88 protein-coding genes and 3 pseudogenes (1 of these 91 running past the window's edge) are annotated in these 115,343 nt (G+C 72.2%); 38 read left to right on the top strand and 53 right to left on the bottom strand.

The features are described 5' to 3' along the window. On the top strand, positions 1 to 282 hold the final stretch of the coding sequence (locus tag ABD841_RS03240; RefSeq protein WP_344967664.1) for a hypothetical protein. Its footprint begins 306 nt before the window's first position; the window shows 282 of its 588 coding nt (coding positions 307-588); the start codon falls outside the window, past its left edge; its stop codon occupies positions 280 to 282. 51 nt (positions 283 to 333) lie between these two features. Further along, positions 334 to 750: an antibiotic biosynthesis monooxygenase family protein gene (locus tag ABD841_RS03235; RefSeq protein ID WP_344967662.1), complete on the top strand. Its 417-nt coding sequence runs from the start codon at positions 334 to 336 to the stop codon at positions 748 to 750. Positions 751 to 829: 79 nt separating this feature from the next. Here ABD841_RS03235 and ABD841_RS03230 read toward each other — a convergent pair whose 3' ends face one another. Then, positions 830 to 1,426, bottom strand: coding sequence for an HD domain-containing protein (locus ABD841_RS03230; protein WP_344967660.1), 597 nt, complete (start codon positions 1,424 to 1,426; stop codon positions 830 to 832). A gap of 70 nt (positions 1,427 to 1,496) precedes the next feature. Here ABD841_RS03230 and ABD841_RS03225 point away from each other — a divergent pair, with 70 nt between their 5' ends. After that, positions 1,497 to 2,480, top strand: coding sequence for a helix-turn-helix domain-containing protein (locus ABD841_RS03225; RefSeq protein WP_344967658.1), 984 nt, complete (start codon positions 1,497 to 1,499; stop codon positions 2,478 to 2,480). 264 nt (positions 2,481 to 2,744) lie between these two features. After that, positions 2,745 to 4,439, top strand: coding sequence for a heparinase II/III family protein (locus ABD841_RS03220; protein ID WP_344967656.1), 1,695 nt, complete (start codon positions 2,745 to 2,747; stop codon positions 4,437 to 4,439). A 28-nt stretch (positions 4,440 to 4,467) separates the two neighbouring features. Here the strand turns inward: ABD841_RS03220 and cimA are convergent, their stop codons facing one another. Next, positions 4,468 to 6,045 carry a citramalate synthase gene (cimA, locus tag ABD841_RS03215; protein WP_344967654.1) on the bottom strand — a complete coding sequence of 526 codons (1,578 nt, stop codon included), beginning with the start codon at positions 6,043 to 6,045 and terminating at the stop codon, positions 4,468 to 4,470. Between the two features lie 275 nt (positions 6,046 to 6,320). Between cimA and ABD841_RS03210 the strand changes: the two genes are divergently transcribed. Further along, the gene (locus tag ABD841_RS03210) at positions 6,321 to 6,974 is read left to right on the top strand and encodes an O-methyltransferase (RefSeq protein ID WP_344967652.1); all 654 of its coding nucleotides are present in this window, start codon (positions 6,321 to 6,323) and stop codon (positions 6,972 to 6,974) included. A 103-nt stretch (positions 6,975 to 7,077) separates the two neighbouring features. Next, the gene (locus tag ABD841_RS03205; protein ID WP_344967650.1) at positions 7,078 to 7,665 is read left to right on the top strand and encodes a Uma2 family endonuclease; all 588 of its coding nucleotides are present in this window, start codon (positions 7,078 to 7,080) and stop codon (positions 7,663 to 7,665) included. Between the two features lie 295 nt (positions 7,666 to 7,960). Here the strand turns inward: ABD841_RS03205 and ABD841_RS03200 are convergent, their stop codons facing one another. Next, positions 7,961 to 9,055: a branched-chain amino acid aminotransferase gene (locus ABD841_RS03200; RefSeq protein WP_344967648.1), complete on the bottom strand. Its 1,095-nt coding sequence runs from the start codon at positions 9,053 to 9,055 to the stop codon at positions 7,961 to 7,963. 195 nt (positions 9,056 to 9,250) lie between these two features. Beyond that, positions 9,251 to 10,297: a 3-isopropylmalate dehydrogenase gene (locus ABD841_RS03195; RefSeq protein WP_344967646.1), complete on the bottom strand. Its 1,047-nt coding sequence runs from the start codon at positions 10,295 to 10,297 to the stop codon at positions 9,251 to 9,253. A gap of 396 nt (positions 10,298 to 10,693) precedes the next feature. Between ABD841_RS03195 and ABD841_RS03190 the strand changes: the two genes are divergently transcribed. Beyond that, entirely contained in the window at positions 10,694 to 11,302 is a 609-nt protein-coding gene (locus ABD841_RS03190; protein WP_344967644.1) for a C40 family peptidase, read from the top strand. Between the two features lie 601 nt (positions 11,303 to 11,903). Here ABD841_RS03190 and serA read toward each other — a convergent pair. Beyond that, positions 11,904 to 13,493: a phosphoglycerate dehydrogenase gene (serA, locus tag ABD841_RS03185; protein ID WP_344967642.1), complete on the bottom strand. Its 1,590-nt coding sequence runs from the start codon at positions 13,491 to 13,493 to the stop codon at positions 11,904 to 11,906. 205 nt (positions 13,494 to 13,698) lie between these two features. On the opposite strand from serA, the gene ABD841_RS03180 reads away from it, so the two are divergent. Continuing rightward, positions 13,699 to 14,571, top strand: a complete 873-nt coding sequence (locus ABD841_RS03180; protein ID WP_344967640.1) for a hypothetical protein — start codon at positions 13,699 to 13,701, stop codon at positions 14,569 to 14,571. Between the two features lie 245 nt (positions 14,572 to 14,816). On the opposite strand, the gene ABD841_RS03175 is transcribed toward ABD841_RS03180, so the two are convergent. The 3 genes from ABD841_RS03175 to ABD841_RS03165 are packed head-to-tail and all read right to left on the bottom strand — an operon-like array spanning position 14,817 to position 18,726. Further along, entirely contained in the window at positions 14,817 to 17,498 is a 2,682-nt protein-coding gene (locus ABD841_RS03175) for an FtsX-like permease family protein (RefSeq protein ID WP_344967638.1), read from the bottom strand. Next, positions 17,495 to 18,202, bottom strand: a complete 708-nt coding sequence (locus ABD841_RS03170) for an ABC transporter ATP-binding protein (protein ID WP_344967636.1) — start codon at positions 18,200 to 18,202, stop codon at positions 17,495 to 17,497. Before ABD841_RS03170 ends, ABD841_RS03175 begins: the two co-directional genes overlap by 4 nt. Then, positions 18,199 to 18,726: a PadR family transcriptional regulator gene (locus tag ABD841_RS03165; RefSeq protein WP_344967634.1), complete on the bottom strand. Its 528-nt coding sequence runs from the start codon at positions 18,724 to 18,726 to the stop codon at positions 18,199 to 18,201. The genes ABD841_RS03170 and ABD841_RS03165 overlap by 4 nt, the downstream gene beginning before the upstream one ends. Before the next feature lie 88 nt (positions 18,727 to 18,814). Between ABD841_RS03165 and ABD841_RS03160 the strand changes: the two genes are divergently transcribed. Then, the gene (locus ABD841_RS03160; RefSeq protein ID WP_344967632.1) at positions 18,815 to 19,360 is read left to right on the top strand and encodes an FHA domain-containing protein; all 546 of its coding nucleotides are present in this window, start codon (positions 18,815 to 18,817) and stop codon (positions 19,358 to 19,360) included. A 91-nt stretch (positions 19,361 to 19,451) separates the two neighbouring features. On the opposite strand, the gene ABD841_RS03155 is transcribed toward ABD841_RS03160, so the two are convergent. Beyond that, positions 19,452 to 20,843, bottom strand: coding sequence for an MFS transporter (locus tag ABD841_RS03155; RefSeq protein WP_344967630.1), 1,392 nt, complete (start codon positions 20,841 to 20,843; stop codon positions 19,452 to 19,454). Between the two features lie 468 nt (positions 20,844 to 21,311). On the opposite strand from ABD841_RS03155, the gene ABD841_RS03150 reads away from it, so the two are divergent. Beyond that, positions 21,312 to 22,199, top strand: a complete 888-nt coding sequence (locus ABD841_RS03150; RefSeq protein WP_344967628.1) for a CAP domain-containing protein — start codon at positions 21,312 to 21,314, stop codon at positions 22,197 to 22,199. Positions 22,200 to 22,507: 308 nt separating this feature from the next. On the opposite strand, the gene ilvC is transcribed toward ABD841_RS03150, so the two are convergent. The 8 genes and pseudogenes from ilvC to ABD841_RS03110 all read right to left on the bottom strand — a co-directional run bounded on the left by ilvC (position 22,508) and on the right by ABD841_RS03110 (position 34,540). Next, on the bottom strand, positions 22,508 to 23,488 hold the full coding sequence (gene ilvC, locus ABD841_RS03145; protein WP_344967851.1) for a ketol-acid reductoisomerase: 981 nt from the start codon (positions 23,486 to 23,488) through the stop codon (positions 22,508 to 22,510). A 39-nt stretch (positions 23,489 to 23,527) separates the two neighbouring features. Next, the gene (gene ilvN, locus ABD841_RS03140) at positions 23,528 to 24,052 is read right to left on the bottom strand and encodes an acetolactate synthase small subunit (protein ID WP_344967626.1); all 525 of its coding nucleotides are present in this window, start codon (positions 24,050 to 24,052) and stop codon (positions 23,528 to 23,530) included. Between the two features lie 3 nt (positions 24,053 to 24,055). Next, a pseudogene (locus tag ABD841_RS03135) lies at positions 24,056 to 25,795 on the bottom strand (acetolactate synthase large subunit); the annotation flags it as partial. A 241-nt stretch (positions 25,796 to 26,036) separates the two neighbouring features. Next, positions 26,037 to 28,697: a putative bifunctional diguanylate cyclase/phosphodiesterase gene (locus ABD841_RS03130; RefSeq protein WP_425581942.1), complete on the bottom strand. Its 2,661-nt coding sequence runs from the start codon at positions 28,695 to 28,697 to the stop codon at positions 26,037 to 26,039. Between the two features lie 268 nt (positions 28,698 to 28,965). After that, positions 28,966 to 29,874, bottom strand: a complete 909-nt coding sequence (locus tag ABD841_RS03125) for a 2-hydroxyacid dehydrogenase (RefSeq protein WP_344967622.1) — start codon at positions 29,872 to 29,874, stop codon at positions 28,966 to 28,968. A 78-nt stretch (positions 29,875 to 29,952) separates the two neighbouring features. Next, positions 29,953 to 31,770, bottom strand: a complete 1,818-nt coding sequence (locus ABD841_RS03120; RefSeq protein WP_344967620.1) for a VanW family protein — start codon at positions 31,768 to 31,770, stop codon at positions 29,953 to 29,955. A gap of 359 nt (positions 31,771 to 32,129) precedes the next feature. Beyond that, positions 32,130 to 32,834: a response regulator gene (locus tag ABD841_RS03115; protein WP_344967618.1), complete on the bottom strand. Its 705-nt coding sequence runs from the start codon at positions 32,832 to 32,834 to the stop codon at positions 32,130 to 32,132. Continuing rightward, positions 32,831 to 34,540, bottom strand: coding sequence for an ATP-binding protein (locus ABD841_RS03110; protein WP_344967616.1), 1,710 nt, complete (start codon positions 34,538 to 34,540; stop codon positions 32,831 to 32,833). Before ABD841_RS03110 ends, ABD841_RS03115 begins: the two co-directional genes overlap by 4 nt. A 194-nt stretch (positions 34,541 to 34,734) precedes the next feature. Here ABD841_RS03110 and ABD841_RS03105 point away from each other — a divergent pair, with 194 nt between their 5' ends. The 3 genes from ABD841_RS03105 to ABD841_RS03095 are packed head-to-tail and all read left to right on the top strand — an operon-like array spanning position 34,735 to position 37,747. Next, positions 34,735 to 35,709: a Bug family tripartite tricarboxylate transporter substrate binding protein gene (locus tag ABD841_RS03105; RefSeq protein ID WP_344967614.1), complete on the top strand. Its 975-nt coding sequence runs from the start codon at positions 34,735 to 34,737 to the stop codon at positions 35,707 to 35,709. Beyond that, positions 35,709 to 36,239 (top strand): tripartite tricarboxylate transporter TctB family protein, encoded by a 531-nt coding sequence (locus ABD841_RS03100; RefSeq protein ID WP_344967612.1) that lies wholly within the window; start codon positions 35,709 to 35,711, stop codon positions 36,237 to 36,239. The genes ABD841_RS03105 and ABD841_RS03100 overlap by 1 nt, the downstream gene beginning before the upstream one ends. Continuing rightward, positions 36,239 to 37,747, top strand: coding sequence for a tripartite tricarboxylate transporter permease (locus ABD841_RS03095; RefSeq protein WP_344967610.1), 1,509 nt, complete (start codon positions 36,239 to 36,241; stop codon positions 37,745 to 37,747). Before ABD841_RS03100 ends, ABD841_RS03095 begins: the two co-directional genes overlap by 1 nt. Positions 37,748 to 37,781: 34 nt before the next feature. Here the strand turns inward: ABD841_RS03095 and ABD841_RS03090 are convergent, their stop codons facing one another. The 9 genes from ABD841_RS03090 to ABD841_RS03050 form a co-directional block, all read right to left on the bottom strand. Then, positions 37,782 to 38,174 (bottom strand): SH3 domain-containing protein, encoded by a 393-nt coding sequence (locus tag ABD841_RS03090; protein ID WP_344967608.1) that lies wholly within the window; start codon positions 38,172 to 38,174, stop codon positions 37,782 to 37,784. A 502-nt stretch (positions 38,175 to 38,676) separates the two neighbouring features. Then, positions 38,677 to 40,185 (bottom strand): Asp-tRNA(Asn)/Glu-tRNA(Gln) amidotransferase subunit GatB, encoded by a 1,509-nt coding sequence (gatB, locus tag ABD841_RS03085; RefSeq protein ID WP_344967606.1) that lies wholly within the window; start codon positions 40,183 to 40,185, stop codon positions 38,677 to 38,679. 37 nt (positions 40,186 to 40,222) lie between these two features. Beyond that, positions 40,223 to 40,792, bottom strand: coding sequence for a hypothetical protein (locus ABD841_RS03080; protein ID WP_344967604.1), 570 nt, complete (start codon positions 40,790 to 40,792; stop codon positions 40,223 to 40,225). Beyond that, the gene (locus ABD841_RS03075; RefSeq protein WP_344967602.1) at positions 40,789 to 41,877 is read right to left on the bottom strand and encodes an AAA family ATPase; all 1,089 of its coding nucleotides are present in this window, start codon (positions 41,875 to 41,877) and stop codon (positions 40,789 to 40,791) included. The genes ABD841_RS03080 and ABD841_RS03075 overlap by 4 nt, the downstream gene beginning before the upstream one ends. Positions 41,878 to 41,933: 56 nt before the next feature. Continuing rightward, a complete protein-coding gene (gatA, locus tag ABD841_RS03070) occupies positions 41,934 to 43,424 on the bottom strand; it encodes an Asp-tRNA(Asn)/Glu-tRNA(Gln) amidotransferase subunit GatA (RefSeq protein ID WP_344967600.1) in 1,491 nt (496 codons plus the stop codon). After that, a complete protein-coding gene (gene gatC / locus ABD841_RS03065; protein ID WP_344967598.1) occupies positions 43,421 to 43,720 on the bottom strand; it encodes an Asp-tRNA(Asn)/Glu-tRNA(Gln) amidotransferase subunit GatC in 300 nt (99 codons plus the stop codon). Before gatC ends, gatA begins: the two co-directional genes overlap by 4 nt. Before the next feature lie 354 nt (positions 43,721 to 44,074). After that, positions 44,075 to 46,156 (bottom strand): putative bifunctional diguanylate cyclase/phosphodiesterase, encoded by a 2,082-nt coding sequence (locus tag ABD841_RS03060; protein ID WP_344967849.1) that lies wholly within the window; start codon positions 46,154 to 46,156, stop codon positions 44,075 to 44,077. A gap of 127 nt (positions 46,157 to 46,283) precedes the next feature. After that, positions 46,284 to 48,464 carry an NAD-dependent DNA ligase LigA gene (ligA, locus tag ABD841_RS03055; protein ID WP_344967596.1) on the bottom strand — a complete coding sequence of 727 codons (2,181 nt, stop codon included), beginning with the start codon at positions 48,462 to 48,464 and terminating at the stop codon, positions 46,284 to 46,286. A 101-nt stretch (positions 48,465 to 48,565) separates the two neighbouring features. Further along, complete coding sequence (locus tag ABD841_RS03050) at positions 48,566 to 49,570, bottom strand: methionine synthase (RefSeq protein WP_344967594.1); 1,005 nt, start codon at positions 49,568 to 49,570, stop codon at positions 48,566 to 48,568. 186 nt (positions 49,571 to 49,756) lie between these two features. On the opposite strand from ABD841_RS03050, the gene ABD841_RS03045 reads away from it, so the two are divergent. Continuing rightward, positions 49,757 to 50,398, top strand: a complete 642-nt coding sequence (locus tag ABD841_RS03045) for an MBL fold metallo-hydrolase (RefSeq protein WP_344967592.1) — start codon at positions 49,757 to 49,759, stop codon at positions 50,396 to 50,398. A 39-nt stretch (positions 50,399 to 50,437) separates the two neighbouring features. Here ABD841_RS03045 and mnmA read toward each other — a convergent pair whose 3' ends face one another. Continuing rightward, positions 50,438 to 51,508, bottom strand: a complete 1,071-nt coding sequence (gene mnmA, locus ABD841_RS03040; protein WP_344967590.1) for a tRNA 2-thiouridine(34) synthase MnmA — start codon at positions 51,506 to 51,508, stop codon at positions 50,438 to 50,440. A 59-nt stretch (positions 51,509 to 51,567) separates the two neighbouring features. Between mnmA and ABD841_RS03035 the strand changes: the two genes are divergently transcribed. Next, positions 51,568 to 52,614 (top strand): DUF695 domain-containing protein, encoded by a 1,047-nt coding sequence (locus ABD841_RS03035; RefSeq protein ID WP_344967847.1) that lies wholly within the window; start codon positions 51,568 to 51,570, stop codon positions 52,612 to 52,614. A 169-nt stretch (positions 52,615 to 52,783) separates the two neighbouring features. Here ABD841_RS03035 and ABD841_RS03030 read toward each other — a convergent pair whose 3' ends face one another. Further along, positions 52,784 to 53,947 carry a cysteine desulfurase family protein gene (locus ABD841_RS03030; protein WP_344967588.1) on the bottom strand — a complete coding sequence of 388 codons (1,164 nt, stop codon included), beginning with the start codon at positions 53,945 to 53,947 and terminating at the stop codon, positions 52,784 to 52,786. 111 nt (positions 53,948 to 54,058) lie between these two features. Here ABD841_RS03030 and ABD841_RS03025 point away from each other — a divergent pair, with 111 nt between their 5' ends. Together ABD841_RS03025 and ABD841_RS03020 are read left to right on the top strand one after the other, a co-directional pair. Next, a complete protein-coding gene (locus ABD841_RS03025) occupies positions 54,059 to 54,565 on the top strand; it encodes a TetR/AcrR family transcriptional regulator (protein WP_344967586.1) in 507 nt (168 codons plus the stop codon). A 173-nt stretch (positions 54,566 to 54,738) separates the two neighbouring features. Further along, a complete protein-coding gene (locus tag ABD841_RS03020; RefSeq protein ID WP_344967584.1) occupies positions 54,739 to 55,938 on the top strand; it encodes an MFS transporter in 1,200 nt (399 codons plus the stop codon). A 177-nt stretch (positions 55,939 to 56,115) separates the two neighbouring features. On the opposite strand, the gene ABD841_RS03015 is transcribed toward ABD841_RS03020, so the two are convergent. From ABD841_RS03015 to ABD841_RS03005, 3 genes are all read right to left on the bottom strand, one after another. Next, the gene (locus ABD841_RS03015; protein WP_344967582.1) at positions 56,116 to 57,069 is read right to left on the bottom strand and encodes an electron transfer flavoprotein subunit alpha/FixB family protein; all 954 of its coding nucleotides are present in this window, start codon (positions 57,067 to 57,069) and stop codon (positions 56,116 to 56,118) included. 18 nt (positions 57,070 to 57,087) lie between these two features. After that, on the bottom strand, positions 57,088 to 57,867 hold the full coding sequence (locus ABD841_RS03010) for an electron transfer flavoprotein subunit beta/FixA family protein (RefSeq protein ID WP_344967580.1): 780 nt from the start codon (positions 57,865 to 57,867) through the stop codon (positions 57,088 to 57,090). Between the two features lie 351 nt (positions 57,868 to 58,218). Then, positions 58,219 to 59,562, bottom strand: coding sequence for a serine/threonine-protein kinase (locus tag ABD841_RS03005; RefSeq protein WP_344967578.1), 1,344 nt, complete (start codon positions 59,560 to 59,562; stop codon positions 58,219 to 58,221). A 234-nt stretch (positions 59,563 to 59,796) separates the two neighbouring features. On the opposite strand from ABD841_RS03005, the gene ABD841_RS03000 reads away from it, so the two are divergent. Further along, positions 59,797 to 60,498 carry a hemerythrin domain-containing protein gene (locus ABD841_RS03000; RefSeq protein ID WP_344967576.1) on the top strand — a complete coding sequence of 234 codons (702 nt, stop codon included), beginning with the start codon at positions 59,797 to 59,799 and terminating at the stop codon, positions 60,496 to 60,498. An 89-nt stretch (positions 60,499 to 60,587) separates the two neighbouring features. Here ABD841_RS03000 and ABD841_RS02995 read toward each other — a convergent pair whose 3' ends face one another. The 16 genes from ABD841_RS02995 to ABD841_RS02920 form a co-directional block, all read right to left on the bottom strand. Further along, a complete protein-coding gene (locus ABD841_RS02995; RefSeq protein WP_344967574.1) occupies positions 60,588 to 64,073 on the bottom strand; it encodes an ATP-binding protein in 3,486 nt (1,161 codons plus the stop codon). Between the two features lie 24 nt (positions 64,074 to 64,097). Then, positions 64,098 to 66,053, bottom strand: a complete 1,956-nt coding sequence (locus tag ABD841_RS02990) for a serine/threonine-protein kinase (protein WP_344967572.1) — start codon at positions 66,051 to 66,053, stop codon at positions 64,098 to 64,100. Then, positions 66,050 to 68,287, bottom strand: coding sequence for a serine/threonine-protein kinase (locus ABD841_RS02985; protein WP_344967570.1), 2,238 nt, complete (start codon positions 68,285 to 68,287; stop codon positions 66,050 to 66,052). Before ABD841_RS02985 ends, ABD841_RS02990 begins: the two co-directional genes overlap by 4 nt. Positions 68,288 to 68,417: 130 nt before the next feature. Continuing rightward, positions 68,418 to 68,939 carry a YbaK/EbsC family protein gene (locus ABD841_RS02980; protein WP_344967568.1) on the bottom strand — a complete coding sequence of 174 codons (522 nt, stop codon included), beginning with the start codon at positions 68,937 to 68,939 and terminating at the stop codon, positions 68,418 to 68,420. 88 nt (positions 68,940 to 69,027) lie between these two features. After that, a complete protein-coding gene (locus tag ABD841_RS02975) occupies positions 69,028 to 70,674 on the bottom strand; it encodes a flavin monoamine oxidase family protein (protein WP_344967565.1) in 1,647 nt (548 codons plus the stop codon). Positions 70,675 to 70,827: 153 nt separating this feature from the next. After that, positions 70,828 to 70,977, bottom strand: a complete 150-nt coding sequence (locus tag ABD841_RS02970) for a hypothetical protein (RefSeq protein WP_344967563.1) — start codon at positions 70,975 to 70,977, stop codon at positions 70,828 to 70,830. Further along, positions 70,974 to 72,197 carry a DUF6395 domain-containing protein gene (locus ABD841_RS02965; RefSeq protein ID WP_344967560.1) on the bottom strand — a complete coding sequence of 408 codons (1,224 nt, stop codon included), beginning with the start codon at positions 72,195 to 72,197 and terminating at the stop codon, positions 70,974 to 70,976. The genes ABD841_RS02970 and ABD841_RS02965 overlap by 4 nt, the downstream gene beginning before the upstream one ends. Next, positions 72,194 to 72,724 carry a hypothetical protein gene (locus ABD841_RS02960; protein ID WP_344967558.1) on the bottom strand — a complete coding sequence of 177 codons (531 nt, stop codon included), beginning with the start codon at positions 72,722 to 72,724 and terminating at the stop codon, positions 72,194 to 72,196. Before ABD841_RS02960 ends, ABD841_RS02965 begins: the two co-directional genes overlap by 4 nt. 92 nt (positions 72,725 to 72,816) lie before the next feature. Continuing rightward, positions 72,817 to 73,587 carry an enoyl-CoA hydratase/isomerase family protein gene (locus ABD841_RS02955; protein ID WP_344967556.1) on the bottom strand — a complete coding sequence of 257 codons (771 nt, stop codon included), beginning with the start codon at positions 73,585 to 73,587 and terminating at the stop codon, positions 72,817 to 72,819. A gap of 85 nt (positions 73,588 to 73,672) precedes the next feature. After that, positions 73,673 to 74,779 (bottom strand): glycosyltransferase family 4 protein, encoded by a 1,107-nt coding sequence (locus ABD841_RS02950; RefSeq protein ID WP_344967554.1) that lies wholly within the window; start codon positions 74,777 to 74,779, stop codon positions 73,673 to 73,675. Between the two features lie 58 nt (positions 74,780 to 74,837). Further along, positions 74,838 to 76,958, bottom strand: a complete 2,121-nt coding sequence (locus ABD841_RS02945) for an amylo-alpha-1,6-glucosidase (protein WP_344967552.1) — start codon at positions 76,956 to 76,958, stop codon at positions 74,838 to 74,840. A 327-nt stretch (positions 76,959 to 77,285) separates the two neighbouring features. Beyond that, positions 77,286 to 78,287 carry an ABC transporter ATP-binding protein gene (locus ABD841_RS02940; protein WP_344967550.1) on the bottom strand — a complete coding sequence of 334 codons (1,002 nt, stop codon included), beginning with the start codon at positions 78,285 to 78,287 and terminating at the stop codon, positions 77,286 to 77,288. Next, the gene (locus tag ABD841_RS02935; protein ID WP_344967548.1) at positions 78,284 to 79,792 is read right to left on the bottom strand and encodes an ABC transporter permease; all 1,509 of its coding nucleotides are present in this window, start codon (positions 79,790 to 79,792) and stop codon (positions 78,284 to 78,286) included. Before ABD841_RS02935 ends, ABD841_RS02940 begins: the two co-directional genes overlap by 4 nt. Continuing rightward, on the bottom strand, positions 79,793 to 80,812 hold the full coding sequence (locus ABD841_RS02930; RefSeq protein WP_344967546.1) for an iron ABC transporter substrate-binding protein: 1,020 nt from the start codon (positions 80,810 to 80,812) through the stop codon (positions 79,793 to 79,795). It abuts the gene before it with no gap. 194 nt (positions 80,813 to 81,006) lie between these two features. Further along, complete coding sequence (locus ABD841_RS02925) at positions 81,007 to 82,614, bottom strand: hypothetical protein (protein WP_344967544.1); 1,608 nt, start codon at positions 82,612 to 82,614, stop codon at positions 81,007 to 81,009. Next, positions 82,611 to 83,651, bottom strand: a complete 1,041-nt coding sequence (locus ABD841_RS02920) for an NAD-dependent epimerase/dehydratase family protein (protein ID WP_344967542.1) — start codon at positions 83,649 to 83,651, stop codon at positions 82,611 to 82,613. Before ABD841_RS02920 ends, ABD841_RS02925 begins: the two co-directional genes overlap by 4 nt. Before the next feature lie 67 nt (positions 83,652 to 83,718). Here ABD841_RS02920 and ABD841_RS02915 point away from each other — a divergent pair, with 67 nt between their 5' ends. Beyond that, the gene (locus tag ABD841_RS02915; RefSeq protein WP_344967540.1) at positions 83,719 to 85,512 is read left to right on the top strand and encodes a lysylphosphatidylglycerol synthase domain-containing protein; all 1,794 of its coding nucleotides are present in this window, start codon (positions 83,719 to 83,721) and stop codon (positions 85,510 to 85,512) included. 66 nt (positions 85,513 to 85,578) lie between these two features. On the opposite strand, the gene ABD841_RS02910 is transcribed toward ABD841_RS02915, so the two are convergent. From ABD841_RS02910 to glgP, 3 genes are all read right to left on the bottom strand, one after another. Beyond that, complete coding sequence (locus ABD841_RS02910) at positions 85,579 to 88,731, bottom strand: DUF4082 domain-containing protein (protein WP_344967538.1); 3,153 nt, start codon at positions 88,729 to 88,731, stop codon at positions 85,579 to 85,581. Positions 88,732 to 89,140: 409 nt separating this feature from the next. Continuing rightward, positions 89,141 to 90,613 (bottom strand): FAD-dependent oxidoreductase, encoded by a 1,473-nt coding sequence (locus ABD841_RS02905; protein ID WP_344967536.1) that lies wholly within the window; start codon positions 90,611 to 90,613, stop codon positions 89,141 to 89,143. 218 nt (positions 90,614 to 90,831) lie between these two features. Continuing rightward, positions 90,832 to 93,411, bottom strand: coding sequence for an alpha-glucan family phosphorylase (gene glgP, locus ABD841_RS02900; protein WP_344967534.1), 2,580 nt, complete (start codon positions 93,409 to 93,411; stop codon positions 90,832 to 90,834). 349 nt (positions 93,412 to 93,760) lie between these two features. Between glgP and ABD841_RS02895 the strand changes: the two genes are divergently transcribed. From ABD841_RS02895 to ABD841_RS02870, 6 genes and pseudogenes are all read left to right on the top strand, one after another. Continuing rightward, a complete protein-coding gene (locus tag ABD841_RS02895) occupies positions 93,761 to 95,881 on the top strand; it encodes an alpha-1,4-glucan--maltose-1-phosphate maltosyltransferase (RefSeq protein WP_344967531.1) in 2,121 nt (706 codons plus the stop codon). Between the two features lie 45 nt (positions 95,882 to 95,926). Beyond that, on the top strand, positions 95,927 to 97,630 hold the full coding sequence (treS, locus tag ABD841_RS02890; protein WP_344967529.1) for a maltose alpha-D-glucosyltransferase: 1,704 nt from the start codon (positions 95,927 to 95,929) through the stop codon (positions 97,628 to 97,630). A 4-nt stretch (positions 97,631 to 97,634) separates the two neighbouring features. Continuing rightward, positions 97,635 to 98,948, top strand: a complete 1,314-nt coding sequence (locus ABD841_RS02885) for a maltokinase N-terminal cap-like domain-containing protein (RefSeq protein WP_344967527.1) — start codon at positions 97,635 to 97,637, stop codon at positions 98,946 to 98,948. A 327-nt stretch (positions 98,949 to 99,275) separates the two neighbouring features. Continuing rightward, positions 99,276 to 100,328: pseudogene (locus tag ABD841_RS02880) on the top strand (ATP-binding protein); the annotation flags it as partial. A gap of 252 nt (positions 100,329 to 100,580) precedes the next feature. Then, on the top strand, positions 100,581 to 100,853 hold the full coding sequence (locus ABD841_RS02875) for a hypothetical protein (RefSeq protein ID WP_344967523.1): 273 nt from the start codon (positions 100,581 to 100,583) through the stop codon (positions 100,851 to 100,853). A 350-nt stretch (positions 100,854 to 101,203) separates the two neighbouring features. Beyond that, positions 101,204 to 101,593 carry a DUF3592 domain-containing protein gene (locus tag ABD841_RS02870; protein ID WP_344967521.1) on the top strand — a complete coding sequence of 130 codons (390 nt, stop codon included), beginning with the start codon at positions 101,204 to 101,206 and terminating at the stop codon, positions 101,591 to 101,593. Here the strand turns inward: ABD841_RS02870 and ABD841_RS02865 are convergent. Next, entirely contained in the window at positions 101,565 to 102,632 is a 1,068-nt protein-coding gene (locus ABD841_RS02865; RefSeq protein ID WP_344967519.1) for a LacI family DNA-binding transcriptional regulator, read from the bottom strand. The genes ABD841_RS02870 and ABD841_RS02865 overlap by 29 nt on opposite strands. A gap of 81 nt (positions 102,633 to 102,713) precedes the next feature. Here ABD841_RS02865 and ABD841_RS02860 point away from each other — a divergent pair, with 81 nt between their 5' ends. The 11 genes and pseudogenes from ABD841_RS02860 to ABD841_RS02815 all read left to right on the top strand — a co-directional run bounded on the left by ABD841_RS02860 (position 102,714) and on the right by ABD841_RS02815 (position 112,382). Further along, positions 102,714 to 103,583, top strand: a complete 870-nt coding sequence (locus ABD841_RS02860) for a serine hydrolase (protein ID WP_344967517.1) — start codon at positions 102,714 to 102,716, stop codon at positions 103,581 to 103,583. Positions 103,584 to 103,593: 10 nt separating this feature from the next. Beyond that, a complete protein-coding gene (locus ABD841_RS02855) occupies positions 103,594 to 105,129 on the top strand; it encodes an ABC transporter substrate-binding protein (protein WP_344967515.1) in 1,536 nt (511 codons plus the stop codon). A 6-nt stretch (positions 105,130 to 105,135) separates the two neighbouring features. Further along, complete coding sequence (locus tag ABD841_RS02850; protein WP_344967513.1) at positions 105,136 to 106,077, top strand: ABC transporter permease; 942 nt, start codon at positions 105,136 to 105,138, stop codon at positions 106,075 to 106,077. Beyond that, the gene (locus ABD841_RS02845; RefSeq protein ID WP_344967511.1) at positions 106,074 to 106,919 is read left to right on the top strand and encodes an ABC transporter permease; all 846 of its coding nucleotides are present in this window, start codon (positions 106,074 to 106,076) and stop codon (positions 106,917 to 106,919) included. The genes ABD841_RS02850 and ABD841_RS02845 overlap by 4 nt, the downstream gene beginning before the upstream one ends. Continuing rightward, positions 106,826 to 107,515, top strand: a pseudogene (locus ABD841_RS41080) (ATP-binding cassette domain-containing protein); the annotation flags it as partial. The gene ABD841_RS02845 and the pseudogene ABD841_RS41080, both read left to right, overlap by 94 nt. Before the next feature lie 3 nt (positions 107,516 to 107,518). After that, positions 107,519 to 107,911 carry an oligopeptide/dipeptide ABC transporter ATP-binding protein gene (locus ABD841_RS41075; protein WP_486389199.1) on the top strand — a complete coding sequence of 131 codons (393 nt, stop codon included), beginning with the start codon at positions 107,519 to 107,521 and terminating at the stop codon, positions 107,909 to 107,911. Continuing rightward, positions 107,908 to 108,696, top strand: coding sequence for an ABC transporter ATP-binding protein (locus tag ABD841_RS02835; RefSeq protein ID WP_344967506.1), 789 nt, complete (start codon positions 107,908 to 107,910; stop codon positions 108,694 to 108,696). The genes ABD841_RS41075 and ABD841_RS02835 overlap by 4 nt, the downstream gene beginning before the upstream one ends. Then, positions 108,693 to 109,745 (top strand): C45 family autoproteolytic acyltransferase/hydrolase, encoded by a 1,053-nt coding sequence (locus tag ABD841_RS02830; RefSeq protein ID WP_344967504.1) that lies wholly within the window; start codon positions 108,693 to 108,695, stop codon positions 109,743 to 109,745. Before ABD841_RS02835 ends, ABD841_RS02830 begins: the two co-directional genes overlap by 4 nt. Further along, a complete protein-coding gene (locus ABD841_RS02825; RefSeq protein WP_344967502.1) occupies positions 109,742 to 111,163 on the top strand; it encodes an amidase in 1,422 nt (473 codons plus the stop codon). Before ABD841_RS02830 ends, ABD841_RS02825 begins: the two co-directional genes overlap by 4 nt. Then, on the top strand, positions 111,160 to 112,014 hold the full coding sequence (locus ABD841_RS02820) for an alpha/beta hydrolase family protein (protein WP_344967500.1): 855 nt from the start codon (positions 111,160 to 111,162) through the stop codon (positions 112,012 to 112,014). The genes ABD841_RS02825 and ABD841_RS02820 overlap by 4 nt, the downstream gene beginning before the upstream one ends. Next, positions 111,999 to 112,382 (top strand): hypothetical protein, encoded by a 384-nt coding sequence (locus ABD841_RS02815; RefSeq protein WP_344967498.1) that lies wholly within the window; start codon positions 111,999 to 112,001, stop codon positions 112,380 to 112,382. Before ABD841_RS02820 ends, ABD841_RS02815 begins: the two co-directional genes overlap by 16 nt. 106 nt (positions 112,383 to 112,488) lie before the next feature. On the opposite strand, the gene ABD841_RS02810 is transcribed toward ABD841_RS02815, so the two are convergent. Beyond that, positions 112,489 to 112,701, bottom strand: coding sequence for a DUF397 domain-containing protein (locus ABD841_RS02810; protein ID WP_344967496.1), 213 nt, complete (start codon positions 112,699 to 112,701; stop codon positions 112,489 to 112,491). Further along, positions 112,692 to 113,513, bottom strand: a complete 822-nt coding sequence (locus ABD841_RS02805; RefSeq protein WP_344967494.1) for a helix-turn-helix domain-containing protein — start codon at positions 113,511 to 113,513, stop codon at positions 112,692 to 112,694. The genes ABD841_RS02810 and ABD841_RS02805 overlap by 10 nt, the downstream gene beginning before the upstream one ends. Before the next feature lie 549 nt (positions 113,514 to 114,062). Here ABD841_RS02805 and ABD841_RS02800 point away from each other — a divergent pair. After that, entirely contained in the window at positions 114,063 to 114,446 is a 384-nt protein-coding gene (locus ABD841_RS02800; RefSeq protein WP_344967492.1) for a hypothetical protein, read from the top strand. 128 nt (positions 114,447 to 114,574) lie between these two features. Beyond that, on the top strand, positions 114,575 to 115,015 hold the full coding sequence (locus tag ABD841_RS02795; protein WP_344967490.1) for an ATP-binding protein: 441 nt from the start codon (positions 114,575 to 114,577) through the stop codon (positions 115,013 to 115,015). The last annotated feature ends 328 nt before the right edge of the window (positions 115,016 to 115,343 follow it).

Below are 115,343 nucleotides of genomic sequence, written 5' to 3'. Positions count from 1 at the left end.
ACCGAGGTCCGCACCGGCGGTGTGACCGACGCGATGGCCGCCGAGGTGGCCGCGCACCCCTCGATCCTCGACGCGCACGCCGCGATGGTCGGCACGAACGCGCGTCCGGCCGTGCGGCTGCGCATGGTGGTCGCGGAGAACACGCCGATGAGCGCGGTCCGCGAACAACTCGGCGGGGTGGCCATCCCGCGCATGCGCCAGGCGCTGGAGGCCGAGCGGCTCCCGGCCGTCGCCCGGGTGAACCTGGAGGACGCGCCGCACCCCCGTAGGACCCTCGCCTGAGGAGCGCCGATCATAGAGTGATCAGGGAAACCACGGCGTCGAGGAGAAGATGTGCCTTCGGTTGTGAAGATAAACGTCCTGACGGTGTCCCCGGAGATGCGTGAGGAGCTGGAACGCCGCTTCTCCGGCCGGGCCGGGGTCGTGGAGTCCGCCGACGGGTTCGAGTGGTTCGAGCTGCTCCGCCCGGTCGACGGCACCGACCGGTACCTGGTCTACACGCGCTGGCGCTCCGAGGAGGACTTCACCCGCTGGACCGAGAGCCAGGCGTTCCAGCGGGGCCACGCCCAGGCCGGCGCGCAGGGCCACGGTCACGCCCAGGCCACGGCGGGCCAGGGACCGGCCCAGGGCCACGGCCACGGCCACGGCCAGGGACAGGGACAGGGACAGGGACAGGGACCGGCGGCCAGCGGCGCCGAGCTGTGGTCGTTCGAGGTCGTCCAGAGCGCCGGTCCCAAACAGGAGTCCTGACCCCCGGCCCGAGACTCCGGCCGCCGGCCCGGGAGGTCCTCGGCGCGCCGGGAGGATCCGCCGCGACCCGCGAGGACCGTCAGCGGTCCAGCGGGTTGGCGGCGATGCGCTCGGCCACGCCGGCGCGGACGAAACGGCCGGCCAGGCTGCCGGGCTTGCGCTCGGCCTGGTCCCTGAAGCACGCGGTGAACTCCGGGCCGAGCCCCAGCCGGGGGTAGCGGTCCAGCACCTCGGCGCGGAGTCCGGCCGGCCAGTCCTCCGGCCGCCGACCGGAGATGTCCAGCCCGGTGGAGAGTTCGAGCAGGTGCCCCTCCGGGTCCTGCTCGACGTCCACCTCGTCCCACATGTGGCGGACAACCACCTCGGACGCGCGCACGCGGCGCTCGACCGGCCAGCCGGCCCCGGCGGCGAACACCCACGCGACGTGCCCGCCGGCCTCCTCGAACGGCACCGTGTGGCTGTCGAACTCCTTGACCAGGCCGATGTCGTGCATCATCGCCGCGACGTACAGCAGTTCGGCGTCGAAGGCGACGCCGTTCATCGCGCCGTAGGCCGCCGCCCACAGGTAGGCCCGTACGGAGTGGTTGAGCAGGGCGGGCGAGCAGTAGGCGGTGGCCACTTCCAGCGCGCCGCGGGCGGCCGGGGTGTCGGGGATCACGATGTCGGCGAGTCTCATGCGTCCAGCCTGTCCTGACACGGCGGCGTCCGCGAGTGGCCGGGAAGACATCGATCGATAGGATCCCGCCATGAGCTTCACGAAGGTAGCGGTTCTGCTGTTCGACGAGATCCCGCTGTTCGAGGCGTCGGTGCCGATCGCGGTCTTCGGGGAGCGACGGTCCGGACTGCCGGAGTTCGACGTCCGCGCGGTGGCCGCCGAGGGCGGTCCGGTCCGCACGGACATCGGGATCACGCTCGCCGCGCCGCACGGCCTGGACGCCGTGGACGACGCCGAACTGGTCGTCGTGCCGACCTGGCGACGCCCGTCCGGCGGTCCGCCGCCCGCCGAGGAGGCGCTGGAGGCCCTGCGCCGCGCCCACCGCCGCGGGGCGACCGTGGTCGGGCTCTGCCTCGGTACGTTCGTGCTGGCCGCCTCCGGGCTGCTGGACGGGCGCAGGGCCACGACCCACTGGCGGTACGCCCCCCTGCTCGCCTCGATGCACCCGGCCGTCGAGGTCCAGCCCGACGTCCTCTACGTCGACGAAGGCGACGTCCTCACCTCCGCGGGAAGCGCGGGCGGCATCGACCTGTGCCTGCACCTGGTCCGCCGGACGTACGGCCCGCGCATGGCCAACGAGATCGCCAGGAGCCTCGTGGTGCCGCCGCACCGGGCCGGCGGCCAGGCGCAGTACGTCGACCACCCCGTCCCGCCGCCGTCCACGGGTGACCCGCTCGGCGAGACCCTCGACTGGGCCCTGCGGCACCTGGACCGGGAGCTGACCGTCGACATGCTGTCCGCCCACGCCATGATGAGCCGCCGCACCTTCGACCGGCGCTTCCGCCGGGCCACCGGGACCACCCCCGCCCAGTGGCTGCTCCACCAGCGGGTGCTGCAGGCCCAGCGGCTGCTGGAGACGACCCGGGAGCCCGTGGAGCGGGTGGCCCGCAGCGTGGGGTTCGCCTCGGCGGTGGCGCTGCGCCCGCACTTCCGGCGCCAGGTCGGGGTCTCACCGACCGCCTACCGGGAGACCTTCGGCACCGCACCCGAGGCGGACGTTTCACGGACGGTGTGAACGTACGCCGCGACCGGCGCGCGGAACCACGACACGGCCGGCGCGATCGTACGCCGCGACCGGCGCGCGGAACCGCGACACGGCCGGCGTGAGCGATGCCTCGGGGGCGGGCACGCACCGGCCGAGCGGGGCGAATGTCGCGTAAACCTCCGGCCCGCATCTAGTTGCTAACGATGTGCCGGAAGAGCCTCCCGTGGCTTGACCGGTTTGGTCGGATTCGGTCAGCATGATCAGCCCTCTTCGTTCGGCCTGGAAGGAATTGGCGTGCGCCGCCGCACACAAGCACTCATCGTCTCGTTCATCCTCCTCGTGACCTGCGGCGCGACGGTCGGCACGGCGGAGGCCGGGAAGGCGGCGGGCAGGGAGGCCAGGCGGACCGCGGAATGCCAGGGCGACTGGCTCCCGGCCACCCCGACCTCCTCGGACATCATGAACGGCCAGCTCGACTTCCTGGACCTGCCCCCGGTGAAGGTCGGCAAGGACGTCAACTGGCGCACCGACCCGTACCGCAACCGTTCCTGGAGCATGGTCTTCCACTCGCTGCGCTGGATGGGCCGCCTGGTCGCCGACTACGAGACCAACGGCGACAAGACCTACCTGGCGAGGGCGACCGAGATCGCCAAGGACTGGGTGGCCGACAACCCCCGGGGCGGCGCCGGGACCAGCCCCTACGCCTGGCAGGAACACCCGATCGCGCTGCGCGCCCCCGCGCTGGTCTGCCTCAGCAAGCACGTCGGCGAGCGGTGGCTGACCACCAGCCTGGCCGAGCACGCCAAGATGCTGTCCGACCCGAAGCTGTACGAGAAGGGCCACAACCACGGCATCGACCAGGACATCGCGCTGCTCGGCATCGGCTGCCGCTACGGACGCGACCAGTGGTCCAGTCTCGCGATCAGGCGGCTCACCGAGACCGTGAAGCTCGACGTCGACTCCCAGGGCGCGCTGCGCGAGCAGGCCCCGCGTTACGCGGTCTACGTCTACGAGCGGCTGAAGGTCGCCATGGCCAATATCGAGTCCTGCGGCCGGAAGGTACCCGGGGAGATCTCCAAGCGGTGGGAGTCCATGGAGGACTTCATCGCGCACTCGACCCAGCCCGACGGGTTCATGGTCCCGATCGGCGACGGCGGCGCGGACGTGCGGCCGGTCGGCTACGCCCACCCGAAGCAGAAGGTACGGGTGTTCGGCGCCGGCTACGTCTACGGGCGCACCGCCTGGGACAAGCCCGAGTCGGCCTTCTACTCCATCCGCTTCGGCCCCGGCATGAAGTACCACGGCCACGAGGACCACCTCGGCGTGACCTACTACGCGCAGGGCCGGGACGTCCTGGTCGACGTCGGGTTCCACTCGTACGAGAACGGCGCCTACCGCGACTGGACCATGTCGCCGCAGGCGCACAACACCCCGCAGGTGGTCGGCGCCCGGTTCCGCCCCAAGACGGCCACCGCGCTGAGCAGGTCGTCGATCGGCGCGGACCGGCAGAGCTACCGGCTGACCGACCGGGCCTACGGCGTGCCGAGAACCCGCTCGGTCCTGGTCAACCACGGCGAGGACGTGATGGCCGTGCTCGACACGGTCCCCAAGGGCTCGAAGGTCAGCACCGTCTGGCACTTCGCCCGGGACCTGTCGGCCGTGTCGAACGGCGGCGGCCGGGTCGTGGTCAAGGACAAGACGGGCTGGAAGGCGACGCTGGTCCAGGTCTCGATGCCCTCCTGCGAGCCGGTCGGCGCCCTGAAGGTGGTCCGCGGCCGGACGAACCCGTACCAGGGCTGGGTCTCCGCCGCCTACATGCAGAAGCAGCCCGCTCCGGCGGTCGTCTCGCCCGCCGTCGCGGGCCCGGTGCTGACCGTGCTGGTGCCCGGCACCGACAAGCCGTCGGTCTCCTGCTCCGGCGGCAAGGTCACGCTGGAGACGTCCGGGGGTCCGGTGAGCTTCCGGGTCAGCGGGGCGAACCTCTCCTGACCCGTGCCGGGCTTCCCTGCGGGCCGCGTCACTCCGCGACGTGGCCCGCGCGCAGCAGGCCGTACGTCACGGCCTGCTCCAGGGCCTGCCAGGAGGCCTCGATGATGTTCTCGTCGACGCCGACGGTGGACCACTCGCCGGCCGCGTCGCTGGAGGTGATGAGCACCCGCGTGACCGCGTCGGTGCCGTGCGTGCCCTCCAGGATGCGCACCTTGAAGTCGATCAGCTCGACCTCCGCCAGCTCCGGGTAGAGCCGCTCCAGGCCCATCCGCACGGCCCGGTCCAGGGCGTTGACCGGGCCGTTGCCCTCGCCGGTGGCGACGATCCGCTCGCCCTTGGCGTACAGCTTGACGGTGGCCTCGCTGACCAGCTCGCCGCCGCGGGTCCGCTCGACGATGACCCGCCACGACTCGACCTGGAAGTGGCGCCTGCGCTCGCCGGCGACGGTGTCGCGCAGCAGCAGCTCGAAGGAGGCGTCGGCGGCCTCGAAGGTGTAGCCCTTGGACTCCAGGTCCTTGACCCGGTTGACCAGCTCGCGCGAGGTGTCTGCGGACAGGTCGTAGCCCAGCTCGCGGCCCTTGAGCTCGACCGAGGCGCGGCCCGCCATGTCGGAGACGAGCATGCGCATGTCGTTGCCCACCTCGGCGGGGTCGATGTGCTGGTAGAGGTTGGGGTCGACCTTGATGGCGCTGGCGTGCAGCCCGGCCTTGTGCGCGAAGGCGGAGACGCCCACGTAGGGGGCGTGGGAGTTCGGGGTGACGTTGGTGACCTCGGTGATCGCGTGGGCGATCCTGGTCATCTCGGCCAGCGCCTCGCGTGGGACGAGGTCGAACCCCCGCTTGAGCTGGAGGTTGGCCACGACCGTGAACAGGTTGGCGTTGCCGGAGCGCTCGCCGTAGCCGTTGGCGCAGCCCTGCACGTGGGTGGCGCCGGCCTTGACCGCCGCCAGGGTGTTGGCCACCGCGCAGCCGGTGTCGTCGTGGCAGTGGATGCCGATCCTGGCGGACGTCCCGGCGGCGGCCTGGACCACCTCGGCCAGCTCGTCGGGGAGCATCCCGCCGTTGGTGTCGCACAGGGCGATGACCGACGCCCCGGCCTCGGCGGCGGTGCGCACGACCTCCAGCGCGTAGGCTGGATTGGACTTGTACCCGTCGAAGAAGTGCTCGGCGTCGAGGAAGACTCGCTGCCCCTCCGCACGAAGGTGAGAGACCGTGTCGCGGATCATCGCGAGGTTCTCCTGGAGACTCGTGCGGAGGGCCAGCTCCACGTGCCGGTCGTGACTCTTGGCGACAAGGGTCACGACCGGCGCGCCGGATTCGCGCAGCGCGGCCACCAACGGGTCGTCGGCCGCCTTCACCCCTGCCCGGCGGGTCGCGCCGAACGCGGCGAGCTGCGCGTGCCTCAGGTCGAGCTCTGTTCGAGCGCGCCTGAAGAACTCGGTGTCCTTGGGGTTGGCGCCGGGCCAACCGCCTTCGATGAAGCCGACACCCAGGCTGTCCAGGTGACGCGCGATGGCCAGCTTGTCGGCCACCGTGAGGTTGAGCCCTTCCTGCTGGGCACCGTCACGGAGTGTCGTGTCGTACACGTGGAAGCGGTCGTCGGCCATGTCAATCTCCTTCGCGGGTTCGTATGGTCGCCGCGCGCTCTCCGGCCTCGGAAAACAAAAAAACCCCTCACGGACGTGAGAGGTCTGCGCGCTGGCGTTGTCCTTTTTCAGCCAGCGCGCCTGCCGATAATGAGCAGACCGTAGAACATGATGCCAAGCAGTCTGCCATACGTCGCCACCGTCTGACACATCGATCTCACGATCCGGGACGGCGCGCGTGCCGACACACCCCGGTCTCCCCTCTTACCCCGCCGCCCACCGGGAAGAATGGCCGCATGAAAGCGACTTACCTCGACCCGACGGTCGGGCAGTACCTGCTTGCGCACACGACCCTGCCCGGCGACGTGCTCGACGCGCTGGCCGTCGAGACCCGCGAGCTGACCGGCGGCAGCGCGGGCATGCAGATATCCCCCGACCAGGGGCGCTTCCTCACCATGATCACCCAGATCCACCGGGCCGTGAACGCGGTGGAGGTGGGCACCTTCACCGGCTACTCCTCCATCTGCCTCGCCCGCGGGCTCGCCCCGGGCGGCAGGCTGACGTGCTTCGACGTGAGCGAGGAGTGGACGGCGGTCGCCCGGCGCTACTGGGAGAAGGCGCACGTCGCCGACCGCGTCGAGCTGCGGATCGGCCCGGCGGCCGAGCGGCTGCGGGAACTGCCCGAGGAACCGGCCGTGGACCTGGCGTTCATCGACGCCGACAAGGTCAACTACCCGGTCTACTACGAGATCCTCATGTCACGCCTGGTCCCGGGCGGGCTGATCCTCGTCGACAACACCCTGTGGAGCGGCCACGTCGCCGACCCCACCCGGGACGACGACACCGTCAGGCACATCCGCGAGTTCAACGACATGGTCAGCGCGGACGACCGGGTCACCTCGATCATGCTTCCCATCGCCGACGGCCTCACCATGATTCGAAAGCACTGACGAGAAGTTTCCCGGAACCCGAGGCGGGCGCACGCCTTTGCGATTACTTTCAGCGATGTGTCGAACACGTTGCGCCCACCCGCACGGAGGGAAGGATGCCCCTATGGGGCTGCTCATGGAGAGACCGATCACCCACCAGATCACCGATGAGGCGGATCTCGAACGGCTGTACCTGGAGCTCATCGACCGGTTCGAGAACCATCGGATCGAGATCATCAGCGGCCGGATCGTGGTGAGGGAAATGGCCACGATCGCTCATGCCGACGTCGTGTACCAACTCATGTCCCAGCTCATGCCGTTCGCCATGGAGAAGGGATGGCGCGTCTATCCACAGGCCAAGATCTTCCTTCAGGCGCAGGCGGACCGCTACGAGCCCGACCTCGTCGTCGTCCCCTCGAACCCTCCGCTCTGGGATCCCAGCCACGTGCACGCGGACGCGACGTTGCTGGTCGCCGAGGTCGTCTCCCCCAGCAGCATCCGCGACGACCACGTCATCAAACCGCAGGCGTGCGCGCTCGCGGGCGTCCCCCTCTACCTGGTGCTCGACGCCTTCGCCAACCGGTTCAGGCTGCTCAGCCGACCGGGCCCGGAAGGGTACGCCGAAGAGGCCACCGAGGCGTTCGGCAAACCGCTCGAACTACCCGAGCCGTGGAACCTGACCGTCGACACCGGCAAGTTGATCGAGGGGTAGGACTGTGCACTGCGGAAGCCCGGTGGGGTGGGAAGCCGGGCTTCCGCGGTGGGAGCCGACGGATCGCCCGGCCCGCACGAGAGTCGGCGAATCGTGCGGGCCCGCAGGTCACGTGAGCACGCACGGCGGCCGACGGATCGTACGGCCCCACGCGGGCGTCGGCGGATCCTGCGGGCCCGCGAAGGTCTGGCGGGCTCCGCCGGCCCGCGCGGAGACCGGTGGATTCCACCGGCCCGCGCGGCGGTCAGCGGCTCCCGGGAGACCGCGCCCCGGGAAACCGCGTGGAATCGGGTGATCAGCAGATCTTGTGGACCCAGTCGTACCGGTCCGGGCGGGAGCCGTACTGGATGCCGACGAGTTCCTCGCGGATCCGGGTGGTGACGGGGCCCTGGGTGCCGTCGCCGATCGTCCAGGCGCGGTCGGCGCCCTTCACCGAGCCGACCGGGGTGACGACCGCCGCGGTGCCGCAGGCGAAGACCTCGGTGAGCTCACCCGACGCACAGCCCTCCTGCCACTCCTCGATCGACAGGCGGCCTTCCTCGGCGGTGAGGCCGAGGTCCCCTGCGAGGGCGAGGATCGAGTCGCGGGTGATGCCGGGCAGGAGCGTGCCGGTGAGCGCCGGGGTCAGCAGGCGGTCGCCGTAGACGAAGAACAGGTTCATCCCGCCCATCTCCTCGACGTAGCGGTGCTCGCCCGCGTCCAGCCAGACCACCTGGTCGCAGCCCTGCTCGACGGCCTGGCGCTGGGCCACGAAGGTGGCCGCGTAGTTGCCGCCGCACTTGGCGAACCCGGTGCCGCCGGGCGCCGCGCGGGTGTACTCGGTGGAGAGCCAGACCGAGACGGGCTTGGCGCCACCGAAGTAGGACGCCGCCGGGGAGGCGATGACCATGTACTTGTAGTTCCTGGACGGGTAGTTCACGCCCAGCGCCGGCTGCGTGGCGATCATGAAGGGTCGCAGGTAGAGACTGTGGCCCGGGGTGGTGGGCACCCAGTCGCGGTCGGTCTGGACGAGGAGGTCGAGCGACTCGACGAAGGTCTCCTCCGGCAGTTCCGGCATGGCCATGCGCACCGCGGAGCGGTTGAAGCGGGCGGCGTTGGCGTACGGCCGGAAGGCGGCGATGGCGCCGCCCTCCTGCCGGTAGGCCTTCAGGCCCTCGAAGAGCTCCTGGGCGTAGTGGAAGACCGAGGTCGCCGGGTCGAGGCTCAGCGGGCCGTACGGCACGAGCCGGGCGTCGTGCCAGCCCCTCCCCTCGGTGTAGTCGATCGAGATCATGTGATCGGTGAAGGTCTGACCGAATCCCGGATTCGCCAGTACCTGCTCGCGCTCGGCCGCGGTGCGAGCGTGGTCGGAGAGCTGCACGTCGAAGCTGAGCTTCTGAGCGGTGGTCATGACGGAGATCCTTCTCTTGGTGTCGGGCTGCCCTGGAGTCCATTCTGCGATGGACCGGGTAACGGGAAACTACTGCATCTCTACCTAAACCCGGCAGTGCCGGGTTTAGGCGGTACGGGAAGTGCGGGGAAACGACGACGCGCCCGGCAGCTCTGGTGAGCCGCCGGGCGCGTCAGCAGTGGAGAAGGCGGCTTGTCAGCCGGCTACTCGGGCGGTGATGTCGTCGCCGATCTCGTGGGTGGTCCGGCCGGTCCAGCCGGTCTGCCGCTCGACGAGGTCGTCGGCGACGGCCTGCTCGACCCGGGCGGACTCCTCGGCCAGGCCCAGGTGGTCCAGGAGCATGGCGACCGAGAGGATCGTGGCGGTCGGGTCGGCCTTGCCCTGGCCCGCGATGTCGGGGGCGCTCCCGTGGACCGGCTCGAACATGCTCGGCGCGGTGCGGTCGGGGTTGACGTTGCCGCTGGCCGCCAGGCCGATGCCACCGGCGATCGCCGCGCCGATGTCGGTCAGGATGTCACCGAAGAGGTTGTCGGTCACGATCACGTCGAAGCGCTCGGGCTGGGTGACGAAGAACATCGAGGCCGCGTCGACGTGGCAGTAGTCGGTCTGGACGTCGGGGTACTCCAGGCTGACCCGGTCGAAGGTGCGGGCCCACAGGTCACCGGCGTAGGTGAGGACGTTGGTCTTGTGGACCAGCGTCAGCTTCTTGCGGGGGCGGGCGAGCGCCTTGTCGAAGGCGTAGCGCACGACCCGCTCGACACCGTAGGCGGTGTTGAACGACTCCTGGGTGGCGATCTCGTACGGCGTGCCGCGGCGCATGGCGCCGCCCGCGCCGGCGTACGGTCCCTCGGTGCCCTCGCGGACCACGATCATGTCGACGTCTTCCGGACGGGCCTTGCCGAGCGGCGTCTCGACGCCGGGGAAGAGCTTGACCGGCCGGAGGTTCACGTAGTGGTCGAGCTGGAAACGGAGCTTGAGCAGCAGGTCGCGCTCCAGGATGCCCGGGGGCACGCTGGGGTCGCCGACCGCGCCGAGCAGGATCGCGTCGTAGCCGCGCAGCTCGTCGAGGACGGCGTCGGGAAGGGTCTCGCCGGTCTCGTGGTAGCGCTTGGCGCCGAGGTCGTACGTGGTGGTCTCCACCTTCGTGCCGACCGCTTCCAGAACCTTCAAGCCCTCGGTGACGACCTCGATGCCGATCCCGTCACCGGGGATGACCGCCAGGCGAATGTTGCGCGAATCCATGCAGGCACCTTACCGGTCCGTCTCGGTAATCGAACACCCATCTCACACCTCGGACAATTTGTCCACGTATTGCACAACGGGCGTTTTGTCCTGTTTGCGATCTTTTGACCGCTTCGTTAAGGTCCTGGGCACTCACATCGACGCCTAATCCGCACGGGCCGTCCCCCATCCCTTCGGCCTGCGCGGAGCCGGGGACCCATTTCCGGGATCCACCGGGGCGCCCGGGAACCCGCTCCGCACGGCGGAGCGCGGACCCCCTCTCGGGCGCTCCGTTTCCCTCGGGGCGAATCGGCGCTCGCACGCGCCGTAGGGCGGCCTCCACGCCCGAGCCCGACAGCTCACCCGGCCGGCCCTATGGAAGGAATCACCCTGTCCGGCAAGATGTACCCCCGTGTCATGACCATGATCGTCGCCGGCGCCGCGGTGCTCGCGACCCCGAACGCGGTGCTGGCCGCCTCTCCCGCCCCGGCCCCCCTCTCCGAATCCGTCAGCCTCAGCGGCCCGGCACTCGCGACCCTCAGCGGCCCGGCACTCGCGAAAGTAACCGCCCGGACCGTCAAACCCGCCTGGCGGAAGGCCGTCGACTGGGCCATGGCGCAGCGCGGCACGCCCTACCTGTGGGGCGGCACCGGCAAGGGCGGCTTCGACTGCTCCGGCCTGATGCTCCGCGCCTACGGCGCCGCCGGGATCACCCTGCCCCGCGTCGCCGCCGACCAGTACCAGGCCTTCGACAGGAAGATCTCCTGGGACGATCTCAAGCCCGGTGACCTGGTCTTCTTCAGCGGCCTCGGACACGTGGGCATGATCACCAAGCCCGGTTACATGGTCCACGCCCCGCGGAGCGGCGACGTGGTCAAGGAGGAGAAACTGAACTCCTGGCGCCGCCAGTCCTTCGTCGGCGCCGTGCGCCCCGACCCCAAGGGCGTCAAGCTCGCCGCCGAGCGAGCGAAGGAGGCGAAGGAAGCGGACCGGTCGGCGACGACCGTGGTCCGGACGTCCGGGTAAACCCCCTCCGACCCGCCGGGTCCCGTCAGGACGCCGCGCGGGCGCGCCCGGAACCGGCTCCCGCCCCGGGCGTGCCCGCGCGGCACGCGGGGCCATCCGGAACTCACCGGCCGCCCCGGCGGCACGCGGGTCGCGGGTCGCGGGTCGCGAGGTCAGCGAATGGGGGCGCCGCCGTTGTCGCGGCGGTCGAGGGCGATCTGCAGCGCTTCGGCGGCCTCGTTCTCGGCGTCTTCGCTACGGTTCCAGGGATACATCTCGTACATGACGATTCTCGTCTCGATGGTGTGTCGACGGCATGGGAGCGCAGGGGATTCACCCGGACCCAGGTCGCGGGTCCGGCGCGGGCCGGCAGGCCACGGGTCCGGGTCGCGGACCGGCGGGGCCGGCGGGCGCCGCGTGTGAGCGGGATGCCGGCCTGGTCTGTCGGGCCTCGTCGCGGCAGGCGGGGAGTGCGAGCGCCTGGCGCATCTCCCACCACGTTACCCCGCCTCCCGGATGCCGTCTCATCCGGCGTACGCATTTCTCAAATGCTGAGACGCGCCGCGGCCGGCGCCCCGTGGAGTCGGGACGCCGGCCGCGGCGGAGCGAGGTGGGACGGGGCCTAGTCGGTCAGGTCCACCGAGCGGCCGCTGTCGGCGCCGATCTCGGCACCGATCTGGTCGACCACCTCGGCCGGGATCGCGGTGTCGACGGTCAGCGCGATCAGGGCCTTGCCGCCCTTGACGTCGCGGGCCACCTGCATCGAGGCGATGTTGATGGCGTGGTCGCCGAGGATGCGGCCGACCACGCCGACGATTCCGGGGCGGTCGACGTAGGTGAAGAACGACAGGTGGTCGGTCGGCTCGATCTCCATCTGGTAGCCGTTGACCTCGACGATCTTCGTGATCTGCCGCGGCCCGGAGAGGGTGCCGGAGACCGAGACCGTGCGGCCGTCGGCCAGGACGCCGCGGACGGTCACGACGTTGCGCCAGTCGGGGCTGTCGGGGCTGGTGACCAGGTCGACCGAGACGCCGCGGTCCTTGGCCAGGAGCGGGGCGTTGACGTAGGTGACGGAGTCTTCGACCACGTCGGTGAAGACGCCCTTGAGCGCGGCCAGCTCCAGCACGCGGACGTCCTGGGAGGCGATCTCCCCGCGGACCTCGACGTCGAGCTTGGTGGCGACCTCACCCGCGAGAGCGGTGAACACCCGGCCGAGCTTCTCGGCCAGCGGCAGGCCCGGCTTGACGTCCTCGGCGACGGCGCCGCCCTGGACGTTGACCGCGTCCGGCACGAACTCCCCGGCGAGGGCGAGCTTCACGCTGCGCGCGACCTGCGTGCCCGCCTTCTCCTGGGCCTCGTGGGTGGAGGCGCCCAGGTGCGGGGTGACGACGACCTGGTCCAGCTCGAAGAGCGGGCTGTCGGTGACGGGCTCCTTCGGGAACACGTCGATGCCGGCGCCGGCGACGCGGCCCTCCTTGATCGCGGAGTAGAGGGCGCCCTCGTCGATGATGCCGCCGCGGGCGACGTTGATCAGCCGGACGCTCGGCTTGACCGCGTGCAGCTCCTTGTCACCGATGAGGCCGAGGGTCTCCTTGGACTTGGGCAGGTGCACGGTGATGAAGTCGGCCTCGCGCAGGGCCTCCTCCAGCGAGACCAGGCGGACGCCCATCTGGGCGGCGCGGGCCGGCTGCAGGTACGGGTCGTAGGCGATGAGCTCGACGCCGAACGGCTGCAGGCGCTGGGCGACGAGCTGGCCGATCCTGCCGAGGCCGAGGATGGCGACGACCTTCCCGTCGAGCTCCACGCCGGTGTACTTCGAGCGCTTCCACTCCCCGCCCTTGAGCGCGGAGTGCGCCTGGGCGACGTTGCGGGCGGAGGCGAGGATCAGGGCGACGGTGTGCTCGGCGGCGCTGGTGATGTTGGAGGTCGGCGCGTTGACGACCATGACGCCGGCCTTGGTGGCGGCCTCCACGTCGACGTTGTCCAGGCCGACACCGGCACGGGCGACGACACGAAGCTTGGGAGCGTGGGCGATCGCTTCGGCGTCCACCTGGGTGGCGCTGCGCACGATGAGCGCGTCCACGTCGGCGAGCGCGGGCAGGAACTGGGCGCGGTCGGCCCCGTCGGTGTGGCGGACGTCGAAGTCCGCGCCCAGGACCGCGAGACCGGCCTCGGAGAGTTCCTCAGCGACCAGTACGACGGGCTTGTTCACAGGCTGGATCCTTCTGAGACGGTGAGGGTGCACGGACCTCACGTAGTCTATCGGCGCTTGTGAACGCGTTCACGAGTGTCCCGCGATCCGAGACGGTACCCGCGGCGGCGGCATCCCATGCATGCGGGACTCAAGTTGGTATTGATCCCAGGAAAACTTCACGATTACCCTGATAAGCCGTGGTCCACTACCTATTGTTCCTCATATGAGCATCGGGAACCCCGCTCTCCGCGACGTGCTCGCTCAGCACGGCGGCCCGCACCGGCTGCTGGCGGCACTTGCCGAATGGGGACTCCTGGTAGCCGTGCGGCCGGACCGATCCGTCGTGCTCGGCACGACCCAGGCCGGTGACCGTGTCCTGCTCGGATACACATCCGCGGACACCTACGCGCGGCACCGTGGCAGCCACTCGCTGTCGGCCTGCGACGCCGACACCATCCTCGACATCCAGCGCGTCACCGGTGTGCGGGAAATCGTGATCGACGCAGCTGGACCCGCGGCGGCGGCCGTGCCGATCGAGGACCTCCAGCGATACCTGCTCGCGACACGCAGCGGTCCGACGCCCGCGCTGTCGAGCGCCTCGCCCACGGCAAGCGCCGCCCCCACGGCGTACGCGACCGGGGCGATGGCCACGGTCTCGCGTCCGGCGGCGGTGAGACCTCCGTCGGCCCCCACGCCCCCGGCTCCCGCCCAGCCGTGGATCCCGGCACCGCGCCCCCACCTGTCGGGCCCGATGCAGATGGTCGACCCGGGCTACAAGCGGTGCACCCACCCGATCCTGCCCGCGCTGCGGGCCGCGGTCGCGCAGGTGCTCGCCGACTACCCGCTCGTCCACCACGTGTGGATCTCCGACACCAAGACCTCCTCCGGGGCCCCGGGGATCATGCTGCATGTCAAGGTGCACATGTCGGCGGCCGAGGACGTGGTCAGGGACATCCACCGCGGGGTGCGCGCGCGCCTGCCGCAGCTCGCGGCCAGCGAGGCGCCCATCCTGATGGCCAGGGTCGTCGACGCGCGCACCGAGCGGCGGATGGTCGAGATGGGCGTCCACGTCGTCTGCGCCGACGTCACCGACTGACATCGACGATGCGGACGAGTGCCTCCCGGTGAGGTCCGGCCCACCGGCTGGCCGGCCTCGGGTCCTCAACGGGATCTGCCGGCCTCGACCGGGAGGCACTCGTCCGCGCTCACCGGACGTGGCGGGGTGACCACCGCGGTGTCACGCGGGTTCCCGCCGCCGTCGGCGTCGCGGGCCCGTCCCGCCGGATACGACGGGACGGGCCCGCGGTGTCCTCCCGGGGAGACGGGCCCGCGGGCGGCGGGTCAGGCGAGCCGGCGGGTGAGCACCACCCCCGTCCGGACGCACACCCCCGCCAGGAGCGCCGCCAGCAGCGGCAGCCCGGCCAGCACGCCCGCCAGCGCGAGCCACGGCACGTCGACCACGAGTGGCGCGGGGGCGGCCACCAGGTCGTTCGCCGGCCGGACGAGGTCCTGGCCGCGGAGCCGCTCGCCGACGGCGGCCACCAGGCCGACGACCAGCCCGGCGAGCGTCCCCGCGGACACGCCCAGCCCGGCGATGAACGCGGCCTGCCCCGCGACGAGGAGCCGCTGGACGCGGCCGGTGGCGCCCACCGCCGCCAGCGTGGCCCGGTCGGGGCGGGCTTCCGCCGCGGCCAGGCCGGTCGCGGCGAACGTGCCGCCGAGCACCAGCACGGCGGCGCCGAGGGCGAGGACGAGCAGCATCACGGTGTTGTCACTCTGGAAACCCCGCTCGACCGTGACGGAGGCCGAGCGACTGACGGCGCGTACGGCGGCGTCCAGCCGCTCCTCCTGCTCCGGCGTCACCCGGAGCACGGCCGGGTCGGCGACGAGGGCGACTTGGTCGACGGTGGCGCCGAGCTTCGCCACCGCGGTGGCGGAGAGCATCGCGAGCACCGGCACCTCGCCCGGAGGGCGCCGGACGACGGCCGGCACCGGACCCACGGCGGACATGCCGGGACCACGGGCTTCGAGGGAGAGCGTGCCGTCGCGCGCCAGCCGCGGATCGAACACCACCGCCTTGCCCGCCGCGAGGGCGGCCTCCGCGTCGGGATCGGGACCGCGCAGGAAGTGCCGGAGCAGGTCGGTGCCGCCCACCGCTATCTCGCCGAACGACCCGAACGACAGTACGCAGTGCTCGCACCCGGATTCGCGCCGGAGCTCGGCGAACGGGTAACCGACCTCCCGCATCTGCCCCACCTCGATCAGCGGTACCCCCGGCAGCAGGGAGGTGACGGTCCGCCTGATCTCGCGCCACATCTCGGGGTTGACCCTGGCGTCCACGACCGTGCTGCCCGTCATGTACCGGGGCACGTAGGTCTCCCGGTGGTACGCGAGCTGACTGGAGGTGACCACGCCCAGGGCGGCGAAGGCGGCGGTCGCGGCGAGCACCGCGGCCACGGCGGGGGCCGTACGGCCCCGGTTGCGCGCGGCGTCCCGGGCGGCCATCCGGAACGGCAGCGGCAACCGGGCGGCCAGGCGCGCGGCGGCCCCGACGAGCCACGGCGTCAGCAGGACCAGCCCGAGCTGCCCGAGCACCGCGCCCGCCAGCAGCCGGATCCGGCTCGACGACCAGGTGGGATCCCACCGCTCGCTCCCGGCCACGACGTCGTAGCCGATGACGGCGAGCCCGCCCAGCGCCAGCAGCAGGCCCAGCAGCGGCAGGCCCCGGCGGTCCCGGGCCGGGGCCCGGCGCGCGGCCAGCGCCGCCGCCGTGTCCGCCCGCGACGCCTGGACGGCGGGGACGACCGCCGCGAGCAGCGCGCTCGCCGTCCCCAGGAGCACGGTGAGCGCCACCCAGCCGAAGGGCACCTCGAACGGCCCCCGGTGGACGAACGGCGTGACGGCCGCGGCGACGCCGACGCCGGCTCCGGCGCCGAGCACGGAGGCGGTGAGGCCGAGGGTGAGCCCGTCGGCGAGGACGACGGCGCGCAGGTGGCGGGGGGAGCCGCCCTGCGCGGCGACCAGCGCGAGCTCCCGGCGGCGGCGCCGGATGCCGACGGCGAAGGCGGGCCCGGCCAGGAACACGACCTCCAGCACGACGACGGCCATGCCGAGGGCGCCCTCCAGCACGCCGACGATGTTCCCGGACTCTTCGTGGATGGGCACGCCGGTATCGGCCTCCGGCGGGGGATCGTTGATCACCGCTCGGGAGACGACGACGACGCCGTGCCGGTTGATCTCGCGGACCCGTTCCCAGGTGACCGGGGCGGGGGTGTCGACGAGCCAGTCGGTGCTGACCCCCTTGCCGTCGGCGAGCGCGCTTCCCGGGAGCGCCACGATCTCCGGGTGGCCGGGCGCGCGCTGGGGCTCGACGACGCCGACCACGGTCGCGGTGCCACCGGTCCTGGTCAGCGGGAGGGCGGTGCCCTCCCGCAGCCCGAGTGCGGGGCTGACCGCGACCTCTCCGGGAGTCCGCGGCAGGCGCCCGGAGAGCAGCCGGTACATGCCCGTGGTGATCGGGTCGCGCAGGTCGATCTCCCGCAGGTCGGCCTCCCGGTAGGAGCCCGCCACCCGGTACCCGGTCCACCCGGTGTGCGCGGGGACCATCCGGGCGCCCGGCTCGAACAGGGCGCGGACCTGCCGCTCCGTCAGCTTCCCGTACGTCGCCGCGCCGTCCGTGTCCACCGGGTCGGCGATGCCCCGGATCGCGCCGTCGACGCTCTGCCATATCGGCCTGCCGGACGTCTCCGCCCGCACCTGGGCGTCGGCCGCGCCGATGTGCCAGTTCAGGCCCTCCCGGGAGTCGACGTCGTCGGTGGCCCGCCACGTGGCCAGCACCGTGACCAGCAGCACCGGCAGGCCGATCATGACCATGATGAGCGCGCTGCGCGCCCGGGCCCGCCCGATGCCCCGGCGGGAGATCCGCAGCGCGGCGCGGAACGCGGCCAGCGGGGAACGGCCGGCGCCGGCCGTCCGCCGCTCCGACTCGGCGCTCACCGGGCGTTCTCCGGAGGTGCGGCTCATCGGGCGCTCTCCAGGGAGGCGGCCGTGGAGTCGGCGATCTCGCCGTCGCGCAGGAAGACCACCCGGTCGGCCCAGGCGGCGTAGCGGGGTTCGTGGGTGACGAGGAGGACCGCCGCTCCCGCGTCGCAGCGGGTGCGCAGGAGCTGGAGGATCTCGTCGCCGGTGGGGGTGTCGAGCGCGCCGGTGGGCTCGTCGGCCAGGATCAGCCGTCGCTCCCCGGCCAGCGCGCGGGCGATGGCGACCCGCTGGCGCTGGCCGCCGGAGATCTCGTCGGGGAAGCGGTCGGCGGCCTCGCCGAGCCCGACCTCGGCGAGGACCTCCAGTGCCTCGCGACGGGCCTGCTTCGCCCGGACCCCGTCCAGCTCGCGCGGGAGCATCACGTTCTCCACGGCGGTGAGGGAGGGGATGAGGTTGAGGTCCTGGAACACGTAGCCGACACGGCGGCGGCGGAGCCCGGCGAGCGCGCCCGCCGACAGGATCGACAGGGGCGTGCCCTCGACGACGACGGAACCCGAGGTGGGCTGGTCGAGCCCGCCCGCGAGGTTGAGCAGGGTGGACTTGCCGGACCCGGACGGCCCCATCACCGCGACCAGCTCTCCGGGGTCGACGTCCAGGTTCACCTCCCGGAGCGCCGTCACGGCCTGCTGCCCGTCGCCGTGCACGCGGGTGACGTCCGCGAGCCGTAAGACCGGGTCGAAACTCATCGTTGTCTCTCCTGAGTCTGGGGGGAGGCCGTGAGCACGGCCTCGCAGTGGTCGAGCCAGCGCTGCTCGGCCTCGGCCTGGAAGATCATCGAGTCGAGCACCAGCCGCTGCGCCGCGCCCTGGACGTTCGCGTGCTTGGCGCGGGTGAGATGTTGCAGCGCGCTCATGGTGGCGGTGCGCTGGGCCCGGATGACCGGGCGGACGTCGGCACCGGCGGCGACGGCCATCGCCAGCTTGATGACCAGCTCGTCCCGGGGCCGGTCGGACTGGGCGACGGGGGTGCTGAACCATCGCTCCATCTCGGCCCGACCGGCCTCGGTGATCGAGTAGACGACCCGGCCCTGGTCGTCCTGCTCACCGGGGCTCACCAGGCCGTCGCGCTCCATGCGGGAGAGGGTCGTGTAGACCTGGCCGATGTTGAGCGGCCAGGTCGCCCCTGTCGACGCCTCGAACTCCGCGCGCAACTGGTAGCCGTAACGGGGCCCCTGGCTCAACAGAGCGAGCAGGCCTTGCCGAATCGCCATGGATACTGAGTATGCATACTCAGTATAGCCATGGCAAGAGATCCGCGTATTCTGGACAGGTTCCGCCGCTGGGGCCGATACTCGGAAGATGAGCTCGACGCATCCCCCGTCCCGCGCCTCCGACGGGGACCGTGATCGCGCGATCAGCGAGCTCCGTGACCGTGCCGTCGAAGGGCATCTGTCGCACGAGACGTTCCTCGGCCGCGTCGACATGGCGTTGCGCGCGCAGAGCCGGGGCGAGCTCGAGAACCTGGTCGCCGACCTGCCACAACGCGGCCGGCTCCGCCGGCTGGTGACCGAGGTCGTCGCCTCCGCCTCCGACTTCACCAAACGCGTCGAGTCGGCCTGGCGGCGCCCCAGACTGCCCAGGCTGGCGCTGCCCGGCGACGGCCGGACACGCTACGTGGTCGGCCGCGGCTCCGCCTGCGACCTGGTCCTCGCCGACTTGACCGTCTCGCGGGTGCATGCCGAGCTCCGCCGCGACGACGACGGCTGGACCCTGATCGATCTCGGCTCGCTGAACGGCACCCGGCTGAACGACTGGCGCCTGGTCGGCCCGGCCAGAGTCCGCCCCGGTGACGTGATCTCCTTCGGCGACTGCGGTTTCCTGGTGATCGCCCCCCAGCCGCTCTGAGGTCCGGACCCTCCCCGGAGCCCCCGCCGCGCGGACCCTCCCCGGAGCCCCCGCCGCGCGGACCCTCCCGGAGTCCCGGCCGCGCGAGTCCTCACCGCCCCGGAGCCGGGCCGTCTCCGGCCCCGGCGTCCCCCGCGCCGTCGGCTCCGCCCGCCCTGAGCTGCGCGGCCGTCAGGGTGTAGCGCGTGGTGAGCAGGATGCCGACGCCGACCGCGACCGCAGGCAGCAGCGTCGCACCGTACAGCACCGCGGTGACCACCGAGCCGGGCTGGGCGACCGGCGTGGCGGCGTCGGACTCGACGAACCCGGCGGCGCCGAGCAGCCAGCCGAACACGAGCGCGCCGAACGCGAACACCACGGTCTCGGCCGCCGTCCACAGGCCGGTGAACACGCCGGCCCGGCGCTTCCCGGTGGTCAGCGCGTCATGGACGATCACGTCGGAGAGCATGGAGAACTGCAGCAACTGGAGTCCCGCGTAACCGACGCCGACCACGAGCACGCACGCGTGCGCGTACACCGGCCCGAAGAGGCCGGAGAGGATCATCCCGAGGGCGCCCGCCGCGAACAGCGCCGACGACAGGATCATCGCGCCGCGCTTGTCGTAGCGCTTGGACAGCCAGACCCAGAGCGGCATCGTGACCAGCAGAGGGCCGACGAGGCACACGAAGAGCGTGGTGGTGGCCCCGGGCTCGGCCAGGACGTAGGTGGCGTAGTACGGGGCTCCGGCCAGCATGATCCCGGCCGCGAGCATCTGGGCGCAGCTCAGGCCGAGCAGCACCAGGAACATCCGGTTGGAGCGGGCGGCGGCGAACTGGGCCCGGATCGACGGCTCCGCCTCGGCCCGCGCGACCATGGGCGCGCGGGCCGTGCCGAAGAAGGACGCGAGCATCGACACCAGCAGCACGGCCCCGATGAGGATTCCCATGAGCCGGTAGCCGGAGACCTCGGTGCCCGCGACAGCCGGCGCGGCGGCGCCGGAGAGCAGGATCCCGAGGCCGACGAAGACCATCTTCCACTGCAGGAGCGAGGAACGTTCGTGGTAGTCGTCGGTCATCTCGGCCGGCATCGCCTTGTACGGCACCTCGTAGAAGGCGTAGGCCGTCGCGGTGAGGAAGTAGCAGAAGGCGACGTACAGCGCGGCGGGCACGCCGGTGAGCGGCGGCCCGGCGAAGGTGAGCGCGAACGTCACCGGCAGGGTGAGCGCGCCCAGGAGCATCCACGGCCGGCGGGCGCCGAGCCGGGAGACCGTCCGGTCGGAACGCTGCCCCACCCAGGGATTGATGATCACGTCCCAGAGCTTGGGCAGGAAGGCGACGACGCCGGCGAGCCAGGCGGGGACGGCCAGCACGTTGGTCATGTAGAACAACAGCAGCAGCCCAGGGACCGTGGAGAACGTCGCGGTGCAGATCGAGCCGACACCGTAACCGATGCGGACGCCGCGCGGCACGGTGACGACGGCAGGGGGTGGCGCCGGGGAGATCATGCCATATTCAACCGCAGCAAGTGACCGCTCGGTAGGCCCAGCGGAGCGATAACCCCTGAAAAATGCGGATATTTCCGCGCCCTTGCCCCGGCGCCTCCAGGCCCCCGCGCGCCGGGAGAGGCCGTACGACCTTGCCGGAGAACCGCGATCCCCGCCCCCGCCCCGGCGAGCAGGTCCGAACGGACCCTCGACGTCACCGCACCGCGCGTCGACAGGATCCCCGGCGACGCACAGCCGGACCCGGAATGAGCAGACGGCACCCGAATCAGCAGGTCACAAGGGGGAAGATCGGCGGCCCGGAACACACCCGGGTCAAGATCACACAGTGCCGGCCCCAGACGCTTCAACGATCACTTTGGTTTACCCGAAAAGTAAAGAATGTCTAGATTTTGATGACAAATAGGTCAAGGCGCCGACAGAATGCGGAGTCGTCCATCCAGCGTCTCACCAGTAACTGGAGGAACCGACATGCGTAGACCGCTAGGGGTACTGCTGTGCCTCGGGAGCCTGACGGCGCTCGGCACGTCCATCGCCACGGCCCAGGCTGTGGCGGCCCCAGAGGCGGCCCCGCAGGCGGCCCCGCAGACAGCCCCGCAGGCGGCCCCGCAGGCGGCATGCCGCGTGTACGCCGCGAAGCCCCGGGTCGCCGACGGGCGGATCCGGGCGTCCGCCGCGCGGCTGGGCTGCGACGACACCGCCCTGGTCCGCGTCCGCATCCTGCGCGCCGTGCCGGGAACCGACCGGATCGTCAAGAGCGCGTCCCTGCGGGGCGTCAACGGGCGGGTGACCGCGCGAATGGGGTGCACCCCCGGCGTCTACTACACCGTCGCCACCGACTACACGGGGAACACGAGCCGCTCCAGGCCGGTCCGGATCTCCTGCTCCCCCACCGGCACTCCCGCGCCGACGCCGACGGCCACCCCCACGCCCGCGCCCGCCACGCCCACCGCGAGCCCCAGCCCAACCCAGGGGTCCTCCACGGCGGACGAGGTGGTGCGCCTGACCAACGCCGAGCGGCGGAAGGCCGGCTGCGGCGCGCTCGTCCACGACCCGCAGTTGCGCGCGGCGGCGCAGGGACACTCGGCCGACATGGCGGCCAAGAACTACTTCAGCCACACCTCGCAGGACGGCCGGACCATGACCGACCGCATCAAGGCGTCCGGGTTCAGCCCGATGCGGGCCTGGGCGGAGAACATCGCGATGGGCCAGCGCACCCCCGCCGAGGTGGTGCAGGGCTGGATGAACAGCTCCGGCCACCGGGCCAACATCCTGAACTGCACCTACACCCACATCGGGGTGGGCGTGGCCAACAGCGCCCGGGGCATCTACTGGACCCAGAACTTCGCCCGGCACTAGACACCGCGACGGCACCCGTCCGGTGGCGGGCGGGTCGCCGCCGCACGGGCCCGACCGGGGGAACGGCGTCCTCGCGCACGTGACGCCCCTCCCGGCTCCGGCGGAGGGCCGCCGCGGCGGCAGACCGTGGCGGCCCCGGACCGCGCGGGGTAGTAGCCCGTGGCGGCCCCGGGCCGAACGACGGTTCCCGGGTCGTCGAGCCCGGGATGCCGGAAGACGGACGGCCCGCGTCCCCTCGACGTCGACGCGTCGCGGAAGCGCGGGCCGTACGGGCGGGCCCGCCTACCGGGGGCGGGCCCGCTGCGCCGCTACTTGAGCCAGCTCATCATCGGGCGGAGCTTGGCGCCGGTCTTCTCGATCGGGTGCTGGGCGAGCTCCTCGCGGTAGGCGGTGAACTTCTTCTGCCCGCTGTCGAACTCCTCCACCAGCTCCTTGGCGAACTCGCCCGACTGGATCTCGGCGAGGATGCGCCGCATCTCCTTCTTGGTCTCCTCCGTCACCACGCGCGGACCGCGGGAGTAGCCGCCGTACTCGGCGGTGTCGGAGACCGACCAGTACATCTTGTGGATGCCGCCCTCGTACATGAGGTCGACGATCAGCTTCATCTCGTGCAGGCACTCGAAGTAGGCGACCTCGGGCTGGTAGCCCGCCTCGATCAGGGTCTCGAAACCGGCCTTGATCAGCTCGGAGACGCCGCCGCACAGCACGGCCTGCTCGCCGAACAGGTCGGTCTCGGTCTCCTCCTTGAAGGTCGTCTTCAGCGCGCCGGCGCGGGTGCCGCCGATGCCCTTGGCGTACGACAGGGCCAGGGCCAGGGCGTTGCCGCTGGCGTCCTTCTCCACGGCGACGAGGCACGGCACGCCCCGGCCGGCGGTGTACTGGCGGCGGACGAGGTGACCGGGACCCTTGGGGGCGACCATGGCCACGTCCACGCCCTCCGGAGCCTCGATGAGGCCGTAGCGGATGTTGAGGCCATGGCCGAAGAAGAGGGCGTCGCCCTCGACCAGGTTCGGGGCCACGTGCTGGGCGTAGAGGTCGCGCTGGAGGTGGTCCGGCGCGAGGATCATGGTGAGGTCGGCCTCCTCGACGGCCTCAGAGGGGGTGAGCACGCGCAGGCCGTCCGCCTCGGCCTTCTCCCGGCTCTTGGAGCCCTCAGGCAGACCGACCCGGACGTCCACCCCGGAGTCACGCAGCGAGAGCGCGTGGGCGTGGCCCTGGCTGCCGTACCCCAGGACGGCCACGTGCCGGCCCTGGATGATCGACAGGTCGGCCTGGTCGTCGTAGAAGATCTCAGTCACTTGCTTTAACCTTTCGGGTTTCTCGTGCGCTTACGCGGTCCGGTCCAGGGCCCGGAGAGAACGGTCGGTGATGGAACGGGCGCCGCGACCGATGGCCACCATGCCCGACTGGACGAGTTCCTTGATGCCGAACGGCTCCAGAACCTTGATGAATGCCTGCAGCTTGTCCGGCGTGCCGGTGACCTCGATGGTCACCGCGTCGGAGGCGACGTCGACGCAGCGCGCCCGGAACAGGTTGACCAGCTCCAGGACGCTGGAACGGTTGTCCGCGTCGGCCCGCACCTTGATCAGCGTCAGCTCGCGCTGCACCGACTGGGCGGGGTCGAGCTCCACGATCTTCAGCACGTTGACCAGCTTGTTGAGCTGCTTGGTGACCTGCTCCAGGGGCAGCTCCTCGACGTTGACCACGATGGTCATCCGCGAGATGTCGTCGTGCTCGGTCGGCCCGACCGCCAGCGAGTCGATGTTGAACCCCCGGCGGCTGAAGAGCGACGCGACGCGCGCCAGCACGCCGGGCTTGTTCTCCACCAGCACGGAGAGCGTGTGCCTGCTCATGGCCTATTCCTCGCTGTCCCAGACCGGCGCCATGTCGCGCGCGAACTTGATGTCGTCGTTGCTGGTGCCCGCGGCGACCATCGGCCAGACCATGGCGTCCTGGTGCACCACGAAGTCGATGACGACCGGCACGTCGTTGATCTCCATCGCCTTCTTGATCGTCGCGTCCACGTCCTCCGGACGCTCGCACCGCAGGCCGACACAGCCGTACGCCTCGGCGAGCTTGACGAAGTCCGGGATCCGGCGGACCGTCTGCAGGTTGGTGTTGGAGTAACGCCCGTCGTAGAAGAGCGTCTGCCACTGCCGGACCATGCCCAGGTTACCGTTGTTGATGACCGCGACCTTGATGGGCACACCCTCAAGGGTGCAGGTGGCGAGCTCCTGGTTGGTCATCTGGAAGCACCCGTCGCCGTCGATGGCCCAGACCGTGGTGTCGGGACGGCCCATCTTGGCGCCCATCGCGGCCGGCAGCGAGAAGCCCATCGTGCCGGCGCCGCCGGAGTTGATGAAGGAGCCCGGGTTCTCGTACCCGATGAACTGGGCGGCCCACATCTGGTGCTGGCCCACGCCCGCGGTGTAGATGGCGTCCGGGCCGACGATCGCGCTCAGCCGCTCGATGACGTACTGCGGGGCCAGCGAGCCGTCCTCGAAATCGGTGTAGCCCAGCGGGTAGGTCTTCTTGTAGCCGTTGAGCTCGGCCATCCAGGCGGTGTAGTCGCCCTTGCGCTCCTCGCTGCGCACCGCGGCGATCAGCTCGGTGAGGACCTCCCGGCAGTCGCCGACGATCGGGACGTCGGCGTGCCGGTTCTTGGAGATCTCCGCCGGGTCGATGTCGGCGTGGACGACCTTGGCGTACGGGGCGAAGCTGGACAGGTCCCCGGTGACGCGGTCGTCGAAGCGGACGCCCAGTCCGATGATCAGGTCGGCGCGCTGCAGCGCGCCGACCGCGGAGACCGAGCCGTGCATGCCGGGCATGCCCATGTGCTGCGGGTGGCTGTCGGGGAAGGTGCCGCGCGCCATCAGGGTGGTGACGACCGGGATGCCGGTCAGGTCGGCGAACTCCAGCAGCTGCGCCGAGGCCCGCGCCTTGTGCACGCCGCCGCCGACGTAGAGCACCGGCCGCCTGGACTCGGCGATCAGCTTGGCCGCCTCGCGGATCTGCTTGGAGTGCGGGCGGGTCACCGGGCGGTAGCCCGGCAGCTGCATGACGGGGGGCCAGGAGAACGTCGTCGGCAGCTGGAGCGCGTCCTTGGAGATGTCGACCAGCACCGGCCCGGGGCGGCCGGTGGAGGCGATGTGGAAGGCCTCGGCGATCGTCCGCGGGATGTCGGCGGGGTCGGTGACCAGGAAGTTGTGCTTGGTGATCGGCATGGTGATGCCGGAGATGTCGGCTTCCTGGAAAGCGTCGGTGCCGATGAACTTGCTGTCGACCTGCCCGGTGATGGCGACGATCGGCACCGAGTCCATGTAGGCGTCGGCGATCGGGGTGACCAGGTTGGTCGCGCCCGGACCGCTGGTGGCCATGCACACCCCGACCTTGCCGGTGGCCTGGGCGTAGCCCTGGGCGGCGTGACCGGCGCCCTGCTCGTGCCGTACAAGCACGTGCCGGACCTTGGTCGAGTCGTAGAGAGGATCGTAGGCGGGAAGAATGGCGCCGCCCGGGATCCCGAACACAGTGTCGACCCCGACGTGCTCCAGCGCCCGCACGAGGGCCTGGGCTCCTGTCATCTGTTCGGTCATCGGCTCGTTCCTTGTGGCTGAACATGCTTAACGGCATAAAAAATGCCCCATCCCACCTGGGGAGGTGGGGCTGGGGCGGCGCGCAGGTCGCAGTGCTTCGCTATCGGCCTGCGCGCCGGCGAAGTACTACGAGAATCCCACGGTGATGCTGCATGGCTCCACCTTGGCCGACAGAGCATACCCGCGTCAAATTGGTGGGACGCATGTCTCAGATTTCGAGATGTCAGCCGTGGACGCTCCGGGGTCAGGCGTGCGAGCCCAGGCTGGACAGGCTGGTGCGCATCAGCGAGTCGACGCCGCGGGCGGCCATCGGGCGGGCCACCAGGAAGCCCTGGCCGCGAGTGCAGCCCATCTCGCGCAGCAGTTCCAGCTGCTCGGGCCGCTCGATGCCCTCGGCGACCACGATCAGGCCCAGGTCGTGGCCGAGCCGTACGATCGTGCGGGTCAGCAGGGTCAGCGTGTCGTCGCGTCCGAGCCCGGAGACGAACGACGGATCAATCTTGATCATGTCGACCGGGAGCTGCCGCAGGAACGCCAGCGACGCGTAACCGGTGCCGAAGTCGTCGATGGCCAGCCGCACCCCGAGGGCGCGCAGCTCGGAGAGCCGGGTGATGATCTCCTCGGCGTCCTCGACCAGCATCTCCTCGATGACCTCGAGGGTGAGGGCACTGGGCGGCAGTCCGCTGTCGGCGAGCGCCGACTCGACGGTCTCCACGAAACGCGGTGCCGTGATCTGCCGGGCCGAGAGGTTGAGCGAGAGCCCGATGTCCCAGGATGAAGCGCGCCAGGCGGCCACCTCCTGGCAGGCCTCGCGCAGGATCCACTCGCTCAGCGGCACGATGAGGCCGGTGTCCTCGGCCGGGCCGAGGAACTGCTCCGGCGGCACGAACGCACCCCCCCGCCACCAGCGCACCAGCGCCTCGACCGCGGTGACGCGCGAGGTCGCCAGGTCGACCACCGGCTGGTACTCGATCGCGAACTGGTTCTCCAGCAGCGCCCGCTGCAGGTCGGCGGCGAGCTCCAGGCGGCGTACCACGTCGGCGTGCATGTGCGCGGCGAAGACCTCGACCCGGCGCCCGCCGAGCTCCTTGGCCCTGGCCATCGCCACGTCGGCGTTGCGGATCAGGTCGGCGGAGGAGACGTCGTCGTCGGCGAAGGCCACCCCGACGCTCGCGGTCAGCGCGACGTCACGGTCGGCCACCCGGAACGGCTCGGACGAGACCGTGCGGACCAGCCGCTCGGCCAGGTCGACCGTCGTCTGAGCGTCGGCCGCCCCTTCCAGCAGCACGGCGAACTCGTCGCCGCCCCAGCGCGCCAGGGTGTCGTCGGCCCGTACGGCGGCCCGGAGCCTGCGAGCGGCCTGGCCGAGCAGGTAGTCGCCGCTGGCGTGGCCGACCGAGTCGTTGACCGCGGTGAAACCGTCCAGGTCCAGGAAGACCACGGCGGCGCCGCTCGCGCCCGGCCGGGCCAGCACCTCGCGGGTGCGCTCCTCGAAGTAGGCCCGGTTGGGCAGGCCCGTGATCCCGTCGTGGAAGGTCAGGTGGGCGACCTGGTTGCGCAGGGCCTCCTGGTCGCTGACGTCGCGGGTGGTGACCAGGAGCAGACCCTCGCCGCGCACGTGCCGGGTGGCCACCGACTCGGCGGGGCGCCAGGTGCCGTCGGAGGCCCGGATCCGGCAGGCGACCATGCAGGTGCTCGGCCCGTCGGCGGGTTCCTCGTCCGGGCTCATCGCGCTCAGCGCCACCTGGATGCCCGGGACGTCCTCGGGGTGGATGTAGTCGAAGATCTTCCCGCCGACCAGGTCGGCCGGGCGGTAGCCGTAGGTGATCTCGACACCCTCGCCGATCTCCCGGACCACGCCGTCGTAGTCGCACAGCAGGACCACGTCCCCGGTGCTCTCGGCGAGGTCGTGCAGCTGCCGCTCCCCCAGGTGGACCAGGCGGCGCAGCCGGCCGGTCTCCACCAGGGTCACGAACAGGCGCACCGCCAGGACCACGACGATCGAGGCGCACACCGCGGCCAGGGCCGACGCGGGCCCCTGCACCGCGCCGCCGATCACGCGCAGCAGCACGACGGCGGTGGCCACGCCGACCAGGATCAACGGGATCGCCGCGATCAGCGAGGACGTGCTCTCGCGGACCGACGGCTCGTCGTCCGCGGGGTCCTGCCTGCCCGCCGCGCGGGCGCTCCACGGCGCCGCCGCGAGCACCAGGAAGGCCACCGGGGCCAGCCACACCCAGGTGAGCGACGGCGTCTCGCCGCTGACCCGGGCCAGCGCGGTGGCCGTCTCGGAGGTCGTGATGGCGGACAGCACGGCCAGCGCCGCCAGGCCCACCGGCCAGGCGGACCGGCGGATCGGGACCACGGCGGGCCCCACGACGCAGGTGAGGACCAGACAGAGCAGGGGCGCGGCGAAGGTGACCGCGGCGTCACCGGCGTCACCCGCCCCGCGGTAGACCGGGCCCGCCAGCAGCACCCAGGTGATCACCAGGACGGAGGCGGCGCACACGTACGAGTCGGCGAGGTCGCGCAGCAGCGCCTGCCCGCGGGCGGGTCGGGTGGCGCACAGGCCGGTGCCGACGGCGAGCATGGCCGTACCGGCCAGGAGCACCAGGTCGGCGAAGGTCACCACGAAGGGCGTGCCGTCGGCGATCGGCCGCACGCCGACCCCGGCCAGCCAGGTGATGGAGCCCGCGGCCAGCCAGCGCCAGGCCAGGGCACTGCGCCGGCCGGGCGCCCGGGAGGCTGCGGCGAACAGGGAGACCGCGGCGGCCCCGGCGGCGAGCACGCCCGCCACCGCCTCGACGACCACGGCGGAGGTGCCGCGGAGAAGAGCGGCCACAAGGCCCACGGCGCCGAGACCGGCCAGGACGGTCAGCGCTACCCGGGGGTCACGCCAGCGGATCAATGTCGTCTGCCCATCGGTGTCGTTTCATCTCGTTCTCGCAGCGTCCCTTGGTTCACTGCGCTCGCGGTGCCGCCGCGGGCGCGTCGTCCTTCCTCCGTCTTCCGCATCTCGCACCGGCACATGGCCAGTGTGTGCCGTCGTACGCGTCCGGGTGGTGACAACACCGCAGTCGTCACCGATCTGATAACCGGGCGACAGGGGTCGCAGGTATCGACGGTACGCACCCCAGGTCACGAGGTAGCCACGGTCCGGATTCCTTTGCCGGTCAGTAGGAACCCGTGATCACATTTTTGAGCGGCTCCCCCGCGAGGTACCGCAGGAGCTGGGAGCGGAGCAGCTTGAGCGTGCGCCGCCCCGAGGCCGGGGTGCTGCCCGCCACGTGCGGGGTGATGAACACCCCGGGCGCCGTCCACAGGGGGTGGTCCCGGGGCAGGGGCTCGGGGTCGGTGACGTCGAGCGCGGCGAGGAGGCGGCCCGCGCGCAACTCGGCGACGAGCGCGTCGGTGTCGACCACCGGCCCCCTGGCCGCGTTCACCAGGAGGGCGCCGTCCTTCATCGCCGCCAGGAACGCGGCGTCCACCAACCCGGTGGTCGAGGGCGTGGAGGGCACCAGCAGCACCACCACATCCGCCCTGGGCAGCAGCTCGGGCAACTCGTCCTGGCCGTGCACACCGTCCCGGGCGGTGCTGGCCACCCGGATCACCTCCACCTCGAACCCGGCGAGCCGCCGCTCCAGGGCCTCGCCGATCGAGCCGTAGCCGAGGATCAGCACGGTGGAGTCGGCCAGCACGCCGGTGTGGTGGTAGGTCCACTCGCCCTCGCGCTGCGCGACGGCGAAGCCGGGGAACTCCCGCAGCACGGCGATCATCGCGCCCACCGCCCATTCCGCGGTGCCCGCGTCGTGCACGCCCCGCGCGTTGCACAGCATCACGCCCTCGGGCATGTGCGGCCGGTAGGCGTCGACGCCCGCCGTGACGGTCTGCAGCAGCCGCAGCCGGGGCATCCGCGCCAGCAGCTCGGGGATCCGCGGCACCGGCATCAGCGGCGGGATCCAGACCTCGACCTCCTCGGGCCCCTCCGGGGCCGGTCCTGTCCCGTCGTAGACGACGCACTCCACTTCGGGCAGGTCGCACAGGACGTCGGCGGCGGCTTCGGAGGGGACCCAGATCTTCATGGGTGCATTATCCAGCCGTGCCGTACGCGGGATCATCCCCCCACCGCCCCTCCCGGCACGCCGGGCGCGCCGGAGCCGTCAGTCGTCCGTTCCGGGGGCCGCGCCGGCGTCCGCGTCGGCCTCGGGGACGCACTTCAGGTCGAGTTCCGGGCGGTAGACCGTGGTCTTCTTGACCCTCTTGATCTCCTTGCCGTCCTTCTTGAAGACGCGCCAGACGTCGATCGTGAAACCCTGCTGGCCGGTCATCGGGATGCAGTCGGGGCCGCTGTCCGTCGCGGACTTGAACGGCGTGATGTTGTAGCGCTCGGAGGAGATCGACTCGACGTCGTAGCGCTTGGTGCTCCAGAAGGCGACGGTGACGCCCCTGTCGGTGTAGGACGTCTTCACCAGCACGCCGTACGGCGAGTCGTTCTTCCACCGGAAGTCGGGCTCGGGCCATGAGACGGTGGACTCGCGGCCGGCCGGGTAGCGGGAGATGTAGAACTCGTGCGCCACGTGCTGGACGTCTTCCAGGCCGCCGAAGAACACCGCGTTGTACATGGTGGTGACGAACTGGGAGATGCCGCCGCCCACCGAGTCGACCAGCCGGCCGCCTTGGATCATGGGGGCGGGGACGAACCCGCGAGCCGTGTCGCGCTCGCCGACGACGCCGTTGAGCGAGAACACCTCGCCCGGCTTGACCAGGTAGCCGTCGAGGAGCTTGGCGATCGTCCGGATGTTGGTCACCCGCGGCGGGCAGCAGTCGTAGGGCGTGGTGAACTCGCTGATCTTCTCCTTGATGCCGAGCTTGCGCGCCTCGGCGTCGGACATGCGCGGTTTGACGATCGCCAGGGCGACCGGGATCGTCCGGTCGCCGCCCTCGGCGACCATCTCGGCGATGTCGTCGGCGAGCTTGGCGTCGTCGATGCCTTTGCCCTTGCGACCGGGGACCAGCTTCGGCCGATTGTTGACGATCTTGAACGTGGGGTCGCGGGGAGCCTGGGCGGGGTCGACGAGTTTCTTCTCCACGGCGGCCACGGCTTTCCCGGCGTCGAACGACGGCCGCATGCCGCCCGACCCGTCGGGCTCGAAGGACAGGTGTTCGGCGAGCGTCTGCACCGGCAGCTGGGCCTGCCTGCCCCCGTTGGTGAGCGTGACCGGGCCCGAGAGGGCCTCGCCGGCCCTGGCCGCCGCCTTCTTCACCACGGCGGCCGTGACCTTGGGCTTGATCACCGAGACCGGGAGCCGGACCTCGCCCTCCGGGGCGAGGAAGGCAGCGGTGATCGTCTTGGCGGCGGCCTGCCGCTCCAGCTCGCGGCCGTCGCGGGGCGTGACGACCACCGGTTCGACGCCCTCGAACGTGACCGAGCCCTCGCGGACCTTCCGGTCGATCTTCTTGGCCAGGTCCTTGACCGTGCTGGTCAGCAGGTCGATGTCGACGGCGACCTTGGGCTCCAGCTCGGTGGTGCCGGTCAGGCCCCGCCAGACCTCGACCGGACTGGGGAAGCCGCTGGGCGCCTGGGCGAGGGTGGCGACCACGTCGAGCTCCAGTCCGGCCTTGCCCGGTTCGATGGTGAAACGCTTGCCGGCCGCCACGAGGGTCATCTCCTCACCGGCCTTGGACGCCAGCCGCTCCCCGAGCCTGTCGGCCGCCTCGGTGGCGGTGAGCCCGCCGATGTCGACGCCGCGCACGCTGGTGCCGGGCAGCATCCGGCCGGACATGAAGATCGCGGGCACCGCGTAGGCGAGCACGGCGAGCAGCACGACGCCCACGACGACCGGCAGGATCTTCCGGCCACGCCGGCGGCGCGGGGGCGGCTCCTCGTGGCGGAGCGCGTCGGACGGCGGCAGACCGTCGCCGCCGAACCGCTCGTCACGCGGGGGACGGCGCTCGGGGGGCTCGGACGCGGACGCCATCTGCCAGGGCTGCGCCGGTTGGGCCGGGGGTGGCAGGACGCCGGAGGCGCCGGGTGCCCCGGACGGACCGCCGAAGCCCGAAGGGCCGAAGATGTCGGGCGAGACTCCCGGGGGCAGCCGCGAGCCGTTCGCGGACCGGGCGGGCTGGGCGGGCCGGACCCCGGGGGGCAGCCGCGGGTCACGGGCGCCGGGAGGAACAGGACGCGTGGGCAGGGGCACCGCCTCGAAGGGATCCGTCGGCGGGTCCGCAGACGCTCCGGCGTTCCGCACGGCCTCCGTCTCCTGTCCTGCTCCGTGGCTGCAACTTCAGGCAACCCTAAACCACGGTGGTCAACCGGCGTCCGAAAAGAAATAACAATTCACCCTGTCCAGCGGTAGCGGTGCTCGGGGCGTCCCGCGGTGCCGTACCGGGGCCGGAGCTCCGCCTGGCCCGCGGCGCACAGGTGCTCGAGATAGCGGCGGGCGCTGACCCGGGACAGCCCGGTGAGCGCCGCCGCCTCGGCGGCCGACAGGTCGGTGCCACTTCCCCGGAGCGCGTCGGCGACCAGGGTGCACGTGGTGGCCGACAGCCCCTTGGGCAGCGGCGGGCCTCCCCTGGCCGCGCCGAACAGCCGGTCGACCTCGTCCTGGCAGGTTTGGGCGCCGAGGGCGGCCAGCCGCCTGCGGTTGTCGGCGTACTGTTCCAGTCGTTCGGTGAGCGCTCCGGCGGTGAACGGCTTGATCAGGTAGTTCACCGCGCCGCCGCGCATGGCCGCGCGGACCGTGGCCACGTCGCGCGCGGCGGTGATCACCAGGACGTCGACCGGGTGGGCGGTGCCCCGGAGCGTCGTGAGCACGTCGAGCCCGGACATGTCCGGGAGGTAGATGTCCAGCAGCACCAGGTCCGGCCGGTGCGCGGCCGTGGCCGCGATCGCGGCCCGCCCGGTGTGCGCGACGTCGACGACCGTGAAGCCGGGCACCCGTGCCACGTAACCACTGTGGATCCTGGCCACCATGAAGTCGTCGTCGACGACCAGCACGCGGATCTCCCCTGCCCGGCCGGCCGCGCCCCCGAGCCCGCTCACCGCGGGGCCTCCGTCCCGACGACTGCTTGCCGGGACGTCTCCGCCTCGGCACCTGCCCCCGGGGACGCCTCCACACCCGTGTCCACCCACCGGGACGTCTCCGTCTCGGCCGCCGACCGGCTCCCGGCCCGGCCGTCCGTGGGCAGGAGGGCGGTGAAGACGGCACCGCCGGCGTTGTGCACCCGCACCCAGCCGCCCCGGCGCGAGCACGCCTGGCGGGTCAGCGCCAGCCCGAGCCCGCGCGGCCCGGCGTGGGCCGCCTTGGTGGTGAAGCCCTCCCGGAACACCTCGTGGACCAGGTCGGGGGTGATCCCGGGCCCGGAGTCACCGACCCGGACGTGCAGGCCGTCCACCTCGGTGCGGACCGAGACCTCCACCGTGCCCCCGGTCTCCTGGAGCGCGTCGAGGGCGTTGGCCACCAGGTTGCCGACGACCAGGACCGCGTCGTGCGGATCGCCGAGCATGCCCTCCTCCACCCGGGAGTCGTCCGAAAGCACCAGGCCGGCGCCCCGCTCGGCCGCCTCCGCGGACTTGGCCAGCAGCAGCGCGGCCAGCGTGGGGTCGGCCACCTTCTCCCGGATCCCGGCGGCGTGCCTGCTGTAGGCCTCGGTGGTCTGGGTGATGTAGCTGACCGCCGTCTCGTACTCGCCGAGCTCCAGCAGGCCCACCACGGTGTGCATCCGGTTGGCGAACTCGTGGGCCTGGGCGCGCAGCGCGCCCGTCGCCGTGCTGGCCTGGTCGAGCTCACGCGCCAGCCGTACCAGCTCGGTACGGTCGCGCAGGGTGACGACCCAGCCGCTCTGCCGTTCCCGGACCGCCACCGGGGTCCGGTTGAGCACCAGCACCCGGTCGTGGTGGAGCACCACCCGGTCGTCGCCGGGGTCCGCCCCGTCCAGCACGTCGCGCATCCGGTCCGACAGGGGCATCTCCCGCAGCAGGCGGCCGACGTCGTCCTGGGAGAGGCCGAGCAGGTCGCGGGCCGCGTCGTTGACCAGCGTGACCCGCCCCTGGAGGTCGACGGCCAGCACCCCTTCCTTGACGCCGTGCAGCACGCCCTCGCGCTGTTCGAGCAGGGCCGCGATCTCCCCCGGCTCCAGGCCGAAGGTCTGCCGGCGGACCCGCCGGGCGATCAGCGCGGCGGCCCCGGACCCGGCGAGGAGCACGGCCAGCACCGTCCACAGCAGCGGCGGCAGCGCCTCGCCGAGCTGGTCGGCGACGGTCACCTCCAGGATGCCGACCGAGGTCAGGCCGATGACGCGGCCCGCGCCGTCGAAGATCGGCGCCTTGCCGCGCACCGAGCGGCCGAGCGTGCCGGTCTGGACGCCGGTCCAGGACCGCCCGCCGGTCAGGACCTGTGAGCCGTCGGTGGACAGCCTCCGGCCGATCAGGGAGGTGTTGGGATGGGCGTAGCGGATCTGCTCCCGGTTGGCGATCACCACGTAGTCGGCGCCGGTGGCCTTCTGCACCGCCGCGGCGATGGGCTGCAGGACCGCCTCGGGCCGGGGCAGCCCGAAAGCCTCCCGGACCTGGGGCAGCCCGGCGACCGACTCGGCGATCGCCAGCGCGCGCTGCTCGTACTGCCGGTCGAGCCGGTCGCGGGTGTGCTCGGCCCAGACACTCGCCGTACCGCCGACCGCGAGGAATACGATCACTGTCTGCAACACGAACAGCTGGGTGCCGAGCGAGGCGTCGATTATCCGTCGCACGAGGTAACTCCCTGGTCAGAGCCACAATAAAAGTAGGCTGAGATAACGACAGGGTCGCGACGGTTGTGAGAATCACCCCGATTCTGTGACCAATATGACCGATACGACGGCAACCACGCAAAGGATCGACACGGCGTCCGGCGGGGCTCAGCATCCTCACCACGCTTTCCTCACGTTGTTGGGAGTTGATGACGATGCGTCTTCAGAGGCTGGCTGCGCTCGCGGTCCTGTCCCTGGCAGCGCTCACCGCCTGCGGATCGGGCGGCGGACCGGGGGGATCGGGCACCGGCGCGCTGAGAATCATGGCCCCCGCCTCGCCGGGAGGCGGCTGGGACCAGACGTCCCGCACCGCGGAGGAGGCGCTGAAGTCCGTCGACCCGTCCCTCAAGGTCGAGGTCTACAACGTGCCGGGCGCGGGCGGCACCATCGGCCTGGCCCAGCTCGCGGGTGAGAAGGGCAACGGCGACCTGCTGATGACCATGGGCTTGGTCATGGTCGGCGCGGTGGAGCAGAACAAGTCGAAGGTGACCCTGGCCGACACCACGCCCATCGCCAAGCTCACCGAGGAGTACGAGATCGTGGTGGTCCCCGCGAGCTCTCCGTACAAGACGCTCGGCGACCTGGTGACGGCGTGGAAGGCCGACCCGGCGAAGATCGCCGTCGCGGGCGGTTCCGCCGGAGGCACCGACCACATCGTGGCGGGCCTGATGGCCAAGGCCGCGGGCATCGACCCGAAGCAGGTCAACTACATCGCCCACTCCGGCGGCGGGGAGGCGCTCAACGCCCTGCTGGGCGAGAAGGTGGCGATGGGCATCTCCGGCATCGGCGAGTTCGCCGAGCACGTGAAGTCCGGAAAGCTGCGCGCCCTCGGCGTCAGCTCGCCCGACCGCCTCGACTCCGTGGACTCCCCCACGCTCAAGGAGGCCGGCCTGGACGTGGAGCTGGCCAACTGGCGCGGGTTCGTCGCGCCCGGCGGGCTGGACGACGCGGCCAGGAAGCGGCTGACCGACCTGGTCACCAGGATGCACGACTCGCAGGCGTGGAAGGACGCGGTGGCCAAGAACGGCTGGGCCGACGTCTTCCAGACCGGGCAGCCGTTCGCCGACTTCCTCTCGGCCGAGCAGGCCAAGGTCAAGACCGTGATCGCGGAGATGGGGCTCGTCTCCTGATGTCCGTCACCGAGGAGATGGTCGGGGTGGAGCGCTCGGACGGCGGGTTCTCATGGCGGCGGCCGGAGCTGGGGCTGGCGGTGCCGGTGCTGGCGCTGGGCGGATTCGTGATCGCGGGGACGGCGGACGTGACCGCGGCGGGCTCGGCGCTCGGGCTGGGGCCGCGGTTCTTCCCGATCATCGTCGGCTCGGCGCTCATCCTGATCGGGCTGTGCTACGTGGTCGACGTGCTCAGGGGCGGCCACGGTGACCCCGAGCAGACCGAGGACGCCGACCTCGGGGCGCGGGCCGACTGGCGGACGGTCGCGCTGGTCAGCGTCATCTTCCTGGCCTTCGCCGGGCTGCTGGACCTGCTCGGCTGGATCATCGCGGGCGCGTTGCTCTTCTTCGGCCTGTCGGTGACGCTCGGGGCGCCCTCCCGGCTGCGCGCGGCCGCCCTCGGGATCGTCCTGTCCACGGTCACCTACCTGACCTTCGTCAAGGGCCTGGGCGTGACCCTGCCCGCCGGCCTGCTGTCCGGGGTGATCTAGTGGAGTCGTTCCGGCTGCTGATGGAGGGGTTCGCGACGGCGCTGACCCCGGTCAACGTGCTCTACGCGCTGGTGGGCGTCACCCTGGGCACGCTCGTGGGCGTGCTGCCCGGCATCGGCCCGGCCATGACCGTGGCACTGCTGCTGCCGATCACCTTCAACGTCCCCCCGGCCAGCGCGTTCATCATGTTCGCGGGCATCTACTACGGCGGCATGTACGGCGGGTCGACCACCTCGATCCTGCTGAACACACCGGGCGAGAGCTCCTCGATGATCACCGCGCTGGAGGGCAACCGGATGGCCAAGCGCGGCCGGGCGGCCCAGGCGCTCGCGACCGCCGCGATCGGCTCGTTCGTCGCGGGCACGATCGCCACCGGGCTGCTGGTCGTCGCGGCGCCCATGGTGGTGGAGTTCGCGATCTCCTTCGGCCCCGAGGACTACTTCGCGCTGGCCGTGCTGGCCTTCATCGCGGTGTCGTCGGTGCTGTCACGCTCGGTGGTGCGCGGGCTGGCCTCCCTGGGGCTGGGCCTGGTCATCGGGCTGATCGGCATCGACCAGCAGACCGGGCAGGCGCGGCTGACCCTGGGCGTGCCGCAGCTGCTCGACGGCATCGAGGTGGTGATCGTCGCGGTCGGCCTGTTCGCGGTCGGGGAGGTCCTGTACGTCGCCTCCCGGCTGCGGCACGGTGAGCCGGACGTGATCCCGGTGGGCCGGGCGTTCCTCGGCCGCTCCGACTGGTCGCGTTCCTGGCGGCCCTGGCTGCGCGGCACCGCGCTCGGCTTCCCCTTCGGCGCGCTGCCCGGCGGCGGCGCGGAGATCCCGACGTTCCTGTCGTACTCGATCGAGAAGCGGCTGGCCCGCGGGCCCGCCCGGGAGGAGTACGGCAACGGGGCCATCGAGGGCGTCGCCGGCCCCGAGGCGGCCAACAACGCCTCGGCCGCGGGCACGCTCGTCCCGCTGCTCACCCTGGGCCTGCCCACCTCCGCGACGGCGGCGATCCTGCTGGCGGCCTTCCAGCAGTACGGCCTGCAGCCGGGCCCGCAGCTGTTCGACCACAACCCGGCCCTGGTCTGGGGCATGATCGCCTCGCTGTTCGTGGGCAACGCCATGCTGCTGGTGCTGAACCTGCCGCTGGCCCCGGTCTGGGCGCGGGTGCTGCACATCCCCCGCCCATACCTCTACTCGGGGATCCTGCTGTTCGCCGCGCTCGGCGTCTACGCGCTGAACTCCTCCTGGGTGGAGCTGGTCATCCTGTACGTCCTGGGGATGCTCGGCTTCGCGATGCGCCGTTTCGGGCTGCCGATCGCCCCGGCCGTGATCGGGATGATCCTGGGCCCGATGGCCGAGATCCAGCTCCGCCGGGCTCTGGCCATCGGGGCGGGCGATCCCACGGTCCTGGTCCGGAGTCCGATCGCGGCGACGCTGCTGGTGGTCGCGCTGCTGGCGCTGCTCGCGCCGCTCGTCAGGAAGGCGGCCGCCCGGCCGTGGGGAGCCGGGCGGCCTGGCTAGGGGTGCGGGAGTGGGGCGGGAACTCGAATCCGGCTCACCGGGGCTGGAGGGTGTCGACGGCAGGCTCCTCCGAGCGCAGGCCGTCCTCTCTCGCCAGGTAGGCGCACGAGGCCCATCCCGTCGTCCCCGCGGGCAGGCCGGAAGCCGAGGTTCCGCCCAACCGGAACCGGCACCAGCCACTCGACGAACTCAGAATCTGCCCGTAATCACCGTAATAGAGATAGCCGATAACGCGCGTCCCGCCCGCACTCGACCGCAGGCGGACACCGTCGGCGACGACCATCGCGTCCACCGCCGCGGTCTGGGCGGTGGTCGCCGTGGAGGCGTACCCCGAGCTCATGGCCGCCGCACGGGCGGGTGACGCCACGAGCGAGAGTCCGGCGGCGGCCGTCACAGCGGCGATCACGATGGCCGGAAGCCTTTTCATCAGATTTTCTCCGATCGTACGGTCAGGTGATACCGGAGTGAAAGCTGAAACTGACGTGATCACTGTGCAAGAAATAGCTTAATTCCGTCAATAGCCAATGAATTTCGAAAACATCAATTACCACATGGAAACAGGGCAATAGAGCGCGGTAGTTCGGATTCCCGGGCAACCGCCACCGCGCTGTGTCCAACGCCCGCGACGCCGGAAAGCGCCGGCCGACGGGCATCCCACGGCCTGACGGCACGATGTGACGATCTTCCAGTGGCACGCGACCCCATCCGGTCCGGACCGGTCACCGTGACGTGCCCGGGAGAGGGTTCCGCCCACATCGGCGGTGTAAGAGTTTCCCCCGGTGACAGACGTGGCGTCGGGAAACGGGGACGGCCGTCACACGGCCGGGCGAGGCCGCCCGGCCGTGCGCGGGTGAACCACGCACCGGCCGGGCCGGCCCCGCACACCCCTTGCGGCGGGCTTCCCGGTGGCGCCGCAAGGGATGCGAGAGCTACTCGGAGACGCCGAGCCGCTCCAGGATGAGCTCGCGGGCGCGGGCGGCGTCGGCCTTGCCGCGGCTGGCCTTCATGACGCCGCCGACCAGGGCACCGACCGCGGCGATCTTCCCGCTGCGCACCTTGTCCGCCGCGTCGGCGTTGCCCGCCAGGACCTGGTCGATGATCTCCAGCAGTTCGCCCTCGTCGTTGACGATCTGCAGGCCGCGGGCGGCCACCACCGCGTCGGGAGAGCCCTCGCCGTTCAGCACGCCCTCCAGCACCTGGCGGGCCAGCTTGTCGTTGAGCGCTCCGCCGGCGACCATCGCGCACACCCGGGCGATGTCGTCCGGGGTGATCGGCAGCTCGCTCAGCGGGACACCGGACTCGTTGGCGCGGCGGGCCAGCTCACCCATCCACCACTTGCGGGCGTCCGCGGGCGGGGCACCGGCGGAGACCGTCGCTTCGACCAGATCGATGGCGTCGGCGTTGTGCATGGCCGCCATGTCGAGGTCGGACACGCCCCACTCCCGCTGGAGCCGCTTGCGCCGCACGCCCGGCAGCTCCGGCAGGGCGGCCTTGAGCGAGGCGACCCACGCGGGGTTCGGGGCGATCGGCACGAGGTCGGGCTCGGGGAAGTAGCGGTAGTCCTGCGCCTCCTCCTTCGACCTGCCCGAGGTGGTCGTGCCGGTGTTCTCGTGGAAGTGGCGGGTCTCCTGGACGACCTTGCCGCCGTCGGCCAGGATCGCGGCCTGGCGCTCGATCTCGCCCCGGACGGCGCGCTCGACGCTGCGCAGCGAGTTGACGTTCTTGGTCTCGGTACGGGTGCCCCACTCCGAGGAACCGCGCGGCATCAGGGAGACGTTCACGTCGAAGCGCATGGAGCCCTCCTCCATGCGCACGTCCGAGACGCCGAGGGTGCGCATGAGCTCGCGCAGCTCCGTGCCGTAGGCGCGGGCGACCTCGGGGGCGAGCCTGTCGGTCCCCGGGATCGGCTTGGTGACGATCTCCACCAGCGGGATGCCCGCGCGGTTGTAGTCGACGATGGAGTAGTCGGCGCCGTGGATGCGCCCGGTCGCACCGCCCACGTGGGTGGACTTGCCGGTGTCCTCCTCCAGGTGGACCCGCTCGATCTCGATCCTGACGGTCTTGCCGTCGACCTCGACGTCGAGGTAGCCGTCGAAGCAGAGCGGCTCGTCGTACTGGCTGATCTGGTAGTTCTTCGGCATGTCCGGATAGAAGTAGTTCTTCCGGGCGAAGCGGCACCACTCGGCGATGGAGCAGTTGAGCGCCAGGCCGATGCGGATGGTGGACTCGATCGCGGCGGCGTTGGCCGTCGGCAGCGCGCCGGGCAGGGCCAGACAGACCGGGCACACCTGGGTGTTCGGCGGAGCCCCGAACACGGTCGGGCAGCCGCAGAACATCTTCGACGCCGTGCCCAGCTCGACGTGCGTCTCCAGGCCCAGCACCGGCTCGAAGCGCTCCAGCGCCTCGTCGTACGGCATGGTCGTCTCGGTGCCGCTCATCGGTCGCTCACCGCTCCTCGTCGTGCTGTGTTCGCCCTCATAGATAACCAAGTCCCTTCAATGCGTTCCTCGTCTCGGCCACCCAGTTCGCGTAGGCGGGGACCTGGGCCAGGACGGCGAGGTCGATGTTGCGTCCTATGTATTCGAAGTAGTCGCGGACCGGCTTGCCGCGCCGCGGGACGGTCGCGGCGAGCACGCCCGCCGGGTCGGCGATCCGCTCGACGTCGCGGGGCCGCGCGGGCAGCCCGCTGAGGTCGCTGCCCGAAAGCCCCGCCCACACGGCGCGGTCGGCCAGCAGCCAGGCCTCGGTCTCCCCCAGCCCGATCACCGGCACCAGGTAGTGCGAGTGGTAGCGGACGCCGTCGGCCCGGCCGCGTTCCCGCTCGTCGTGGTGGGTGAAGAGCAGGTGGCAGTCGGCCGCGAGCTCCTCCAGCGCCGTGACGATGTGCTCGCGCCGGCAGGAGACGACCTCGGTGTCCTCGACGTCGACCGCGTACGGCGACATCCAGGTGAGCTCGCGGAGCTGCCGCGAGATCACGATGCCGAGGAACCCCTCGTCGGCCTCTCCCTCCGCGACCAGCCCGGGTACCAGGGGACGGGTGGTCATGCCGCCGCGCCCAGATACTTGCGGACCTGCCGGGGCGAGACGAACGTGCCCGGTTCGCCGTCCGGCTGGACCGGCTTGGCCACGGTCACCCGCGACACCCGGTCGTTGTCGGGATCGACGCGGACCACCGTGTCGAGGAACGTCAGCGCGTCGGGCTCGGTCCGGTAGACCTCGGCCACCACCACCGGCGACTGGCTGGTGAGGATCACCTGCCGCGGCGGCTCGGCCCCGCCCGGCGTGGCGATCCGCCGCCGGATCCGCCGGAGCAGCTCGCCGAGCCGGCCCGGGTGCACACCGCCCTCGATCTCCTCCACCAGGAGGGTGCCCGGATGGTCCGGATCGTGCAGGGCGGCGAGCAGACCGAGCACCCGGAGCGTCCCGTCCGAGAGCAACGCGGCCGGCACCGCTCCCTGGCCGTCGACGACCAGCTCGAAGAAGCACTTCTCCCGGTCGGCGCGGGGAACGAGAGCCACCGCGTCGGGGATCACCGCGGCGAGGTCGACCGTGAGGTCGTCGAACGCCGCGGTCCCGGCCATCCGCGCGAGCACCGCGGCCAGGTTCCCGCCGTCGGCCGCGAGCGGCCCCCGATCGGCCAGGGAACGCCGGCGCCGCATCGCCGTGGGGGAGGGCGCGTAGCGACGCCACGACCGCACCGTGTCGCGGGAGGTGACCTCCGGGTTGGGATCCTCGACCACGAGCTCCAGGAGCTCCCCGGGGATCTCCCGGACCACGTGGCTGACGACGGGCCCGCTGGACCTCGGGATCTTGAGGACCATCTCCGCACCCACGTCGAACCGGATCGGCACCACCGCGCCGGGCTCCGGGGCGACCAGCGCCTCCACCGAGACCGCGAACCCCGGCACCGCGGCGCCGTGGGCGACCCGGTGGAACTGCTCGCCCGGCAGTCCGCGGGCCGCGCCGAACAACCCGCCGGGCCCCTCGATCTCGGCCGCCACGAACTCCACCGCGTCGAAGAGGTTCGACTTGCCACTCGCGTTGGGACCGACCAGCGCGAGAAAGGGCGGCACATCGAGATCGAAGTTCAAGAAAGACTTGAACCCGTCGATCTCGATACGAGTGATCATGCCGCCGTTCTCCCTGTCACCTGTCGCCCTTTCACCCCGAAGTTCCGAGAAATGTCCTACAGCTCCGGAGCCTTGGAGAGCAGGCTGCCACCCCAGCGGTCCTGGAAGGCCCTCTCCACCGCGGCACCGACCCGGTAGCAGCGGTCGTCGCCGAGCACCGGGGCCATGATCTGCAGACCCACCGGCAGGCCGTCCTCGTCCGCCAGGCCGCACGGCACGGAGATGGCCGCGTTGCCCGCCAGGTTGGTCGGGATGGTGCACAGGTCCGCCAGGTACATCGCCATGGGGTCGTCGGCGCGCTCGCCGATCGGGAACGCCGTGGTCGGCGTGGTCGGCGAGATGAGCACGTCCACCTGCTGGAAGGCCGCCTCGAAGTCGCGCGCGATGAGCGTGCGGACCTTCTGCGCCTGGCCGTAGTACGCGTCGTAGTAGCCGCTGGACAGCGCGTACGTGCCCAGGATGATGCGCCGCTTGACCTCCGGGCCGAAGCCCTGCGCCCGGGTCAGGGCCATGACCTCCTCGGCGCTGCGCGTGCCGTCGTCGCCGACGCGCAGACCGTACCGCATGGCGTCGAAGCGGGCCAGATTGGACGAGCACTCGGAGGGAGCGATCAGGTAGTACGCCGGCAGCGCGGTGGTGAACGACGGGCAGGAGACCTCGACGACCTTCGCGCCCAGCGACTCCAGCACTTCCACGCTCTCGTGGAAGCGGGCGAGCACGCCCGGCTGGTAGCCGTCGCCGCCGAACTCCTTGACCACGCCGATGCGCAGCCCCGCGACGTCACCGCTGCGCGCCGCCTCCACGACCGCGGGCACCGGGGCGTCCACCGAGGTGGAGTCGAGGGCGTCGTGACCGGAGAACGCCTCGTGGAGCAGCGCGGCGTCCAGGACGTTGCGGGCGAAGGGGCCCGGGGTGTCCAGCGAGCTCGCGAACGCGATCAGGCCGTAGCGCGACGAGCCGCCGTAGGTGGGCTTCATGCCCACGATGCCGGTGACCGCGGCGGGCTGGCGGATCGAGCCACCCGTGTCGGTGCCGGTCGACAGCGGGGCCTCATAGGCGGCGACCGCGGCGGACGAGCCGCCGGAGGAGCCGCCGGGGATGCGGGACAGGTCCCACGGGTTGCGGGTGGGGCCGTAGGCCGAGTTCTCCGTGGAGGAGCCCATCGCGAACTCGTCCAGGTTGGTCTTGCCGAGGATCACCAGGCCGGCCTCGCGCAGGCGGCGGGTCACGGTCGCGTCGTACGGCGGGCGCCAGTTCTCCAGGATCTTCGACCCGGCCGTGGTCGGCATGTCGACGGTGGTGAAGACGTCCTTGTGCGCGATCGGCACGCCGGCGAGCGGACCGAGCTCCTCCCCGGCGGCGCGGCGGGCGTCGACGGCCCGCGCCTGCTCCAGGGTCACCTCGGGATCGACGTGCAGGAAGGCGTTGACCTGCGGCTCGACGGCGGCGATCCGGTCGAGGTGCGCCTGGGCGACCTCGACCGCCGAGACCTCTCCGCTCGCGATGAGCGCGCCGAGCTCGGCGGCGGACCTGTGAATGAGGCTCATGCTTCCTCCCCGAGGATGCGCGGGACGCGAAAGCGGCCGTCTTCGACGGCCGGGGCACCGGACAGCGCCGCCTCCGGCGCCAGACCGGGCCGCACCTCGTCGGGGCGGTAGACGTTGGTGAGCGGAAGCGCGTGCGAGGACGGCGGGATGTCGTCGGCCGCCACCTCGGCGACGCGGGCGACAGCACCGATGATCACATCGAGCTGAGCGGCGAAGTGGTCGAGCTCCTCGTCGGCCAGCGCCAGCCGGGCCAGCCGGGCGAGGTGAGCGACCTCGTCGCGGGTTATGGCGGACATGAGTCGTTGAACCCGTTTCGTGGAATGGCAATTGGACACTGTCATCCTATGGCTCGCGACCTGAGGGTCCCGACTCATTGACCCCGCCGCGGCCGGGCGGAGATCCCTTACGCGGCATGCCGGACATGGAACTCCCGGCCACCGCGGCCTGGAGCGCCGCCACGCGCCGGAAACGGCGATCCGCGAGAGAAGGGCCGCGGGATGAAGGGGCCCCCGGGTACCTCCGCCGGGGCAACGCCTGACGGGGGCGTCGAGGAGCGAGCCCGCCACGTTCTCCGCCCGCCGGGACACCTTGGCCACCGGACCGCCGGGACACCTTGGCCACCGGACCGCCGGGACGCCGGAGACGGGAGCTCAGGCCGTCTGGGGGTCGAGGACCTCGGTGGGCCGGAAGACGCCGAAGTCGTGCTTGGCGGAGGCGCGGTGCTTGCGGAGCCAGGCGGTGGCGTCGGCGGCGGACATCGGCTCGGCGAACAACCAGCCCTGGCCCAGGTCGCAGCCCATGGCGGCCAGGTGGGCGGCCACCTCGGCCGACTCGACGCCCTCGGCGACCGAACGCAGGCCCAGGGAGCGGACCAGGTCGACGATGGAGCGGACGATGCGCTCGTCGTCCTTGGACTCGCCGATGCGACGGACGAACGAGGCGTCGATCTTGACCTCGGCGACCGGCAGGCGCTGCAGGCGGACCAGTGAGGAGTAGCCGGTGCCGAAGTCGTCCAGCGCGAGCGGCACGCCCAGCGAGGCCAGGGCCCGGATGGCGTCGGCGGTGTAGGCCTGGTCGGTCATCAGGATGCGCTCGGTGACCTCCAACTGGATCGCCTTGGGCGGCAGCCGGTAGCGCGCCAGGCCCGCGCCGAGCTGGTCGGGCAGGGCCGAATCGAGCAGGTCCCGGGCCGAGACGTTGACGGAGATCTGCTCGTGCAGGCCGGTGTGCCACCAGTGGGCCGCCTGTTCCAGGGCGGCGTCGATGACGTACTCGGTGAGGTGGCGCATCAGGTACGACTGCTCGGCCATCGGCACGAACTCCGCCGGGGAGATCACCCCGCGCTCCGGGTGGCGCCAGCGCAGCAGTGCCTCCACCCCCCGCACCTGGCCCCCGGCCAGGTCGAGCTTGGGCTGGTAGTGCAACCGCAGCTCGGAGCGGTCGATGGCCCTGCGCAGGTCGCCGAGGAGGCTGAGCCGCTCGGGGCTGTTGCGGTCCTTGTCGGCGGCGTAGATCTCGACCCCGGTGCGGCCCTCCTTCGCCAGGTACATCGCCACGTCGGAGCGCTGCAGGAGCATCTCGAAGTCGGGCGCGTGATCGGGGTAGAGGGCGATGCCGAACGAGGCGTCCAGGTCGAAGCTCATCCCCTCCAGGCGGACCGGCTCGGTGATCGCCACACGCAGGCGGGCGGCCACCTCCCTGGCCGCCGCGGCGTCCCTGACCGAGGGGAGCAGCACGGCGAACTCGTCACCGCCGAGCCGGGCCACCACGTCGCCCGGACGCACGCTGTGGGTGAGCCGGTGGGCCACCATCTGCAACAGCCGGTCGCCCACCGGATGCCCGAGGGTGTCGTTGATCTCCTTGAACCGGTCGAGGTCGAGCAGGAACAGCCCGACCCGCTCGCCCTCCCGGGTCTCGGCGAGCGCCTCCTCGGTGCGGAGCACGAGCATCTTGCGGTTGGGCAGCCCGGTCAGCCCGTCGTGCATCGCCTGGTGGTCGCGGCGGACCGACATGGTGGCGGTGAAGTAGACCGCCAGCAGGGGCGCCACGAACAGCGGCACGAGCGCCGGTGAGTGGTTCATCGCCACCACGACCAGCGGGGCCAGGCCGAGCAGCCCGGCGTAGACCAGGCTCTGGTGGCCGATCGTGGTTTTGATCACGCGGTGGATCGACCTGCGCTCGTGCAGCGCCACCGCTCCGGAGACCAGCAGTGCCCGGACCACGAAGTACGCCAGCCCGGCCAGCCCGATCTCGGGCAGGTCGGAGCCGGTCGGCACCCAGCTCGTCTCCGGGCCGGGCCGGTCGCCGAACAGGCCGATGACCGCCCCGGCGGCCGCGTTCGCCAGCGTCACCTGCGCGATGTTGAACATCAGCCGGTGCCACGCCTTGCGGGTGACGGCCGCGTTGACGAGCATGGCGACCGCCTGGAGCAGCACGGCGACCGGCAGCCCGTAGTGGAGCAGGGCGGCGAAGGTGAACATGGTCGACGGGTAGGTGCCGCCGACCGTCATGGACGACGACAGCAGCACCGGCCGCAGCTCGCCCAGCACGGTCAGGACGGCGAGCATCCAGAACAGCGGGCTGCGCACGAGCTCGGTGGCCTCGGCCACACCGATGTACAGCTGGGCCACGACGAGCACGGTGCACCCGATCGTGGTGACGGCGGTGAGATACGCCCACAGGGGCGATCCCATGCGTGGTCCGGTGTCGCGAGTGTCGGTCGGGTCGGCCATGAGTAACAAAACCCCCATTAGTTCACTATGGGAGAGTACGGCCTACGGGCCACTTCGCGAAACCGGTTGCGCACGTTCCGTCACGGTTGATTCGCAGAGGATCATGACAGGGCACCGGGACGGCTCGTCACTCCTCGGGCTTGACCGTGAGCGCGGCCGCGGCCTCGGGCCCCTCGGCCAGCAGAACGCGCAGGCCCTCCTCGTCGAGGATCGGCACACCGAGCTTGACCGCCTTGTCGAACTTGGACCCGGCGTTCTCGCCCACCACCACGAACGAGGTCTTCTTCGACACCGAGCCGGAGACCTTGCCGCCCCGGCTCGCCAGGGCCTCGCCGGCCTCGTCGCGGGTGAAGCCCGACAGCGTGCCGGTCACCACGAAGGTCAGCCCGGCCAGGGTCTGCGGGAGCTGCTCGGACGGCGGATCGTCGACCATCCGGACGCCCGCGGCCTCCCACCGGCGGATGATCTCGCGGTGCCAGTCGGCCTCGAACCATTCGCGGATCGCCGCGGCCACGCGCGGGCCGACGCCCTCGACGGCGGCCAGTTCCTCCTCGGAGGCCTTCGCGATCGCGGGGATGGAGCGGAACTCGGCGGCGATGGCCTGGGCCGTCGGAGGGCCGACATGCCGGATGGAGAGCGCCACCAGCACCCGCCAGACGGGCTGGCTCTTGGCCTTCTCCAGCTCCTCCAGCATCTTCTCGGCGTTCTTGCTCGGCTCACCGTTCTGGTTGGCGAAGAAGGTGACGACCTTCGGCTCGCCGGTCTCCGGGTCGGTCTTGGGCAGGCCGGTGTCGAGATCGCGCACCACCGACCTGATCGGCAGCAACCGGTCGATCGTCAGGTCGAACAGGTCGGCCTCGGTGCGGACCGGGGGCTCCTGCGGCGGCAGCGGCTGGGTCAGCGCGGTGGCCGCCACGTAGCCCAGGCCCTCGACGTCGAACGCCCTGCGCCCGGCGGCGAAGAAGATCCGCTCACGGAGCTGGGCGGGGCAGGCGCGGGTGTTGGGGCAGCGCAGGTCGGCGTCGCCCTCCTTCTCGTAGGCCAGCTCGGTGCCGCACTCGGGACAGTGGGTGGGCATCACGAACGGCCGCTCGGTGCCGTCGCGCAGGTCGGCGACCGGCCCGACGATCTCGGGGATGACGTCGCCCGCCTTGCGCAGCACCACGGTGTCGCCGATCAGCACGCCCTTGCGCGCGACCTCGGAGGCGTTGTGCAGCGTGGCCCGCTCGACCCTCGACCCGGCCACCACGATGGGCTCCATGACGCCGTACGGCGTGACGCGGCCGGTGCGCCCGACCCCCACCTGGATGTCGAGGAGCTTGGTGTTGACCTCCTCCGGCGGGTATTTGTAGGCGATCGCCCAGCGCGGCGCCCGGCTGGTGGAGCCCAGGTTGCGCTGGATCTCGATGCGGTCGACCTTGACCACGACGCCGTCGATCTCGTAGGCCGGGTCGTGGCGGTGCTCGCGGTAGAACTCGATGAAGCCGTTGATGCCGTCGAGGTCGTCGACGACGCGGTACAGGTCGCTGACGGGCAGGCCCAGCTCCCTGAGCCGGTCGTAGACCTCCGACTGGGTGCGGGGCGCGGCGGCGCCCTCCCACTTGCCGACCCCGTGGACGATCATGCGGAGCGGGCGCTGCGCGGTGATCCGCGGGTCTTTCTGGCGGAGCGAGCCCGCGGCCGAGTTGCGCGGGTTGGCGAACGGCGCCTTGCCCGCCTCGACCAGCTGCTCGTTGAGCTTCCCGAAGTCGGCGACCGGGATGTAGACCTCGCCGCGGACCTCGACCAGGTCGGGCACGTCGTCGCCGGTCAGGCGGTGCGGGATGTTGGCGATCGTGCGCACGTTGGCCGTCACGTCGTCACCCACACGGCCGTCGCCCCGGGTCGCCCCCCGGACCAGCCGGCCCTTCTCGTAGAGCAGCGAGACCGCCAGGCCGTCGATCTTCAGCTCGCACAGGTAGGGCCCGGGGTCGCGCTCGGCCAGCCGCTCGGCCCGCGCCTGCCAGGAGGCCAGGTCGTCGGCGTTGAAGGCGTTGTCGAGGCTCTCCATGCGCTGCAGGTGGGCCACCGGGGCGAACTCGCTGGAGATCGGCGCGCCGACCTTCTGCGTGGGCGAGTCGGGCGTGCGGAGGGTCGGGTTCTCCTCCTCCAGCTTGCGCAGCTCACCCATCCACGTGTCGTACTGCGCGTCGCTCACGGTGGGCGCGTCGAGCACGTAGTAGCGCCAGTTGGCCTCCTCGACCAACTCGGTCAGCTCCGCGTGCCGCTCCAACGCCGCCACCGGCACACCCTCGACCTCAGCGCTCATCGCCCGGCTCTCCTCTTTTCCTCGAAGACCAAGGCAACGCTATCGCCGCGCACCGACATTGTTGCCCGGCCTTACCCGGAGATGGGAGAGCCCCGGCGACATCACTCGCCGGGGTCCTCCCGCAGCACGCGGGCGGCCTTGCGACAGGCGGCCAGGGCGGCCCTGGCGTAACCGGGCGAGGCCCCGGCGAGGCCGCACGCGGGGGTGAGAACCACCTGCGAGGCCAGCGTGGCCGAGGGGAAGCCGAGGCGGCGCCAGAGCTCGACGGCGGGCTTGGCGATCACGCCGACGTCGGGCAGCCGGGTGTCCACCCCGGGCACGACCCCCAGGAAGAGCGCCGTGCCGGCCTCGACGGCCTCGCCGATCGCGTCCTCGTCGCGCCGCGCCAGCAGGGACGCGTCCAGCGAGACACCCCTGGCGCCCGCCTTGCGCAGGACGCCGAAGGGGACGCCGGGGGCGCAGCAGTGCACCACCGGGAAGGCCCCGGCGGGGAGCACGGCCCCGAGCCACTCGGCGGCGACCTGGGCGTCGACCGCGGGCAGCCGGCCGAAGCCGGAGGCGGTGGGCACCGTGCCGGCGAGCACGCCCGGCAGGCCGGGCTCGTCGACCTGGACCACGACCTCCGAGACGCCCGGCAGCCTGCGGCGCAGGTCGGCCAGGTGCGCGGCGATCCCCTCGGCCAGCGACTCCACCAGGTCGCGCACCGCCCCGGAGTCGGCGAGCGTCTTGTCGCCGTACTTGAGCTCGACCGCCCCGGCCAGTGTCCACGGCCCGCATACCTGGATCTTGAAGGGGCCCTCGTACCCCTGGGCGGCCTCCTCCAGTGCGTCGAGGTCGCGCACGAGGTGGTCACGGGCGCGCTTGAGGTCGCGCCCCGGCCGGTCGGTGAACCGCCACCCTGACGGCTGGACCTCCACCGGCAGATCCACCAGGAGCGACGCGGTGCGCCCGATCATGTCGGCGCCGACGCCGCGGGCGGGCAGCTCCGGCAGGTACGGCAGCTGGGGGGACTCCCCGAGGACGACCTTGATCGCCTCCGTGTGGTCTTCCCCCGGATGCGACCCGATGCCGGTCGAGGTGGCCTCGTCCCACGTAAATCCTGTCACGGGAGCCAGCTTAGGGCCCGCCGGGAACCGCCTCGCGGAGCGAGGAAACCACGGAGCAGGAGGGAGATCCGTGCTCCGCCGCTCGCCGGTGGCTTGCCGGCCTTCGGCTTCGGATGGCGGATCTCCCGTGCCTCGGGGGCGCCGCCCCCGAGGCACGGGAGATCAAGCTCTCAATATGCTGGGGTGATGAAGCTCACGAAGTTCGGGCACGCGTGCGTCCGCCTTGAGAAGGACGGTTCCGTCCTGGTGATCGACCCCGGCTCCTTCAGCGGAGAGTCCACGCTGGACGGGGCGCGCGCCGTTCTCATCACCCACGAGCACTTCGACCACGTGGACGCCGACCGGCTGCGCCGCGCGGCCGAGGCCGACCCGTCACTGGAGATCTGGACCAACGAGAGCGTGGCGGCCACCCTGGCCGGCGTCCCGGCCAAGGTCCAGGTGGTACGCGACGGCGACGCCTTCGAGACGGCCGGTTTCGCGGTGAGGACCGTCGGCGAGTGGCACGCCCCGAACCACCCGGACATGCCGATCGTGCGCAACGTCGGCTTCCTGGTGGACGAGGAGGTCTTCTACCCGGGCGACGCGCTCACCCCGCCGGGGGTCGAGGTGCCCACCCTCCTGGTGCCGACCAACGCGCCGTGGCTGAAGGGGTACGAGGTGATCGAATATCTCCGCCGGGTGCGCCCCGCCCGCGCGTTCTCGACCCACGACGGCCTGCTCAACGACATCGGGCTCGGCCTGATCGACACCTGGCTGGGCATGGAGGCCGACAAGCAGAAGGCCGAGATACGCCGCCTCGCACCCGGCGAGTCGGTGACCCTTCCCTAGCTCCCGGAGGGCCCGGCCCGGCGGGCTCCCGCGGCACCGTCAGGAGGCGGCGGCGATCGTGGCCGAGCCGATCACGGTGTCGCCGGCGTACAGCACCGCCGCCTGGCCCGCGGCGACCCCCGTCGCGGGGGCGTCGAGCGTGATGTGGAGCTCGTCGCCGGAGACCTGCGCGCGGCAGCCGTACACCTCACCGTGGGCGCGGAGCTGCACCGTGCAGGCCAGCGGCTCGCGCGGCTCGTCCACCGGGCCGTTCCAGATCGGGCGCGTGGCGACGATGCTGGTGACCTGCAGGGACGAGCGCGGGCCGACGGTGACCGTGTTGGAGACCGGCTCGATGGACAGCACGTAGCGCGGGCGGCCGTCAGGGGCCGGGCGGGCGATGCGCAGACCCTTGCGCTGGCCGACGGTGAAGCCGTAGGCGCCCTCGTGGCTGCCGACGACCTCGCCCGACTCGTCGACGATCGGGCCCGGCTCCGTGCCGAGACGATCGGCCAGGAAGCCTCGGGTGTCGCCGTCGGCGATGAAGCAGATGTCGTGGCTGTCGGGCTTGTCGGCGACCATCAGGCCGCGCCGCGCGGCCTCCTCGCGCACCTGGGCCTTGGTGGAGTCGCCCAGCGGGAAGAGCGCGTGCCTGAGCTGCTCCCTGGTGAGCACGCCGAGGACGTACGACTGGTCCTTGCCCTCGTCGGGGCTGCGGCTCAGCACGCCGTCGACGAGCCGCGCGTGGTGCCCGGTGACCACCGCGTCGAAGCCGAGAGCCAGGGCCCGGTCGAGCACCGCCGCAAACTTGATCTTCTCGTTGCAGCGCAGGCACGGGTTGGGCGTGCGCCCGGCGGCGTACTCGCTGACGAAGTCCTCGACGACGTCGCGGTGGAAGCGCTCGGCCATGTCCCAGATGTAGAAGGGGATGCCGATGACATCGGCGGCCCGGCGGGCGTCCCGTGAGTCCTCGATCGTGCAGCACCCGCGGGCACCGGTCCGATAGGACTGGGGGTTGGCGGAGAGGGCCAGATGGACGCCGGTGACGTCATGGCCCGCCTCGGCGACGCGGGCCGCCGCCACGGCGGAGTCGACGCCGCCGGACATGGCGGCAAGCACACGAAGACTCATAACACCTTGAGCGTACCCGCGTTGGCGAGCGCCCCGTCGGGCTGGGAGAATCCGTGACCATGCGACTGTTCGGGCGCAAGAACGAGCCCCCCGCCGACCCGGCCGACGGGATCGCCGAATTCTGGGCATGGTGGGCCGAGGCGAGGCCGGAGCTGGACGCCATGGTGGCCGCCGGCGAGGCCGAGCGGCTGGCCGAGTGGATCGGTCCCGCGGTGCTGGTGGTCCACCCGTCACTGGTGTGGGAGATCGCCCCCGGGCTCCGGGCCGACCAGGCCCTAGTGGTCACCTGCGCGGGCGATCCGGAGCTGCGCCCCACCGCACACCGCTGGGCCGCCGCCGCGCCGCCCGCCGACCGGCTCTGGGAGTTCCATCCGTCACGACGGGCCAACCCGCAGGCGATGGATCTGACGATCGACGTGGGCGGCTACGAGTTCGCGCTGGACAAGCTCACGCTCGGGCTGCGCGCCCCGCACGGCAACCCGCGCGTCGACGTGGTGGCCTACCACCCGATCTTCACTCTCCTGGACGAGGAGACCCGCACCGAGGCCGCGCTGCTCGCCCTCGACTGGCTGCTCGGCGAGGACGACGTGGCCCGCTGGGTCGGCGACATCTCCGCCGCCGCGGTCGAGCCGATGGACGCGGTGCCCGCCGTGCACCTGCCCAGCGTGGTCGCCGACCTCGCCTCCGGCTACCGGGACGAGCAGTGGGCGCTTATGGAGGGCGAGACCGGGAACGGCGCCCGCCTGATCGCCACCACCCGTTACCCACTCCGCCCCGTCGACTACCCGCTGTTCGACCAGCACATCGCCGTCACGTTGCCGTACGCGCACCGCGACGCCGAGGGTCTGCCCATCGGTCCGTCGCTGGAGGCGCTGCGCGACTTCGAGGAGCGGCTGGCCGGGCGGATCAGCAGGCTGAACGGCAGCGCGGTCCTCGCCGCGCACATGAGCGCCGAGGGCCAGCGGGTGCTGCACGTCTACGCCGACCCGCGGGGCGAGGCGGCCATTCACGCCAAGGAGCTCATCGTGAGCTGGGAGGAGGGCCGGCCCCGGGTGGACGTGGCGAGCGACCCCGGCTGGGTCGCCGTCTCGCCCTTCCTGGCCTGAGCCTCTCGCCTTTCCCTGCCTGAACCGCTCACCCTTCCCGGCCTGAGCCTCTCGCCCCGGGCCGGGCTTCCCGTTTTCCCGGACTGGGCGCCTCACCCTCCCGCGCGAGTCTCTCGTCCTCGCCGGTATGAACGCCCCGCCTTCTCCGGCAGGGGCTCCCCGCGCCGGGTCAGGTGAGCCCGGCGCGGCGGGCCCGCTCCACAACGTGACCGATGACGTCGGCGAGCCGGTCGACGTCCTCCTCGGTGGAGGTGTGGCCGAGGGAGAAGCGCAGCGAGCCGCGCGCGCGGACCGCGTCGGCGCCCATGGCGAGCAGGACGTGGGAGGGCTGGGCCACCCCCGCGGAGCAGGCCGAGCCGGTCGAGCACTCCACGCCCTTGGCGTCCAGGAGCATGAGCAGGGCGTCGCCCTCGCAGCCGGGGAAGGAGAAGTGCGCGTTGCCGGGAAGCCGGTCGACCGGGTCACCGTTGAGGATCACGTCGGGCACGGCCCGGCGGACCCTGTGGATCAGGTCGTCGCGGAGTTCGGCCAGCCGGGCGGCGGTCTCGGCCTGGCGGGCCACCGCGGTCTGCACGGCCACGGCGAAACCGGCGACGGCGGGGGTGTCGAGCGTGCCGGAGCGCACGTCGCGCTCCTGGCCGCCGCCGTGCAGCACCGGCACCGGGTCCACGCCCCGGGCCAGCAGCAGCGCGCCGACCCCCATCGGGCCGCCGACCTTGTGACCGGAGATCGTCAGCGCGTCGACCCCCGAGTCGGCGAAGGCGACGGGGAGCTGGCCGACGGCCTGGACCGCGTCGGTGTGGAACGGGATGCCGTGTTCGTGGGCGATCTCGGCGAGCGCCCGGATCGGCTGGACGGTGCCGACCTCGTTGTTGGCCCACATGACACTGACCAGGGCGACGCTCTCCGGGTCGCGCTCGACGGCCTCGCGGAGAGTCTGCGGGTGCACCCGGCCGAGCTCGTCGACCGGGAGCATCTCGACGGTCGCCCCCTGGTGGTCGCCCAGCCAGTGCGCGGGATCCAGGGCGGCGTGGTGCTCGACCGTGCTGATCAGGATGCGGGTGGCGCCCCGGACGCGGCGGGCCCAGTAAAGCCCCTTGACCGCGAGGTTGTCGGCCTCGGTGCCGCCCGAGGTGAAGACCACCTCGCTCGGCCGGGCGCCGAGCGCGGCCGCGATGGTCTCGCGCGACTCCTCCACCACCTGGCGGGTGCGGCGGCCGGCGCTGTGCAGGGAGGACGCGTTGCCGACCCGGCCGAGTTGGGCCGTCATCGCCTCGATGGCTTCGGGAAGCATCGGCGTGGTCGCCGCGTGATCGAGATAGGCGGACTTCACGGCCGCACTCCCCTCCCCAGCTCTCTTTTCAGCATCTTTAGGGTATCCGTGCCCGGCACGGGCCTTACCCCCGGTTGACTACTGTACCGTCCGGACGGTACAGTAAGGGTCATGAGACGCGAAGAGCTGCTGGATGCCGCAGAGGACCTCCTCTGCGACCAGGGCTCTGCGGCGCTCACCCTGACGGCCGTGGCCGAGCGTGCGGGATGCAGCAAGGGCGGCCTCCTTTACCATTTCAACACCAAGGAAGCCCTCATCAAGGGCATGGTCGAGCGGCTGATCGAGGAGTTCGACGAGCTCATCGCGGCCCAGGGCCAGGAGACCTACACCAAGAACTACCTGGCGGCCACCTTCGCCGCCGTGCAGAGCGGCCGGCTGCGGCGCTGGGCGGTGGTCACCGGAGCCTCCGGCAACCTCTACCTGCTGACGCCGCTACGCGAGGCGATGGCCCGCTGGCATCGCGAGGGGCTCGACCACGAGCCGGACCCGGGGGCGGCGCAGATCGTGCGCCTGGCCTGCGAGGGGCTGTGGGACGTGGCGACCCACGACCCCGGTCTCTATGACGACGAGCGCTACGCCGAGCTGAAACGGCGCCTGCTCGCCCTGCTGCCCGGCTAGCGACCCGCCCGGCGGGCCACCCGCTCGACCGGCGGGATCCGGCATGACGACACGCCCGTTTTCCGGGCGCATTCATCTCACCCGATTGGTGGTCGCTTCCGCGCGCGCGGAAGCGACCGCATTTGGTGTGCCCTCTTAGCGGTTACCAAAACATTCATTGAAGGGACAGAACAATGACCCGCGACCTGAGGACGGCTCGAACCGGAGCGGTTCTCACATTCGTGCTCGCCGGACTGATGTGCGGATCGATGACCGTGCGCCTTCCCGCGCTCTCCGACAAGCTCGGCCTCTCCGAGGCGTCGGTCGGTCTCGCCCTCCTCGTGTGGGGGCTGGGAGCGCTCGTCGCCATGCAGTCGATGCGCGGGGTGATGACGCGCTTCGGCAGCCGGAGCATCCTGCGGGTCGCCGCTCCCTTGACCGCCGTCACGCTGGCCCTGCTGGCGGTGGTGCCGACGTTCCCGCTGCTGCTGGTCGCCAGTGCCCTGTTCGGCATGGCGTTCGGCGCGGTGGACGTCGCGATGAACGCGCAGGGTTCGACGGTCGAGCGCGCCTACGGCCGTCCGCTGATGAACGGCATGCACGCCGGGTGGTGCGCGGGCGCGATCTCCGCCGGTCTGCTGGGCACCGCGGCGATCACGGCCGGGCTCTCGGTCACGGTCCACCTGACCCTGATCGCCCTGGTCGCGCTCCCCATCGTGGTCCTCCTCAGCCGCACCTACCTGCCCGACCCGGCGGTGGCCGCGAGCCGCGGGAGCGGTGCGCCGGCGGCGGCGCACCGGATGCCGCCGGTCGTCTACCTGCTCGGTGTGATCGCCTTCTGCGCGTTCATGGTCGAGGGCACGATCGCCGACTGGAACGGCCTGTACATGCGTGACGTGCTCGGAGCGCCGGAAGCGGTGGCCGCCCTCGGCTATCCGATCTTCGAGGCGGGCATGCTGGTCGGCCGCCTCGCCGGAGACCGCGTCCGGACCCGCTTCGGCGCCCGTGGCATGATCGCCGCCTCGGGGCTCGCCACCGCCGTCACCTTCGGCGTGGTCATCACAGCCTCGACGACCGCGGTGGCCCTGTCGGCCATGCTGTTCGTGGGCGTCGCCGTGTCGACGGTCTCGCCGATGGCCCTGTCCCTGGCGGGCAGCGCGACCGCCAACCCGGGTCCGGCCGTCGCCCAGACCGGCGCGATGGGCTACGCGGGCCTGCTCCTCGGCCCGGTGATCATCGGTTTCCTCTCCGATCTGGCCACGCTCCGGGCCGGGCTCGCCATCGCCGTCGTGCTCAGCCTCCTGATCGCGGTGATCGCCAGGTTCGTGCCCCGGCCCCGGACGCTCGCGGCCCCGGCCGACGCGCCGCGGCCCGAGCTGTCGATGGCCGCCTGACAGGCGCCCGAGGGCCCGGCACAGGCGCCCGAGGGTCCGGCGGGACCCGCCCCGGCCGACGGGCGGCGGTTCCCACGGCGAAGAACCGTACCCCACGACGGAAGACGGCGCCGCACGGCAGTGCGGCGCCGTCTTCTCACGGTCCGGCGGGCCCGTCCGGGCCGCCGGACCACCGGATCACTTGCGCTTGTTGATCTCGTCGATGAGCTGCGGGACGACGCTGTGCAGGTCACCCACGACGCCGAAGTCGACGAACTCGAAGATCGGCGCTTCGTCGTCCTTGTTGATGGCGACGATCGTCTTGGCGGTCTGCATGCCGGCCCGGTGCTGGATGGCGCCGGAGATGCCCGCCGCGATGTAGAGCTGCGGCGAGACGGTCTTGCCGGTCTGGCCGACCTGGAACTCGTGGGGGTAGAAGCCGGCGTCGGTGGCGGCGCGGGAGGCGCCGACCGCCGCGCCGAGGGAGTCGGCCAGCTCCTCGATGAGCCCGAACTTCTCCGCCGAGCCCACGCCCCGGCCGCCGGAGACCACGATCACGGCCTCGGTCAGCTCCGGGCGGGCGCCCTTCTCCTCCTTGACCCGCTCGGCGATCCGGGCGGCCTTGGCCACGTCGGAGACGGCGACGGTGACCTGCTCCTCGGCGCCCGCGCCCGCGGCGGCCTCGACCGGCGTGGCGTTCGGGCGGACCGCGATGATCGGGGTGCCCTTGGTCACGCGCGAGCGGACGTTGATCCCGCCGCCGAAGATGGACTGCTCGGCGACCAGGCCGTCCTCGACGCCCACGACGTCGGTGAGCACCCCGGAGTCGATCTTGATGGCGAGGCGACCGGCGACTTCCTTGGCCTCCGCGGTGGCGGCGACGAGCACCGCGGCCGGGGCCTTCTCGGCGACGAGCTGGGCCAGCAGCTCGGCCTTGGGAGCGACGACGTAGTCGCTGATCTCGGCGGAGTCGGCGACGTAGATCTTCTCCGCGCCGTGCTCGGCGAGCCTGGCCTTGGCCTCGGGTGAGTAACCGGCGCCCGCCCAGACGGCCGACGGCGTGCCGAGCTTCCTGGCCAGCGTCAGCAGCTCCAGCGTGACCTTCTTGACCTGGCCCTCGACGTGCTCGACCAGAACGAGAATCTCAGACATCTCAGCTAGCCCCCGTTCTCAGACGAACTTCTTCGACGCGAGGAAGTCGGCGATCTTCACGCCGCCGTCGCCCTCGTCCTTGACGATCGTGCCGGCCGCGCGCGGCGGGGCCGCGGCGAAGTCGACGACCTCGCTCCAGGAGGCGGCCAGGCCGACCTGGGCGGTGTCGATCTCGGCGTCGGCGACGCCGAGCTTCTCCACCGGCTTCTTCTTGGCGGCCATGATGTTCTTGAACGAGGGGTAACGCAGGTCGTAGATCTTCTCGACGACGGAGACGACGGCGGGCAGCGAGGCCTCGATCCTGTCGTAGCCGTAGTCGGTGACGCGCTCGATGCTGATGCTGCCGCCGGTGACCTCGACCTTCTTGGCGAAGGTGAGCTGCGGGACGCCGAGGCGCTCGGCCAGCATGGCGGCCAGGATGCCGGTGCGGGCGTCCGTCGACTCGGAGCCGAGCACGACCAGGTCGAACCCGATCTTCTTGAGCGTCTGCGCCAGGGCGTAGGAGGTGCCCAGGGCGTCCGAGCCGTGCAGGGCGTCGTCGACCAGGTGGACGGCCTTGTCGGCGCCCAGGGCCAGGGCCTTGCGGATGGTGTCGCTCGCCTTGTCGGGGCCCATGGTGAGGACGGTCACCTCACCACCGTGGGCCTCCTTCAACTTGAGTGCCGCCTCGACCGCGTATTCGCACAGCTCGTTGATGACGCCGTCGGAGGCGTCACGGTCGAGCGTCTTGTCATCGGACCTCAGCTTGCGCTCGGTCGCCGTGTCGGGGACCTGCTTCACGCAGACGACGATGTTCATGGCCGGTGGCCGACCTCCCGTGTTCGCGTACGCCGCCGCGTCGCTGCGGTCGGCGTCGGATGCTCGGTACGCGCACGCGGGGCACGTGCACGTGGTGCCAAGACTGCCAGGTGCCCGAGGGCGGTGTGACAGCGGGTGGCCTGATCGGGACGGAACCCGCCCGGCCTCCCGCAGTCATGTTACCCATGGGTAGCTTAGGTGCAAACCACCAGCTCGCGCGGCTTGCACCGGCGAGCGGCGACCACCCGGAGGGCTTCCCTCCCCACCATACCGAACTATATTCCGGTCTCGGCGTGCGGGTTCCGGCCATCGGGACGGACCCCGGAGGCGGCCCTTCCCCCGCAGAAGCACTCAGCTGCCCACCAGGATCGCCACGATGACGAACAGGACGGTCCCCAGCGCGAGCGCCAGGGTGAGCGTGCTGAAGAACGCGCTGAGGGCGGCCCACAGCGCCACGGTCCCGGCCACGGCGGACAGGTCGAGGATCATGCGGCGCCGGTCGCGACGGGCGAACAGTGCGACGCCGCCGTCGACGAGCATCGCCGAGCCGTAGGTGACCAGCAGCAGCAGTGACAGCTCGGGCAGCGGCTCCCTGGCCGTGGCCGCCATGAGGGAGACGAGCAGGCCGGTGCCGATGACCCAGCGGCGGTGCACGACCGCCCTGCGGCGCTCGAACGCCTCCTGCGGCGAGGGCTTCTCCCGCGGCGGGCGCCGGCCGGGCAGCCACTGCCGGGTGGTGAGACCGTGCACACCGGTGTCGGCGGCGGGCGGCGCCGGGTCCGCGGCGGGGGCGGCCGGACCGGGCACGCGGGGCTCGGCCGGGTCGCGGGTGACGGCCGGGGCGGCAGCGGAGAAGGCCGAGAAGGCCGGGCGGGCCCGCGCGGGCTCCACCGGGACGGCCGGGGCGGCGGCGTCCAGCCGTTCCAGGAGCGTGGCGGCGTCCGGCCGGGCCGCGGGGTCGCGCAGCAGGCACTCCTCCAGCAGCGGCCCCAGCCAGCCGGGCACACCGTCCAGGTCGGGAGGGTGGTGCACCACGCGGTAGCCGACCGCCGAGGCCGGGCCCGTGCCGTACGGGTGGCGTCCCGTGGCCGCGAAGGCCAGCGTGGCCCCGAAGGAGAAGACGTCGGACTCGGGACCGGAGCCGGTGTCCTCCAGCACCTCGGGCGCCAGGTAGCCGGGTGTGCCCAGGACCGTCCCGGACGCGGTGACCGAGGGCGAGTCGAGGGCGCAGGCGATGCCGAAGTCGATGACGACCGGCTCGCCGTCGGCCAGGATCACGTTGGCGGGCTTGAGGTCACGGTGGACGACCCCGGCGGCGTGCACCGCGACCAGGGCCTCCGCCAGCCCCCGCGCCAGGCGCACGAGGTCGTCGCCCGAGACCGGCCCTTCGGCGGCGACCACCGTGCTCAGCGGACGGCCCTGGACGTAACGGGTGACCAGGTAGGGCCGCGCCCCCTGCAGCGAGGCGTCCAGGACCTCGGCGACGTACGGGCCCCGCACCCGCCGCATGGTCTCCACCTCGCGGGCCAACCGGGTCAGGGCGGTCTCGTCGGCCGCGACGTGGGGGTGCAGGATCTTGACCGCCACCGTGCGCCCCCCGGGGTCCAACGCGAGGTGGACCTCACCGAAGCCTCCCGCTCCGAGTTTCGACAGCAGGCGATACGGCCCGAGACGTTCACCGTCCGGCGCAACCATGCGACTCCTTCCGGCCTGTCCCCTCCATCGTGCCGCAGCACGGGCGATCCCGCACGGCACGGCGGCACGAAAAACCCTCATCTGAGGACACGGGATGCAAGCTAGACGTTTCCCTTCACTCACTACCCGTAACCGGACTTGGGATCGCCTTGGTCCCGATCCCCAAGGATCGGCCAAGCGCTCGACGTGACCCTGTCATCGCCGTTCCCGTGAACCCTCGCCGAAGGAGAGGCCATGCCGACCGCACACCACCCCGACGTCCCGCAGATCAGACTCCCCGGCCAGGCCGCGGCCGTCCCCGGCCCGCTCGACATGACGAACATGTATCTGGCCCACTTCGGCTTCCGCCGTGACCTCGGCCGCCTGCTCACCGCGGTCTGCCAGGTGCGGCTCGACGACCGCCGGCGCATCCGCGCCCTGGCCGAGCACCTGGCGTGGGTGCTGCTCGTCCTGCACCACCACCACACCGCGGAGGACAAGACGGTCTGGCCCCGCCTCCGGGAGCGGGCGCCCGAGGCGATCGAGACGATCGACGCGCTGGAGGCCGAGCACCAGGAGGCCGACCGGTGGATCCGGGAGAGCGAGAGCGCCTTCGCGGCGTTCGACCGGGCCCCGACCGAGGAGGGCCGCACCCGGCTGGCCACCGCGCTCCGCTCACTGGCCGACACCCTGGGCGCCCACCTGGCCCACGAGGAGACCGAGGGCATCCCGCTGATGATGGCTCACATCACACCGGAGGAGGACGCCCAGGGCCACAAGGACATCCAGAAGGAGTACGGCCTGACCGGCATGATCAAGCTGGTCGCGTGGATCACCTTCGACCTCCCGCCGGAGGTCGAGGAGCACCTGCGCAGGTCGGCTCCGAAGGAGCTGGCGCTGCTCGGCAAGCTGGTCAAGGGACGCTACCGCAGGCGCATGGCCTACCTGTGGGGCTGACCGCCCCCGCACGGGCGACCGCGCCACCCGCCGGCCCCCCGCACGGACGGCCCCACGATCCGCCGGCCCCCGGACCGCCCCGCGGTGGCCTACCCCCCGGACCGCCCCGGCCGCGCCCTCGCGGCGAGGACGTCGAGCTCGGCGGCGCGGGCGGCGTCACCGGGGCCGCCGCGGGAGCGTCTGATCCCGGCCAGGTCGGCGGCGACCGGGGCGACCAGGTCGTGGGCGTCCATCGCGACGGACACCGCCAGCGCGTGCTCGCCGTGCTCGGCCGCCGCGTCGAGGTCGCCCAGCGCCCGCGCGAGCAGGCACAGCGACCGGCTGAGCGGCCACTGCATCGTGCTGAGCCCGCTCATGGCCATCCGGTCGGCGTACGGCAGGATCTGCTCGTACAGTTCGGCGCACGCCCGCCGGTCGCCGAGCCGCGCCCACACCTCCGCGCGCATGCCGATGTGGTGGAGGAACGGGAAGCCCTCGGGGATCGGCGGCTGGCTCTCCCAGGGCCCGACGACCTCCCGCGCCCGGTCGGTCCTGCCCGCGGTGACCAGCAGCGCCGCGTAGGCCTCCTTGATGGCGTCGGCGAGCGGCCCGTCCCACCGGCCCAGGGCGTCGAGGGTCTCCTCGTCGAACGTCCCCGCGCGGATGCGGGCCAGCGCGAGCTGGAGCACGCCCGCGGAGATGCTCACCTCCGCCCCCCACATGGAGGTGGCCCGGTGTTCGGCGGAGACGGTCTCGAACAGCTCCTCCGCGGCGGCGAGGTCACCGGTGAGCACCACCGCGCTGAGCCTGAGCCAGCCGAGGATGACCCGGACGTACGGCACCCGCAACCGCTCGACCAGGGCCGTCGCCTCCTCCAGCACCTTCCGCGCCCGGCCGATCTCCGTGATCTCGAACAGCGCGCCGCTCAGGCAGGTCAGCCCGATCGTGAGCAGTTCCTCGTCGCCCTCGGCGCGGCCGACGGCGACCATCTCCTCGGCGGCGGCGATCCGCTGGCGGACGCCGTCGGGAGCCTGGAGGGCGAAGTAGCGCTTGTGCAGGGCCCAGCCGAGCAGCACCGGGTCGCCCGCCCCGCGGGCCAGCTCGACGGCCTCCCCGCTCACCCGGTCGCGCTCGGCGAGGGTGCTCGCCGGGTGGTGGTTGCTGTCGATGGCCAGGCAGGCCAGCACCCGCGCGCGCGAGGCGCGGTCGAGCCCGGGGTCGGCCGCCAGCTCGGCGAGGTCGGCGAGCAGCCCGGGGTCGTAGTGCCCGTGCTCCTCCCACGGGCGCAGGATCCGCCCACCGAACCCGGTGGCCGCGGCGATCCGGCGCCGCCGGTCGCCCACCTCGCGGGCCAGCCGCCGGACGTCGTCGAGGAGGGCACGCTGCCCCTGAGCGTCACCGGCCCCGAGCCTGGCGTCCGCGAGAGCGAGCATCAGGTCCATCCGGTCGGCGGGAGTCAGCTCCGGATCCCCCTCGGCCACCGCGACCGCCCTGCCGAGCAGGTCGGCCGCCACGTCGTAGGCGCGCAGCCCCATCGCCTCGCGGGCGGCCCGCCGGGCGGCGCGCCAGGCCCGGGGGGCGTGCCCGGCCGGCACGGCGAGCAGCCAGTGGTGGGCCACGGTGGCCAGGCGCCCGGATGCCGGACCGCCCTTCCCCGTCTCCAGCGCCTCGGCGATCCTGGCGTGCAGGCGGGCCCTGCGCAGCCGGGGGACGGCGTCCAGGAGCGCCTCCTGGACCAGGGCGTGCACGAACCGGAAGCGGCCCGGCCGCCCCTCGGTGACGAGCGCGCCGGTCAGCGCGGGCTCCAGCCGGTCGAGCGTCTCGTCGAGCGTCAGGTCCGCGACCTCCGCGACGACGGCCGCCTCGAACTCGCGCCCGGTCACCGCGGCGACCGGCAGCAGCTCCGCCGACGGGCCGGGCAGCCTCCCCACCCGGCCCAGGACGACGTCGCGGACCCCCAGCGGCAGCACGCCACGGGGGTCGGCCCCGGTGGACATGTAGCGGACCAGTTCGGTGACGAAGAACGGGTTGCCGTCGCTGCGGTCGCGCAGCGCCCGCAGCACCTGGGGCGACGTGCCCTCCGGGGCGAGCCCGCCGAGGTCCGCGGTCGAGAGCCCGGCCAGCGGGAGCCGTACCGCGTGCCTGCGGGACAGCGCCTCGAAGGCGTCGGCGAGCGCACCCTCGGGCGGCGGCTGGACCCGGGCGGTGCCGACGACCGCCAGCGGCCCGCCGGTGAAGGTCTCGGCGAGGTAGCCGAGCAGCCGCAGCGAGGACGGGTCGGCCCAGTGCAGGTCGTCCAGAACCACCAGGACGGGCTTGACGGCCGCGGCGGCGGCCAGCACGCGTGCGGCGGCCTGGTAGGTGCGGAAGCGGGAGCCCTCCGGGTCCATCGCCGTCGCCGAGCCGGCCCCGGGCAGGTTGTCGCGGATCTCCGGCGCCTGCGGCGGGAGCATCCCGGCCAGGCGCTCCAGCACGGTCGCCCAGGGCCAGAAGGCCGGCGCCCCCTCGGTCGCCGCGCACCGGCCCACCGCCACCGTGAACCCCAGTGCCTGGGCCCGGCTCACCATCTCCTCCGAGAGCCGGGTCTTGCCGATGCCCGGCTCCCCGGTGATCAGCACGAAGCCCGGTTCGCCCCCGGCCACCTCGCGGAGGACCCCCTCCAGCGTGGCCAGCTCCGCCCGCCTGCCCACCAGGCGTCGCCGGGCCGCCGGGCCGCCGCCCGCGGACGGCGCCGGGTGGGCTTCTGCGGGGAGTTCGGCGGGCTCAGGCGGCTCAGCCAGCGCGGGCGGCTCAGCCGGCGCGGTGGCGTGCAGATGCGCCGTCGGCACCGGGCGGTCGAGGGTCAGGCTCGGCGCCTGGGCGAGGATGTCGCGTTCCAGGGTGCGGAGGTCCTCGCCGGGGTCGACGCCCAGTTCCTCGGCGAGCACGCGGCGCGCGGCGCGCAACGCGTCGAGGGCCTCGCCCTGCCGGCCGCACCGGTAGAGCGCCAGGGCCCGCAGCCCCCACAGCCGCTCACGCAGCGGGTGCTCGCGGGTCAGCGCCTCCAGGTCACCGAGCACCTCGGCGGGCCTGCCCTGCTCGATGACCGCCGCCACGCGCAGCTCGCGGGCGCGCTCGCGGGCCTCGGCCAGCCGCGCCTGGGCGGCCACGGCGTACTCCTGGCCGTCGAGGTCGGCGTACGGCTCACCCCGCCACAGCGCCAGCGCCTCGGCGGTGGCCCGCTCCACGCCGGCCGGGTCGCCGGCCCGGCCGGCCTCGTCGACGAGCCGGAGGAAGCGCACGGCGTCCATGCGCCCGGGGTCGACCCGCAGGGTGTAGCCGGCCGGACCGAGCACGAGCAGGCGGCTGGGCGTGCGGGGCCGCCGGTCCGGCTCCAGCACCCGGCGCAGGTTGGAGACGTACGCGTGCAGCGAGGCCGACGCCTCGGCGGGGGCGTCGCGCCCCCAGAGCCGGTCGACCATCGCGGCCGGGGAGACCGGGCGCCCCTCGGCGAGCACGAGGATCGCCAGCAGCATGCGGACCTTGGGCGGTCCCACTTCCCGGTGGCGCCCGTCATCGTCGACGATCTCGGCGGGTCCCAGCACCCGGATGTCCACAGCCCGGCCTCCGCCAGCCAGTCGTCACTTCCAGAACGTGAGGAACCCGAGCCCGAGGCTGTTGACCAGGTCGTCGAAGAGGCCTCCGATGAGGTCCATCACGCCCATCGCGCCCTCGTTCGCCGACCGCCGCCACTGGTCCTTCAACGACTCGACGACCTCGGACGGCGCCTGCCACGGCGTGAAGGACGGGGCCATGCTCAGCGCCGCCATCACCGTGAAGAACGCGAGCGTGCCCAGGATGATCGTGGTCACCATGCCCGCCCCCGGGCTGCGGATCACCGCGCTCAGCGCGCGGGAGACGGCCTTGCGCGGCTTGCCGCCGCCGGGCAGCACGAACAGCCCGGCCACGAACGCCCCGGCCGCGTAGGCGGCGGCCGGGTCTCCCTTCATGCCGCCGATGTAGACCAGGACGCCCCAGACACACATGCCGAACATCGCGGCCAGCGGGGCGGTGATCGCCGTCGCGGCCACCGCCTTGACCAGCGCCCACGGGGTGCCGAGCACCACCAGCAGGGGGTCGCCGGCGCTGCTGCCGCGGATGGAGCGCCGCTGGGCCAGGTCGCCGAAGAGGTATTCGCCCACCCGCAGGCAGAGCGCCGCGACCAGCGCGAACGCGCTCACCATGACGGGCAGCACGCAGGCCAGCGCCACGAGGATCGTCAGCAGCAACACCGCGGCCAGCGGGTGGCCGGCGCGGTAGCGCTCCCCCGGCGGGGTGCGCGGCGCGGGCGGGGGCTGCGGGGTGTGCGGGCGGGGCCGGGTCTGCGGCGGCGGGTACGGCCTGGCCTGACCGGTCGGCGGCGGGGCCGGGTACCCGGCGACCCGCTGGTCGGGGTAGGGCGGTGGCGGAGCCACCCTGGCCTGCGCCGAGGGCGGCGCCGGGATGTAGGGCGGCGGCTGCGACGGGACGCGGGGCGGCGGGGAACCCGAACCGGACGAGCCGGGCCGATCGGGCCGCTGTTCGGGGCGGCGCTCGCGCCGCTCCGGCTTGGCGTACTCCACGGGCGGGAGCAGGTCCGCGTAGGAACTGTCCTGCGGCAGCACCCGGGTGCCGTTCGACGACGGCGGCGGGGGCGGACCCTGGCCGTCGAGGATCCTGGTGCCGTCGGTGTTGAGGATCTTCGTCCCGCCGTCGGAGGGGCCGGCGGGCGGCGTCTCGTGGAAGGCCGTCACCGACGGGTCGAGGGCGCGGGCCATCCGGTGCAGCTCCGCCGCGGTCGGCCGGGCGGCCGGATCGACGGCGAGGGCGCGCCTGAGCCAGCCCTGCAGCCAGGCGGGGGCCCGGTCGATGTTGGCCCGGCCCTCCATGATGTTGAAGCAGACGACCTCGAAGCTGCCCGTGCCGAACGGCGGCTTGCCGGTCGCGCCGAAGAAGACCGTCGAGGCCAGCGCGTGCACGTCGGCCGCCTGAGTGATCTCGGAGTCCCGGATGATCTCCGGCGCGAGGTAGCCGGGCGTGCCGACGAACATGCCGGTCTGGGTCAGCCGGGTCGCGTTGACCAGGTGCGCGATGCCGAAGTCGATGACCAGCGGCTCGCCGTCGACGATCATCACGTTGGACGGCTTGAAGTCGCGGTGTATGACGTCGGCGGCGTGGATCGCCACCAGCGCCGCGCACATGCCCCGCGCCAGCCGGATCACCTGGTCCGCGGGGAGCGGGCCGTCCTCCAGGACGATCTCCTCCAGCGTGCGGCCCGGGGCGAACCTGGTCACGATGTAGGGCTGTTTGGCCGTGAGCTCGGCGTCGAGCACCTCGGCGACGTGCGGGCTGCGCACGCGCCGCATGGTCTCCACCTCGCGGGTGAGCCGGTCGCGCGCCTTGAGGTCGGCGGCCACGTGCGGGTGCAGGACCTTGACGGCCACTTCGCGGCCGTCCTCGTCGAGCCCCAGGTGGACGACGCCCATGCCGCCCTCGCCGATCTTTCTGATCAACCGGTACGGGCCCAGCCGCTCAGGCGCCTGCGTGTCCCCCGTCATCCCGCGGCCTTCCTTCGTAGGTCACTCAGTTCGTCCACCACCGTTCCGACCTGGACCGGCGTCCAGACGGCCGGCCGTGCGCCCTTCCCGACGGTGCCGACCGCGAGGAAGACCATCAGCGCCGCCACCGCGCCCAGCACCGCGGCCAGGACCATGGCCGCGCCGCGTGACGGCAGCAGTGATGCCAGCGTACGTCGCATCTGGCGGCTGGGGCCCTCGACGCCGGGTCCGGCGCAGACGGTCCAGATCGCGACCGCCACACCCCAGCTGAGCGTGTTGGTCACGGGCATGGCGGGGACCAGCACGGCCAGCAGCAGCGTGACCGGCAGGCCGAGGATCAGCGCGTACGGCACCAGCGCCACCGTGATGCCGATCGACTTCACGAGCGCGCCCGGCTGGCCGAACACGCGGAAGACGTCGGCCGCCGCCGCGCCGGCCGGCCTGCGGGCGTTGAGGCTCGGCTGGGCGATGTCGGCGGCGCGCAGCAGGATCGCGGCCGGGATCGCCACCGCGGCGACGAGCACCGGCGCGACGACGGCCGCGATCGTCATGATGACCAGCATCAGCGCGCTCGCCACCCCGTACGCCTTGGAACGCTGCAAGGCGTGGCCCGGCCGTTGGCCGGGATGGAACGGCGAGGAGCCGGACGACTGGGCCTGCGGCGGGACCTGCGGATACTGCGGCGCCCGCTGGTGGGACGGGGACTGCTGGTGGTGCTGGTGCGCGTAGGGGTAGGGCGGCGGGGCCGTCGGGTGAGCGTGCGGGGCCTGTTGCTGCGGATAGGGCGGTTGGGCCGGAGGGCCGGGGTAGGAGGGGCCGGCCTGCGGGTGGTTCGGCTGCGGAGGCTGCCGGTTGTGGTTGCGGACGTACTCCTGCAGGTCCTGGGGGCGGACCCGCTGGGTCGGGATGTCCCCGTCGGAGACCGGCGACGCGGGAGCCGGGGAGGCGGCCTGCGGCCCGGACCGGGAGCCGCCGGTCGGAGCCGCGGGCGTGGCGGCGCGGGTCGGGACGTCCTCGGGGCCCATCAGCCCGGTGGGCAGGTCGCGCGAGGCGTTCTGGGCCGCGGCGGCCTGGCGCAGCTCCTCGGGCGTCACCCGGCGGGTGGCGGCCGGGTCGGGCTCCTCGCCGAGCAGTGAGACGTACTCGCGCGGCTGCGCCGGGGCCGGGGGCCAGACGCCCGGCTGCGCGGGCGCCGGGCGGGAGGCCACCGGGGTGGGCACGTCACCGGGGTCGATCCCGGCCGCCTGCCGCCCGGGGACGCCGGGACCCGCCTGACCCGTGCCGTGCGCGGCGGGGGTGTGGCCCTGCGGGACGCCGGTCCCGGCGGAGGAGCCGTGGGCGGCCGGCGCGCCGGAGGCCCCCGTGCGGCCGTGGTCGGCGCGGGGGGCGGAGTCGTCGAACTGCGGGACCGTGGCGATCTCGTCGGGCACGTGGGGCCGGACGGTGGGCAGCAGGCGAGCCACGTGGGCGGCCAGCTCGGCGGCCTTGGGCCGCTTGGCCGGGTCGCGCTGGAGCGCCGCCCGCAGCACCGGCTGGAGCGGCTGCGGGACGGCGTCGACATTGGCCTTGCCCGCGGTGATGTTGTAGAAGATCATCTCCAGCGTGCCCTTGCCGAAGGGCGGCTGGCCGGTGGCGGCGAAGACCAGGGTGCCCGCCCAGGCGTGCACGTCGACCTCGGGACCGGCCTCGTGACCCTCGATGATCTCGGGCGCCAGGTAGCCGGGGGTGCCGATGAACATGCCGGTCTGGGTCAGCCGGGTGGCGTCGACGGCCTGCGCGATGCCGAAGTCGATGAGGACGGGCTGGCCGTCGAGGATGAGGACGTTGCCGGGCTTGAGGTCGCGGTGGATGACCCCGACGGAGTGCACGGCGGCCAGCGCCGAGGCCACGCCGTGCGCGACCCGCAGCAGGGCGGGCAGCTCCATCGGCCCTTCCTGCTTGACCAGCTCGTCGAGCGGCTGGCCCGGGACGTACCGGGTCACGATGTAGGGGCGGTGGCCGGTCACGTCGGCGTCGAGGACCTCGGCGATGTGCTCGCTGCGCACCCGCCGCATCGTCTCCACCTCACGCGAAAGACGGCGACGGGCGACGTCGTCACCTGCCACCTCGGCGCGGAGGACCTTGACCGCCACCTGCCGGCCCTGCGGGTCGACGGCGAGGTGAACCACGCCCATACCGCCCTCACCGAGCCGCCGGAGCAGCCGGTAAGGGCCCAATCGGTCATCCTGATTCATGGCATGAAGCACCATATCGGCTTAGACACCGCCCGCGAGATGAACCGTCAGGCCACATTCCCCGACTGAATAACGTTCAGCGGAACCCGGCGGTTTCCCGATTACCCTTCCACTTAATCTCATTTCCACTTCAGTTCGCCAGACGAAGCACCTGTGCCGTTTTCAACCCGGCCAGCAGGGAGCCGGGCACGGCGAGCTTGGAGCGGCGCACGCCGCTGCCGATCACGACCCCGGGATGAGCCGCCACCGCCTCGTCCACGAGCACCGGCCATTCCTCGGGCAGGCCCAGCGGGGTGATCCCGCCGTACTCCATGCCGGTCAGGCCGACCGCGTCGTCCTGCGGCGCGAACGAGATCTTCCGGGCGCCCAGGTGCCGCCGGACGACGCCGTTGACGTCCGCCCTGGTGGTGGCGAGCACCATGCACGCGGCGTAGCCGATCTCCCCGGCGCGCTTGGCGGCCACGATCACGCAGTTGGCCGACTCGCCCAGGCCCACCCCGTAGCGCTCGCAGAAGGCCGCCGTGTCGGCCAGCTCCGGGTCGATCTCGGCGACCTCGACTCCGTCGAGCCCCGCGACCGCCCGCGCCACGGGCTCGGCCAGCAGGTCCGGGCGCTCACCGGCCTTCGCCCAGTCCAACGTTCCGATCGCCATCGCCGCCTCGTCTCCTTCCGGTCGTCCGCCCCCCAAGACTCTACGGCGCGAGACTCCACGGCGGCGGCCCAAGGTTCCGCGGCGGCGCTCAGGAGGTCGCCTGCAGGACCCTGCGGTGCAGCTCGGTGACGGCCCTCCGGGCGGACTCCATGGCCCCGGCCTGCCAGGCGACCAGGTGCGTGAGCCAGTCGCCGGCGAAGTAGACCCGGCCCGCGGGGCGCTGCAGGAGGGCGAACCCTCCCTCGTGGGAGGGCCAGGTCACCCAGCCCCCCTCGATGTGCGGGCGGCGCTGCCAGGCGATCGACACGCTGGAACGCAGCTCCGTGCGGTACTTCTCACCGTGGATCTTCTTGCCCTGGGTCAGCGCCCGGGTGCGGCGGTCACGGTGGGAGAGCCTGCCGTACAGCTCGGCGTTCTCCGCGGTGTTGTAGTAGCCGACCACCAGGCCGGTGCGGGAGTGGTAGCCGTGCGAGGGGTACCAGATGTGGGTGATGTCCAGGTCGGTCTCGGTGACGCCGCCGTAGATGCGGTCGTCGGTCTCCCACCAGCGCCTGCGGTACTCCAGGCCGATCTTGCCCGCGGCGACCGGGACGGGCGTGCGGAGCGCGGCGGTGACCTGGGCGCCGAGGTTGTGCGGCAGCCGCGCGAGCAGGTGGGGCGGGAGCGTGGCGATGCAGTAGTCGGCGCGCAGGGTGCCGCCCTGGTGGGTGACCTCGACGCCGTCGGGCAGGTTCTTGATCCCGGTGACCCGGGTGCCCGTCCTGATCCGGTCGCGCCCGACCGCGTCGGCGAGCGCGCCGGCGATGGCGTCCATGCCGCCCACCGGCTGGAACATGGGCATGGCCTGGTCGTAGCCGAAGTCGATGGTGACCGCCCGGCCGGTGCCCGCGGCGAGCACCGCGCGCAGCGAGGGCGGCGCCCCCAGGGGGACGCCCTCGCCGACCCCGGGGTAGGTCTCGAAGCCGCGGCGGGTGGAGCCGCGGTAGGTCAGGTCGGGGCCGAGGTCGCCGAAGCGCCGCAGGAACTCCGCCAGCCGCTCGCGGTCCTCCGCGGTCAGGCGGCGGTCCAGCGCGCGGGTGTCGCTCGCCTTGGCCAGCAGCTCCGCGACGTAGCCGTACAGGTCGGCGCGGGCCGTACGCGCCCGGACCGGGGCCGCCATCCCGCGCGTGTAGACGTACGCCGAGGCGTTGTTGTTGACGAACGTCTCTATGGGGACGCCCAGTTCGCGGCAGTAGTCCAGGGTGACCATCCACTGCGCGATCCGCCCGGCGCCGGCGTTGAAGTAGGTGCCCTCCTCGAACGCCGCCGTCTGCGTCTCGCCGCCCAGTTCGTCGAGCCGGTCCCCGGCGCGCAGCGTGATGGTCCTGCCGCCCACCCGGTCGGACGCCTCCAGGACCGTGCAGTCGTACCCGGCCTTGCCCAGCTCGTAGGCGCACGTCAGGCCGGCGATGCTGCCGCCGAGGACGACCACCTTGGCCGCGCCCCGGCCGGTGAGGGAGAAGTCGGAGCGCTGCGGGGGGACGAAGTCCCGCTCCTGCGACTCGGGGGCCAGTCCCAGGGCGCCCATGGCGGCGAACATGGCCCCGGCACCGCCGGCCGCGCCCACGCCGACCAGCAGCGCCCTGCGGGTCAGTCCCCCGCCCCCGCCCCCGGCCGCGGCGGTCCCGGCCGGGGCGGAGCCGGACTCGGCCGGGGGTTCGGACTCGGCCGGGGCGGGGCCGCTGTCATCGCTCATCGGGGGCCGTCACAGGTGGTCGGGGGAGGTCGGGGGAGGTCGGGGGAGGTCGTCACAGGTCTCGGAAGTCGTCGGGGATCGTCACGAGCCCCGGAGACCGTCTGGGGCACCGGACGCAGATTATCGGCAGACGCCGGCGGGTCCTCCGGGGGATCAGCCGTACCCGCCGTCGCCGCGGACGGCCTGGCCGCCGGCTCCGGCGGCGGAGATCCCCGGCACGGCCGCGAGGAGCGGCAGGCCGCCGGCGGCGGGCTCCGCGTGGCGGGGAGCGGCTGCGGTGGCGCCCGGGACGTACGCCCTCACGCCGTCCCCCAGGTCTCGACGTTGCGTGCCTCGTCGTCGCTCATGAACCCGACCTCCGCGTCGACGAAGTCGCGGACCTGCTTGCGCCACGGCTCGGGGATCTCCTCGATCGCGGGCGGGTAGCAGCGGTCCAGCCAGGCGGTGGACGCCTCGGTCGCCTTCAGGAACCCGGCCGCCGCGCCGAAGACGGTGTCCTCGACGCCGGGCACCCTGGCGCAGCCGTACTCGATCATCTCCTGCCCGCCGTACGGCGGCGGCTGCTGCCACTTGCGGGCGACCGGGCGGTCGGCGGTGATCGCGGTGCGCAGCGGGCGGCGCTCGACGGCGGCCTGGATGAGCTCCTTGTACAGGCACTTGCCGCAGCTCCCGCAGGCGCCGTTCACCCCGCGCAGGCACCAGCGGACCTGGTCGCGCAGTTCGGAGCCGAGGGCGAGCCGCATGGTGACGGCCTCGCTCACCCCGCCCACCGGGAGCACGATGTGCAGGCCCGCCGCGGCGAACGCCCGGCCCCAGGCGCCGTGCGGGGCCCACATCGGGTTGTCGGGGGTGTAGCGGAGCAGGTAGCGGTCACCGCCCAGCCAGCGCGAGCCCAGCTCGTAGCCGAAGGCCAGGCCGCCCAGGTCGAGCTCGTCGGCCAGCAGCAGGGCCCCGGCGGCGACCGCGTGGTGCTCGGGGTAGCCGGGCCGCGGCTCGGCGAGCGTGAACTCCAGGTCGGAGCGGACGACGGTGAGCTCGCGGCCGGTCTCCGCGGCCAGCGCGGCCAGGACGTCGGAGCGGTAGTGGGTCCAGCGGTTGGGCACGCGGGGATGGGAGACCCGCTGGAAGTGCACGAACGGCGCGTCGGGCAGCATCGCGGCCACCGCGGCCGAGTCGGCGCCGCCGCTGTAGGAGATCGCCAGCCTGGACCCGGACCGCGCCGGGCTCCCGACGGGCCCCGCCTCCACTCCCCAGCCCTCGGCGAACGCGGCGGCGAGCTGGGCGGAGATCGGCCGGTCGAAGACGATTCGCCGCCGGGTCCACGGCGCGACCACGGTCCACGCGGCCAGGGCCGGCAGGTCGGGGTGGACGTCGGGCAGGGCGCGCGGCAGCTCGACCCGGCAGGAGTTCGTGGCCAGCTTCAGCGGCTGCCCGTCGGAGCAGAGGCCGGTGATGCCGTCCTCGGGGTCCAGCCGGAAGGTCAGGTGCCAGGCCCCTCCGTCGACGTTCCAGGTCACCCTCATCGGGCGCTCCCCGCGGAACCCGCCCCGGACCGTTCCACGACCCCGGCCGCCGCGCCGGCCTCGGGCGGCTCGGGAAGGTCGCCCCGGGGCCGGGCGGAGCCGGCTCCCGCGGCGCCGTCCGGCACGGCGGTCTCGGGCCGCCCGGGGACGCCCTCCGCGGGCCGCGCGGAGTCCGCCCCCGCGGCGCGGTCGACGGCCTGCCAGAGCAGGACCTCGTTCTGGAGCACCCGGTCCATCGCGACCGCGGTCTCCTGGGCGAGGCGGTGGGCGTCGTCCCAGCGCGCGGCCCGGTCGGGGGCGACCCCGGCCGTGGCCACGCGCGCCCGGAGCTCGCCGACCTCGGTGCGCAGCCCGGTGACCTCGGCGCGCAACGTGGTGACCTCCCGGGACAGGGTCCGCACCTCCCGGAGCGCGTCCTTGAGGTCCTGCCGGTGATCCGCCCTGGGGATGTATCGGGAGTCGAGCCACCCGAGGACCGCCCGCCGCAGCGGAGCGGGCATCAGCGCACGCTTCAGCAACCGCACCATAACCCGGCACCATACCGGCAATCACTGATCAATCAGGAGCTTCTACACGGACCGGGCATCCAGCGGCGGAGCGGTCATGACCGGTGAACGCGTCAGCGGCCGGTGAACTCGGCCTTGGACCGGTCGGCGAAGGCCCGCATGCCGATCCTGGCGTCGTCGGTGGCGAACAGCCCGGCGAACTGCAGGCGCTCGATCTCCAGACCGGTGTCGAGGTCCGTCTCCAGGCCGTGGTCGATCGCCTTCTTGGCGGCGCGCAGCGACAGGCCCGGCCCGCCGACGAACCGGGCGGCGTAGGCCAGGGCCTCGCCGTAGACGTCGGCGTCCGGTACGACCCGGTCGACGAGGCCGATCCGCAGCGCCTCCTCGGCGGAGACGTGGCGGCCGGTGAAGATGAGGTCCTTGGCCCTGGACGGGCCGATCAGCCGGGGCAGCCGCTGGGTGCCCCCGGCCCCGGGGATGAGGCCGAGCAGGATCTCCGGCTGACCGAGCTTGGCCGACTCCCCGGCGATCCGGATGTCGGCGCACAGGGCCAGCTCGCAGCCGCCGCCCAGCGCGTAGCCGGTGACGGCCGCGATGACGGGCTTGCCGATCCGGGCGACCGCGGTGAAGCAGTCTTGCAGGACCCGGGAGTGGACGGCCATGTCGGCGTACGGCATGTCGGCCATCTCCTTGATGTCCGCGCCGGCCGCGAAGACCTGGCCGCCGTAGAGGACCACGGCGTGCACGGCCGGGTCGGCGTCCACCTGGCGGGCGCACTCGGCGATCTCCAACTGGACCTGCCGGTTGAGCGCGTTCATCTTCGGCCGGTCGAGCCTGATCGTCGCGACCCCGTCAGCCGTCTCCACCCGCACGAACTCGCCCATGGACGTCCTTCCGCCGAGACCCCGCCGCGCCGTCGCGCGACCGGCGCGCCGCCGGTCGCGCGCCGTGCTCCAACATAGAACGCCGCTACGTGGCGGGCAGCACCAGGTCTCTGGTCTCGCCCGCCTGCCGGGGCACCCGGAGGATCGTCCTGCGGTAGATCGCCTCGTACGCGCGGGCCATCACGTCCACGTCGAAGCAGCGCTCCGCCCGGGACCGGCAGGCCCGCGGGTCGAGCGCGCCGGCCGCCTCGACGGCGGCGGGGAGATCCTCGGGGGCGCCGCGGATGAAGCCGGTGACCCCGTCCACGACCACCTCGGGCACGGCGCCCCGGCCGAGGGCGACCACGGGCGTGCCGCAGGCCATGGCCTCGATCATGACCATGCCGAACGGCTCCTCCCAGCGGATCGGGAAGAGCAGGCAGCGGGCCGCCGCCAGCAGCTCGCGCTTGCGGGCGAGGTCCGCCTCGCCGAGGTACTCGGCGCCGGGACCGAGCCTGGGCCGGACGAACTCGTCGAAGTAGTCGTGCTCCACCTGCTCGGTGATCCGCCCGGCGAGCAGGATCCGCCGTCCCGCCGCGCGGGCGGCGTCGATGGCCAGGTGCGCGCCCTTGTCCTCGTTGAACCGGCCGAGCCAGAGCACCCACTCCTCCTTGCGGTCCCGGAACGGGAAGGATCCGACGTCGACGGCGTTGTGCACCACCCCCGCCCAGTTCAGGTCCGGGGCGAGGCGCCGCTGGGCCTCGGAGACGGCGACCACCGAGACACGCGTGCCGAGCGCCCGGTAGTACTCGCCGAACTCCCCGTGCACCCCGCTGTGCGAGGTGACCACGGTCGGCACGGCCTGCCCGTGCGCGGTCAGCGGCCCGGCCAGGGAGTGGTCGTGGACGACGTCCACGTCAAGGGTCGAGCTCAGCGTGTGCGCCTTGGCGGCGTGCAACACCTCCGGCATCGACTCGCCCATCCGCTCGGAGGGCGGCCGCTCGTAGGTGGGCAGGAACCGCGCGGGCGTCCCCGGCGCACCCGCGCCGATCAGGGTCACGTCGTGCCCGTGCCGGACCAGCCCGGTGACCAGGTCGGCCACCATCGACTCGATTCCCCCGTAACCCTGGGGCGGGATGTCGTACCAGGGGGGCGCGACCATCAGGATTCGCAGGCTGTCGGACCATCGCGGGATGCCGTGTGAAGAAGCCATGGCAACCTCTCCCGGAATATGTGAACGGATGACCGGGGGCTCAGGGGGCTCAGGGGGCTCAGGGGGCCCGCCGCAGGGCGGCGGTCATGGGGGTGCGCGGCTCGTGGACGGCGACAATCCCCTCCGGCAGGCCCGTGATGGAGGCGCCGCCGTCGCCGACGTCGATCGTGACCCTGGAGCCCGCGAGAGGCAGGCCCCTGACCCGCAGGCCCTTCAGCCCGGTGGGGGCCAGCCACAGCCGACCGTAGGGGATCCACGGTTCGAGGCGCATGAGGGTCCGGACCAGGTGGATGGGGCTCGCCGCGGCCCACGCCTGCGGCGAGCACGAGGTGGGGAAGGGCACCGGCCGGTGGAACTCGGCCCGGTCGAAGCCGCAGAAGAGCTCCGGCAGCCGCCAGCCGAACGTCTCGGCCGCGTCCAGCAGGCCGGACGCGACCCGCTGCGCCCCCTCCGCGAAGCCGTAGCGCATCAGGCCGGCCGCGACCAGGGCGTTGTCGTGCGGCCAGACCGAGCCGTTGTGGTAGCTCATCGGGTTGTAGGCGCCCATGGTCGAGGCGAGGGTCCGCACGCCGTACCCGGTGAACATCGGGGGCGAGAGCAGGTGCTCGGCGACGGAGGCGGCGCGGTCCTCGTCGACGATGCCGGTCCACAGGCAGTGGCCCATGTTGGAGGCGAGACTGTCGGCGGGACGTCCCGCGCCGTCCAGGGCGATGGCGTAGTAACCCCGGTCCGGCAGCCAGAACCGCTCGTTGAACGCGTCCTTGAGCCGCCCGGCGCGGGAGGTCCACTGCTCCTCCAGGACGGTGTCGCCGCACTCGTGGGCGAAGTGGGCGCGGGCGATGTAGGCGGCGTAGACGTAGCCCTGGACCTCGGCCAGGGCGATGGGCGCGCGGGCGAGGGTGCCATCGGCGAAGGTGACGCCGTCGAAGGAGTCCTTCCACCCCTGGTTGACCAGGCCGTGGTCGGTCTTGCGGCGGTAGGTCAGGAACGGGTTCGCCGACCCGCGGATCCAGTCGAGGGCGGCGTCCGCGTGCGGCATGAGCTCCTCGACGGCCTGCTTGTGCAGGCCCCAGCGGCGCAGTTCGCCCAGGAGCATCACGAACAGCGGGGTCGCGTCGACCGAGCCGTAGTAGGCCTGCCCGCCGTGCGGGGTGGTGCCGGCCTGCGCCCCGAAGCGGAGCTCGTGCAGGATCTTGCCGGGCTCCTCCTCGGTCAGCGGGTCCTCGGCCGTGCCCTGGAGCCTGGCCAGGCGGCACAGCGTGCCGAGCGCCAGCGACTGGTCCATCGGGAGCGCCATCATCGAGGTCAGCAGCGAGTCGCGGCCGAACAGGGTCATGAACCAGGGCGCGCCGGCGGCGACCGTCGGCAGCTCGTCGGGCCGGTCCGCGTCGAACAGCCGCAGCGCCCCGAGGTCCTCCCTCGACCGGCGCAGGACGTGGGAGAGCGCGCGGTTCGGGGTCTTGACGGACGGGCTGAGCCGCTCCCAGTCGGCCCGGCGCCTGACGGGCTCGGCGTGATCGATCGGATGGTGGGTGGCGAACCACGCGGGCGACTCCTCACCCTCCAGGATCGGGTTGACCTGGAGGGTGACGGTCCACTCGCCCCGCGCGGGGACGACGGTCCGGAAGATGAGCACGCCCGGCACGGCGAACGGCGGAGGGTCGGCCACCACCCGGGTGCCGCGGCGACGGCTCGCGGAGACGATCAGCAGCCCCGCCCTGTCGGCCGTCGTCTCCACGTCGCTCACGTGCCGGATCCGCCCGGCCTTCACCTCGAACAGGTCGGCCACGTCGGAGGCGACGTGGATGTCGGCCACGCACCCGGCCGGCTCGTCCGCCAGGTTGCGCAGGGTGAGGTCCTCGCGGAGGCCCCCGCCGACGTAGCGGTCCCGGATCACGAGCAGGCTGCTCTCCGCTCTGCCGGGGCGGGGGGCGGCCCGGCAGAGGAACTTCGTGTGGTACGGCTCGCGGGGCAGCACGCTGAGCGCCTCCACCGGGGTCTCGTCCACCCGGAGTTCCCAGCGCGAGAGCAGCCGGGTGTCGGCGTGGTAGACCCCCTGCGCCCCTCCCTGCATGATGTCGCCGTTGCGCGAGCACACGCAGAAGGAGCTTCCCTCGACCAGGGTGACCGCGGTGTCACCGAGCGAGCCGGGCTGGCCCTCGAACGTCCAGGCGTCCAATGTTCTCTCCGGGGTGCACGAAATATCGGCTATCCACCCATTCCCACCCCAAAGCAGGAAGAACTCCACTGAAGGGCTAATTGTCACGTTTTGCCGGATTAGAGAGATTTCTCGCCAATCATCCGATATCCGGCCAAGGAAGGGCGTCCCGGCCGGGAAGCGGGCCCCACGCGGGGAGAGCAGACTCCGCGCCCGCGAAGAGACGCCCGCCCGGGGAAGGGGGGCACCTCACCCGGGAAGCGCACACCTCATCGGGGAGCGGGCATCTCACTCGGGGAAGCGGCCTCACTCGGGAGAGCGGGCACCTCACCGGGGAGGGCGGGCACCTCACTCGGGGAAGAACAGCACCGGCCCCTGGACCGTGACGCCCACCCGGTCGCCCGGCCGGTGGAGCACGTCGCCCCGCGTACGGGCCCTGACGACCGTCTCCGAGTCCAGCACGACCGTGACCGCCGCGTCGTGGCCGAAGAACTCCACCCGCTCGACCAGCCCGGCCGCGCCCTCCCCCGGCTCGCGGAGCACGAACTGCTCCGGCCGGAGCGCCACCCTGCCCCGGCCCGGGACGCCGTTGGTCCGCTGCGGCAGACTGCCCAGCTCGCAGGAGGCGACGCCGTGGTCCGAGGTGGCCGCCAGGACCACCGCCTCCCCCACGAACGTGGCCACGCCCAGGTCGAACGGCTCGGCGTAGACCGAGATGGGGCTGCCCTCCTGGACGATCCGGCCCTCACGCATGACGGCGACGGTGTCGGCCATGGACAGCGCCTCCTCCTGGTCGTGCGTGACCAGCACGGCGGTGGCCCCCGCCCGCTTCAACGCCGCCCGCACCTCGTCGCGGACGCTCACCCGCAGCGACCGGTCCAGGGCGTTGAACGGCTCGTCCAGCAGCACCACGCCGGGCCGCGGGGCGAGCGCGCGGGCCAGGGCCACCCGCTGCTGCTGCCCGCCGGAGATCTGGTGCGGCATCCGGGCGCCCAGACCGGCCAGGCCGACCAGTTCCAGGCACTCCTCGATCCGTTCCGCGGAGCCACGCGGCAGCCCGAAGCCGACGTTGCGCGCCACCGACAGGTGCGGGAAGAGCGCCGCCTCCTGGGGCACGATCCCGACCTTGCGCCGTTCCGGCGGCAGCCCGGACACCTCGCGGTCGCCGATCCGCACCGAGCCGGAGTCGAGGCTCTCGAACCCGGCGATGATCCGCAGCAGCGTGGTCTTGCCGCAGCCGGACGGGCCCAGCACCGCGGCCAGGTCGCCCTCCTCCACGGTCAGCGACGCGCCGCGCAGCACCCGCGTGCCGCCGAACGACTTGGTCACGTCCGTGACGGTCAGTCTCATGGCGTCTCCTCCAGAGATCGGCGGCCCAGGAGGAACCCCGGGACGGCCGCCAGAAGCATGAGCAGGGCGGCGTACGGCGCGGCGGCCGCGTAGGCGCCGGAGCCGGTCTCCGTCCACAGGCGGGTGGCGAGGGTGTCCATGCCGGTGGGGCGCAGCAGCAGGGTCGCCGGGAGCTCCTTCATCGCGGTCAGGAACACCAGCGCGGCCCCGGCCAGCACCCCGGGCAGCGCCAGCGGCAGGGTCACCGCGCGCACCGCCTGGAGCGGGGTGCGGCCCAGCGACCGGGCGACCTCCTCCAGGACCGGCGGCGACTGGAGCACCGAGGCGCGTACGGCGCCGACCGCGGCGGGCATGAACAGCACCGCGTAGGCGATCACCAGCAGCGGCGACCGCTGGTAGATCGCCGGGACGTAGCGCACGGCGAAGAAGACCAGCGACAGTGCCATGACGATGCCGGGCAGCGAGTGCCCGACATAGGTGGACTGCTCAAGGAAGGTGGCGACCCGGCCGCGGTGCCGGGCCGCGATGATCCCGACCGGGACGGCCAGCGCCGTGGTGAGCAGCGCGCCCGCCGCGGCGACGGCGAGCGTGGCGCCCACCGCCTCCGACAGGTCCACCGGATCCAGCCGGGCCGAGGAGCCGTTCAGGAGCCAGTAGCCGATGCTCGCCAGCGGGAAGCCGACGGCCAGCCCCGCCAGGGCGACGGACCACGCCAGCGCCAGCGCCCTGGGGCCGGGGGCGAGCCGGATCACCGAGGGTCTGCGCGCCGCCCCGCCCCGCATGGCGTACGCGGCCCGGCCCCGGGTGCGGAACTCGGCCACCACGATCAGAAGCGTGACCAGCACCAGCAGCAGCCCCAGCACCGCCGCCGGGGTCCGGTTGAAGCCCGCCCGGTAGGAGGTGTAGATCTGCGTGGTGAAGACGTCCAGACGCATGATGGCCACCGCGCCGAACTCGGAGAGCACGTACATCGCCACCAGCAGCCCGCCCGCCGCCGCGGCGGGCCGCAACTGGCGGAGCACGACCGCGTAACGGCTGCGGCCCAGCGACAGGGCGACCTCCTCGGCCGCCGGGTTCATCCGGCTGAGCGCCGCGGCCACCGGCAGGTAGACGTAGGGGTAGCTGCACAGGGTGAGCACGAGCACCGACCCGGCGAACCCCTCCAGGCCGAGGGCGGCCACCCACGTGTAGGCCGCGACGTAGGACGGCACCGCGAGCGGCAGCGCGGCGAGGACGCCGAACACGCGGCGGCCGGGCATGTCGCTCCTGACCACCAGCCAGGCCAGCGAGACGCCCACGACCACGCACAGCGCGGTCACCACGGCGGCCAGGCCCAGGCTGCGCACGGCCAGCTCCAGCGTCCTGGCCCGCAGCAGGGTCCTGGCCACGGCGTCGAGACCGCCCTCGACCGAGCGCACCGCCAGGTAGGCGACCGGGAGCAGGGCCAGCGCCGCCGTCACTCCGGCGGGCCAGAGCAGCCCCGCGGGAATCCGGCGAGACGACATCTAGACCAGACCCACGTCTTGCAGGAGGGTGATGGTCTGCTCCAGCGAGTCGAGCTTGGACAGGTCGACCTCCGGGCCCTTCAGCGAGTCGAGCGGCGGCAGGCCGGGGGCCGTCGCCACCCCGGAGACCAGCGGATACTCCTTGGTGGTGTCGGCGAAGTACTTCTGCGCGTCGGGGCCGAGCAGGTAGTCGATCGCCTTCCTGGCCGCCTCGGCGTGCTTGGTGTTCTTCAGCTCGCCCACGCCCGCGACGTTGACCAGGGCCCCGGGGTCCCGGCCCGGCAGGTAGGCCAGCCGGGAGGGCACTCCCGCGGTGCCCTGCTCGGCCACCTTCTCGTACCAGTAGTAGTGGTTGATCAGGCCGAGCTGCAGCTTCCCGGCGTCGACGGCGTTGAGGATCTCGACGTTGTTCGGGTAGGTCTGGGTGCCGTTGGCCTTCATCGCCTCCAGCCACTGCCGGGCCTTGTCCTCGCCGGAGACCACGCGCAGCGCGGTGACGAACGCCTGGAACGAGGCGTTGGTCGGCGCCCAGCCGACCTTGCCCCGCCACTTGGGGTCGGTCAGCTCGAAGACGCTCTTGGGCGGCGCGGCGACCGTGCGGGGGTCGTAGACGATCACCCGGGACCGGCCGGAGAGGCCCACCCAGGTCCCCTCCGAGCTGCGGTAGTGGGCCGGAACCCGGCTCAGCAGGTCCTGCGGGACCGGCGCGAGCATCCCGTGCTTGCTCAACGCGCCGAGCGCCCCGGCGTCCTGGGAGAAGAAGAGGTCGGCCCGGGTGTCGGCGCCCTCCTCCAGGATCTGCGCGGCCAGCTCGGCGCTGTCGCCGTAGCGGACCTGGACGTCCAGGCCGGTGGCGGTCTTCAGCTTGTCGAGCAGCGGGCCGACGAGGTTCTCGTTGCGTCCCGAATAGATCACCAGGGAGTTCTCGTCGAAGCTCTCGGCCTCGTCTCCCCCGCCGCAGGCGGACGCGAGCAGCGCCAAGGGGACGAGGGCGGCGGCGACCAGCCTGCGCAGCGACATGGGCGTACTTCCTTCTACTGGCTATCTGCTGCTGTTTGCCACGTGGTGGGTGGCCCGGTCCCGTGCACCGGGTGTCCGGCCGGGGCGTCCCGGCTGATCGGGACTCCCGTCCCCGGGACGCCCCGACCGGCCGGGCACCCGGTCACTCCGAGGAGCTGGAGCTGGAGGAGCCGGAACCACCGTCGTCGTCGTTCTCACCGCCGCAGGCGGCCACGCCGAAGGTCAACGCCCCCGCCATCGCGAGTACCGTCGCCAGCGCGCGGATCGAGGTCCTCTTCATGGGATCTTCCTTTCCCGAGATACGGCATGCCGTACGCGATCAACAGGACGAACACGACCCCCCAGGTCAGGTGGAGCGGCCAGAAACCGCCCCAGCCCAGCCGGTAGTCGGGGAGGACGGGCCGCAGGAGCCGGTAGAGCGGCGAGCCGGCCTGTTCGAAGCCGCTCACCCAGGTGATCCGCCGGGCGTACCCGTCGGCCAGCAACCACGCGTAGTCGACCGTCCCGGCCAGGCCCAGCGCGAGCGCGGCCCAGCGCGTGCGGCCCGGCCGGGCCGCCAGCAGGACGAGGACGAGCAGCAGGGCGAGCGGCAGCACCACCACGAGCTGGCGACCCGGCCACCAGTAGCCGTTCATGGTCAGCGCGACGAACGTCGCGGTCAGCCATCCGGCGGCGAGCGGGAGCAGCAGCACCGCGGCGGACCGGCGCGATATCGCGCCGCGCGGGCGCGGCCCCGCACCGCGCGGGCGCAGGCACCACAGCGCGAAGCCCGCGGCGGGCAGGAGCAGCAGCCAGGCGGGCTGCCAGGCCGCCAGGCCGTACCCCCGGTCGACCATCAGCCCGATGAGGCGCGAGGCCCGCCCGACGTAGTTGGGGTTGAAGCCCATCACGCCGAACTCGCCGGACTCCTGGAAGTGGTCGCCGCTGGCGTAGACCGTCCAGCCGCCCCAGACGAGGCGGTGGATCACCAGGTAGACGACGCCCATGGCGGCGAACCAGCCCGCGAGCGCCACCGCCGGCCGCCGGCCGCCCCCCGGCCGGCCGAGCCGCCACAGCCGCCACAGGGCGAGGCCCGCGAGCACCGCGGTCACCGGCGCGTACTTCACCGACAGCCACGGCAGCGCGATGATCACCAGCCCGAACGCCGCGACGCCCCGACCGCGCGGGCGGTCGCCGGACGCGAAGGCGGGGCCGGTCAGCAGGGCCACGGCGGCGAGGACGGCCAGGGCCGCCGGCAGCTCGGGGTAGACCTGCTGGCCGTAGACGGCGAGGGGCGCCGAGGCCGCGGCGAGGGTCACCCCCACCGTGGCGAGCCGGAGCGGGACCGCGAACCGGTGGACCGCCGTCCACAGGGTCAGCGCGGCGAGCACCCCGGCCATGACCGCCAGGGCCGCCTTGGCCGCGATCCAGCCTCCGAGCCCCATCGGGAGGGCGAGCAGGATCGGCAGCAGCGGATCATGCGGGCTGATCTGCGTGCCGTCGGCGAGGACCTCCGTCTGGACCGGCAGGGGCTCGGTCCCCGCCCACGGCGCCCAGCGCCGCCGGTCGAGCTCGTCGGTGATGTCGAGGTCGAAGTCCTCGAAGATCGACAGGGCGGTCAGCAGGTACTGCGGCTCGTCGACCGCCACATGGCCGCCGAAGCGGGCGCGCACCCCGATGCCGAGGAGCGCGGCCACCGTGCCGACCACCCCGGCCAGGACCGCGGCCCGGACCGCCGACCGGCTCTTGGACCGCTCCAACCGCGTTTCGCCCGCGCCGCGCTCCGGGATCCCCGTCCCCGCCCGGGCCACCCGCCCGGTCATGTCGCCTCCGCCAGGGAGGAGAGCACGGCCGCTCCCCGGACGGCGGCGCGGAGACCGGGCCCGGCGGGCCCGGCGCCGACGACGGGGCCCGCGGCGGACGCGCCGACGGCGACGGGCTCGCGGACCTTCCCGGAGCGGTCACCGGGGGCGGCCGGCGCCGAGGCCGCGGCCTGGCGGCGGACGAGGTCGAGGAGGTCGGTCTCGGGCGTCCAGCCGACCAGGGAGCGCAGACGGGAGGTGTCGGCCAGGGAAGCACCGGGCTCCACGGGGGACGCGGGCTCGACGGCGAAGGACACCTCGGCGCCGAGTGCCTCCGCCACGGCGGCGGCCAGGGCGCGCAGGCTGTGGCCCCGTCCGGTGCCGATGTTGACCGTGCCCTGGGCGCCTCGGGCCACCAGGTCGGTCATCGCGCGGGCGACCTGCCGGACGTCGGTGACGTCGCGGGTGCGGTCGAGCGAGCCGAGCACCCGTAGCGGGCGGCCCTCGCGGGCCGCGGCCAGCCACTGCGACAGGGCCATGTCGGGCCGCTGGCCCTCGCCCGCCACGGTGAACGGCCGGACCACGGTGGTCAGCCCGCCGCGGGCGATCCGCTCGGCGCACAGCCGCTCCAGCAGCGTCTTGCTCTCGGCGTAGCCACCGGCGGGCCGGGGCGGATCGGACTCGCGGCTCGGCCACCCGCCGCGGGCCCCGCCGTACACCGAGCTGGAGGAGGCGACGAGCAGCGGCACGGAGGGCGGCACGGCGGCCAGCACGCGGGCCCCGGCCAGGACGTTGTCGCGGTGGCGGCGCCGGGCGACGCCGGGACGGCGGTCGCGCACGCCGGGGCAGCCGGCCAGGTGGTAGACCACGTCGGCGCCGTCGAGGGCGGCGCGCACGAGCCCGTCGTCGTCGAGGAGGTCGGCGGTGAGGACGGTCAGGCCGGGCCTGGCGGGCTGGGGGATCCGGTCGATGCCGACGACGTTCTCACCGGCCTCGATGAGGGTGCGCGTCAGCATCCGGCCGATGAACCCGGCGGCTCCGGTCACGATGGATGACACCCTCTGCCCTCTCCGTAGCCTCACTAAAGGTAGCCTAACCTCACTTATTGAGAGCATAAAGCTTCATGTGAGGACACCCATGGCCGACCCCGCTCCGGCCGCGTCACCCGACCCGGCGCCGCCACCCGCCCCGGTCCCGGACTCCCCGCGCCCCGCGGCCGCGTCACCCGACCCGGCGGCCGGGGCGCCGGCGTCACCGGGTTCCGGGGCCCCGGCGGGCCGCCGGTCACCGCTCGCGTGGGCGCGGCGCGCGGCCGGGCTGGTGGTCCTCGCCGTCGCCGTCGGCTACCTCACCCGCACGGTCTCGGGGCCCGACCTGGCCTCCGCCTCGCTGGCGCTGCTGCGTGACCCGCCGGGGGTGCTGGCCGCCCTCGCGCTGTACGGATGCGCGTTCGCGCTGCGGGCGTGGTCGTGGCGGTGGGTGCTGCCCGGCCTGTCGCCCGGCCAGTCGTGGGCCGCCCTGCACGTCTCCCTGCTGGGCAACCACGTCCTGCCGTTCCGGCTGGGCGAGGCCCTGCGGGTGACCTCGGTCCTGCGCAGGACCGGCCTGCCGGCCGCCCCGGTGGTCGCCTCGACCGTCACCCTCCGCGCGGCCGACCTGGTCGCGGTGTTCCTGCTCGCCGCGGCCGGCGCCCCGGCTCTGGTCTCGGCCCTCGCCGGCCCCTGGCTCGGGCCGGTGCTCGGCGGCCTCACGCTGGTCATGGTCGCCGCGGGGATCTGGTTCCTGCGCTCGCACCCCCGCCCGGCGGGCCGCGGGCCGGCGGGCTCCGGCCCGGGACGGCGGACGGCGGCGGCGCTGCCGGTCGCGTTCCTCGCCGCGATGGCGGCGTGGGTGCTGGAGTCGGCGGTCGTGTACGAGGTCGCCCGGCTGGCCGGGGTGGCGCTGTCGCCGGCCGAGGCGGTGGCGGTGACGGCCGTGACCATCGCCGCCCAGACGGTGGCCGTCACGCCCGGCGGGTTCGGCTCCTACGAGGCCGCGGCCACCGCCGCGCTGTCCGCCCTCGGCGTCGCGTCCGGCCCCGCGTTCGCCGTCGCCCTGCTCACCCACGCCCTCAAAACGGTCTACTCGCTCCTTGTCGGAGGTACCGCTCTCATGATCCCCTCCCCTGGTTACTTCGGCCGCCTGAGACTCGACCGGGTGCTCCCCGCACGTCCGCAGCCGCTGCCGGTCGCCGCGGACGCGCCCGTGGTGGCGTTCATCCCCGTGTTCAACGAGGAGGAGACGGTCGGCGAGGTCGTGCGCCGCCTGCCGGCCGCGGTCGCCGGGCGCCGCCTGGTCACGATCGTGGTGGACGACGGCTCCACCGACGCGTCGGCCGCGCGGGCGGGCGAGGCGGGCGCCCGGGTGGTCTCCCAGGTGCGCAACCTCGGGCTGGGCGCCGCGGTGCGGCGCGGACTGGCCGAGGCGGTCAGGCTCGACCCCGCCGCCGTGGTCTATCTGGACGCCGACCTGGAGTACTTCCCCGAGGACATCGAGCAGGTCGCGGCGCCGGTCCTCACCGGCGAGGCCGACTACGTGGTGGGCTCCCGGTTCGCCGGGACCATCGAGCGGATGCTCCCGCAGCGACGGCTGGGCAACCGCGTGCTCACGGCCTGGGTCCGCTGGATGACCCGGCAGGAGGTGACCGACGGGCAGAGCGGCTACCGCGCCTTCTCCCCCTCGGCGGCCCGCGCCGCCGAGGTCGTCCACGACTACAACTACGCCCAGGTCCTCACTCTGGACCTGCTCGCCAAGGGGTACGTCTACCGCGAGGTCCCGATCCGCTACGCGTTCCGCTCCACCGGCCGGTCCTTCATCAGGCTCGGCAGCTACCTCCGCAAGGTCATCCCCGCCGTCCACCGCGAACTGAACTCCCCCTGACGGCGGAGATCGCCGGGCCCGGACGGCGCGGGCCCGGCGGCACCCCGCCGGACCCGCGCGAGCGGCCTACCCTCCGGCGACGAACACCACGTCGACCCAGTAGTTGCTGGCCTGGTAGCTCTTCGACGGGAAGGCGTTCGTCGCGCGGTACCGGTACACGCCGTTGCCCCCTTCCGCGCCGTTCGCCAGGGCGACGAGCGGGCCGTTGGTGTACTGCGTGGTGAAGTACGACCTGTTCAGCGCGTAGAACCCCGACGTCGTGTGGTACGAGACCACGTAGGTGGTGCCGGCGGTGATCGCGACCGGCGTGGTGAAGTTCATCCGCTGCCAGCCGCTCGCCGTCTCGTTGGTGAACGTCGCCGACGCCAGCAGCTGGCCGCCGCTGGTCCACAGGCTCCCGGTGTGGGTCCCGGTGTTCTGCGGGCCCTTGTAGAACCGGACGCCCCTGACCGTCCCGCTCACCGTCGCCCTGAACTTCAGCCCCACCGTGACGGCTCGCGGGTCGTCCGCCGACGGCACCGCCGGGACCGTCGTGTCGTCCCACAGGCTGCTCTCCGTGCCGGGGGTCGGAGTGATCGTGGGGGTCGGGGTGATCGTGGGGGTGACCGTCGGGGTCGGGCCGGAGGGCGTGAAGACGACGTCCACCCAGTAGTTGCTCGCCTGGTACGTACGGTCGGGGAAGATGGTGCCCGTCGCGTACCGGTAGACGCCGTTGCCGCCGTCCGTCCCGTTGGCCAGGGCCGTGAGCGGCCCCCGCGTGAACGCGCTCGTGAAGTACGCGACGTCCTGGGCGTATCCGCCGTTGGGCGCGAAGTAGGAGGCCACGTACGTGGTGTCGGCGTTCACCGGGACCGGGGTGGCGAAGTTCACCTGCTGCCAGCCGCTCGAGGTCTCGCCGGTGAACGTCGCCCTCGCCAGGAGCTGCCCGGTGGAGGTCCAGAGGTTGCCGACGTGCGTGCCGGTGTTGAGCGACCCCTTGTAGAACCTGATCCCCGAGATGGTCCCCTGGCCGGAGGTCCGGAACTTCACCCCGAGCTCGACCGAGCCGGGGTCGTCGGCCGAGGTCACGGTGGGCACCGTGGACGCCGGCCAGATGGTGCAGGGGCACGTCGCGGTGCCGACGGTGACGGTCCTCGTGGTCGGGGTCCCCTGGATGTTGCCGCTGTCGTCGACCGCCCGAACCCGGATCGTCTGTGTGCCGCTGCCCTCGGGCGTCCACGCGTACTGCCAGTTGCTCCGCCCCGTCGCCTGGCGCCACCGGACGCCGCCGTCGACCGACACCTCGACCGCGGCCACCACCCCGCCGCCGGTGTCGGCCGCCGTCCCCTCGATCGTGACGGTCGTCCCGGCCTGCAGGGAGGCGCCCTGGGGCGGGTTGACGATCACCGAGGTCGGCGGGGTGGTGTCCGTCGACGCCGTCGCCGGGACGAGACCGGGCTGGAGGCTGGCCGGCTGGGCGTTCATGTCGGCCAGGAGGTTGACCGTCGCCTGCTGCATCCTGACGTCCGTGGGGGTGCCCGCCCGGTCGTGGGTGGCGTCCAGCCCCCACGGCCACTGGACCGTGCCGGCGCCGAAGACGAGGGCGCCGCTCGGGGCCCGGTAGAGGGTCAGGCTGTGCGTGGCGGTCCCGGAGCCGTAGGTGCTCCCGAAGTCGAGCAGGTACTTGGTGGACTGGAACACCGTCGTCCGGGAGAGCCGCACCGTCCCCGGCGGTTCGAAGTCGTCGTCCGGCGCCTGGTCCCACTCGAACCCGAGCGTTCCCGCGGGGAACGTCGCGGTCTGCCCGGGTTGCAGGCTCGCCACGGACGTGTTGCGCCAGAACCGCATCGGGGCGAACTCCCCCGGGACGGTGATCGCGTCGTTGACGGTGCCGTTGACGATGAAGATGGTCCCGGTCACGCGGTTCTCCGGCCTGCCCCCGTCCGACGGCGGCGAGAACCGCGGGTCGCGCCACGTGCCGGTCCACAGCGGGCTGGGGTCGATCTTGGCGTTGGCGTGCGTCTCCTTGTAGCAGACGAGCGTCCGGGTCGGGGTGTCCGTCCCGTCGATGCTCGGCTCCCACCGGGTCTTCCAGAAGATCTCGTTGCCGGAGAAGAACGCGACGTTGACGCCGTTGTCCCGGGCGTTCTCGACGTTGTTCCGCATCTCGTTCGACCAGTACTCGTCATGGCCGACGGACAGGAAGACCCGGTGCTCCAGCAGTTCCTGGCCGCGCGTGACGGTGTCCACGTCGGTGGTGTAGCTCACGTCGTACCCGTTGGCCTCCAGCCACCGGATCATGGGGTACTCGGAGTTGAAGAAGAAGGTCTCCGGCGCGTCGCTGCTGGCCGTGCCGCGCGTGCGGAACGGGCGGTTGTAGCTGACCTTGTAGGCGCGGCCCGCGGGCTCGCCGAAGTAGAGGCTGTTCCCGCCGTACCTGTTGTACGCCTGCCAGGTGGCGTCGGAGGTCTTCATCAGCAGGTCCGACCCCCGGGTGTCGTCCCGGACCACGAAGATGATGTGGCTGGCGCCGCTCGTCCCGTCCTCCCGGACGAGCTTGGCGATGTAGACCCCGGAGACGGCGTCGGCGGGCACCGCCCAGGAGGCCGACTCCCCCCAGTTGCCGCAGTCGACCAGTCCGGTCGTCGTCTCCTCCACACACTGGGGCTGCGCCTGCGGCAGGGGGACGGACGGGGCGAGCGTCGTGATCTTCCGCGCGCCCATTCCGCCGTAGTAACCGATGCGGTAGACGTCGAGGCGGTAGTCGGTGGCCACGGTGTCGACCTTGAAGCGGACGGTCTCTCCCTTGCCGACGCTCATCTGCGTCGTGTAACCCTGGATCGTCGAACTGCCCGATCCCGAGACGTCCCACTCGCTGGGAGGGTTGCCGGGTTTGCTGTTCTCCAGGCAGATGACCGAGGTCGGCGGGCAGGCGGCGGCGACGTTCCCGCCGCCGGCACGGGTTCCCGCACGGATCTCGCGTGCCTGCCTCCGCGCCCCCTCCGCGGCGAGGGCGGCGAAGTCCGGGGCGCTCCGCGCCGCGCCCACCGCGGCGACACCCGACGGCGCCTCGCCTCCGGACGGCACGACACCCGAGGGCACGACACCGGACGGCGTGGCGGACGGCGCATCGCCCGCCAGGGCCACGGCGGTGACCTGCGGTGGACGGCCACCGGGCGGCTGCCCGCCGGCCTCCGCGCCCGGTACGCCCACCGGCGCGCACGCCACGTTCGCAGCCACGGAGAGGACCAGCCCCATCCGGAACAGCCGGCGTCTGCGGCCGGCCCTCTTCTCACGGTCCGACACGTGCACCCCCGACCGCGCTCCCCCGCGCCCGTATCGGGCAAAGGGCGGCGGAAACGTAGTGATCATCGATTCAGTGAGGCATGTTACGGTCCGTGACCAGGCACTTCTGGGGTGATCGGCGATATGACGGCATCCCATGTGAAATGGGCGTGTCGCTGCCGATCATGAAGAAAGTCCTCGCGATACCGCCGGGGAGATCCCCGGGATTCGCCACGCCCGCCCCACCGCGGTCCCGGGGCGGTCCCCGCTGCGGGCCGGAGGGCGGCGGCTCGGTCTCCGGCGACCTGGCGGACGAAACGCCCCGGCTCGGTCTCCGACGACGTGACGGGCAAACCGCCCCGGCTCAGTCTTCGACGACGTGGCGGGCGAAGCGCGCGCGGGCGGCCCGCCAGGCGGGGGCGTCCCAGCCGCCGGAGGTGAGGGAGTCGACGGCGTCGTAGCCCATGGCCATGGCGTGGTGGGTGTTGTCGTGGGCGAACAGGCCCAGCCGGCCGAAGGTGGTCACGTTGGGGACGGTGCCCGCCCAGGCGTCCAGGCCGGCCAGGTGGGCGGCGTAACCGGTCTCGTAGACGGGGTAGACGTGGGGCACCCGGCGCACGGCGATCTCCGCCAGGCGGAGCGGGGGCAGGCCGGAACGGGCCAGGGTGTCGTGGACGATCCCGGAGAAGTCGTCGGTGGTCCAGATCTCGTCGCCCACCGCGCAGGGGATCTCGAAGCAGAGCACCGTGCGGTCGGCGGGGTCGGCGGCGCTGACGCGGTAGTTGGCGGGTTCGGAGACGCGTGTGACCGGGGTGCCGGGGCCGGGCAGGTAGTGCGCGTCGAACGGCGTCCACCTGCCGCCCTCGTGCACCGCGTAGACCAGCGCCATCGCCCGGAAGCGCAGCCGCGCGGCCGCCTCGACGACCCCCGCCGGAGGCCCCGGCTCCACCAGCCGGGCCAGCGCGGGCATCGGGATCGTGGAGAACACCCGCCCGGCCGTGAACTCCTCTCCCGCGCCGCGGGGAGCCGCCACTCCCGGCGGAGCGCCGCGCCCCGCGGGACCCGCGCCGCCGGGCGCGGCTCCGGGGACGGCCGGCGGTGCGGTGCGCAGCAGGACGCCCTCGGCGGTGGGGGCGATGCGGGTGCAGGCCGTGCCGAGGCGGATGTCGGCTCCCGCGGCGGCGGCCGCGTCGGCGAGGGCCTCGACGATCTGCCCGAAACCGCGCCGGGGGTAGTGGAAGACGCGCCCCTGCCCGTCGGGCCGGCCACGCAGGACGCGCCGGGCGATCTTCCAGGGGCTGTCTGCGGTGACGCGCTTGCGCGCCTGGTCACCGTCGATCTCCTCGCCCGGCAGGCCCCAGAGCTTGACCGCGTACGGCGCGTAGAGGGCCTCGTAGAGGGCCGGGCCGAGGCTCGCCCTGAGCGTCTCGGCGTAGGCGGCACCGGGGCCCGCGTTCCGCAGCGGGGCCGTGAGCGCGTCACGGGCGACCCCCGCCAGCAGCCGCGGGGGCAGGCGTCCGGCCAGTTCCCCGGCTTTCAGCGGGAAGCCCACGAACCGGTCGGCGATCCTCAGGCGTCCGTTGCGGGGCCGTTGCTGGAGGTCGTCACCGAGAAGCCCGCGCAGGTCGGCCAGGAGGTGCGCCGGGGTCGCCGGGTGCAGCCGGTGGCTGCCGTGGTCCACCCGGACGCCGGCCACCTCGAAGCTCGCCGACAGGCCGCCCACGTGGCCGGCCCGCTCCAGCACCGTCACCGAGAGCCCGCGGAGCGCCGCCCGCCAGGCGGCGGCCAGGCCGGACGGCCCGGCGCCCATCACGACGAGATCCGCGCTCTTCCCCATAGCGGGCCAAGGATACCGACCTCGCCGTACCGGGGAACCCCTCGCACGTCGTCCGCGCCGCCACCGGTCGGCGGTGCGCGGTGACCGGCCGCCCGGACGACCGGCCGGCCGTCCGGTACCTCGGCCTCGGCCGGAAAGCCCGGTCCTCCGGCCCTGCCGGCTGGCCCGCGGTGGTCCCGCCGCGCGGCCCGGGGAGCGTCCCGGGCCGGCGCGCGATCTCAGCGCAGGGTGCCGTTGGTCATGCCCGCGGGCTCCTCGGGCACCGCGACCAGGCCCAGCTCGGCCGGGGACGCCACCAGGGGGTGGTGGGGCACGACGCGGACGGTGTAGCCGAAGGAGCCGGTCCGGTCGAGCGGGACGGTCCCGGTGAAGACCGCCCGGCCGTCGTCTCCGACGGACTCGACGGCCAGATCGGCGTGGACGGGGGCGATCAGCTCGTCGTGGAGCCCCACCCGGCCGTAGGCCGCCTGGACCCGGACGTCGCCGGGCTCCAGCTCGCCGAGGGCGATGGTCGCCTTCAGGTCCAGGGACGCGCCGAGCTCGGGGGTGTCGCCCACTCCGGAGGCCTCCACGTGCTCGACCCGGACGCCCGGCCACGCCCGGCCGACCCGGAGCTTCCAGGCGGCGAACCCCTTGGCGGGCTCGTACCCGTCGTCCAGCAGGGCGCGGGCGGACCTGGCGGCCGGGGCGTAGAGGTCGACCACGTAGTCGCGGAGCATCCGCCCGGCGAGCACCTTGGGCCCGAGCGAGGTCAGGGTGTGGCGGACCATCTCCAGCCAGCGCCGGGGCAGGCCGTCGGTGCGGTCGTAGAACCGGTCGGCCACCTCGTGCTCGATCAGGTCGTAGAGCGCGGCGGCCTCCAGCTCGTCGCGGCGCTCGGGGTCGGTCACGCCGTCGGCGGTGGGGATGGCCCAGCCGTTGGTGCCGTCGTACCACTCGTCCCACCAGCCGTCGCGGATGGACAGGTTGAGCCCGCCGTTGAGCGCCGCCTTCATGCCGGAGGTGCCGCACGCCTCCAGCGGGCGGAGCGGGTTGTTCATCCACACGTCGCAGCCCTGCACCAGCAGCTGGCCCAGGGCCATGTCGTAGTCGGGCAGGAAGACGATGCGGTGCCGGACGTCCTCGGAGTCGGCGAACTTCACGATCTGCTGGATGAGCTTCTTGCCGCCCTCGTCGGCCGGGTGGGCCTTGCCCGCGATCACGATCTGCACCGGCTTGGCGGGGTCGAGCAGGAGCGCGCGGAGCCGGTCGGGGTCGGACAGCATCAGGGTGAGCCGCTTGTAGGAGGGCACCCGGCGGGCGAACCCGATGGTCAGCACCTCGGGGTCGAGGGCGTCGTCGATCCAGTTCAGCTCGGGCGGGGAGGCGCCGCGGTCGATCCACGACCGGCGGAGCCGCGCCCGCGCCGCCTCGACCAGCCTGGTGCGCAGCCGCCCGCGGATCCCCCAGATGTCGGCGTCGGAGATCTTGTGGACGCCCTCCCACCCCTGGGCCCGCTCGACCAGGGTGGGCAGCTCGCGCCCGGCCAGCTCCATGATCTCGCGGCCGACCCACGTGGGGGCGTGCACGCCGTTGGTGATCGAGCCGATCGGGATCTCCTGGACGTCGAAGCCCGGCCACAGCCCCTGGAACATCCCGCGGCTGACGGCGCCGTGCAGCTCGGAGACGCCGTTGACCCGCTGGGCCAGCCGCATGCCCATCGCGGCCATGTTGAACTTGCCGGGCTCGTCCTCGGCGCCGAGGGCCAGGATGCGGTCGACGGGGACCGTGGGCCAGGCGTTGTCACCGCCGAACTGGCGGGCGATCATCTCCGCGGGGAAGCGGTCGATCCCGGCGGGCACCGGGGTGTGGGTGGTGAAGACGGTGCCGGCCCGGACCGCCTCCAGCGCCTCGTCGAAGGAGAGCCTGGCCTCGGTGAGCTCACGGATGCGCTCCAGGCCGAGGAAGCCCGCGTGGCCCTCGTTGGTGTGGAACACCTCGGGCTCGGGGTGGCCGGCGACCCGGCAGTACGCCCGGATGGCGCGCACGCCGCCGACGCCGAGCAGCAGCTCCTGCAGCAGGCGGTGGTCGGTGCCGCCGCCGTACAGGCGGTCGGTGACGTCGCGGGCGGCGTTGTCGTTCTCGGCCACGTCGGAGTCGAGCAGCAGCAGCGGGACCCGGCCCACGTGGAGCACCCACACCTGGGCGTGGAGCGTGCGCCGCTCCGGCAGGCTGAGCCTGATCCGGATCGGTGTGCCGTCCTCCTCCCGCAGGAGGGTCAGCGGCAGGCCGCCGGGGTCGAGGGAGGGGTAGTGCTCCAGCTGCCAGCCCTCGGGCGACAGGGACTGGGTGAAGTAGCCGTGCCGGTAGAGCAGGCCGACGGCCAGGATCGGCACCCCGAGGTCGCTGGCCGCCTTCAGGTGGTCGCCGGCGAGGATGCCCAGTCCGCCGGAGTACTGCGGCAGGGCGGCGGCGATGCCGTACTCGGGTGAGAAGTAGGCGATGGCCCGCGGGGCGTCCGGGATGGTTTGGTACCACCGGGGGGCGGTCATGTATTCGCGGAGGTCGTCGGCCGCGTCGGCGAGGCGCCGGAGGAAGCGGCGATCGGCGGCGAGCTCGCGCAGGCGGTCGGCCTCCACGGCCCCGAGCAGGGCGACGGGGTCATGGCCGACGCGCTCCCAGACGGCCGGATCGACCTCGGCGAACAGATCCAAGGTCTCGGGATGCCACGACCAGCGGAGGTTGAGGACGAGCTCGCCGAGGGCGGCCAGCTCCGGGGGCAGGACGGTGCGGACGGTGAACCTACGGATTGCTCTCACGAGGCCAGACCCTAGTTACTCAGCGCCGCAAGGGCGACCCAAACACTCACGGGTCTCCACCTCACCGCTATCCACCAGCCCCAAACACATCAAAGGCAGGTGATCGACTGTGAGGGCAACTCGCCGAAGAGTAAGAGGTTCCGCACTCTTCCACCGGTACGCATGAAGATGGACTATTGGGGCAACGGACCTACAAGCCTGAACGCGCCGCCCCGGGGACCGGACACCCGAGCGGGGCGGGGCATCGCCCTGCCCCGGGGCCGGTCATGGGGATGCTTGAAAAAACGAAGATCTTTTTTTGCCGACGACTTCCGGCGGTACCGGCGTGCCGTCGCTACCTTGAGACGCGATGATCGGACGAATCCCAATCCTGGACATTCACCCCACGGTCGAGTGCGGGCGCTACCCCGCCAAGGCCGCCGCGGGTGAGACCTTCGAAATCTCCGCGACCGTGTTCCGCGAAGGACACGACGCGGTCGCCGCCGGCGTGGTCCTCACCGGCCCGGACGGCGTGCGCGGGCCGCTGCTGCCCATGAGCGAGCTCGCTCCCGGCACCGACCGCTGGGGCGTGGAGGTGACGCTGCCCACCGAGGGCGAGTGGACCTTCCGCGTCGAGGCGTGGGGCGATCCCCTGGCCACCTGGCTGCACGACGCGGGCATCAAGATCCCCCGCGGCATGGACGCCGACCTGATGTGCGAGGAGGGTGCCCGGCTGTTCGACCGGGCGGCCAGGGCGGTGCGGCCCGCCGACTGCAAGCCCGTGACCGGTCCGGTGGCGGTCGGCAGCCCGGTGAGCGGCACGGCGCCCGCGGGCCGGGTCGCCAGGCGGGGCAATCCGACGCAGGAGCACGTGTGCGGGCACCGCGCCGCGCTCCAGGCGGTGGCGGCCAGGCTGCGCGAGACGGGGATCGACCCGCGCGCCCGGTTCACGGTGGCCCAGCTCCCGGAGACGGCGGAGCTGCTGCGGGCGCACCCGCTGCGGGACCTGGTGACGAGGTCGGGCCGGCGCTCGATCGTGGTCGACCGGCGCAGGGCGGTGTTCGGTTCCTGGTACGAGTTCTTCCCGCGCTCCGAGGGCGCGATCATCGAACGGGACAGTGTCCCCAAATCCGGAAATTTCCAGACTGCTGCGAAGCGACTGCCGGCCATCGCGAAGATGGGCTTCGACGTCGTCTACCTGCCGCCGATCCACCCGATCGGGCACAGTTTCCGCAAGGGGCGCAACAACACCCTGACGCCGGACCCGCACGACCCCGGCTCGCCCTGGGCGATCGGCTCGGAGCAGGGCGGCCACGACGCCATCCACCCCGACCTGGGCACCTTCGAGGACTTCGACGCCTTCGTGGCCAAGGCCCGCGAGCTGGGCATGGAGATCGCCCTCGACCTGGCCCTGCAGTGCGCGCCCGACCACCCGTGGGTCAAGGAGCACCCGGAGTGGTTCAACATCCGCGCCGACGGCTCGATCGCGTACGCCGAGAACCCGCCGAAGAAGTACCAGGACATCTACCCGCTCAACTTCGACAAGGACCCGCAGGGGATCTACGAAGAGGTCAAGCGGGTGGTGCGGCTCTGGATGGACCACGGCGTGCGGATCTTCCGGGTGGACAACCCGCACACCAAGCCGGTGGCCTTCTGGGAGAAGCTGCTGGCCGACATCCACGCCACCGACCCGGACGTGCTGTTCCTCGCCGAGGCGTTCACCCGCCCGGCGATGATGCAGACGCTGGGCAAGATCGGCTTCCACCAGTCGTACACCTACTTCACCTGGCGTAACTCCCGTTCCGAGGTCGAGGAGTATCTGACCGAGCTCTCCCACCGTACGTCGCACTTCATGCGGCCGAACGTGTTCGTTAACACTCCGGACATTCTCCATGAATACCTTCAGCACGGGGGAGTCCCGGCATTTCGCATCAGAGCGGTTCTCGCCGCCCTTGCGATGCCGACCTGGGGCGTCTACTCCGGATATGAACTTGCGGAGAATGTACCGGTTCGACCGGGGAGTGAGGAATACCTAGATAGTGAGAAATATCAATACAAACCGCGTGATTGGGTAGCCGCCGAGCGCGAAGGCCGCAGTCTTGCCCCCTTCATCACGCAACTCAATTTGTTCCGAAGAGCGCACCCGGCACTCCAGGAACTGCGTAATCTACGGTTCCACAGCGTCGACCATCCGGACATGGTCTGCTTCTCCAAGCGGCTGCCCGGCGCCTACGACACGGCCACACGACGGCACGGCCTGGGCGACGTGGTCCTGGCTGTCGTGAATCTGGATCCGCACAACACCCATGAGGCGACGGTGTCGCTGGACATGCCGGCCCTCGGTCTCGACTGGCATGCCGAGTTCGTCGTGGACGACGAGCTGTCGGGCGAGTCGTATCGCTGGCGGCAGACCAACTACGTGCGCCTCGATCCCCACATCCACCCAGCACACGTCTTCACTCTGCGTGCCGCGGCGGCGAACCAGCGGTGAGCCGGCCGGGTACGCCATACCGGCAGAACAGCGGGGAGTCCACTGGTGAGTCAGCTACCTGAGCCCATCCCGAACACCTTCGACGAGGAGAAGCCTCGCGATCCGTACTGGTTCAAGCACGCCGTCTTCTACGAGGTCCTCATCCGGGGCTTCGCCGATTCCAACGGCGACGGCACCGGTGACATCCGCGGCCTCATCCAGAAGCTGGACTACCTCCAGTGGCTCGGCGTGGACTGCCTCTGGCTCCTTCCCCTGTACGAATCACCGCTCCGCGACGGTGGGTACGATATTGCCGATTTCATGAAAATCCTCCCCGAGTTCGGAGATCTCGGAGATTTCGTGAAACTGGTGGATGAAGCGCACAAGCGTGGCATGAGGGTCATCGCTGACCTGGTGATGAACCACACCAGCGACCAGCACCCGTGGTTCCAGGCCTCCCGGCACGACCCCGAGGGCCCGTTCGGCGACTTCTACGTCTGGAACGACAACGACGAGCTCTACAAGGACGCCCGGATCATCTTCATCGACACCGAGTCGTCCAACTGGACCTACGACCCCGTCCGGGGGCAGTACTACTGGCACCGCTTCTTCTCCCACCAGCCGGACCTCAACTACGAGAACCCGGACGTGCAGGACGCGATGCTGGAGGTGCTGCGCTTCTGGCTGGACCTGGGCATCGACGGGTTCCGCATGGACGCCATCCCCTACCTGTTCGAGCAGGAGGGCACCAACTGCGAGAACCTGCCCAAGACCCACGAGTACCTGAAGCGGATCAGGGCCGAGGTCGACCGGCTCTACCCCGACCGCGTGCTGCTGGCCGAGGCCAACCAGTGGCCTGCCGACGTGGTCGAGTACTTCGGCGACCCCGCCTCCGGGGGCGACGAGTGCCACATGGCGTTCCACTTCCCGCTGATGCCGCGCATCTTCATGGCCGTGCGCCGCGAGTCCCGCTACCCGATCTCCGAGATCATGGCCCAGACCCCCAAGATCCCGGAGCACTGCCAGTGGGGCATCTTCCTGCGCAACCACGACGAGCTCACGCTCGAGATGGTGACCGACGACGAGCGCGACTACATGTACTCGGAGTACGCCAAGGACCCCCGGATGCGCGCCAACGTCGGCATCCGGCGGCGGCTGGCCCCGCTGCTGGAGAACGACCGCAACCAGATTGAGCTGTTCACGGCGTTGCTGCTCTCCCTTCCGGGTTCTCCCGTGCTGTACTACGGCGATGAGATCGGCATGGGGGACAACATCTGGCTGGGCGACCGCGACGGCGTGCGCACGCCCATGCAGTGGAGCCCGGACCGCAACGCGGGTTTCTCCGACTGCGACCCGGGGCGTCTGTATCTGCCGGTCATCATGGACCCGATCTACGGCTACCAGGCGCTCAACGTCGAGGCCCAGCAGAAGAGCGCCGGGTCGCTGCTGCACTGGACCAAGCGCATGATCGAGATCCGGAAGCGTCACCCGGTCTTCGGCCTCGGGGAGTACACCGAGCTCAACTCCTCCAACCCGAGCGTCCTCGCCTTCGTGCGCGAGCTCGGCGACGACCGGATGCTGTGCGTCAACAACCTCTCCCGGTTCCCCCAGCCGGTCGAGCTGGACCTTCGCCGCTTCGAGGGGTCGGTTCCGGTGGAGACGATGGGCGGTGTTCCGTTCCCACCGGTTGGCGAGCTTCCGTATCTTTTGACGCTTCCTGGGCATGGGTTCTACTGGTTCACCCTGCCGCCCGCATCCCAGGAGGCGTAAAGCCGTGTTGACGGAGTTCCTTACCGGCTGGATCACGCACCAACGATGGTTCGCCGGTAAGGGGCGCCCGATCGACGATCTCACGGTCGACTCCGACCTCGAACTCGCCCCCGGCCTGCGCCACCTGATCATCTCGGTGCGCCAGGCCGGGGCGCACGACCGCTACCAGCTCCTGCTGGGCAGCGACGGCGACGAGTCCGCCCGTTTCAAACCCGCCCACATCGGCGACGGCTACTACGACGCCGCCTACGACGCCTGCCTCACCGGCACCCTGCTGGAGGCGATGGCCGCCGACCGCGACCTGGGCCCGCTCCGCTTCCGCCACCTGGAGGGAGTGGAGATCGACACCTCGCTGCGGAGCCTGGTGCTCGGCGCCGAGCAGTCCAACACCTCGCTCGTGTACGGCGGCACGTACATCTGCAAGCTGTTCCGCCGCCTCATCCCGGGGGTCAACCCCGAGCTGGAGATCGTCACGGCCCTGGCCCGCCAGGGCACCACGCACATCGCGCAGCCGTACGGCTGGATCGAGACCGACCTCGACGGCGAGCCGACCACCCTGGCGATGACGCAGGAGTTCCTGTCGAACGCCAGTGACGGCTGGGCCCTCGCCCTGGCCAGCGTCCGTGACCTGTACGCCGCCCTCGAACCCTCCGCCTCCGAGGCGGGCGGCGACTTCAGCGGCGAGTCCTTCCGCCTGGGCAAGGCCACCGCCGAGGTCCACCACGAGCTGGCCGTGGCGTTCCCGACCGAGGTGATCGAGTCACCGGAGGTCAAGCGGATGGTCGAGGACTTCCGCCGCCGCCTGGCCGTCGCGGTCGCCGAGGTTCCCCAGCTCGGCGAGTACGCCCACGTCGCCGAGGAGGCCTACCAGCGGGTCGCCGACGTGGCCAGGGAGATGCCCGTGCAGCGCGTGCACGGCGACTACCACCTCGGCCAGGTGATGCGCACCCCCACCGACTGGGTGATCCTCGACTTCGAGGGCGAGCCCGGCCAGCCCCTCGCCGAACGCCGCGCCCTGTCCTCCCCGCTCCGGGACGTGGCCGGCATGCTCCGCTCGTTCGACTACGCCGCCCGGCACCTGCTGGCCGACCACCCCGACGCCGAGGAGCTGCGCCCCCGCGCCGTGGAGTGGGCCGAGCTCAACCGCGCCTCCTTCCTGGCCGGCTACTCCGCCGGCGGCGGTCACCTGCGCGCCGAGGACGCCGTCCTGCTCCGCGCCCTGGAACTCGACAAGGCCGCCTACGAGGTCGTCTACGAGTCCCGCAACCGCCCGGCCTGGCTCCCCATCCCGATGGCCGCCTTCCAGCTGGACCGGTAGGCCCTCCCGGAAGGCCGCCGCCCCGGGCGGACCGGTGACTCCCCCGCTCGCCGTCCCGAGGCGGGCCCGCCGGGCGACCGGTGCGGGGACCACGCGTGAGGCGGCCGGACCCGCAGCCGTGCCGTCCCGTCACCGGCGCCGGCGCCGCCGTCGAGCAGGCGACCGCCGGGACGGAGGACCGCCGCGCGACGCCTCCGGCGGAACCGCGGCTCCGGCCGATCGAAACCTCGGCCTTCGGCAGAAATAAAGACATCTGTTCGGCAGGTTGAAAGGAAAAGCTTCGGCAGATCTAAAGTGACAGCTAGGATCGACCAGGTGCGAAGTGCGATGGACTACGTTCCCAGACGGGCGACCGCCCTGGTCACAGAGGCACTGGCCGACACACGAGTCGTTGTGATCAACGGAGCACGCCAGGTGGGCAAGAGCACTCTGGCCGAGCTCGTTCTTCGTCAAGGGCCGAACGGGGTGGCGCGTTTCCTCGATGATCCGGTCACTCGGGCGGCTGCCATCGAGGACCCGGTCCGGTTCGTCCGCCACGACGGCTTGATGCTCATCGATGAAGTCCAGCGGGTTCCCGACCTCTGGCTGGCGATCAAGCATCTGGTCGACCGGGATCCACGCCCCGGCCGCTTCCTGCTGACCGGATCCGCCCGACTGCTCGCGTTACGCAGCCTGCCGGACACGCTGCCGGGCCGCTCGGAAACCGTCGAGCTCTGGCCGTTGTCCCAGGGCGAGATGGATGGCGCTCCCGACGGCTTCGTCGACGCCGCCTTCGCGCTTGGCGCCGATGTCCGTGGCGAGCCGTCGACACTGCGACGCAAGGACTATCTCACCAGGATGGCCCGGGGAGGTTATCCGGAAGCGGTGCGCCGGGAGTCTCCCCGCCGACGGCAGCGGTTCTACGAGAGTTACATCGCGGACCTGCTCAGCCGTGACGTCAAGCAGGTGGCGGACATCGAGAAGGCCGGTGATATGCGCAGGCTCATCGCGCTGTTGGCCGCCCAGGCGAGCGGGCTGCTCAACGTCAGCCGTCTCGCCTCCGAGCTGAGTATCACGGCACCGACGGTTCGCGGCTATGTCGACATCCTGGAGACCATCTATCTGGTACGGCTGATACCTGCCTGGTCATCGAACCTGACGACCAGGGCGGTCGCCACCCCCAAAGTCATCTTCACCGACTCCGGCCTCGCCGACTACCTGACCTCGGGAACCACCTCCGACGCGTCACTCGGCGGTCTGATGGAGAACTTCGTGCTCAGCGAACTGTCTCGCCAACTCACCTGGTCCGACACCCCCGCGCGCCTGTACCACTACCGCGACCGCGACCAGTATGAGGTGGACGGGGTGCTCGAAAACAACTCCGGCCAGATCATCGGCATTGAAGTCAAGGCTGCAGAAACGGTACGGGTGGATGACTTCCGCGGTCTGAAACTCATGCAACGACGACTCGGCCCACGATTTCGCGCCGGATTCGTCCTCTACTGCGGCACGGAGTCGCTGAGTTTCGGCGAAGGTATGGCGTGCCTCCCCATCTCCGCGCTGTGGACCACGGCCGCCCCCGACAAGTGAGCTCAGCAGCCAAGGAGGAGGTGCGGGAAACCCATCGCCAAGCTTCGTGCGGGTTGAACCGGCATGCTCCGCTCGTTCGACTACGCCGCCCGGCACCTGCTGGCCGACCACCCCGACGCCGAGGAGCTGCGCCCCCGCGCCGTGGAGTGGGCCGAGCTCAACCGCGCCTCCTTCCTGGCCGGCTACTCCGCCGGCGGCGGCCACCTGCGCGCCGAGGACGCCGTCCTGCTCCGCGCCCTGGAACTCGACAAGGCCGCCTACGAGGTCGTCTACGAGTCCCGCAACCGCCCGGCCTGGCTCCCCATCCCGATGGCCGCCTTCCAGCTGGACCGGTAGGCCCTCCCGGAAGGCCGCCGCCCCGGGCGGACCGGTGACTCCCCCGCCCGCCGTCCCGAGGCGGGCCCGCCGGGCGACCGGTGCGGGGACCACGCGTGAGGCGCCCGACCATGTGCGACAGGTGGGCCTGGCAGAGCACCATTGGTAGATCACCGGGTTGCGCGGCATGCTGGACGGCCGTTCCCGTGACCTCCTGATCAATCAGGGAAGCCGCACCCCGGCGACGTGCCCTGAAAACCGTGACGGCCCGGTCGCTCGCCGCCTCTCCTGAGGGCCGCCGGTGGGGCTTCTCGGTACGGGATCATCGACCTCCAAGCCGACCACAAGGAGCCGCCCCTATCATCGGCCGCGTGTGGTTGCCATTTCTGGTCCTCGAGATCGTGCCGGCTCTGATCTTGTACTGGGGAGTCAAAGCCTGGCTGAGAGCGCAGCGGAACATCGAGGCGTCGCGGAGGGCACACGGGTCGGTGATCTCCCTGAAAATCTGGCCCAAAAGCACCTATGCCGTGTTGGAGTTCACGACCTCGACCGGTGAGAAGGTCGAGACCGACTCGGTGTACAAGATGCGCCGGCGCAAGGACCCCGGCTCGGCGGTGAACGTGCGCTACCTGCCGGAGAGCCCCAAGGTGGCGTGGATCGAGGGTGAGGCGGAGGCGGAGTCCAACTTCGGGCTCCTGTTCTCCCTCGCCGTCTTCATCGGGTGGACAGCGATCATGGCCTGGCAGGCCTTCTTCGAGTAGCCGGGCCGGCTGTGACGTGAACATCCGCTCTCATGGTGGACGCCCGGGGGTGGAGCGCGACGGGTATGAGACGGGGGCCTTCGGACTCGCGGCCCTCGATGCGGCGAACGAGGAGGTCGACCGCTTCACTCGCCGTGCGGGCGGGGTCGAGGTCGACGGCGGTGAGCGGAGGTTCGCTGGTGCGGGCGAGATGGCTGTCGACGCCCACCGAGACGAGAAGATCGTCGGGGACGCGGACTCCGCGCTCCCTCGCGACGCGAAGCAGCCCGGTCGCCAGCCACTGCGGCGGCGCGTAGACCGCGTCAGGCCGAAGGTCGAGCAGCCGGTTCGCGGCCTCGGCGGCGCTGCTGTCGAGCTTGTCGGGCCGTGCCAGGACGAGCATCGGCTCGTGGCCATGGCTCTCGGTCCACTCCACGTAGGCGAGCTCGGCGTCGGCGAACCACGACCACTCGATGTCGACGGAGAGCATCGCGACGCGACGGGCTCCGGCGGCGACGAAGTGGTCGAGCACCGCCGATGTGCTGGCCGCGCTGTCGGCCGCCACCCACCACGGGTCGTCAGGGTGGGTGATGTCCCTGCCGACGGTCACGACCGGCAGGCCGAGCCTCTGGAACATGGCGACACGCGGATCCTCCGGGACGGGATCCACCACGATCCCGCCGTCGATGCTGAACCTGCGCAGGTCGTCGAGCTTGCGTAGCGGCGGGAGTTGAAGCAGGGCCTGGTCGTGCTCGAATGCCGCCTCCACGCAGCTCATGGTGAGCGAGAGGTAGAAGTCCACGGCGAGGACATGATGGCTGAGGGCCAGGTCGGCGCCGACCGGCAGCAGCAACGCGATCGTGTCGGCGCGCCCTGATCGCAACCCCCGGGCGTTGCTGTTGGGCCGGTAGCCCAGTCGCTCGGCCACCTCGGCCACCCTGGCCCGCGTCGCCGCGTCGACCCTGCCCTTGTTGTTGAGCACGTGGGAGACCGTCGTCTCGGAGACGCCGGCCGCCTCGGCGACATCACGGATCCTCGGGCGGGACCTTGAGGTCTTCATGGAGCCACCTTATCCCCGATGCCAAATCGATTTGCCAGAGACTCTTGTGGCGCCAAATCGATTTGGCTTAGAGTCCCGGTCATGCATTCGAGGAGGGCTCGGCTGGACCGGGCGGCTCGGCGCCTCGACGATCTGTGCGAGGCACAGGACTTCGTCACGGGCTGGTCGCTCATCGACCTGGGAGCCGGCCCGGGGGCCGCCTCACGGCATGGGTCCCGGCTGTTTCCCGCGGCGAGCACCCGCAAGGTCGCGGTCATGATGGCGGTCCTGCGCGCGGTCCACCGGGGCGAACTGGATCTCGGGGCTCGGGTCACCATCGACGGGCGCTACCGCGACCGCGTGTTCACCGGGCTCCTGCAGCACCTGGACGCCGGGCTGTCGTTGTCGCTGCGTGACACGGTGACCCTGATGATCATCCTGAGTGACAACCTGTCCACCGCCCACGTCGTGGACCGCGTCGGGCTCGACGCGGTGAACGAGCTGTGCGAGGCGGCGGGGCTCACCGGCACCCGCCACCGGCACGCGCTGATCCCGGAGCTCGCACCCGACCATCCGGTGGAGGCGACCAACGTGACGACACCGGACGACCAGGCGCGCCTGTTCGAGCTCATCGTGCGCGGCGCGGCCGGGGAGGCGGAGGCGAACGGGCGGCTGGGGTGCCCGCCCGAGCTGTGCGCGTTCGCGCTCGACGTGCTGCGACGCCAGCAGTTCAGGGACGCGCTGCCGGCGCTGCTGCCGTACGGGACGCAGGTCGCGCACAAGAGCGGCGCGGGCTGGCGGGACGTCAGCGACGCCGGCGTCTTCTTCGCGGGCGGGGAGCCCCGCTATGTGCTGGCGGTCTACACAGATGAGGTTCCGGCGGTCCTGCCTGACGGGCTGCCGGGGATCGCGGGGGCACGGGGCCACATTGCCAATCTCAGCCGTGCGTGCTGGGAGGAGTTGCATCCGTAAGGAGGCTCAGATGTCACGTCTGACCGGCCGCGTCGCAGCGGCCTCCCTGGCCGTGCTCACCGCCTGCGCCCTGGGCGCGGGATGTGCGCGCGGCGGCGGGGAACCTGCCCGGTCCGCCTCGGGCGACGCCGGCGGGGTCCTGCGCTTCGCCTACACCGCCTTCCCGTCGACCCTCGATCCGCACAAGGCCTCCACCGCGTGGGACGAGCTCTACGTCTTCCCGATCTACGACCGGCTGGTGACGGTCAGGCCCGACGGGCAGATCGCCGCCATGGTCGCCGAGTCCTGGAGCCGGGAGGGCAAGAAGATGATCTTCGCGCTCCGTTCCGGCGTGCGGTTCCACGACGGCACCGCGCTGGACGCCGAAGCGGTGCGGGCCAACCTGGAACGTGCCATGACGGCCCAGGGTTCCACGGCCAAGCCGCTGCTGAAGATGATCACAGACGTCGAGGTCGAGGACGGCAGGCTGGTCGTCGGCTTCACCGGCGCGGAGGAGGTCCTGCTCAACGCCCTCGCCCATCGGGGCGGCGCGCTGATCAGCCCCAAGGCCTTCGACAAGCCGGACCTGGACCGCGCTCCGGTGGGTTCCGGCCCCTACCGGGTCACCGCGTACCGGCGCGATGACCGCGTGGTCTACGAGCCGTTCACCGGCTACTACGACAAAGCGGCCCAGCGCATGAAGGGCCTGGAGATGTCGTTCGTCAACGAGGACGACACCCGGCTCAACGGGGTGCGGTCCGGCCAGTACGACGCCACGCTCATCCGTCCCGAACAGGTGGACACCGCGCGTGACGCCGGCCTGAAGGTGAACGAGTTCCTGACCGGGCTGGTCTACCAGGTCAACATCAACACCGCCCGCTCCGAGTTCGGCGACCAGCGGGTGCGGCAGGCGCTGAACTACGCCGTCGACCGCCGCACGATCGCCGAGAAACTCCTGCTGAACTCCTGCCGGCCCACGGTGCAGCCCGCCCCGGCCGGGCACTGGGCGCACGAACCCTCACTCGACGGCGCCTACCCCTACGACCCGGCCAAGGCCAAGCAGCTGCTGGCCGAGGCCGGCCTGCCGAACGGCTTCTCCTTCACCGCGCTGGCGTGGAACAACACCGCCTTCGTCCAGCTCGGCGAGGCCATCCAGGACCAGTTCAAGCAGGTCGGGATCGACATGAAGCTGCGCCCCATGAGCGCCGACCAGTCCATCGACCTCTACCAGAACCGCGGCGAGGCCGACGCCCTGGTCAGCCAGATCGGCGCCGCCGCTCCCAACCCCGGGCTCATCACCCAGCAGGACTACCTGAAGGGCGGGCTCAACAACCCGGGGGACCTCACCGTCGAGCGGATCGAGGAACTCGCCGAGGAGACCGCGTCCGCCTCCGACCGGGCGGCCCAGCAGAGCGGCTACCGGGAGATCGCCAAGCTCGCCGCGGAGCACGCCTACAACGTGCCCATCTGCAACCGCAAGCTGTACTTCGCCACCAACGACAAGGTGCGTGACTTCGACCAGCTGCTCACCGGATACGACGACATCCGCGTCGTCGGCATGAGCTGAGCCGCCATGCTCGCCTTCCTGGTCAAGCGGCTCGCGGGCGCGGCGGTGGTGCTGTTCGTGGTCTCGGTCATCACCTTCGGCCTCTCACTGCTGATCCCCGGCGATCCCGCGATCCACATCGCCGGGGAGCACGCCACCCGTGAGGAGATCGCCGCCGTCCGCGCCCGGCTGGGCCTCGACCAGCCGGTGGCGGTGCGCTACCTGGAGTGGGCCGCGGCGGCGGTCACCGGCGACCTCGGCACGTCGCTCTACAACTCGCAGCCGGTCACCGAGATCCTCGCCGAGCGGCTGCCGGTGACACTCTCGCTCACCGTCGCCGCCATGGTCGTCGCCGTGCTGATCTCCGTGCCGCTGGGCACACTGGCCGCGCTCCGGCCGGGAGGGCGGCTCGACCGGGTCATCTCCTCCGGCACGGCGCTGGCCGTGGCGACGCCGTCGTTCTGGCTCGGGCTCCTGCTGATCCTCGCGCTGGCGATCACCTATCCGGTCTTCCCCGCCACGGGCTACCGGCCGCTCGGCGACGGTGTCGGAGACTTCGCCGCGCATCTGGCGCTGCCCGCGCTGACCCTGGGCCTCGCCGCCGCGGTCGAGCCGACCCGCCAGCTCCGGGCGGCGCTGGCCGACGTGCTGGACACCGACTACATCCGCACGGCGCGGGCCAAAGGACTGCTCCCGGTCACGATCCTGCGCAAGCACGCGATACGCAACGCCGCCGTGCCGTACGTGACCGTGATCGGGCTGGAGACCGGGCAGCTGCTCGGCGGCGCGGTGGTGGTGGAGACCGTGTTCGGCCTGCCCGGACTCGGGACGCTCGCCGAGGCCACCGTGACCCGGCAGGACCTGCCCGTGCTGCAGGGGATCGTGATCGCCGGCACGGTCGTCGTGGTCGCGGCCAACCTCGCGGTCGACCTCGCCTACCGGTGGCTCACCCCGGGGGAGGCGGCATGACGCGGCAGGACACGCTGTGGCTGCGCCTGCTCCGGCGCGGGGACGTCGTGGTCGCGCTCGGCGCGCTGGCCGTGTTCGTGCTGGTCGCGCTGACCGCGCCGCTCATCGCGCCGCACGATCCGGTGGACCAGGACCTGATGCACCGGCTGGAGGGGCCGAGCGCGGCGCACTGGCTCGGCACCGACGAGTCCGGCCGCGACGTGCTCAGCAGGCTGCTGTACGGCACGCGGGTCTCGCTCGGCGCCTCGCTGCTGGCCGTCGTCGTGGCCGCGGTCTGCGGGGTGCCGCTCGGCCTGCTGGCCGGGTACCTGGGCCGCGGGTTCGATCTCGTCGTCTCGCGGGTGGCCGACGCGGTGCTGTCGATCCCCGGACTGGTGCTGGCCATCGCCATCGCCACGGCGCTCGGGCCCAACCTCACCAACGCGATGCTGGCCGTCGGCGTGGTCTACGCACCGGGCTTCTACCGGGTGACCAGAGGCTCCACCATCGCCGTGCGCGGCCAGACCTACGTCCAGGCCGCGATCACCACGGGGTGCTCGACACCGCGGATCCTCCTGCGGCACATCCTGCCCAACGTGGGCACACCGCTCATCGTCAAGATCTTCCTCACGTTCGGGTACGCCATCCTCGCCGAGGCGAGCCTGAGCTTCCTGGGCCTGGGCGTGCAGCCGCCGCTGGCGAGCTGGGGCTCGATGCTCAAGAGGGCCGTGCGCTACCTCGAACAGGCGCCCCTTCTGGTCGTCCTGCCCGGCCTGATCATTCTCGTGGCGGTGCTGGCGTTCAACACAGTCGGCGACGGCCTGCGCGACGCGCTGGCCCGCAGGGATCGGGAGCCCGCATGACGACGGACCGGATACTGGAGGTCGAAGGCCTGTCCATCGCCGCGCGCTCGGGCGGCAGGACGATCCCCCTGGTGCACGACGTGTCCTTCCGGCTGGACGCGGGTGAGGCGGTCGGCCTCGTGGGCGAGTCCGGGTCGGGCAAGTCGATGACCGCGCTCGCCCTGCTCGGCCTGCTGCCGCGCGGCGTCGCCGTCACCGCGGGCTCGGTACGGCTCGGCGGGGTCGACCTCGTCGGCGCCGACCGCAGGACGCTGGCCGACATCCGCGGACGCCGGATCGCGATGGTGTTCCAGGACCCGATGGCCAGCCTCAACCCGGCCATCCCGGTGGGCGAGCAGGTCGCCGAGGTCCTCAGGCGCCACCTCGGCCTGGCGCGGAAGCCGGCGGCACGGCGGGCGATCGAACTGCTGGGCGCGGTGGGCATCAGGGAGCCGCACCGCCGCACCGGGGAGTACCCGCACACCTTCAGCGGCGGCATGCGGCAACGCGCGATGATCGCCATGGCGCTGGCCTGCGAACCCGCCGTCCTCATCGCCGACGAGCCGACCACGGCCCTGGACGTGACCGTCCAGGCGCGGATCCTCGAACTGCTGGTGCGCATGCAGGACGAACTCGGCATGGCGATGTTGCTCGTCACCCACGATCTCGGTGTGGTGGCGGGCACCTGCCACCGGCTCGCGGTGATGTACGCGGGCCGTCTCATCGAGGAAGGCGAGGTGGGCGAGGTGTTCGACGCGCCGTACCACCCCTACACCGCCGCGCTCCTGGCCGCCGCGCCGGAGAACGCCATGCACGGCCGCAAGCCCGCGGCCATCCCGGGCGTGGTCCCGGCGCCGGGCGCGTTCCCGCTCGGCTGCCCATTCAGCCCGCGCTGCTCGCACGCGCGCCCGGATCCGTGCGACAGCACGCCCGTCGAGGTCAGGACCACCGGCTCCCGGCGCGTGCGATGCGCCCGCAGCCGGGAGCTCACGCTGGCGGGGGTGGAGCGGTGAGCGTTCTGGAGGCCCGGGGCCTGGTCAAGGCCTTCGGCGGGCGGCCCGCCGTACGGGATGTGTCCTTCGCGGTGGACGCGGGCGAGACGCTGGCGATCGTCGGCGAGAGCGGGTCGGGAAAGTCCACCACGGCGCGGATGCTGGTCGGCCTGCTCAGGCCGGACCGCGGCCAGGTCATGCTCGACGGCGTGAACCTGGCCGGGCTGCGCGGCCGCGCGCTGCGGGCCAGGCGCCGCGACCTGCAGATGGTCTTCCAGGACCCGCTCGGCTCACTCAACCCCATGATGCGTGTCGGAGCGAGCATCGCCGAGCCATTGGTCCTGCACACCGACCTCGGCGCGGCGGCCCGCCGCGAGCGCGTCGCCGACCTGCTCGGGCAGGTGGGGCTACGCCCTGAGCACGCCGAACGGCTGCCGCGGGAGTTCTCCGGCGGCCAGCGCCAGCGCCTGGCCATCGCCCGCGCGATCGCCTGCCGCCCGCGCGTGCTGATCTGCGACGAGCCGGTGTCCGCCCTCGACGTCTCCACCCAGGCGCAGATCCTCGACCTGCTGGCCGAACTGCGTGAGACGACCGGCTTCGGCTGCGTCTTCATCTCCCACGATCTCGCCGTGGTCCGGCTGATCGCCGACCGGATCGCGGTGATGCGCGGCGGAGAGCTGGTCGAGCTGGGGCCCGCCGAGCAGATCTACACCGACCCCGGCCACGACTACACCCGCGAACTGGTCTCGGCCGTGCCCTCGCTGCGCGCCCGGCGCAGCCCCGTCAGGAAGGAGGTGGGCGGGTGAGCACCCCCGTCCGGCTGATCGAGGTCGACATCCCCGGTGACGGGAGGTCCGCGGGCCAGGCGTACGGCGAGGCCGTGCGCCCCCTCGTCCTGCGGCACCACGACATGATCGTCCGCGGCCTGGATCCCGCCGCCGCCCGCGAGAAGGCACTGGCCGTCCGCGCGGTCACCGCCGCCGTCGCGCCCGAGCTGGCCGCCGAAGTGGACGGCGTGGGCGAAGGCGCGGGCCTGACCGCGGCCGACGGCTGGATCCTGCAGCTGCGCGCCGAGCTGACCGGCTGGAACACCGCGGCCCCCGAGTGCAGTTCGCTCGCCCTCGTCGATCCCGCCCGCCCGGCGGGGCCGATCGCCGCGCAGAACGCCGACCTGCCCCCGGAGACCGGACCCCTGTTCGTCGTCCTCCGGCGGAAGCCCGCCGCGCGGCCCGCGCTGATCACCGTCACTCCCGCCGGGCAGCTCGGCCACCACGGAATGAACGAGGCCGGCGTCACCGTGTTCGGCAACTTCCTCCGCACCGGCCAGTGGGGCACCGGCGTACCGCGCTACCTCCTCACGCGTCTCGCGCTCGGCGAGACGGACCGGCACCGGGCCGCGGACGCCGTCACCGCCGTACCCCGGTCGGGGCCGCGCAACCTGCTCATTGCCGACGACGAGGGCGCGCTGGACATCGAGACGACCCCGTCGGGCGTGGGCCGCCTGGAACCGTCCGGCGGGGTGCTCACCCACACCAACCACTTCCTCACCGAACGCGCCGACCAGGAGAACGCGCCACCGTCCTGGCTGCGCAACTCGCGGGCACGGCTGTCGAGGCTCGGCGCCCTGCTGGCCGAGGCCGGGGTGGACGCCGGTCCCGCGGAACTGGCCGGGATCCTCGCCGACCGGGACGGCGCGCCCGACGCCCTGTGCCACCACGCCGCCGACGCGCCCGACGTGGACATCGCAACCGTGATCTCCACGATCGCCGAGATCCGCGCCCGGCGGCTGCACGTCTGCGCCGGACCGCCTGATCAAGGAACATATGCCGTGTACGACCTGAAGGAGGCCCAGTGAGCGAGTTGGCATACCTGTCCGCGATCGACGCGTTGGCGAAGTTCACCGCCCGCGAGCTGTCCCCCGTCGAGCTGCTGAGCGCCGTCGTGGAGCGCGCCGGGCAGACGGAGAAGAGCGTCAACGCCTTCGCCGAGCGGTGGTTCGACCAGGCCATGGCGCAGGCCCGGGAAGCGGAGGACCGCTACCTGCGGGGGACGGCCAGGCCACTGGAAGGGCTGCCCGTCGCGTTGAAGGAGGAACAGCCCATCGCCGGGCACCCGCTGCGCGACGGCTCGCTCCTGTTGCGGGACAACGTCTCCGACGTCACCCATCCGGTCGTGGACCGCATCGTCGCCGCGGGCGGGATCGTGCACGCCCGCACCACCACGCCGGAGTTCTGCGCGGCCGGCTTCACCCACAGCGACCTGTGGGGGATCACCCGCAACCCGTGGAGCCTCGACCACTCCGCCGGAGGCTCGTCCGGCGGCTCGGGAGCCGCCCTCGCCGCGGGTACGGCGGTGCTCGCGACCGGCTCCGACATCGGGGGCTCCATCCGCATTCCCGCCTCTTTCAATGGCGTCGTCGGTTTCAAACCGCCCTACGCGCGTGTGGCCGGGCTGCCGCCGTACAACCTCGACCACTACTGCCACGACGGCCCCATGGCCAGGACCGTCGCCGACTGCGCGCTGCTCCAGAACGTGATCGCCGGGCAGGACCCGCGTGATCCCGTGTCGCTGCCCGCGCCGCCGCCGATCCCGCCCTACTCGGGATCGCTCGCCGGGCGGCGGGTGGCCGTCTGCATGAACCTGGGCGACTACCCCGTCGAACCTGACGTGGTCGCCGCCACCTGGGACGCCGTCAGGGCGCTCACCGAAGCGGGCGCCGTCGTCGAGGAGGTCGAGCTGCCCTGGAAGCGCGCCGAGATCATGCGCGCCGCGTGGGCGCACTACGGCGCGATCTTCGGGCCGATCATCGCCGAGGAGGTCGCGACCCACGGCGACGGCATCACCCGCTACGCCCGCGACTTCATGGAGCGGAGCCTGCGGGCCGCCGACGAGCTCGGCTTCTACGGAGCGCTGAAGATCGAGGCGCGGGTGCACGACGCCCTGGCCGCAGTCTTCGAACGGTTCGACGCGCTCGTCTGCCCCACCTCGGGCACGCCCGCGCTCCTGGCCGGGGAGGACTACCTCGAAACCCCGCTCGTGGTCGACGGCGTCACCCTCGACCACAACCTTGAGGCGCCGCTCACGGTCCCGTTCAACATCGCCAGCCGCTGCCCGGTGCTCAGCGTGCCGTCCGGCAGGTCGGAGCAGGGCGTACCCACCGGGGTGCAGGTGGTCGGCCGGCCGTACGACGACCACACCGTGTTCGAGGTCGGCGCGGCGGTGACGGCGGCCCTCCCCTGGTACGCCGACGAGGCGTGGAAGCCGGCGCTGTGACCGCGACCCGGCGGCACGGGATCGAGCTCAGCTACTACGATCTCGGGCGCACCCCGTTCTTCGCCTGCGAGGCGGACCAGCGTTTCTCCTACTGCCTGTACGTGCCCGAGGACTACGACGAGAGCGGCCACCAACGCTACGAACTCGTCGTCGTGGTGCACGGCACCGACCGCACCGCGGCCGAATACCGCAACCTCTTCGCCGACTTCTGCGAGGCGCACGACTGCATCGTGCTGGCGCCGCTCTTCCCCGCCGGTATCGCCCGGCGCGACGAACTGCACGACTACAAGTTCATCGACTACGGCGGCATCAGATTCGACCGCGTCCTGCTGTCCATGGTGGACGAGGTCGCCGCGAAGTACCGTCTCGACGGATCCCGCATGCTGATGCACGGGTTCTCCGGCGGCGGCCAGTTCGTCCATCGCTTCTTCTACCTGCACCCCCGGCGGCTGCGCGCGGTGTCGATCGGGGCGCCGGGCCTGGTCACCCTGCTCGATCCGCACTGGCCGTGGTGGGCCGGGACCAGGGACTTCACCGAACGCCTCGGCGCCCGCCTCGACCTGGAGGCCATGCGCGACGTCGCCGTTCAGATGATCATCGGCGCCGAGGACACCGACACTTGGGAGATCACCGTGACCGAGCAGGACGCGCTGTGGGTGGAGGGAGCCGACAGCGCCGGGGCAACCCGGGTGGACCGGCTGAGCAGCCTGCACCGCAGCTTCACCGACGCGGGCATCACGGCGCGGCTGGACGTCGTGCCCGGGGCGGCGCACAGCGGGTTCGACATCCTGCCCGCCGTACAGGATTTCCTCAGCCGGACGATGGGGGGCGGACCATGCCGTTCCTGGTGAAGATGGGAGTGCTTGAGCTCACCTTGGGGGTGCTGACGGGCTGGTTCATGGTCTACATCACCCGCACCCCGAGGGCGGAACGCCTGCGCCGCGGGCTGCGCGACCCCCGGCGCATCCGGCAGGGTCACATCGAGCTGCTCATGATGGGCACGATCCTCATCGCGATCGGCTCCGCGGTCCCCGACCCGCCCCTGGCGGCCCTCGTCCTCATCGCCCTCTTCTCCTGGCTCGCCCCGCTGTCCTTCTTCCCCGCCGCCATCCGCCCCGACCTCGCCGACAGCCGCGGCATGCGCTGGACGGACAACGTGACCTTCCTCGGCCTCTCCACGGGCTACGTGGTACTTGCCGTGGCCGTCCTGCTGCGCTGACGACCGGCCACGCTCCATTTCGTGCCGGAGCCACGATCCGGCCGGAGCCGACAGACAGCAGCCCCTGGTCACCCGGCCAGGGGCTGCCGCGTTGCCGGAATCGGAGTCAGAAGTCGAACTCGCCCTTCTTCGCCCCGTCGATGAACGCGGCCCACACGCTCGCACTCACCACGAACGGCGTCTTCTCCGGAGCCTCGGTGTCCCGCAGACCGACCCGGCCACCGGACAACGGGGCGACCTCCAGGCAGTTTCCCTGGTTGGATCCGCTCCTGGTGGCCTTGCGCCAGGCCGCGCTCTTCAGCTCGTCGCTCAGGTCCACAACTTCTCCGCCTCTCTGATCAACGCGATGGACGCGTGCTGAGGCTGCGCCTCGGCTCGCAGGGTGTCGTATCTGCCATGGATGGCTTCCACATCTTCCGGATGATTCGACACACTTCCCTTGGTCGCGGATTCGATATACACCATATCGGGGCTTCCGGGAAGTTGCGCGATCGCAAACCCGCCGAGAATGCCCGTTGTCACTCCCGATGCCATGGGGACGACCTGGATGCCGATCCGCGGGGACTCTACCGTCTCCACGAGACGTTCGAGTTGCCGACGCATGACTTCCTTTCCGCCGATCGGGCGGTGCAGAACACCCTCGTCTATCACCGCGCGAAACAGAGGCGGATTGGCGCGGGCGAAGATTTCCTGCCGCTCCATACGGGCGACAACAGCCTTTTCCACCTGCTCGTCGGTTATGCCGGGCTCGCCACGGATAACCACCCGCGCGTACTCCTCAGTCTGGAGAAGACCCGGCACGACGAGCGGTTCCCAGGTGTGCAGGGTGTGTGCTTCCCGTTCGATGTCCAGCCAACCCCGGAACCACCAAGGGCTCGCGTCATGGGTGAGGTGTGCCCACAGCCGGACGAGCTCCCCACCCGCCCCCAGCGCGTCGTCGCAGCGTTGCGCCAGGTTACGACTGGGGGTGCGCTCGCCCCTCTCGATGAAGCCCAGCAGGCTCCTGCTGAACTGGGTCGTCTCAGCCAGCTGGTACTGGGTGAGGTTGGCCCTTTTACGGTATTTGCGAAGCTCCGCGCCGAAAAGCGCCAGGCTCTTCACGGTGGGGTCCACCCCGGAGTTCATGGACATTTCAACCCCGTCCGCTGAGGGATGCTACTGCGGCATGTAAATGACACAGCTTTGCCACAAGATGTCGCACTAATGTGCCCCGAATTTGGATGCACAACGTAGCCGATTGAAGGCACCCTGTGAAGGGCTTCAGGAAAACAAGAAGCCGTCACGAGGCCCTCCTCATGCATACAGGCGACGGCCCTTCAGCGCCCCCACAGGAATCACCGAAAATGTCCGGATAAGAGACCCCAAAACAACCACTGAAAGGCCCGGAAAGCGCAGCTCCGGCGGGCATTCCCCGGCTCCGCCGGACACAGATCTGTCACCTCATGGCAAGCCTCGCACGAGGCCGTGGAAACCGCCGTGCGCGGCTCGACGCGCCAACCCGCCCCCGTCCCGGAACCGCCCCACGCCAGGGCCACCGCCCTGAAGAGGCCCGGAGCCGTCCCCGCCCCCGAAACGAAAGCGGGGCTCGTCACGGCACCGCACGCCGTGACAAGCCCCTTGACCGGACACTGGAGGTCCGACCCGATGCACCACCGTAGTGGAAACCCCAGGCCGACGAGGGTGCGTTGGCACGCGAACCGGCCGCCGATGCCGCTCGGCTGCCGCTGGTGCGGCCACCCGCCGTACGCGCACGAGGCCGCGAGCCTGCCGCACCGGGCCCACCACGACTGGGAGCAGCCCACCCCCGCGCAGGTGCACGCCCGGACGGCCGCCCGGCGGCGTCTCGGGCTGTGCGACCGGCCACCGGTCCCCACGCCGGTGCGCCCGCTCCTGCCGCCGGTCTCCCCTGCCGTCTCTCCCGGACGGCACCGGCGGCAGGAGCACCCCGACCCGGCGACCGCCGTACCGTACCGGCGCGGTGGACCACCGGGCGCGCGGATCCCGTCCGGCGGGCGCGAACCGCACCGGAGACGCGAGCCGTACCGCGAAGGGACGGCGGCATGACCGGGCGCGAGACCCGGAAACGAACCCACCGCGTGACCAGATGCGGCACCCGGCGGCGAACCCACCGCGTGACCGGGCGCGAGGCCGACCACGCCCCACCATCCTCCCGACCCCGAGGAGCAGCCCTCATGTCCGAAAACCCGGATCGGCCGGACGGCCCGCGTACCGCCTGCTGGAACCTGCCGCACGACCTGTCGATCGTCGGCAAGACCCGCGACCTGGTGCGCGAGGCCCTCACCGGGTGGGCGCTCCGGCACCTCGCCGACGACGTGGTCCTGGTGGCCGGGGAGCTGCTGGCCAACGCGATCACCCATGGCGGTCCCCCGATCTGCCTCTTCCTGCGGGCGGACCCGGACGGGCTTCGCGTCGAGGTCACCGACCACGGCCCCGAACGGCCCCGTCGCCTCCGCCTCGACGTCGAGGCCGTCCACGGGCGCGGCCTGGCCATCGTCGAGGCCCTCGCCCACGCCTGCGGCGTCACCCCGCTCCCCCACGGCCCCGGCAAAACCGTCTGGGCCCGCTGGCGACTGCCCGATCAGGGCTGCCCACCGCCCCGGCCGGAACGGTAGGCGAGGCGACTCGGGCGCCGTGTCGTCCTCCGGCACGGCGAAGTCATCTCGTCCGGGCGGGACGTGATCCCACCCGGCTCGCCCCGGGAAACGCGCCGGATCGCGGGAGACCGGCGGCCGGGAAGGCGTCCGCGTGGAAGCTCGGGAGCGCGGCGAACGCAGATGGGGCGACCCGCGCCGACAACAGCCCACCAGCGTCTTCCAGTGATCAACAAGTATGGGCCCATACCCTGTCCGACATGATGAAACGATCTTCTTTCCTCGTCACCCTCGCCGCCGCCGCCGTGCTCGCCGCCCCCGCCGCGGCCTCGGCCGCCCCGGCGTCGCC

The organism is Streptosporangium fragile (assembly GCF_039534445.1).
Taxonomy (GTDB): domain Bacteria; phylum Actinomycetota; class Actinomycetes; order Streptosporangiales; family Streptosporangiaceae; genus Streptosporangium; species Streptosporangium fragile.
This window is presented reverse-complemented; position numbering and strand designations above follow the sequence as displayed.

What these genes read in the sequence shown, in the direction of transcription:
- ABD841_RS03105 (WP_344967614.1), top strand. Translation starts at nt 34,735, where the DNA reads ATGCGTCTTCAGAGGCTGGCTGCGCTCGCGGTCCTGTCCCTGGCAGCG.
- ABD841_RS02930 (WP_344967546.1), bottom strand. Translation starts at nt 80,812, where the DNA reads ATGTCGCTGCGCAGGCTGGTCGCCGCCGCCCTCGTCCCCTTGGCGCTG.
- ABD841_RS03120 (WP_344967620.1), bottom strand. Translation starts at nt 31,770, where the DNA reads ATGGCGTCCGCGTCCGAGCCCCCCGAGCGCCGTCCCCCGCGTGACGAG.
- gatB (WP_344967606.1), bottom strand. Translation starts at nt 40,185, where the DNA reads ATGAGCGGCACCGAGACGACCATGCCGTACGACGAGGCGCTGGAGCGC.
- ABD841_RS02975 (WP_344967565.1), bottom strand. Translation starts at nt 70,674, where the DNA reads ATGAGCGATGACAGCGGCCCCGCCCCGGCCGAGTCCGAACCCCCGGCC.
- ABD841_RS03165 (WP_344967634.1), bottom strand. Translation starts at nt 18,726, where the DNA reads ATGGCGATTCGGCAAGGCCTGCTCGCTCTGTTGAGCCAGGGGCCCCGT.
- gatA (WP_344967600.1), bottom strand. Translation starts at nt 43,424, where the DNA reads ATGAGCCTCATTCACAGGTCCGCCGCCGAGCTCGGCGCGCTCATCGCG.
- ABD841_RS02905 (WP_344967536.1), bottom strand. Translation starts at nt 90,613, where the DNA reads ATGGGGAAGAGCGCGGATCTCGTCGTGATGGGCGCCGGGCCGTCCGGC.
- ABD841_RS03045 (WP_344967592.1), top strand. Translation starts at nt 49,757, where the DNA reads ATGAAGCTCACGAAGTTCGGGCACGCGTGCGTCCGCCTTGAGAAGGAC.
- ABD841_RS02805 (WP_344967494.1), bottom strand. Translation starts at nt 113,513, where the DNA reads ATGTCCATGAACTCCGGGGTGGACCCCACCGTGAAGAGCCTGGCGCTT.
- ilvN (WP_344967626.1), bottom strand. Translation starts at nt 24,052, where the DNA reads ATGAGCAGGCACACGCTCTCCGTGCTGGTGGAGAACAAGCCCGGCGTG.
- ABD841_RS02860 (WP_344967517.1), top strand. Translation starts at nt 102,714, where the DNA reads ATGCATTCGAGGAGGGCTCGGCTGGACCGGGCGGCTCGGCGCCTCGAC.
- ABD841_RS03015 (WP_344967582.1), bottom strand. Translation starts at nt 57,069, where the DNA reads ATGTCTGAGATTCTCGTTCTGGTCGAGCACGTCGAGGGCCAGGTCAAG.
- ABD841_RS02815 (WP_344967498.1), top strand. Translation starts at nt 111,999, where the DNA reads ATGCCGTTCCTGGTGAAGATGGGAGTGCTTGAGCTCACCTTGGGGGTG.
- ABD841_RS03180 (WP_344967640.1), top strand. Translation starts at nt 13,699, where the DNA reads ATGAGCATCGGGAACCCCGCTCTCCGCGACGTGCTCGCTCAGCACGGC.
- ABD841_RS02795 (WP_344967490.1), top strand. Translation starts at nt 114,575, where the DNA reads ATGTCCGAAAACCCGGATCGGCCGGACGGCCCGCGTACCGCCTGCTGG.
- ABD841_RS03060 (WP_344967849.1), bottom strand. Translation starts at nt 46,156, where the DNA reads ATGGCCGACCCGACCGACACTCGCGACACCGGACCACGCATGGGATCG.
- ABD841_RS02980 (WP_344967568.1), bottom strand. Translation starts at nt 68,939, where the DNA reads ATGGCGATCGGAACGTTGGACTGGGCGAAGGCCGGTGAGCGCCCGGAC.
- ABD841_RS02960 (WP_344967558.1), bottom strand. Translation starts at nt 72,724, where the DNA reads ATGGTGCGGTTGCTGAAGCGTGCGCTGATGCCCGCTCCGCTGCGGCGG.
- ABD841_RS03160 (WP_344967632.1), top strand. Translation starts at nt 18,815, where the DNA reads ATGAGCTCGACGCATCCCCCGTCCCGCGCCTCCGACGGGGACCGTGAT.
- ABD841_RS03175 (WP_344967638.1), bottom strand. Translation starts at nt 17,498, where the DNA reads ATGAGCCGCACCTCCGGAGAACGCCCGGTGAGCGCCGAGTCGGAGCGG.
- ABD841_RS02855 (WP_344967515.1), top strand. Translation starts at nt 103,594, where the DNA reads ATGTCACGTCTGACCGGCCGCGTCGCAGCGGCCTCCCTGGCCGTGCTC.
- ligA (WP_344967596.1), bottom strand. Translation starts at nt 48,464, where the DNA reads ATGAGCGCTGAGGTCGAGGGTGTGCCGGTGGCGGCGTTGGAGCGGCAC.
- ABD841_RS02850 (WP_344967513.1), top strand. Translation starts at nt 105,136, where the DNA reads ATGCTCGCCTTCCTGGTCAAGCGGCTCGCGGGCGCGGCGGTGGTGCTG.
- ABD841_RS02845 (WP_344967511.1), top strand. Translation starts at nt 106,074, where the DNA reads ATGACGCGGCAGGACACGCTGTGGCTGCGCCTGCTCCGGCGCGGGGAC.
- ABD841_RS02990 (WP_344967572.1), bottom strand. Translation starts at nt 66,053, where the DNA reads ATGACGGGGGACACGCAGGCGCCTGAGCGGCTGGGCCCGTACCGGTTG.
- ABD841_RS02965 (WP_344967560.1), bottom strand. Translation starts at nt 72,197, where the DNA reads ATGAGGGTGACCTGGAACGTCGACGGAGGGGCCTGGCACCTGACCTTC.
- ABD841_RS03170 (WP_344967636.1), bottom strand. Translation starts at nt 18,202, where the DNA reads ATGAGTTTCGACCCGGTCTTACGGCTCGCGGACGTCACCCGCGTGCAC.
- ABD841_RS03010 (WP_344967580.1), bottom strand. Translation starts at nt 57,867, where the DNA reads ATGAACATCGTCGTCTGCGTGAAGCAGGTCCCCGACACGGCGACCGAG.
- ABD841_RS02985 (WP_344967570.1), bottom strand. Translation starts at nt 68,287, where the DNA reads ATGAATCAGGATGACCGATTGGGCCCTTACCGGCTGCTCCGGCGGCTC.
- ABD841_RS03025 (WP_344967586.1), top strand. Translation starts at nt 54,059, where the DNA reads ATGAGACGCGAAGAGCTGCTGGATGCCGCAGAGGACCTCCTCTGCGAC.
- ABD841_RS03075 (WP_344967602.1), bottom strand. Translation starts at nt 41,877, where the DNA reads ATGATCACTCGTATCGAGATCGACGGGTTCAAGTCTTTCTTGAACTTC.
- ABD841_RS41075 (WP_486389199.1), top strand. Translation starts at nt 107,519, where the DNA reads ATGCAGGACGAACTCGGCATGGCGATGTTGCTCGTCACCCACGATCTC.
- mnmA (WP_344967590.1), bottom strand. Translation starts at nt 51,508, where the DNA reads ATGAGTCTTCGTGTGCTTGCCGCCATGTCCGGCGGCGTCGACTCCGCC.
- ABD841_RS02935 (WP_344967548.1), bottom strand. Translation starts at nt 79,792, where the DNA reads ATGTCGTCTCGCCGGATTCCCGCGGGGCTGCTCTGGCCCGCCGGAGTG.
- ABD841_RS03100 (WP_344967612.1), top strand. Translation starts at nt 35,709, where the DNA reads ATGTCCGTCACCGAGGAGATGGTCGGGGTGGAGCGCTCGGACGGCGGG.
- ABD841_RS03205 (WP_344967650.1), top strand. Translation starts at nt 7,078, where the DNA reads ATGGGGCTGCTCATGGAGAGACCGATCACCCACCAGATCACCGATGAG.
- ABD841_RS03090 (WP_344967608.1), bottom strand. Translation starts at nt 38,174, where the DNA reads ATGAAAAGGCTTCCGGCCATCGTGATCGCCGCTGTGACGGCCGCCGCC.
- ABD841_RS03020 (WP_344967584.1), top strand. Translation starts at nt 54,739, where the DNA reads ATGACCCGCGACCTGAGGACGGCTCGAACCGGAGCGGTTCTCACATTC.
- ABD841_RS03230 (WP_344967660.1), bottom strand. Translation starts at nt 1,426, where the DNA reads ATGAGACTCGCCGACATCGTGATCCCCGACACCCCGGCCGCCCGCGGC.
- ABD841_RS02875 (WP_344967523.1), top strand. Translation starts at nt 100,581, where the DNA reads ATGCTCCGCTCGTTCGACTACGCCGCCCGGCACCTGCTGGCCGACCAC.
- ABD841_RS02865 (WP_344967519.1), bottom strand. Translation starts at nt 102,632, where the DNA reads ATGAAGACCTCAAGGTCCCGCCCGAGGATCCGTGATGTCGCCGAGGCG.
- ABD841_RS03080 (WP_344967604.1), bottom strand. Translation starts at nt 40,792, where the DNA reads ATGACCACCCGTCCCCTGGTACCCGGGCTGGTCGCGGAGGGAGAGGCC.
- ABD841_RS02925 (WP_344967544.1), bottom strand. Translation starts at nt 82,614, where the DNA reads ATGACCGGGCGGGTGGCCCGGGCGGGGACGGGGATCCCGGAGCGCGGC.
- ABD841_RS03000 (WP_344967576.1), top strand. Translation starts at nt 59,797, where the DNA reads ATGCCGACCGCACACCACCCCGACGTCCCGCAGATCAGACTCCCCGGC.
- ABD841_RS03150 (WP_344967628.1), top strand. Translation starts at nt 21,312, where the DNA reads ATGCGTAGACCGCTAGGGGTACTGCTGTGCCTCGGGAGCCTGACGGCG.
- ABD841_RS03195 (WP_344967646.1), bottom strand. Translation starts at nt 10,297, where the DNA reads ATGGATTCGCGCAACATTCGCCTGGCGGTCATCCCCGGTGACGGGATC.
- ABD841_RS03200 (WP_344967648.1), bottom strand. Translation starts at nt 9,055, where the DNA reads ATGACCACCGCTCAGAAGCTCAGCTTCGACGTGCAGCTCTCCGACCAC.
- ABD841_RS02950 (WP_344967554.1), bottom strand. Translation starts at nt 74,779, where the DNA reads ATGGCTTCTTCACACGGCATCCCGCGATGGTCCGACAGCCTGCGAATC.
- ABD841_RS03005 (WP_344967578.1), bottom strand. Translation starts at nt 59,562, where the DNA reads ATGGTTGCGCCGGACGGTGAACGTCTCGGGCCGTATCGCCTGCTGTCG.
- ABD841_RS02955 (WP_344967556.1), bottom strand. Translation starts at nt 73,587, where the DNA reads ATGGGCGAGTTCGTGCGGGTGGAGACGGCTGACGGGGTCGCGACGATC.
- cimA (WP_344967654.1), bottom strand. Translation starts at nt 6,045, where the DNA reads ATGGCCGACGACCGCTTCCACGTGTACGACACGACACTCCGTGACGGT.
- ABD841_RS03225 (WP_344967658.1), top strand. Translation starts at nt 1,497, where the DNA reads ATGAGCTTCACGAAGGTAGCGGTTCTGCTGTTCGACGAGATCCCGCTG.
- ABD841_RS02940 (WP_344967550.1), bottom strand. Translation starts at nt 78,287, where the DNA reads ATGAGACTGACCGTCACGGACGTGACCAAGTCGTTCGGCGGCACGCGG.
- ABD841_RS02895 (WP_344967531.1), top strand. Translation starts at nt 93,761, where the DNA reads ATGATCGGACGAATCCCAATCCTGGACATTCACCCCACGGTCGAGTGC.
- ABD841_RS03210 (WP_344967652.1), top strand. Translation starts at nt 6,321, where the DNA reads ATGAAAGCGACTTACCTCGACCCGACGGTCGGGCAGTACCTGCTTGCG.
- gatC (WP_344967598.1), bottom strand. Translation starts at nt 43,720, where the DNA reads ATGTCCGCCATAACCCGCGACGAGGTCGCTCACCTCGCCCGGCTGGCC.
- ABD841_RS03035 (WP_344967847.1), top strand. Translation starts at nt 51,568, where the DNA reads ATGCGACTGTTCGGGCGCAAGAACGAGCCCCCCGCCGACCCGGCCGAC.
- ABD841_RS03125 (WP_344967622.1), bottom strand. Translation starts at nt 29,874, where the DNA reads ATGAAGATCTGGGTCCCCTCCGAAGCCGCCGCCGACGTCCTGTGCGAC.
- ABD841_RS03155 (WP_344967630.1), bottom strand. Translation starts at nt 20,843, where the DNA reads ATGATCTCCCCGGCGCCACCCCCTGCCGTCGTCACCGTGCCGCGCGGC.
- ABD841_RS03190 (WP_344967644.1), top strand. Translation starts at nt 10,694, where the DNA reads ATGACCATGATCGTCGCCGGCGCCGCGGTGCTCGCGACCCCGAACGCG.